Below are 115,343 nucleotides of genomic sequence, written 5' to 3' on the forward strand. Positions count from 1 at the left end.
GGAGGGGCTCGACGCCTTCAAGTCCGGACAGGTGGCGATGCAGATGAATTGGTTCGCCTTCTTCCCCGGCCTCTACAAGGATCCGAATGTCGGGGGCGACAAGATCGGCTTCTTCGTCAACCCGGCTGGCCCGAGCGGGCATTTCACCCAGCTCGGCGGGCAGGGCATCTCGGTGGTCGCGACCTCCGACCACAAGGATGACGCGCTCGCTTACATCAAATGGTTCGCGCAGCCCGCCGTGCAGCAGCGCTGGTGGCAACTCGGCGGCTACTCTGCCTTGAAGGCCGTGGTCGACGCGCCGGACTTCCCGAAGAGCGCGGCATTCGCGCCGCAATTCCTGGAGTCGATGGCTATCGTCAAGGACTTCTGGGCCGAGCCGTCCTACGCGCAGTTGCTGCTCGACATGCAGAAGCGCGTGCATGACTACGTCGTCGCCGACAAGGGCACGGCGCAGCAGGCCCTCGATCTGCTGGTCAAGGACTGGACCAAGGTCTTCAAGGAGCAGGGCAAGCAGGTCGCATCACAATAGACGAGCCGTATCGACCGAACCGGGTTTCCCCGAGCGGAGTGTCTCGGGGAAACCGTCCCAGCCCGCAGATGGACAAGATGACCACGATCTCTCAACCTGATGATGCCACGGTCGCCGGCATGGGCGAGCCTGCGAGGTCTCGGACCACGCGCCGCGTGCGCGGCCTGTCGGACCGCGCCATCGCCTGGCTGTTCGTGGCACCGACGATCGCGCTCTTGCTGGCGATCAACATCTTCCCGCTGGTGTGGATGATCCGGCTGTCCTTCACCAGTCTCAATCTCAGCATGTCCTATCTGCCGCTGCGCTTCGTCGGCCTCGACAATTTCACCGATATTCTCGGCGACGAAGACGTCTGGCTCCGATTGCAGACTACGGCGCAGTTCGTGATCTGGTCGGTCACGTTTGAGGTGATCATCGGATTCGGCCTCGCGCTGCTGATCAATCGCCAGTTCCGTGGCCACAGCTTCTGGACCACCATCCTCTTGTTGCCGATGATGCTGTCGCCGGCGGTGGTCGGCAACTTCTGGACCCTGCTGCTGCAGCCGCAGATCGGGCCGTTCAATTATCTGATCAGCCTGTTCACAGGCGTGCCGCCGAGCGCGTTCAGCATGACCGGTCAGGTCTCGCTTGCACCCTGGACCATCGTGCTGGTCGACACCTGGATGTGGGCCCCCTACGTCATGCTGATCTGCCTGGCCGGGCTTCGTTCCATTCCCGATTACCTCTATGAGGCGGCCGAAGTCGATCGCGCCTCAGCCTGGCGGCAGTTCTGGTCGATCACGCTGCCGATGACGGTCCCGTTCCTGATGCTGGCGGTGCTGTTCCGGGCGATCGAGAACTTCAAGATGTTCGACATGGTCAACCTGCTGACCTCCGGCGGACCGGGGTCGACGACGGAGCTCGTCTCGATCACGCTGAAGCGCGCCGCCTTCGAGAAATGGCGCACTGGCTATTCGTCCGCGCTCGCCATCATCCTGTTCGTCACCGTGTTCGGTGCCGCCAACATCTACGTCAAAGCGCTCAACAAGGTGAAGCAACGATGACCGTCGCCACATCCACCGCGCATTCCATCGTCGAGGCATCGCCCCGTTCGAAGGCCGTGGCCGGCGGCCTCGTCATCCTCTACGCCGTGATCACGATCCTGCCGCTGCTCTGGATCGTCGCCACCGCGTTCAAGTCGCAGAGCGACGCCATCGCCTATCCGCCCAAGGTGATCTTCGAGCCGACGCTGGAAGGCTATGTCAACCTGTTCACCGTACGCACCCGCCAGACGCCGGATTTCATCGCCAAGCTGCCGCCGCCGGAGACCTGGTATGACAAGCTCGTGCGCCAGCGCGACATGGTGATCGCAGGACCGTCCAAGGTCGTGCCGCGCTTCGTCAACTCGCTGATCATCGGCTTCGGCTCGACGTTCCTCGCGGTCTTCCTCGGCACGCTCGCGGCCTACGCCTTCTCGCGTTTCCGCATTCCCTTGGCGGACGATCTCCTGTTCTTCATCCTGTCGACGCGGATGATGCCGCCGGTTGCGGTCGCGATCCCGATCTATCTGATGTATCGGCAGCTCAATCTGACCGACACCAGGCTCGGCATGATCCTGCTTTACACCGCCGTGAACGTCTCGCTCGCGGTCTGGCTGCTCAAGGGGTTCATCGACGAGATTCCGCGCGAGTATGAGGAAGCTGCCCTGGTCGACGGCTACACGCGGCTGCAGGCGCTGCGCAAGGTGGTGTTGCCGCAGGCGGTCACGGGGATTGCCGCCACCGCGATCTTTTGCCTGATCTTCTCGTGGAACGAATACGCCTTCGCGGTTCTGCTGACCAGCGGCGAGGCGCAGACCATGCCGCCCTTCATTCCCTTCATTATCGGTGAGGGCGGACAGGACTGGCCGGCGGTTGCCGCCGCGACCACGCTGTTCGTCGTGCCGATCGTCCTGTTCACCGTGCTGCTCCGCAAGCATCTGCTGCGCGGCATCACCTTCGGAGCTGTGCGCAAATGAGCGGTTCTGCTGTTGCCAAAAGCGGAATGTCCCGCTGGTTCCGTCGCGGGCCCTGGGAGACCGCGACAATGACCCTGATCGGAGGCGGCATCATCATGCTGGTGCAGCCGCTCTCCATGGATCTCTACAGCTATTCCTTCGTGACGATCCTCGCCGGCACGGTCGGCTATGTCATCGTCAGCCATTTTCCGGAGTAGAGGGTGACATGGCACAAATCCGCGTCGAAAACCTGCGCAAGTCGTTCGATCAGTTCACGGCCGTGCACGGCTCGAACTTCACGATCGATGACGGCGCCTTCTTTGCCATGCTTGGCCCGTCCGGCTGCGGCAAGACCACCACGCTACGCATGATTGCGGGTCTCGAGCTGCCGACCGAGGGCAGGATTCTGCTCGATGGCGAGGACGTGACGTTCCGCCGTGCCGCCGCCCGCGACATCGCTTTCGTGTTCCAGTTGTTCGCGCTCTATCCGCATATGAACGTCGCGGAGAACATCGCGTTTCCCCTGAAGTGTCAGGGTATGGCGAAGCCAGAGATCTCCACGCGGGTGCAGGAGACGGCGCGATTGCTGCGGATAGAGCATCTGCTGTCGAGCAAGACATCGAAGCTCTCGGGCGGCGACCGCCAGCGGGTTGCGCTCGGCCGCGCCATGGTGCGACGGCCGAAGGCGTTTCTGATGGACGAGCCGCTCGGCGCGCTCGATGCCGAGTTTCGCCATCTGATGTGCAGCGAACTCCGCGATTTGCACGAGCGGATCGGCGCCACCACGGTCTATGTCACGCACGACCAGCTCGAGGCGATGTCGATGGCTGATCAAATCGCCGTCATGAACAAGGGATGTGTCGAGCAGATCGGTTCACCGCAGGAGATCTACGACCGGCCTGCGAGCATGTTCGTCGCCGACTTCATCGGCTCGCCGTCGATGAACTTCCTGCGCTTCGAAGGTGGCCTCAAGTCCGGCGATCGGACCATCGCCTTCCACGATGCGCACGTTGCGGTGCCGGAAATTCGTCAGGATTGCGCGCCCGCGCCACTGGCGCTCGGGGTTCGCCCGGAGCACATCCGCTTCAGCGACGCGGCGGCCGTCCGTGGCGAGGTGTTCGGTGCAGAGTATCTCGGCACCACGCAGATCGTCACCGTCGATACCGCCCACGGCCGTGTCGCCGCGCGGCTGCCTGCCAGCGTGTCGGTGCGGATCGGCGAGACGGTTGGGCTCGCGTTCAGCTTGGACAGGCTGGTGCTGTTCGACGTCGGTAGCGGTCTTGCGATCCCGATCGCCGATGACGGGAGTGTGCATCATGGCTGATGTCGCCTTACGCAACATCACCAAGCGCTTCGGCGCGGTGGAGGCTGTGCGCGACCTCTCGCTGACGGTAAACGACGGCGAGTTCCTGGTGTTGCTCGGATCGAGCGGCGCGGGCAAGACCACGACGCTGCGGCTGATCACGGGGCTGGAGAGACCGGACGGCGGCTCGATCATGATCGACGGGCGCGACGTCACCCGTGACCCGCCCGGGTCGCGCGATATCGCGTTCGTCTTCCAGCAATATTCGCTCTACCCGCACTTGACGGTCTATGACAATCTGGCGTTTCCGCTGCGCTCGCCCGCGAGGCGCGTGCCGGAGCCCGTCATTCGCAAGCGCATCGAGCAGACTGCGGAGCTGCTGCATATCACAAGCAAGCTGAACAACCGCGCAACCCGGCTCTCCGGTGGCGAGATGCAGCGCGTCGCGATCGGCCGTGCGCTGGTGCGCGATCCCTCGATCTATCTGATGGACGAACCGCTGTCGTCGCTGGACGCCAAGCTTCGCTCCGAGCTTCGTCTTGAGCTCAAGCGGATCCAGCTCGATCTCGGCGCCACCATTCTCTACGTGACCCACGATCAGGTCGAGGCCATGACCATGGCGTCCCGAATCGGTGTGATCAGGGATGGCCAGTTGCTTCAGTGCGGCACGCCGCGGGAGATTTATGAAAGCCCCTCGTCGAGCTATGTCGCCTCGCGTCTCGGCACGCCTCAAATCAACTTCCTGCCCGCCCGCCTCCTGTCCGACGTCCCGATCCCGCCCGGAACCGAGACGGTCGGCATCCGCACCGAGCACCTGCGGATCAGCGCGCGCAATGGCGGGCAGATGGTTGGTCGCGTGCACAGGGTCGAGCACCTCGGCGAGCAGAATCATGTCCATCTGGACTATAAGGGTGAGACATTGGTGACGCTTGCGGATCCGCATCAGCCGCTGCAGGCCGGTCAGGAGGTCGAATTGCATCTGATGCACCCGCTCTGCTTCGATTCTGCAGGGCAGCGCGTTCTTGCACCGGCCCATTGAGAGGATTGTTAGCGATGTCGATACAAGCCGAGACATTCAAGTCGCTGGTCAGAGCGGCCGCCGAGCAGGTCATCGCCAGCGCGCCGGAACTGACCAGCCTGGATCAGGCGATCGGCGATGGCGACCACGGCACCAACATGAAGCGCGGCTGGGAGGCTGTGCTCGGCAAGCTCGATACGATCTCGGCGCAGCCGCTCGACGAGGCGCTGAAGATGATCGGCAAGACGCTGGTGATGACGGTCGGCGGCGCCTCCGGGCCACTCTATGGCAGCTTGTTTCTGGCGGCTGGCGAAGCGCTCTCGCACGACAAGCATCTGCCCGAGGATCTCGCCGACGTCTTTGGCAGCGCGGTAAACGCGGTCAGCGCGCGCGGCCGCTCGCACGCCGGCGAGAAGACCATGCTCGACGTGCTCGTCCCGGTGCTGGAGACACTGAAGACTGCGGCCGGCCAGCCGGACCTGATCGAACGGGTTCGCGCTACCGCGAACGAGGCCGTCGAGCGGACCGCGCCGATGCTGGCGACCAAGGGGCGGGCCTCGTTCCTCGGAGCGCGCAGCATCGGACACGTCGATCCCGGCGCGCGGTCGAGCTGCGTTCTTGTGCAGGCGGTGTGCGCGAGCCTGGAGGCAAAGCAATGAGTGAAACCGTGGGCATCGTGATCGTCTCGCATTCACGGGACATCGCCAAGGGTACCGCCGACATGGTACGGCAGATGGTCGGCAGCGAGGTCAGGGTCGCTTTCTGCGGCGGCAATCCCGACGGCGGGCTCGGCACCAGCGTTCCCTCGATCATCGACGCCATCAATGATGCCTGGTCCGCCAAGGGTGTCGCGATCCTGGTCGATCTCGGTGGCGCCGAGACGAACAGCGAGATGGCCGTCGAAATGCTGGAGCCCGCGCGGCGCGATCACGTTGTCGTGTGCAACGCGCCGATCGTCGAGGGCGCCGTGATGGCGGCGACCGAGGCGGCGGGCGGCAGCACACTGGCCCAAGTGAAAGCCGTGGCCGAGGAACTCTCTGCCGACTGAGACGTCGGCGAAGCGATGATGGAATATGACGATGCTGGATAAAGCGGACGGACAGATCTTCAGCGGCAACGTGCGGCTGGTGCACGCGGTGGGAATGCATGCGCGCCCGGCGGTCAAGCTGACCAAGCTTGCTAAGAAGTTCCAAGCACAGATTTCTGTCCGGGTCGAAGGCGCGGCCGAGTGGATCAATGCCAAGAGCGTCGCCAAGATCATGGCGATGCGTGCGGCGCACGGCAGCACGATCGAGATCAAGGCGTCAGGCAGTGACGCGGAGGCGGCCGTTGCGGCAGTGGTCAAGCTGATCGAAACCGATTTCCCGGACGAGGTGTCGTAACATGCAGGGCGGCGCCGCAGCACTGGCCTACCGCGGCAAGACCGCCTCGATCGGCTTTGCCCACGGTCCGTTCGTCCGCGTCGGTGCGGATACGAGCGGCGAGCGGATAGCGGGTTCGCTGGTCGAGGAAGCGCTCGCGCTTCGCAAGGCCATCGACACTGCGAGCGGGCAGATCGCTGAGCTTGCCGCGATGGCCGGCGGCGAGGCCGCGCAGATTCTCGAATTTCAGGTCGCACTGCTCGAGGACGAGGATTTCATCGAAGGGATATTCGCGGCGATCGGCGGCGGCGATGCTGCAGACGTCGCGTGGCGTTCGGCGCTCGACGTGCAGATCGCGGACTACAATTCCGCCGAGGATGAATATCTGAAGGCGCGCTCCTCCGACCTCGCCGACCTGCGCGATCGTGTGATGACGATCCTGCGCGGCGGCGGCGCTCAGGTGCTGACGATTCCGAGCGGCGCCGTGGTGTGCGCCGACGACTTGCCGCCGTCGCGATTCCTGGAGATCGACTGGTCCGGTGGCGGAGGCCTCGCGCTGCTGCGCGGCAGTCCGACCAGCCACGTCGCAATGCTGGCGCGTGCGCGCGGCATTCCCATGGTGGTGCAGCTCGGCGCCGTGCCTGAACTCGGAGCTATCGCGCTGCTCGACGGGGAAGGTGCAACGCTCGAGCTCGATCCTAACGCCGAGCAGCTCCGCCTGTTCGAGAAACGGCGCGACATCCATCGCAAGAGCCGAGCCTCGGCCCGCGCGATCCTGCGGCGGCCGACGGCCTTGTGGCGCGGCGAGCGGATCAAGCTGTTCATCAATATTCAGCACGTCGACGATCTCGCGCATGCCGATGCGCAATATGCCGACGGCATCGGGCTGATGCGAACCGAGTTTCTGCTCACCGAGCGGGGCGGCCTGCCCGACGAGGAGGCCCAGTTCGCAGCCTATGATGCGGTCTTGCGTTGGGCCGGGCAGCGCCCGGTCACGATTCGCACCTTCGATGCCGGCGGCGACAAGCCGGTGCCGGGATTTACGATCGACGGCGAGGCCAATCCCTTCCTTGGCGTTCGCGGCTTGCGGCTGTGCCTGACGCGGCCCGAGATTTTTACCGTCCAGCTCCGCGCCTTGGCGCGTGCGGCCGTGCGTGGCAACCTCAAGGTCATGTTCCCGATGGTCACCTGCGCCGACGAGCTCGAGGCGGGGCGGAAGCTGTTCGCCGACACGGTGCAGCGCTTGCAGGCCGAGGGCATTGCCGCGATGCTTCCGGAGCTGGGAATCATGGTTGAGGTCCCGGCGGCGGCTCTGGCGGTCGACAGCTTCGAGGCCGCCTTCTTCTCAATCGGCTCGAACGATCTCGCGCAATATGTGCTGGCCTGCGATCGTTCCAATGGAGCTCTTGCCCCCTTGATGGATCCCCTGCATCCGGCCGTGCTCGAACTGATCGCGCGGACCGCGGAGCGCGGGCGGCGCGCCGGAATCAGCGTGAGCCTGTGCGGCGACATGGCGAGCGACCCGCGCTGCCTGCCTGCGCTGTTGAACTGCGGCATGCGCGAGCTGTCCGTGACCACGTCTGCGCTCGCGCAGATCAAGCAGACCATGGATCGGCTGAGCAGTGGAGGCAGCTTTGGCTGATACGGCGACCGATGAACCGGCTGAAGCCGGCGCTGTTGCGGTTTACAAGCGCATCTTCAAGGAGGTGCTGGAGAGCCGCCCGTCGGGCATGCGGCTTCGCCTTGCCCACGCCATGGGCAAGAACCGCAGCTTCGTCAGCCAGATCAGCAATCCGGCCTATCCGGTGCCGATCCCGGTGCAGCATCTCAGCACGATCTTCGACGTCTGCCACTTTCCGCCGCAAGCCAAGGCCGCCTTCCTGCGCGCCTACGCCCGCGCGCATCCGCGCCGGATCGGCCGGCTGACCGAAGGCTCGCATGAGCGAACCTTGACGCTGCATTTGCCGGAGCTCGGCAGTGCCAAGCGCAATGCCGAGCTGGATGCGCTGCTGCAGGAGTTCGCGCGGCGTCTCGTTGCCATCATGCGGGAAAAATAGCCGCGGGGCGCAAAGAGACGGAGAGGGGAGGAAAGAATGAAAAAATTCATCAATTCGGTCGACAACGTGCTTGCAGAAAGCCTCGATGGGTTCGCGGCCGCGCATGCTGAGCTCGTCACGCTCGGCGCGGAGCGGAAATTCATCCGGCGCCGCGAACTCAATCCGCGGAAGGTCGCGCTGGTCTCGGGCGGCGGCAGCGGACACGAGCCGCTGCATGCGGGCTTCGTCGGCTACGGCATGCTGGATGCGGCCTGTCCAGGCCAGGTGTTCACCTCGCCGACGCCAGACCAGATCGTCGAGGCCGAGCAGGCCGTCGCAGGCGATGCCGGCGTGCTGTTCATCGTGAAGAACTATGCGGGCGATCGCATGAACTTCGAGATGGCGGCCGAGATCGCCGACGGCCGCGTCGCCACCATCGTCACGGACGATGACGTCGCGGTCGAGAACTCCACGCACAGCATCGGGCGCCGCGGCGTCGCCGGCACGCTGGTCGTCGAGAAGATCGTCGGCGCCGCCGCCGAGAAGGGTCTCGACCTCGAGGGTTGCGTCGCACTCGGCGAGCGCGTCAATGCGCGAACCCGTTCGATGGGCGTGGCACTGACGAGCTGCACGGTGCCGGCCGCGGGCACGCCGACGTTTTCGCTTGGCGAGGACGAGATGGAGATCGGGGTCGGTATTCACGGTGAACCGGGACGTCGGCGCGTCAAGCTGGCGCGTGCCGACGCGATCGCGGACGAGATGACCACAGCCATCGTTCAGGATCTCGACGTGCGCGACGCGGCTGAGGCCCTCCTGCTCGTTAACGGATTTGGCGGGACGCCGACAATCGAGCTCTATCTGATGTACAACGCGGCGCGCCGCATGCTGGAGGCGCGCGGCCTGCGCATCGCACGCTCGTTGGTCGGCAGCTACGTCACTTCGCTCGATATGGCCGGATGCTCGCTGACCGTGAGCCTGCTCGATAGCGAGACCATTGCGCTCTGGGATCATCCCGTGCGCACGGCCGCATTGAAATGGTGACCGCTGCGATGCGCGGCTGCTGATTTTCAGATCGCGCCTTGCCGACGATCAGGATCGTACGCATGCATCGGAAGTGTGCCGGTTCACCCTCCCTGAAACTTGCCGTGTCCTTCGGGCACGGCATCTTTTTGTCTGGAGCATGCAGACGGAGCATGGCGAGCGACAGCGAGTGACCGGTCAGCGCGTGAAACTCTGGGCGTTGCCGGCGTCGACATTGATAATGTTGCCGGTCGATTTGGCCGACATGTCCGAAGCCAGGAAATAGACGGCCTCCGCGATGTCTTCCGGGAACACCGAGCGCTTGAGCATTGACCGCTTGCGATAGTGCTCTTCCAGCTCGTCCGGGTGCATCGAATAGGCGGCAGCACGCTGCTCTCGCCATTCGCCGGTCCATATCTTGGAGCCGCGCAGCACTGCGTCCGGATTTACCGTGTTCACTCGGATCTGATGCTCCGCGCCTTCGAGCGCCAGGCAGCGGGCGAGGTGAATTTCGGCTGCCTTCGCCGTACAATAGGCGGCGGCATTGGGCGAGGCGGCGAGCCCGTTTTTCGATGCGATGAAGACGATATTGCCGCCGATCTGCTGCTGTATGAAATAGCGGAACGCTTCGCGCGAGACCAGAAAATAGCCTTTCGTTAGGATATCGTGGTTGCGGTTCCACATGGAAAGCTTGGTGTCCACGATGGATGCGGACGATGAGATGCCGGCATTGGACACCACAATATCGATACCGCCGAACTCTACAACACTGGTGATGAAGGCAGCGGCGACGTCGTTTTCCTCGGTGACATCGAGCTTCACCGGCTGCACGCAATCCTTGCCATAGGCGGCGCCGAGTTCCTCGTTGGCCTTCGCGAGCGAGGCCTCGTCAATGTCCGCGATGATAACGCAGGCGCCTTCGCGCAGCAGCCGCGTGGCGGTCGCTCTGCCGATACCGCCGGAGCCGCCGGTGACGAGCGCGATGCGTCCTGCCAGCGATTTCGGCTTCGGCATGCGCTGCAGCTTGGCTTCCTCGAGCGACCAGTATTCGATGTCGAAAGCTTCCTGCTCGGGCAGGCCGACATAGGAGGAGACGGCCGAAGCGCCGCGCATGACATTGATCGCGTTCACGTAGAACTCGCTGGAAATGCGCGCCGTCGCCTTGTCGGCGGCGAAAGTGAACATGCCGACGCCGGGCATCAGATAAACCACGGGGTTTGGGTCGCGTATGGCTGGCGAAGCCGCGCGTTTGCATCTGTCGTAATAGGCCTGGTAGTCCGCGCGATAGACATCGACCGAATTGGAGAGGTGGGCAAGCACAGCGTCGACATCGGGTTTGGCCGGGTCGAACTCGATCACCAGTGGTCGAATCTTTGTGCGCAGGAAATGATCGGGGCACGACGTACCGAGGGCTGCCAGCGGCCGCAGGTTGTTGGAGTTGACGAACTCCAGAACAGCATCGGAATCGTCGAAATGGCCGATCTTGTAGTTTCCGCCCGATATCATGCCGCGAATCTTCGGCATCAATCTCGCGGCGATTTCACGCCGCTGTTCTGCGGGCAGCGATGCGACCGCCGCTCCGCCGAAGGCCGCCTTACGCTCGGTTTCGCCTTCGAACCACTGGATAGCTCGATTGATTGTCGCAATGGTCGTCTCGTAGCATTGCCTCGGCGTATCGCCCCAGGTGAAGAGCCCGTGACTTTCCAGCACGACGCCGTTGGCGTCGGGGTTCTCTCGGCAGAACTTTTCGAGCCAGAGGCCAAGCTCGAAGCCTGGCCGTTTCCATGGCAACCAGCCGATCCGGTTGCCGAAGATCCGCTGCGTAAGCATCCTGGAGTCCTTCGCCGCCGCGATGGCGATGATTGCGTCTGGATGCATATGGTCGACGAAGGGCTTTGGCACGAAGGCGTGCAAGGGCGTGTCGATGGAAGCCGCCCGGGGATTGAGATCGAAGGTACAGTGCGGCAGATAGGCGACCATCTCGTCTTCATGCTCGAGTCCTCGGTAGAGGCGTTTCAGCGCGCGCAGCCTATCCATGTACAGGGTGGCGAAACCGTCGCGTTTGATCGTGGCGCTGTCGCCGCCGGAGCCTTTGACCCACAGAACTTCGACTTGCTCGCCGGTCAGCGGATCCTTCTGCCAGATCTTCGATGAAGTATTGCCGCCTCCGTAATTGGTCACGCGTTTGTCGGATCCGAGGATGTTGGAGCGGTACACGAGCCGCTCGGGCTCGCTCATCGCCGCCGCCTTGGCGTCGTCCCAAAGGTTCGCGAGCCGGGCTGCAGCGTGTGTGTCTGACATGGAATTCTCCTGTGCGGCACGGACGATGGACGAAATCCATTCAGGGCAAACAGCGATAAAAGTCAATCATAAGGAGACGCAATTCAATCGTATTGCGGTGCATCATGATTGTCTTCAATCAAAATTGCTTGCGTTCTGTCCAATGGTGCGTAAGTTAGATCAAGACGCTGAAGCGCGGTGCCGGGAGGAAATTCATTGAACGATTTGGTCCGCCAGCGGCTGATCGTGGAATTGCTGCGCGATCGCCCGTTCGCGTCAGTGCGCGAATTGCAGGAGCGCCTCGGCGTTTCAGCGGCGACTGTCCGGCGCGATATCGACAAGATCGATGAATTGGGCAACGCGCGTAAGGTCTACGGCGGCGTCTCGGCGCTTGACGTGGCGTCGAAGGCGGGCACTGCTTTCGCGCGCCCCTATGACGAGAACCGCGACCTGGCGGTCGAAGCCAAACTGCAGATCGCCGAACTCGCGGCCACGATGGTGCAGGACGGCGAAACTGTCATCGTCAACGGTGGCTCGACCTGCTTCCACCTCGGCGTGAAGCTCGCCGACCGCAACATCCGCCTCTTCACCAATTCGATGCCGTTGGCCGGCTATCTCGGCGACCACGGGCGCTGCAGCCTGACAGTGGCGGGAGGCGATCTGCACCGCGAGCCGCGGGTGATCTATTCGCCGCACCATGTACCGCAGTTCTACGCGTCGAAATATTTCGTCGGTGCCCAGGGCATCGCGGCCGAGGGCCTGCTGGAGTCGCACCCGCTGATGGTGCGCTCGATCGTCGAGCTCAGCCAAAACGCAGACCAGATCATCGTGCTGGCCGACAGCCGGAAATTCTCAATCCATGCGCGCAATGTCTCATTGCCGCTGTCACGCGTCGGCACTGTGATCACGGATGAGGCATTGAGCGACGCAGCCGCCCGCATGCTGGAGAATGCCGGAGTGAACGTGCGCATAGCGCGAGCGACGGGACAGGATGGCTGACATGCCCAGCGCCAGGCCGACGTCCAAGCCCATGCTGGACATGCGCGATATCAGCAAGACGTTCGGCCCGGTGCAGGCGCTCAAGAGCGTTTCCCTGACCGCATTTCCCGGCGAGCTGCATGCGCTGATGGGTGAGAACGGCGCGGGCAAGTCGACCTTGATGAAGGTGTTGTCGGGGGCCTATCGGCCGGATTCGGGCGGCGAGATCCTTATCGACGGAAAGCTGGTTGCGACCGGAGATCCGATCAAGGCGCGGGCGAATGGCATCGCCGTGATCTATCAGGAGCTGTCGCTGGCGCCCAACCTCACCGTCGCGCAGAACATTTTCCTCGGCAACGAGCCCCGGCGGTTCGGCATCGTGGATGTCGGCAAGATCATGGCGCGCGCCGAAACGATCCTCGATCGCCTCGGCGTCTCGTTTTCGCCGCGTACCAAGGTAGCGCGGCTGTCACTCGGCGAGCGGCAGTTGGTCGAGATCGCGCGCGCGTTGTCGACCGATGCGCGGATCATCGTGCTGGATGAGCCGACCACATCTCTCACGTCGCGCGAAACCGACCGTCTGTTCGAGGTCATTGCCGGCCTGAAGGCGCAAGGCATCGCCATCATCTATATCAGTCATCGGATGGAGGAGGTATACGAACTCGCTGACCGCGTCAGTGTGCTCCGCGACGGCGGTTTTGTCGGCACGCTGGAGCGCAGCGAGCTCAGCGCCTCGCGTCTGGTGTCGATGATGGTCGGGCGCGACCTGTCGGCTTTCTACAAGAAGGATCATCGCCCGCCCGGCGCGCGTCGCCCGGTCGCTCTGGCGGTGCGAGGCATATGCGACGGCGTGCTGGTGCGGGACTGTTCCTTCGATTTGCATGAAGGCGAGGTTCTCGCGCTGTCGGGACTTGTCGGCTCGGGACGCACGGAACTGGCGCGGCTGATCTTTGGCGCCGATCGCAAAACGGCGGGTTCATTGCAACTCGACGGCAAGCCGATCGACATTTCCTCGCCCGCAGCGGCGCTGAACGCGGGGATCACCTATCTGACCGAAGACCGCAAAGAGCTCGGCGTCTTCCTCGACATGTCGGTCGCGGACAACGTCAACATGAGTGTGTTGTCGCGCGACGCGAGCCGTTTCGGCTGGCGCGACTATGCGATCGGGGACAGACGGGCCGTGCAGGCGGTATCGGATCTGTCCATCCGCACCAAGTCGACCAAGGTGAATGTCGGCTCGCTGTCTGGCGGCAACCAGCAGAAGGTGCTTCTCGCCCGCCTGCTTGAAACGAAGCCGAAGGTCGTCATCCTGGACGAGCCGACGCGCGGCGTCGATGTCGGCGCCAAGTCCGAAATCTATCGGATCATCGACGACCTCGCCAAGAACGGTATCGCGATCCTGATGATCTCCAGCGAGCTGCCTGAAGTCATCGGCGTCGCCGACCGGGCGCTGGTGATGCGTGACGGCGCGATCGTCGGCGAGGTGGCTGTCTGCGAGGGCAAGCCGATCAGTCAGGAAGCGATCATGGAGCTCGCGACCGGAGCATCGGGAACATGAGCAATAAAGCGACAACATCGACCGCTCGGGCGGCGGCTCTGCGACAGATGCGCTTCCAGACGGCTTTTGCCGCCTTGGGCATGCTGCCGATCCTGGTGTTGCTGGCTGTCGGCTTTCAGCTCGTCAATCCACGCTTCATGACAGATACCAACTTGTTGATCGTCATGCAGCAGTCGTCGATCAACATCGTGCTGGCGGCCGGCATGACCTTTGTCATCCTCACCGGCGGCATCGATCTGTCGGTCGGATCCGTGCTGGCGGCCTCGGCCATGGTCGCCGTCATCGTCTCCCTGATGCCTGATATCGGCCTGCTCGGCGTGCCGGCTGCCATCCTGGCCGGCCTCTGCTTCGGTCTCGTCAACGGGCTCCTCGTCGCCTATGTCAAGCTGCCGCCCTTCATCGTCACCCTGGGCTCGCTCACGGCCGTGCGCGGCATTGCGCGCCTGCTTGGTAACGACACCACCGTCTTCAATGCCTCTCTGCCTTTCGATGTCCTGGGTAACGGCGCGTTCCTCGGCATCCCCTGGCTCGTCATCATCGCGCTCACGGTTGTTGTCATCTCGTGGCTCGTACTCACGCGCACCGTGCTCGGAACCTGGATCTATGCAGTCGGCGGCAACGCCGAGGCCGCGCGGCTCACTGGCATCAAGGTGCCGTTGGTTCTGCTCTTCGTCTATGGCGTCTCCGGCCTGCTGGCAGGCCTCGGTGGCGCGTTGTCGGCAGCCCGGCTCTACGCCGCCAACGGGCTTCAACTCGGCCAGTCCTACGAACTCGACGCCATCGCCGCGGTGATTCTCGGCGGCACCAGCTTTGTCGGTGGCGTCGGCTCGATCTGGGGCACGCTGGTCGGCGGCCTGATCATTGCCGTGCTGTCCAACGGCCTCATCCTCGCCGGGATCTCCGACATCTGGCAGTACATCATCAAGGGATTGGTCATCATCGTCGCGGTTGCTCTGGACCGCTACCGGCTCCAGGCGGCGGGAGCACGGACATGATCGACCTCAATGCGCCGGCCTCTCGTGTCCCGCTGAGCAAGTTGCGTTCTCGGCCAACTCCGCGAAGCGACCCTCGTCAGGCTTTACACAACGCACCGCGACAGGTGCGGCACCATCGGAGGAAACCAAATGAAGTTCGTCACCAGACTGCTCTGCGCCACCGCCATGGCGTCGATCGCGCTTGCCCCTGCATCCGCCAAGGAACTCAATAAGGTCGGTATCTCGGTCGGCTTGCTCGGCAATCCGTTCTTCGTCGCCACTATCAAGGGCATTGAGGACGCCGCCAAGAAGATCAATCCGAAAGTCCAGGTCACGTCCGTGTCCGCCGACTATGACCTCAACAAGCAGGTCTCGCAGGTCGACAGCTTCATCGCCGCTGGTGTCGATGTGATCATGCTGAACGCCGTTGATGCGAAGGCGATTGCGCCCGCGGTCAAGAAGGCGCAAGCGGCCGGAATTGTCGTCGCCGCATTCGACGTGTCGGCGCCCGGCGCCGACGTCACGGTGATGACCAACAACATCAAGGCGGGCGAGGAGGCCTGCCAGTATCTGGTCGACCGAACGGGCGGCAAGGGCAACTACATCATCATCAACGGCCCGGCCTCGTCGTCCATTCTCGACCGCGTGCAGGGCTGCAAGAAGTTGCTGACCAAGTATCCTGACATCAAGATCCTGTCGGACGACCAGAACGCGGAAGGCTCGCGTGACGGTGGTCTGAAGGTCTTTCAGGCCCTGCTGACCCGCTTCGACAAAATCGATGCGGTCTTCGCCATCAACGATCCGACGGCGATCGGCGCGCAGCTTGCCGCTCGCCAGCTAAACCGCAAGGAGTTCATCATCACGGCGGTCGACGGCGCGCCCGATATCGAGAAGGAGTTCGCCAGCGGCAAGTCGCTGATCAAGGCATCGGCCTCGCAGGATCCGTATGTCATGGCCGGACAGTCGCTCAACATGGCGGCGGAGGTCCTTGCCGGCAAGAAGCCGGCCGAGCCAACCGTTCTGCTCGATCCGAAACTGATCACGGCCGAAAACCTCAAGGACTATAAAGGCTGGACCGCAGCCCGCTAACACGCCTCGACGGGCCCGGCCGCGCCACGGCGGCCGGGCGTTCTGACCTCAACGGGAAGCAGCACCATGGCTCATGTGGGCATTCATTCCTTCGTCTGGTCGGCTAGCTCGGATCAGGTCGCGCTGGATCGCACCCTGGAGAACACCAAAGAGGCGGGTTTCGATCTGATCGAATTCTCCTATCTCGATCCGGCCAATGTCGACATCGATCGGCTGGCCAAGCGGATCGCATCGCTCGGACTTGGCGTCGCGACCAGCATCGGGCTGCCGGCGGACGGTGATATTTCCAGTGCCGATAAGGATGTTGCCGCGCGCGGCGTCGCCATTCTCGATCGGATGGTCGCGCTAACGCGGGATATCGGCGGCGGCACGCTTGCCGGTATCCTGCAGACAAGCCACGGCCTGCAGACCGACGTGCCGACGACGGACGGATGGAATCGCAGCGCCCATACGCTGGCGGGCGTCGCAGAACGAGCCAAGAGGGCCGGTGTTTCGCTGAACGTGGAGTTGGTTAATCGATTCGAATGCAACCTGCTCAACACCGCGGCCCAGGGCCTCGCCTATATCGAGACCTCGGGTTCGGACAACATCTTCCTGCATCTTGACACCTTCCACATGAATATCGAGGAGGCCGATGTGGCGCTCGCGATACGGCATGCCAGGGACAAGATCGGCTATTTCCACATTGGCGAAAGCCATCGTGGCTATCTCGGGACCGGCAGCATTGACTGGCCGTCGGTGTTCGATGCCCTCATCGACATCGGCTATTCAAAGGACATCACCTTCGAATCCTTCTCCTCGAAGATCGTGGATCAGAACCTGTCGCGCAAGACGGCGATCTGGCGCAACCTCTGGTCCGACAACAGGGATCTTGCCGCGCATGCGCGGCGTTTCATCGACGTCGGCCTGGAAACGGCACGTCGGAAGCACGCGCTCGTCAAAGCGGAACACCGGCCGTGACGACACCTGCATCGCAAAGCGGTTCGCTTGCCGTATTCGATCTCGGGAAGACAAACTCCAAGCTGTTTGTCTTTTCGGAGGACGGCGCCGTTATGGACGAGCGGCGCAGCAGGCCGGTTTGGGGCTCCCACAAGGGGAGAGCGGTGCTGGACGAGCAGCACCTCTTCCACTGGATGAGTCAGGAGTTGTCAGATGTGGTGGCAAGGCACGACGTGACCGGGCTCATGATCTCTGCTCACGGCTGCACCTTCGCGCTGGTGCGTGGGGACACGGGATTGCTGCATCCAATTCTCGATTACGAGCAGGAGATTCCCGACGCAATTGCCGCAAAGGTCGCGCCGATCCTGCCCGCCTTTTCCGAAACCTACACACCGCATCTGCCGTTGGGGTTTTGCATCGCACGCCACATCTTCTGGCTCGCGGAAGAGGAGCCGCATGCCTTCGCCGAAACCCAGTCGATCCTGTGCTACCCGCAATACTGGGTCTGGCGATTCACAGGCCGGCATGTCTCCGAGTATTCCTATCTCGGTGCGCATAACCAGCTCTGGGCGCCGCTGAAGCGCGATTACAGCTCGCTGGTCGACCGTCTGGGGTGGCGCTCCAGGTTCCCGGCAATCGTTCCTTCCGGCGCCATCGTTGGCCAGACGACCGTGCGCCTCGATGAGGGCTCGACGAAGGTCATCAACGTTCACAATGGAGTTCATGATTCCAATTCGGCGCTCGCCTACTACCGGATGACCGGGCTCGAACATTTCACGATCGTCTCGACCGGAACCTGGGTCATCATCATCAATCTCGATTGTCCGCTGAACGCGCTCGACGAAGAGCGCGACATGCTGTCCAACGTGACGGTCGACGGTGAGCCGGCGCCGTCACTGCGCTTCATGGGCGGCCGTGAGTACGACCTGATCAGCGGCGGCTGGACAAGGCCGATCGGTCAGGCCGCGGTTGAGGCAGTGATGGCGCGCGGCGTGTTCGCACTGCCGTCATGGGCTGCCGGGGGGCCGTTCCCAGAGATCAGGGGTGAAATCGTCGGCGGCGATGTCGCGGGCGAGGAGCGCGCCGCCGTCGCCGCGCTCTATGTCGTGATGATGACCGATTTGTCGCTCGACTTGATTCGCTCGACCAACAAGGTGGTGGTCGATGGCGGCCTAGCGAAGATCGACCTCTACACCTCCATGCTGGCGCAGCTCCGCCTCGGGCAGGCGGTGGTCCGCAGCACCATGAGCGAGGGATCCGCCACGGGCGCCGCTGCACTAGCCTTCAAGGCGCGAGGTTTGTTTCCGTTCAAGGACGAGACCGTGCCTGTCGCTGCGAGCTGCATCGCAGGGCTCGAGGCCTACCGCGACCGGTGGCGCGAGCTTGCGCGTGCGGCGCGGGCAAGGGCGCGCCGCGCTGCGGGACTGGAGTAAGCGGAATGGCTGATACGCCCGCCTTCGTGACATTGAGTGGCATTTCCAAGGCTTTTGCCGGTGTGAAGGTGCTTAAGGATGTCAGCTTCGACGTGCGCCCGGGCGAGGTACACGCGCTGCTCGGCGAGAACGGCGCGGGCAAGTCGACGCTGATCAAGATTCTGTCGGGCCTCTACACGCCCGATACCGGCACGATGATCATCGACGGCAAGAGCGTGAAGTTCACGTCGCCCCGCGACGCGACGGCCGCGGGTATCGCGACCGTCTATCAGGAGCTGCTGCTCTTTCCCGAGCTTTCGGTGGCTGAGAACGTGTTTCTCGGCAACTACCCGCGCACGTCGATCGGCATCATCGATTGGGCCGAGGTGCGTTCGCGCACGCGTGAGCTGCTCGATTCACTCGACACCCACGATCTCGATGTCGATGCCAAAGTGCTGTCGCTATCCGTCGCCCAGCGCCAGCGCGTGGAGATCGCCAAGGCGCTGTCGAAAAACGCGCGGGTGCTGATCATGGACGAGCCGACAGCTTCCCTCGTCGAGGCCGATGTGCGCCGGCTCATGGATATCGTACGCCAGTTGCGCGTCCGCGGTGTCGGCATCATTTACGTGAGCCACCGCATATCCGAGATCTTTGCCTTGGCCGACCGTGTCACGGTGCTGCGCGACGGAGCCTTCGTGGCGACCAGGGATATCGGCGACGTCGACGAAGCCGGGCTGGTTTCGCTCATGGTTGGCCGTTCGATCGAGAGTCTGTTCCCCAAGCTCGACGTTTCCATCGGCGAAACGGTGCTGGAAGTGAAGGACCTCAATCATGGCCGGCATGTCCGCGACATCTCGTTCGCGCTGCGCAAGGGCGAGATTCTCGGCGTGGCCGGCCTTGTCGGTTCGGGCCGGACGGAGCTGGCACTCACACTCTTCGGCATGACGCCGGCGACGTCCGGGGAGATCCTGCTTGACGGCAGGCCGGTGTCGATTGGATCGCCAGTACAGGCGCGCGATCTCGGTATCGCCTATGTGCCCGAAGACCGCGGTTTGCAGGGATTGGTCAAGCCGATGGCGGTGCGCAAGAATGTGACCATGGCGACTCTCGAGGAGGTATCGAGCGGCATCTTCCTGAAGGCGCGTGAAGAGGCCTCGCGTGCCTTGGCCGCGGTCAAACGGCTCGGCATTCGGTGTCGGACGATCGACCAGCCCGTTGGGCAGCTTTCGGGCGGCAACCAGCAGAAAGTCGTGATTGCCAAATGGCTGCAGACGAACCCGCGCATCCTCATTCTCGATGAGCCGACCCGCGGCGTCGACGTCGGGGCGAAGTCGGAGATCCATTCGGTCATGGGCGAGCTCGTCAAGCAGGGCGTGGCCATCCTGATGATCTCCAGCGAACTGCCTGAAGTGCTCGGCATGAGCGACCGGGTGCTGGTGATGAGCGACGGAAGGATCACGGATGTGCTCGACCGCGCCGAGGCGACACCTGAGCGCGTCGGGGCCGCGATGACGGCACGGAAGCCGGCGGAGGCAGCGTGATGGCCGTGACCGGAGTTGAGCTGTCGTCTGCCCGCCCGCAGCGAAAGCCGCGCCTCGGCGGCCTGAAACGCCTGATGTCGGACTATGGACAGGAGGTCGTGGTGTTCGCTGCGATCATCGCTCTGTTCGTGGTCGTCACATTGATCAATCCGCGCTTCATAAGCGCCAACAACCTGACCTCGATCTTCGCCGGCAACGCCTATATCGCGGTGGCCGCGATCGGCATGTCGATGGTCATCGTCACCGGCAACATCGATGTTTCCGTCGGCGCGCTGATTGGCGTGCTGGCGACGATCTCGGGGACGCTCGCGGTCGCCGGCTATCCGGTCTGGGTGGCATGGTTCGTCCCCGTGCTGGTCGGCATGGCGATCAACGCGGTCATCGGCGTGCTCGTCGCCTACGCCAAGATCCCCTCGATCGTGGTGACGCTGGGGGCATTGTCCATCCTGCGTGGCGGCCTCATCAGCGTCACCGGCGGGACCTGGATATCCAACCTGCCGCCGGACTTCCTGATCGCGCAGAAGAGGCTCCTTGGCATTCCGGTGCCGCTGGTCGCGATGGTGGTGCTGACGCTCGCGGCTGCAGCTTGGATGCGCTATTTCGCCTTCGGGCGATCGCTCTATGCGCTCGGCGGGAATCCCGAGGCCGCGGTGGCCAGCGGCATACCGGCCGAACGGCGCACCGTAGCGGTGTTCATCATCCACGGTTTCTTTGCAGGGCTCGCGACGATCCTCTTCGCCACACAGCTTCAGGTGATCCAGTCCACCGTGCCGCCGAACCTGGAGCTGACCATCATCACGGCTGCGGTCATCGGAGGCGCCTCGATCCTGGGCGGCAGCGGAACGGTCGTCGGTTCTACACTGGCGGCGATCCTGTTCGCGACGATCGGATCGGCGCTGATTTTCACCAATGTCTCGGCTTATTGGCTGCGCGCGGTCATCGGCCTGCTCATCCTGGTGACCGTGCTGGCCGACATGCTGCGCCGCCGTCGCAGCGCGTAAGGAGGGGCGATGACGCTTCGATCCTTCATCCGCCACGAGACCTTGCTGGCACTGCTGCTGGTGCTGGTGCTGGCCGTCTTGTCCTTTCAGTCGGACAAGTTCTTCACGATACAGAACCTGCTGAATCAGGGTCGTCTGATGACCGAGACAGGTCTGATCGCGATCACCATGACCTTCATCATCGCGACAGGCGGTATCGATCTCTCGGTGGGCTCGATCCTTGGCCTCTCGGCGATCCTGACGGGCGTGTTCTGGCACAACGTCGGTCTGCCTTTGCCCTTGACCGCCGTCGCAGCGATCGCTGTCGGCACTCTCGCCGGCCTGGTCAACGGGATCATTATCACGCGCTTCAAGGTGCCGCCGCTAATCGCGACGCTGGCAACGCTGGCGCTCTATCACGGTCTGGCAGAGGGCATCAGCCAGGCGCGTTCGGTGCGCGGCTACCCCGAATGGTTCTGCGTGCTGGGTCAGGGACAAGTTCTCGGCGTGCCGACACAGCTTTGGATCCTGCTTCTGGCCGCGATCACGGCTTCCATTGTCCTTACCTACACGCGCTGCGGCCGAACCGTGTATGTCATCGGATTCAACGAGATTGCGGCACGATTTTCCGGTCTCTCCGTCGAGGGGACGAAGCTTGCCCTGTACACCGCGTCCGGTTTCACCGCGGCGGTAGCGGCGGTGATTTTCGTGTCGCGCGTCTCGACGACTCGCTCGGACATGGGCACCGGCATCGAGCTCGACGCCATCACCGCGGTCGTCCTTGGTGGCACGTCGATCTTTGGCGGGCGGGGCACCGTTCTCGGTACGGTCATCGGGCTCTGCCTGGTCCAGGCGCTCAAGAATGGTCTATCGCTCGCCGGCGTCAAAGGCGACGGCACGATCATGCTGATCGGCGTCGTACTGATCCTGGCGATCCTGGTCAGCAACCTTTTCGAGAGAAGCGGCGCTCGATAGCTCGGAGAACGTCGTTGCTCATTGCCGCGCGAAGTGACCGGACAACACTGGAGGAAACAATGGGTAGAACTCTTCTGTCTGCGCTGTTGGCGCTATCGTTATCGACCGGCCTCAGTCATGCCGCTTCGCCTTGGACCGGCGGCGACGACCTGCCGACCAATCCGCTGGCTTGCGATGCGACACCGGCGAAGGCCGAGCCGAAGCCGTATGACGGTGGTCAGCCGAGCAAGGCCCCTGACCGAAAGGGCAAGACGTTGAACGTCGTCGATGTGCCGAAACTGGTCGGGATCGGCTACTTCAACGCGACGTCCAAGGGCATTGCGGACGCGGCCAAGGAAATGGGCACGATGAAGGCCAAGACCGACGGTCCGAGCAAGGCCAACATCGACGACCAGATCACGCTGATCGACAACTACATTACCAGCGGCGTCGACGGCATCCTTTTTGCCGCGAACGATCCGGTGGCGATCTCGCCCGTCCTCAAGAAGGCGCTGCGCGCGGGCATCAACGTCGTCGGTTACGACGCCAACTCCGAGCCAAGTGCACGGCAGTGGTTCGTCAACCAGGCCGAGTTCAACGGCATCGCCAAGACGATGGTGGACTCGATGGCCGCCGGGATCGGTGAGGAGGGGGCTTTCGCCATCGTGACCTCCACCTTCACCACACCTAACCAGGCGCGCTGGATTGCCGAAATGGCCGCGTATCAGCAGAAATGCCACCCTAAGATGAAGTGGCTGGAAACGGTTGAAGCACAGGAAGACAACATCCTGTCCTTCAACCAGTCCAATACGCTCATCAACAAGTATGGCGACGAATTGAAGGGCATCTTCGGCATGACGTCCGTCGCGACTCCAGCCGCCGCCGATGCGGTGACGCAAGCGAAGAAGTGCGGCCAGGTCACCGTCGTCGGCCTGGCGACTCCGAATGCGATGAAACCCTATGTTTCGTCCGGCTGCGTAAAGTCGGTGGTGCTGTGGAATCCGGTCGATCTCGGCTATGCGGCAGCCTATGTGCTGCGCGCCGTGGCTGACGGTACCCTGCAGCCAGGCGCGACCTCGGTGAAGGCCGGCAAACTGGGTGACCTCAAGGTCATCAATGGCTCGGAAATTCTGCTCGGCTCGCCGACAGTTTTCAACAAGGACAACATCAATAACTTCGACTTCTGATCGAAAGTCGGGAGGCGCATGGTGCGCCTCCCCGCAACGATCGCACGACGGCCGCCGAGGCGGCGTACTGGCATATCGATGACTCAATCCATGAAGCCTTTGGACTGGCGCACGGAACTTCAGGCGTTGCGCGACTTTTCCGCGCTCATCGGCGCCGACTCGCTGCTGACCCAGGCCGCCGGCGGCAACACCTCGCTCAAGGACGGCGATACGCTCTGGATCAAGGCATCGGGCACGTGGCTCGCGCATGCGAGGGAGCGCGACATCATGGTTCCGGTGCGAATGGCGCCACTGCTTGATGCCGTTGCGAACGCGCAACCGGAGGCCGAACAGGCCCAGTTGTTTACCCTCTCCGATCAAAGTCCTTCCGGCCTGCGCCCATCCATCGAGACCACAGTTCATGCCCTGATGCCGCAGCGTGTCGTCGCGCACGTCCATTGCGTCGACACCATCGCTCTGGCGGTCCGTGAGGACGCGATGCCGATCCTGCAGGACCGGTTGCGCGGATTGAACTGGGCCTATGTGCCGTACAGGCGGCCGGGACTGCCTCTGGCGCTCGGTATCGCCGAACACCGGCAGCGGCGTCCCGATGTCATCGTCCTCGGCAATCACGGACTGGTGGTTGCGGCAGAAACCGTCGCTGATACGGCAGCTCTGCTGTCGCGCGTGAAGCGGTTGCTGACGCAGGATGCGCGCCTGGCGCCGGCCGGTGATGCCGAGGCGCTGTCGAAGCTGGCGGGCGACAACTACTGGCTTCCGGCAAGCGATGTCGCCCATGCTGTCGCGATGGATGCGGCTAGCGCGGCGATGGCGGTCGGGGGGAGCCTCTATCCTGATCACGTTATTTTTCTGGGCGTCGGTTCCGTTGCGGCTGGGGTCGGCGAGACTGCGGATGATGTTGCCGTTCGTCTCGGGACAGCGCCGGTAGAGATTCTCTTTCCCGGCAAAGGGGTGCTGATGCGCCGGGATGCGACGCCCGCAGCGGATGCGATGGCGAGGTGTCTCGCCGACGTCATCGCGCGCGTGCCCGAAGGTGCCCCTCTGCGCTATCTGACCAACGAGGAGAACCTTGAGCTGACGAACTGGGACGCCGAAAAATATCGGCAGAAGCTCGACGCCATGGTTCCCTCGGCGACCAGGGGCATCTTCTGATGTCCGCGATTGTCATCGGCATCGACATCGGTACGTCAGGTGCGCGTGCCGTTGCCTTGGATGCCGCAAGCACGATTGTCGCCCAAGCGACGGCTTCCTTGTCTGATTTCGGTGCGGATCCTTGCGATCCGAACATCTGGTGGGCAGCCGTCGCGCGCAGCATCCAGGGCTGCGTAAGGTCGATCGGCGGCAGCAAGGTCCGCGCCATGGCCGTTGATGGCACGTCTGGCACGGTGCTCCCCGTCGATGCGATGGGCCGGCCGCTCGCCGCGCCGTTGATGTACAATGAGAAGGTCGCGGACGCCGGCCTGCTGGCTCGCATCGCACCGCTGATGCCGCCGGAGAGCGCGGCGCACGGCCCCACATCCGGCTTGGCGAAGATGCTGTTCTTTCAGCGCGTCCCCGGCGTTGCTAAGCTCCTGCATCAGGCGGACTGGATTGTCGGAAGGTTATCCGGCCATTTCGACGTGACCGACGAAAACAACGCGTTGAAGTCCGGCTACGATCCGGTCGCCGGCAACTGGCCGGAATGGATTGTCGGCACCGGGCTGAAGCCGGAATTTCTGCCGCAGGTCCTTGCACCGGGCGCGGTGATCGGATCGATCTTGCCCGCGGTGGCGGCCGAATTCGGGCTGCCGTCGGACGTTTGCATTGTCGCCGGCACGACGGATGGTTGCGCGTCGTTTTTGGCGACAGGTGCAAGCACGCCTGGCGACGGCGTGAGCGCGCTTGGCTCCTCGCTCACCCTCAAGCTGCTCTCGACTGCGCCAATCTTCGCTCCTGAGTTTGGTATCTATAGCCACCATATCCTCGGCATGTGGCTTGCGGGTGGAGCGTCCAACACAGGAGGCAGGGTGTTGGCACATTTCTTCGATCCGGACACCCTGCGGCGCCTGTCGGCAACCATCGATCCGTCTCGGCCGAGTGGCCTCGATTACTATCCTCTGCTTTCGCCCGGCGAACGATTTCCGATCATGGATCCATCGTTGCCGCCGCGCCTTGAGCCACGTCCCCCGCAAGCAGACGAATTTCTCAAGGGCCTGCTCGAAGGCATCGCCGCCATCGAGCAACTCGGTTATCAACGCCTTGAGGAACTCGGCGCGCCAAAACTGAAATCCGTGCGCAGCGTCGGTGGCGGTTCGGCCAATCCGCAATGGACTTGCATTCGTCAACGCATGCTGGGCGTGCCGTTTCCGACGGCGGTGTCGGGAGAGGCTGCGGCCGGAACAGCGCGGCTCGCGCTTGCGGGCGCGCGCAACGCCGGGCTTCTCTAATGCATAACGTTCGAATCCCCCGGGGCATTCAGGACCTCGTCGACCTGTTCGACTGCTTTATCGTGGACCAATTCGGTGTGCTGCATGATGGCACGCGGCCCTATCCCGGCGCAGTCGACGCGCTCGTCATGCTGAAACAGGCCGGCAAGACGATCCTGGTGCTGTCGAATTCCGGACGCCGGTCCGGTCCCAACGAACAGCGGCTGCTGGGGTTCGGTTTCCAGAACGGTAGCTGGGACTATTTCCTGTCGTCGGGCGAGGTGGCCTGGAAACGACTCGATCGGATGCTGAGGGAACGGAGCGCTGCGCAGCCGCTGAAATGCCTCCTCATGGCGCGAGGGGGCGATCGTTCCGCGGTGGAGGGGTTACCGCTCGAGATCGTGGAATCGGGAGCGGAAGCCGACATCGTGCTCCTGTCCGGCAGCATGGGCGATCATTTCGATATGGATCACTACCGCCGCCTGCTGGAGCCGGCGGCTGCCCGCAACGTGACGTGCATTTGTACAAATCCCGACAAGATCATGCTGACGCAGGTCGGGCCGCGCTTCGGCGCGGGACGGATCGCCGAGGTCTATGCCGAGATGGGGGCTCCCGTGACATGGATAGGCAAGCCGTTTCCGGAGATCTACGAGGCTGCCGTCGAGATGCTCGGGCGTCCGCTTGCGGCCCGCACGGCCTGCGTCGGCGACAGCATCGAGCACGACATTGCCGGTGGGCAGAGAGCCGGCCTGCCGACAGTGCTTGTCGGCACGGGCATCCTCGGCATGCTGACCGGCGCGGAAAAGGCCGAACTGCTTCGACAGCACGGCGCGGCGCCGGACTATTTTCTCCCGGCATTCGTTTGGTGAGGTGGACCGGAGGCTTGCATGGAGAATGTCATCGCTGGCGAGATCTTGGCCGCAGGCAATGCCGCGCGCGAGAAGACGTTGCGGACAGACTATGCGGCGCTGGGCGAGCAGTTGCAGCGCCGCGCCATCGACATCGACGCCATCCTGAAGAAGGTCGAAGCCTTCGCCGTGGCGATCCCGTCCTGGGGCGTCGGAACGGGGGGAACACGCTTCGCCCGTTTTCCCGGCGACGGCGAGCCGCGTGATATTTTCGACAAGATCGAGGATTGCGCGGTCATTCAGCAATTGACCCGCGCCACGCCAAGCGTGTCGTTGCATATTCCTTGGGACAAGGCCGATTCGAAGCGATTGAAACAGGCGGCGTCGCGCTACGGCCTCGGGTTCGACGCGATGAACTCGAACACTTTCTCCGACGCCAAGGATCAGAAGCATTCCTACAAGTTCGGATCGCTCTCCCATGCCGATGCCGGAACGCGCCGGCAGGCAGTCGAGCACAATCTCGAATGCATCGAGATCGGCAAGGCGCTCGGCTCCAAGGCGCTGACCATATGGATCGGGGACGGCTCGAACTTCCCGGGGCAGGTGAATTTCGCCAGGGCGTTCGAGCGCTATCTTGACTCGGTCAAGGCCGTCTACACTGCCTTGCCCGGCGATTGGCGTCTCTTCACCGAGCACAAAATGTACGAACCGGCCTTCTATTCGACGGTCGTGCAGGATTGGGGCACGAACTACATCATTGCGAAAGAGCTCGGCGACAAGGCCTTCTGTCTGGTCGACCTTGGCCATCACGCGCCGAACGTCAACATCGAAATGATCGTCTCGCGCCTGATCCAGTTCGGCAAGCTGGGTGGCTTCCATTTCAACGATTCGAAGTACGGCGACGACGACCTGGACGCAGGCTCGATCGATCCCTATCGGCTGTTCCTTGTCTTCAACGAGTTGGTCGATGCCGAGCAGTCCGGGAAGAGGGATTTCGACCCGGCGCATATGCTCGACCAGAGCCATAACGTCACGGACCCGATTGAGAGCCTGATGTTGTCGGCAATCGAAGTGCAGCGGGCCTATGCTCAAGCGCTCCTGGTCGACCGCAAGGCCCTTGAGGCGTACCAGGAGAACAATGACGCGTTGATGGCGACGCAGACGTTGAAGGCCGCTTATCGCACCGACGTCGAGCCGATCCTGGCGATGGCGCGCCTCAATGCCGGCGGCGCCGTCGATCCGGTCGCCACCTATCGCGCCAGCGGCTATCGCAGGAAGGTCGCCTCCGAGCGTCCCGCCGTTGCAGCCGGCGGTGGCGGCATCGTCTAAGGGCCCTCACCCCGCAAGAAATCCCCCATCTACCGCAACCACCGTGCCGGTCGCGTATTGCGAGGCTGGCATGCAGAGGAAGGCGACAGCGCCGGCAACGTCCTCCGGCCGTCCCCAGCGCTTGAACGCGGTGCGGTCGGCGATGCGCTGATAATGCACGCGATCGGTGCGGCCGGCGGCGTTGATCGCGGTTTCGATATAGCCAGGCGCAACCGCGTTGACGCGGATGCCTTCCTCGGCCCACTTCAAGGCAAGTGCCTTGGTCAACATCACGACACCGCCCTTGCTGGCGCAATAGGCGGGAATCCTCGGCAGCGCCAGTGTGGCATTCATCGAGGCGATATTGACGATTGAGCCTTTTTGCTCCGCGAGCATCGGGCGGAACGCCATGCAGGTCCGGAAAGTGCCGGTAAGATTGACGTCGAGCACCTTCATAAAGGTCTCGATCTCGAATTCCTTGTCGCGTGCGAGAATGCCTGCGCAATTGACCAGCGCGTCCACGCGCTTGTGCTGTCGCGCGAAGGACGTGACGGCGTCGTTGTTGGTAACATCGAGTGCCGCGAGGGTGATGCCAGCACGTGGCTTGAGAAGGGTGCGTGCGAGATCGGCCTCGTTCGCTCCCGTTGCCGTCACCGTCGCGCCGAGGTCGCAGAACTGATTGCTGATTGCGGCGCCGATGTCGCCAGCGCCGCCGATCACGACGGCATGGAAGCCGGGGGCGAAGGAAAAATTCGAACTCATCGGAAGGGTCTCACTTCAGGATTTGAGCGGCGAAGCCGTCGATTCGCGAACGACCAGCGAAAAGTCGATCTCGCGGTGCATGATGGTCTGCTCACCGGCGAGGCTTCGCACCAGATATTCTCCAGCGCGCCGCCAGGTTTCTCCGGTCGGAACATGGATTGTGGTCAGGCTCGGGCGCAAATGGCGGCTCCAGTCGAGGTCGTCGAAGCCGACGACAGACAGGTCGCGCGGCACCGAAAAGCCGCTGCGTTCCGCCTCGAGCAACACGCCGTATGCGATGACGTCGTTGCCGCACACCACGGCCGTCGGACGCTCCTTGAGGCCCAGAAGATGGCGGGCCGCCTCGCGCGCATCATCCAGCGTGTAGGGCACCTCGACATGCCACCGCGAGGGAAGTTCGAGGCTGTTTTCGGTCAGCGCGCGGCGAAAGCCGGCGACGCGGGCGCTGGCGCGGTCGTTGTTGCGCTGGAGCGCCGAGACGATTCCGATGCGGCGGTGGCCGAGTTCGATAACGTGCGCGGCGGCGCGATAGGCGGCCGCTTCGTTGTTCGTTCCGACGCAAGGGTAGGGTCGATCCGGCTGGTAGATGCCGACATTGATGAATGGCACCGCATTGTCGGCGAGCAGCTTGCGCAGTCCGTCGTGATGACAGTCGCCGCGCAGCACGAGGCCGTCGACGCCGCGGCTGATCAAGTTGCGCGCCTGCTCCAGTTCAGCATCGAGATCATAACCGCTCGTGGTGAGAAACAGCATGTATCCGACCGAGGACAGGTACTGCTGAAGCGAGGCGATGCCTCGTGCAAACATGGTGTTGTCGATCGTCGGCACGATCGCGCCGAGGGTGCGCGACCGCCGCGACGACAGGATGCGCGCCGGCGCATGCGGGATGTAGCCAAGCGCGTCGATGGCCTGTTCGATGCGCGCGCGCAAGGAGGGACTTACGGCATTGGGGTTGTTGAGGGCGCGCGAGACGGATGCCGTCGAGACGCCGGCGCGGGCCGCCACCGCGCGAATGCCCTGCTTCACAGACTTGGCGTCCGTCAGTCTCATGAATGTAACGTTACATCCGGCTCAAAGAGCCGCTCGGTAGCGGCAATGTTCCAAATCTGCCTTAGAGTGTACAATTTGTCTACCGCTTGACACGGCAGATGTGAGGCTTAGGATGTAACCGTTTTCACAACTCGAACGTGTTCAAAAGGTCCGCCAGTTCAAGGCGTCCAGCCGGGAGGAGAGTTCGATGAAGGCCAGCATGCTCGCGACGCGCGTCGCGTTGCCCGTTATCGCAGTTGCCGCCGTCACCACGCAGGCGCGCGCGGCCGATTTCGACTGGATGAAGTTCAAGGGCAAGACCGTCACGTTCCTGGCCAACAACAATCCGGTGTCGCAGGCGCTGCTGACTTACAAGGCGGATTTTGAGAAGCTGACTGGCATGACCCTGAAGGTCGACGGCTATCAGGAGCAGCAGATGCGCCAGCGCCTGGTCACGGTCATGAACGCCAACAGCGACGAGGTCGACGTGTTCATGACGCTGCCGTCGCGCGAGGGTGAGCAGTTCGCCGCCGCTGGCTGGTACGCCGATCTCACGGCGATGGCCAAGAACGAGGTGGCGAAGGAATACGATCCGGCCGGGCTGAGCCAGGCCCTGCTCAAGGCTGCGACCTTCAGCGGCAAGCTCACCAGTATGCCGATGAACATCGAAGGGCCGATCTTCTATTACCGTACCGACATCTTCAAGAAGTGCGGCATCGAGGCGCCGAAGACCATCAAGGATGTCGAGGCTGCCGCCCGGAAAATCAAAACCTGCGACAGCGCAGTGACGCCGTTCGTCTCGCGCGGGCTCAAGCCCGCGGTCGCCTATACCTTCAGCAACATGCTGCACAATATCGGCGGCAGCTACATCGCAGGCGGCAAATCGAACCTCTGCTCGGCCAAGGGCAAGGAGGCGCTCGATACCTATAGCCGGCTGCTGCGCGATTTCGGACCGCCCGGCGTCGTCAACTACAGCTTCCAGCAGATTTCCGCGCTCTATCGCAGCGGCCGCGCCGCGATGGCGTTCGAATCCTCGAACGAATTGCGCACCGTGATGGAGGGTGGGGCGCGTCTGAAGGACACCGGCCTGTTGCCGTTCCCCGCGGCTGAGGCCGGCCAGGTGCCGACCACGATCGGTTGGGGCATGGCGGTGTCCTCGCACAGCAAGCAACCGGATGCAGCCTGGTACTTCGTGCAGTGGGCGACCAGCCCCGAGGTGCAGAAGAAGATGGCGCTCCAGGGCATTGCCCCGCCACGTCCGTCCGTCGCCAACGACCCGGAGTATCGCAAGTGGATCGATGAGGAGCCGGTGCGCAAGGAATGGCAGGCCGCGCTCGACGTGCTCGCCACGAAAGGCTCCTCGGAGGTCGGCTATCCAATCATCGCCAACCCGGAATCGCGCGAGTTCATCGGCCAGGCGGTGCAGGATCTGATCCTGAAGCAGAAGCCGATCGACCAGGCTTGTGCGGATGCCGACAAGGCGCTCGATGCGCTAATCGCCCAGAAGTAACGGCTCGGTGCCGGCGGGCTCGCTGCCCGTCGGCATCTCCCCACGATCCAAGGAAAGCGGACGCATGTCGAACACGGCTGCGACATTGACGCAGGACCAGCAGAAGCTGGAGATGTCGGTGCTCTCGGCGCCGGCCGTGATCTTCACGGTCGCGATGATCGCGTTTCCGGTCGTCTACACGATCTGGCTCGGCTTCCAGACTTTCTCCTCCACCGGCAAGCAATCCTTTGTCGGGCTCGCCAATTATTCGAAGCTGATCTCCGACTACGAGTTCTGGCGCGGGCTGTGGGTCACCTTCGCGCTTTATGTGCTGTCGCTCGTGCTCCAGCTCGTCTTCGGCGTTTGGCTCGCGCTCGTGCTGTTTCACGCCAAGCGACTGCCCGGCATCGTGCGCTCGCTGTTCATTTCGCCCTTCATGATGCCGCCGGTGGTGGCTGGCATGATGTGGCTTGTGATCCTCGATCCGTCGCTGGGCGCCGCCAACTATATCCTGCAATCGTTTGGCCTGCCGCCGTCGGACTGGCTGGCCTCGCCGACCTGGGTCATTCCGACCGTGGCGCTGATCGATAGCTGGCAGTGGACGCCTTACGTCGCGTTGATCGTGCTGGGCGGCCTGCAATCCCTGCCGTCGAGCGTCTACGAGGCCGCGCAGATCGACGGTGCGTCGCCGTTCAAGACGTTTCAGCGCATCACGCTGCCCTTGTTGCTGCCGACTATCGTCACCGCGGCTGTTCTGCGCAGCGTCGATCTCCTGCGCTTCTTCGACATCATCTACATCACCACCCAGGGCGGCCCGGGCAATGCCTCAAATACCCTCAACATCTACGGCTTCCGGGTCGGCTTCGAATTTTTCAACATCGGCTATGCCAGCGCCTTGATGCTGACGCTAACGGCGATCGTGTTCGGCGCCGTGCTCGCCTTCAACCGCCTGCGCGGCGCAGTGGCTTGGTGATGTCATGACGGATGCCGCAACCACCGACCGCTGGATCCGCTGGCTCAACACGGCGCAACTTGTGCTGGCCGGTGTGCTCATCATGGCGCCGACGGTCTGGATGGTGCTGTCCTCGTTCAAGCCGTCCTTCGAGGTGACGGCCTACCCGCCGACGCTGATCTTCACGCCGACGCTGGACAACTACGTCGAGCTGACCAGGACCACGCCGTTCCTGAGCTACGCGCTCAACAGCTTCATCGTCACCGTCGGCTCGACCGCGCTCGGCCTCCTGTTTGGGATTCCCGCCGCTTTCGCGGTGTCCTGGACGCGCATTTCGTGGCCGGCGATCCTGACGCTTGCGGCGCGCATGGCGCCCGGCACGCTGTTCCTGCTGCCGTGGTACGTGATGTTCCGGCAGGTCGGCATGATCGGCTCCTACACCGCACTGATCCTCAGTCACGCGGTCATCACGCTGCCGATCGTCATCTGGGTTCTGCTGCCATCCTTCGATGGGATTCCGCGCAGCGTCTTCGAGGCCGCGCAGGTCGATGGGTGCAGCGTCACGCGCATCCTCTGGCGCATCGCGCTGCCGCTGGTGGCGTCGGGCGTTGCCGTTTCGGCGATTCTCGCCTTTGTCTTTTCGTGGAACTACTTCCTGTTTGCGCTGGTGCTCTCCAATGGCGACACCAAGACGCTGATCGCGGCGGCCTTCAACTTCATCGGCGAAGGCTCGACGCAATGGGGCGCGCTCATGGCCGCGGCGACGCTGATCGCATTGCCGCCGCTGGTGCTGGCGGCCCTGGTTCAGCGTTGGCTGGTGTCGGGACTGACGCTCGGTGCGGTGAAAGGCTAGGTATCTGATGAACTTATCACCTCGACCGAATTCGATCATGCAGGCCGCGGTCTTCCATGGGGATGACCGTATCACCATCGAGCGCGTCGCAATGCCCGATGTCGGCACAGGCGAGGTGCTCGTGCGCGTCTCGCGCACCGCGCTATGCGGCTCCGACTTCAAGCTCTGGCACAAGGGCGCCGAATTCACTGCGGGTCATGAAATTTTCGGTGTGGTCGAGCAGCCAGGTCACCGCCTGCATGGCCACCGCTGCGCCGTCTATATCCCTTTGCACTGTGACCATTGCGCCGCCTGCAAGCGCGGCGACACCCAGATGTGCCTGGAAGTGTCCAGCCTGATCGGCTGGAACAGGCCGGGCGGCTACGCCGAATACGTGCCGGTGCCGGAAAACTGCCTGCTGTCGGTGCCCGACGATATCGAGGACAGCGTCGCGCCGCTGCTGCTCGATACCATCGGCACGTCCGGCCACGCCGTGCGCTTCGTCAGCCGCGTGGTGCCGCCGGGCGAGGCCGGGCCGGTCCTCGTCATGGGGGCGGGACCTGTCGGCCTCGGTGTCGTGCTGGCGCTCCGCGCGCTCGGCTACAACGACATCTTTGTGGCCGACCCGAACGTGGCGCGCCTCAAGATCGCGCAATCCTTCGGTGCCAACGTGCACCCGGTTGGCGATACATCGAAGCGCTTCGCTCTCATCATGGAATGTTCCGGTGCGCATGCGGCGCGCAATCTCGGCATCGAGCTCGTCCTGCCACGCGGCGCGCTGGTGCTGGTCGGTGAGAATGCTGCGCCCTGGACCATCGAGGAAGGCAAAGTGTTCCGCCGCAAGGACTTCTACATGATCCGGACCTTCTATTTCCCGGTCTCGGATTTCGAGCCGAACATCGAGCTGCTCCGCAAGTACAAGGACGAATACCGCGTCCTTGTCGACGGCGAGTTCGGCCTGTCGGCTCTGCCCGAGAACTTCGCCCGCTTCGCCAAGGGCGAACTGATCAAGCCTGTCCTGGCGCTGGATTGAGCGTTCATGGCCTCGATCTCGATCCGCAACCTCGTCAAGCGTTACGGTAATTTCACCGTAATCCCCGATCTCAATCTGGAGATCGCTGACCATGAATTCGTCGTCTTCGTCGGTCCGTCCGGCTGCGGCAAGTCGACCTTGCTGCGGATCATCGCGGGCCTCGAGCAGATTTCATCGGGAGAGCTCTATATCGGCGACAGGCTGGTCAATGGCGTGCAGGCTGCACAGCGCGATATCGCGATGGTGTTCCAGGACTACGCGCTCTATCCACACATGCGGGTCTACGACAATATGTCCTTTGCGCTGGAGCTGCGGGGCACGCCGAAGGCCGAGATCGAGGCTCGCGTGAAGCGCGCCGCGGCGCTGCTGCATATCGAGCCCTATCTCGACCGCAAGCCGAAGGAGCTTTCGGGCGGTCAGCGCCAGCGCGTCGCCATGGGCCGCGCGATCGTGCGCAATCCCAAGGCGTTCCTGTTCGACGAGCCGCTGTCCAATCTCGACGCGAAGCTGCGCGGACAGGTGCGCGCCGAGATCAAGGCGCTGTCGCAGGAGCTGAAGACCACTATGGTCTTCGTGACTCACGACCAGATCGAGGCCATGACCATGGCTGACCGGATCGTGGTGCTTCAGAGCGGCACGATCCAGCAATACGACACGCCGGAGACCGTCTACGGCCGGCCCGCTAATCAGTTCGTTGCCGGATTCATCGGCTCGCCCGCGATGAATTTCTTCCCGGTCGAGTGGCGCGAGGAGCGTGCAATCCTCTCGCAAGGTGGAACAGTGATGCCGTTGGACGGTGAGACCGCAAGCCGTCTGCGTCAGGCCGGCATTGCCGTGCTCGGCATTCGACCTGAACATTTTGCCGTGGCCACAGCGGCCGCCGAGGGCATTGCCATCAACGTCAAGCTGGTCGAGCCGCTCGGCTCGGATACGCTGATCCACTTCGATCTCGCCGGTGTCTCCGCCATCGCGCGCGTCGATCCATCGTTACGACCGAAGGTCGGCGATCAAGTCAGCCTGCGTCCGCAGCCGGGCAAGACGCATCTGTTCGATGCAGCCAGCGGACAGGTCCTGCGGTGAGCGCGTCGGCGAACATCGGAGATCTCTCAGCGCTGGCCGAGGTCGCGTCCGGGGGCCGGCCCGTGCACGTGATCTGCCTTGGGCTATCGGCGCTTGACCAGGTCTGGCGCGTCGATCGTCTGTTCTCGGGCCGGAGCGAGAAGATCAAGGCCGCAGGCTACGGCACGATCGGTGGCGGCATGGCTGCCAATGCCTCGGTCGCGGTGGCGCGGCTCGGCGCTTCGGTCGCGTTCTGGGGGCGGGCGGGAAATGATTCGGCGGGCCAGGAGATGCGATCGGCCTTCGTCACTGAAGGTGTCGATGTCGAGAATTTCCGGCTGTTTCCCGACGGCCGCTCATCGGTCTCCGGAATCATTGTCGACAGTTCCGGCGAGCGGCAGATCGTGAATTTTCGCGGCTCTTATCCGGAGGCCGCGGATTGGCTTCCGCTGGAAGCCGTCGTTCGCGCATCCTCTGTGCTCGCCGATCCGCGCTGGGTGGAGGGCGCCGCGACGCTGTTCCGAGAAGCACGGGCGCGCGGCATTCCGACGGTGCTCGACGGTGACATGGCCGATGCCGATGTGTTCGAGCACCTGCTGCCGCTGACCGACCATGCGATCTTCTCCGAGCCCGCGCTCACCGCCTTTGCCGGATCGGCCCAGGACACATCGCTCACAGCGCTCGCGCGCTTCGGCTGCCGCGTCATCGCCGTCACGCGCGGCGAGGCAGGCGTGAGCTGGTACGAGAATGGCCAACTGCATCGGCGGGCGGCCTATGCCGTCGATGTCGTCGACACGACGGGCGCGGGCGACGTCTTCCACGGCGCCTATGCGCTAGCGATCGGCGTCGGCCTCGATGTACGCGCCGCCATGGCGTTTTCGGCAGCGACGGCTGCGATGAAGTGCGGCCACGCCGGCGGCCGCAACGGAATTCCCACGATCAACGAGTGTCTTGCATTCATGAGGACGAAGCCATGAGAACGATTGGAAAGAACCGCGGCCTGGCACGGCTTGCTGACGCGGATGGCCACTTTCGCATGGTCGCGCTGGATCAGCGGCCGCCGCTGTTCGATGCCATTGCAAAGGTGAGGGGCATCACGCGGGACCAGGTCGAATATTCCGACGTCACAGCGGCGAAGCGTCTCCTCGTCGAGAACCTCGCGCCGCATTGCAGCTCGATGCTGTTCGACCCAAATTTCGCGGTGCCCGCGGCGATCGATCTGTTGCCGCCGCGCTGCGGCTTGATCATGACGTTGGAGGAGCATCGCGTCGAGGAGACCGCGGGCGGCCGCAAATCGCGCGCGATCACCAATTGGAGCGTCGAGAAGATCCGCGCCATGGGCGGCGACGCCGTCAAGGTGCTGGCCTGGTACCGGCCGGACGCCGATGCCGCGGTGAATGAGCACCAGAAGCGCTTCGTCCGCGAGATCGGCGAGGAATGCGCTCGCCACGATATCCCCTACGTCCTTGAGCTGCTGGTCTATCAGTTCCTCGGCAGCGCCAATCACACCGCTGATTACGTGGAATCGCCGGGCAAGCTTCCGGGTCTCGTCATCGACAGCGTGCGAGAGTTTGCGCGGCCTGAATACGGTGTCGATCTGCTCAAGCTGGAGAGCCCGCTTGCGGCCAACGGCCTGCCGGCCCGTGACGGCAGCGCGGAGGCCAAAGCTGCGCAGAAGGAGTTTGAGGTCATCGGCGACATCTGCCGCGAGCGGAGCATCCCATGGGTGCTGCTGTCGGGTGGTGCGGCGCCGGAGAAGTTCGAACGTGTCCTCGACTTCGCCTATGCTGCGGGTGCCGGCGGCTTCCTCGCCGGCCGCACCATCTGGCTCGATGCCGTCCTGAAGAATTTTCCGGATCGTGCTGCGGTTTCGGCAAGCCTTCGCACGGATGGTCTTGCCGTGCTGAAACGGCTCAATCAACTGACTACCGCGAAGGGCACGCCCTGGAAGGCGCGCTTTCCAGTTTTCACCGATATCAAGCAGGAAGGCGACTTCGCGCGCGCTTACTGAGAGGGTCGCGGCTCCGTCGTCATCTTTGTCTCGACCGCAACGTTTGCAGCACGACTGAGCGCGTCACCATTATATATCCTTGAGGATATTGGTGGGCCCGGCAGGACTCGAACCTGCAACCAGACCGTTATGAGCGGCGGGACAACGATTGGCTTTGTTGATTTTGCTGACTTTTTGTTTGCATCTGATCGCGTTTATTGCGCTCCGGGCGGGTCGTTTCTGGTGTGAAACTGGTGCGGTAGCGCCTGCTCGCGCAGACGAGCCGGGCCTGACATCCGTACGAAGAGAAACGGATGATCCCGCCCACCCATAGCGGCGCGACGCTGCATGATCTCGGGCCTGACGTACCGGATGTATCCCAGATAAAGAGTTTGGAATAAGGCGGCCGCCGTGTCATCTCTCCAAAAGACCTGGCACTGATAGGAGTCGTCCAGAGCCATTCCCTTCCAGCCGACGTGATAGCTCCCGCGACTCACCTCGTTGCGCGGTCGCAACTCGTACACTTGCAGCAGGCACTCCTTGCGTGTGGTCTCGCGCTCGTGCTGAAGAACCGGGTCGTACCAGCGGATGTTCGCATCGGACGGATGGTTGAGGGCGACCAGCGCGTGGCCGGGGCGCGTCGGGTCGTCGCAGACGTCGTTGATCCACAGATGCAGCCCCTCGGACCGACGGAGACCGCCGTACGCGTCCAGCAGCGCCATCATCATGTCGCGGATGTTGTAACGGAAGAAGATGTTCGGATTTCCGGATTCGCCGGGCCTTGCGTGGCCTTCCCAGAGCAGTCTTTCCACATGCTTGGGCGGAAAGAATTTTGCCGGGCGCACTTCGAACCCGCGCGGCTCGGGACCGAGCTCGACTCGTCGCTTAGCGAACTTCGGTGCTTCCTTGATGTGCGTGAGCATTGACGCGTTTCGCATGCGCGACCAGGCCAGCAGACTGGCGAAGTGTTCGCTCGTTCCGACCCGAAGCGGGAATTCGATTGGCGAGATAGTCGACGGGGAGTTGGTTTTGGCCGACCACCAAGCGGAGCAATCCTCGATGGCGCGGGCGAACTGCCGGACGCGTTCTCGCTTGGTCGACGGCCAAAACAACCCGGTGCGATCGCTTCCCGCGCGATCGACAGTGCCGGCGAGCATGGCGATGATGAATCCGCGAAAGATATCCTCCGAGCACTCTTTCCGGAGCGAGAGGGCGAAGCAGTAGTCGTAGAACAGGCCGAATGCTCGGACGATTACGTCCTGCCATGATCGAGATTTGAACCAGAAGGCCCGGAAGTATTCGATCAGCGGAAGAAACACTTCGCCCGTGCCGTCTTCCTGCTGCAGCAGCAGGATTCGGGCTGAAAATCCGTCAGGCATGTCGCTGAACGACCGGACTTCGGTCGTGTGATGAAGGGGCTGCGGCGTGTGCGGGATCCAGACCTTGGCCTTGTCATCCAACTCAAGAGACATTTTCGTTTACTCACAACTATAGCGAGAATATTTTAGACGACCTTTCGGCGCATCGGCTCGGTTGATGACACAAATTTTGCAGAGAGTCGACCGCTTTGTTTTCAGCAAACTATTGATAACGCAGCAATTTTTCAAGGATTCGTCTGTTTTCAAGGATTCGAAAGTCCTGCGCAAACGTTGGATTTTATGCACGCTGGGATTGAATCTGAATCCTTGAAAAATTGCTACAGGGCATCGTCGCGCCGCGCGGCGCGGATTGCCCGGCACGCGTGTTCGACCACCGACCAGATATATTCGTCGTGGTCGCGGACCTCGCAGACGCAGGACGCGGTTGTGATGATCAGTCCCTCGTCATCCTCCACCGAGCACACGTCGTATTCGCAAATCGAATAAGGCGGAGACACGCATTCGATACGTACGGCGGCAAGTCGACGCCGGCGCGTCTCGTCTCCGTCGGGGACTTCGTCAATGGTAACGGCCAGCATGGGGCGGCCTCCGTTCTGTGAGGAAGAGGATGCGGTCGGCAGGGGTTCCGCACCGACCGAAGATCTCGCGTGCTTCGTCGCCATCGACGTGGCGGCGTTCCATCAGCCGTTCGGCGAGTTCGAGGAGGGCGTCGCGGTTCGCTCGCATGATATCGAGCGCGCGACGTTCGAGTCGCCGGAGGTCGCGCTCCACCGCGCGGCGGATTCCGCGGTCCGCTCTGACCGCCTGCAGCGCGTTTTCGTAGCTCGCGAGGTACGTGAGGTTGTTGCCCAGGCCGGCGCTCACGTGGAGGCTGGCGATCATGCGCGTGGCGGCCGCGGCGTCGCCTTGCTCGCCTCCGGATCCCACGCTTTCCGAGGACAGGAAGATGCGCTCGGCGACGCGACCGCAAAGGTCCACCGTCACGCAATCCTCTATCGTCGCGCGCGTGAAGAGGTCGTCGTCGGGCGGATCGATGTCGGTACGCCCGAGTGAGATGCCGCGCTTGGCCACGGAGAGGGACCGCAGCGTACCGTACCCGACGGCCAAACTGCCGATGGCATGAGCGGCTTCATGGATGCTGATCCGGAACAGCTTGTCGGTCGACATCGGATTCGCGGGCAGCATGGCAGCGACCAGATCGTCGATGTGAAGTGCCCGACTTGCCTGACGCGCGCTGCGCCGCGCCGTCTGCACGTGCCCTGCGATCTCGGCCGAGGTAAGCTGCTCCGCGATGCGAGCGGCGGCTTCGATGTCCGCTTCACCGAGGGCTCCGCGCAAATGGTGGCGCAGGACGTTCGCAGCGCCGGCGCGGTCCTGCCGGCCGAGTTCGATGATGCGTTCGAAGCGACCGGGGCGGCGCAGCGCGGCATCGACGCCGGCCAGGTAGTTTGTCGCGCCGGCCAGGATGATCGCGCCGCCTTCCAGTCCGCCCGCGGTCCGGCGGGGGCCGGCGAGCGCGGAATCCATCGAGAGCATGAACTCAGTGATTACAGGTCGCCAGTAGTCCGCATTTCGACCTAAGGTAGATCGATTGGGCAAAGCGTCGCATTCATCCCAGCAGACGCAAACGGGACGGGGAGGGCCGATCGACGCTGCCGCAGCACTCATCGCTGCGGCATTGGCGTAGACCTCCCGGATACCCCGGATGACTTCATCGATGAATGCGGTCTTGGTGAAGAGGCCGCTGATTGACACCAGCAGGATCGGCACGTCGCAGGCAGCCATCACGGCCTTGATTCCGTAGGTCTTTCCGCAGCCCGGTTCGCTATGGCACAGGATTGCGCGGCCGACGTCCGACCACGCGAGCGACGAGGCGCGGTAAGCCTCCAGGTCCCGCTTGAGCTCAAGTCCAAACGTTCGCAGGGGGCCGAGTTCGTGCGCTGACTCGAGGTCAGGCAGACGCTCGATGATCGCGGCGTCGACGCCGCGGTTGCGGGCCCTGGTCAGCCTTTCGACGATCGCGCCGGACTCCGAACCCGGGCGGAAGGCGCTGGCGATCTCGTTGAAATCTAGGCCGGCACACAGATCGTCGGGCACTTCTGCGCTTTTACCCGTGAAGAGCTCGAGCGCGCGCGCCAGCGCCTTTCCGTTCACCCCGGTGATGACGACCGACTGGTCGGCTGCGCTGAGCAGAGTTGCCGGCAGCAGGTCGGTCGACGGTGCGATGCCGACCACGCAGCAGCCCCTGCCGAGCGCGGACGCGACCTCGTCGCTCCCAAGCGTAGCCTTGTGGCGGGAGCGGTCGGTTCCGTCACGCGCGATGCAGACCCACGACGAGCGGCTCAACGACGAGCAAAACCTTTCCGCGGGCTTCACCCACGCCGGGCTCGGCACAGTGAAGACGATCGCAAGATTCACCGAATTCTCGAGGATCGTGCGCTGCGCGTCGTCGAGTGTGGTCTCGAACACGGCGCGAAACAGAGCGAGCGGCGCAGACGGGCGCCGAAAGCGAGACATCGGTGCTCGTTCTTTCGGCGCTTCGTCCGGAGCGGGGAGGTCGTCCTCCAGCTGCCATTCGCTGGACGAGGTCATCGGCGCCTCGCGATCACCAAGGTATCGGGCCCTAGCGTCTCGGTCAGATCGATGCAGAGCCGGTCGGCGCACGCCATCGCGAAGATCGCCGCGCCGCCATCGGGATCGGCTCCGACGGCCTTGAGCAACCGTCCAAGCTTCGTCGGGCCGACATCTTCGAGATGACCGAGAACGCGGCAGCGGAAGTCGAAGGGGACGGCATGGTTGCGGCAGCGCCAGACCGCGCGAGCGCTGGCGAAACGCGGCCGCTGCATGATGTGCGCCGACGTCAGCACCAGCGACCTCAGACCGAGATCTTCAATCCCGATGAGGAAAAGCCCCTCCTGCTCGATTGTCCGCAACGGCCGTGTCGCGACCACGTCGAGTTGGTAGCGACCATCCGAGCGTTCGACGACGATCGTGTCCATGACCACGGTCTGAGAGCAGACAACGGCCGTGGCGACGTAGTCGATCGCGCCGACGTCCGGATCGAGCGAAGCCTGGATCAACGCGTCGTTGACGAGTCCGCCGGGCGAGGGAATGAGCCGACGGCATTTCGCCGACGCGAAGCCATTGGGGACAGTCTGGAAAGAGAACGCGGTACTGGACATCGGATCACTCGGGCATGTTCTTGCTTTGTTCCAAGAAGCATGCCCGCCTCAGATCGTCAACATAATTATTATAAATATATATCTTTAATGACTATGAGGAATATGTGGTGGTTTACCGGTGCTCCCTGTACTATTCGTAGCTGAAGCGATTTAAGCGCTTCGCGGTGCCGACGAGAGGGCGATGGCCGAAGAAGCGAAGGTGAAGAAGAGACCCGGCCGCCCGCGGCCACCCGACTCCGACAAGCGGAAGCAGTTTCTCGCGGTGATGCTGGAAGACACCATCAAGTCGCTTAAGCAGGCGGCGATCGAGGAAGACACCACGGCGTCGCTGCTCTTGGAGCGCATCGCCAACGAATACCTGCAGAGCCGGAAAGGCCGCGGGCGGAAGTCCTAGGCGGAAACGGCCATGAAGACGGACGATCCGAAGTTGGAGCAGAGCCGGAAGGATCTGTTCGAACGCGTCGAGAAGATGAACGCGTTGACCATCTCGATCCTGCGCTCCCATCTCCTCGCCGAGCAGTGCATGAACGATTTTGCCCTAGGCAAGGGCGTCAAGCGGAAGTGGCTCAAGAAGGCCACTTTTGACGAGAAGCTGACGAAGTGTCGGACCCTCTCCGGAGCGGAGCGGGACGACCCGCTGTGGGGCGTACTCAAGTCCGCCAACATCCTCCGCAACACGATCGCCCACACGCTGGACGTCAGCAAGATCGAGCAGCGCATGGCCGACCTGAAGAAGACGTATCTTGCGGCCTTGACGCCGCAGCAGGCGGCCGGTCTCCAGAACGAGCCAGATGACCGCATCGCTCAGTCGGCCTGCGTCCTGTGCGCCGGCTTCATAGTCAATCTGACGTGCGGCACGTCGTGATCTGTGCGACCAGTTCATAGCCACGCAAGAAGATGTTCGACCCTCCAGGCGAGAAGCGTCTTGGTCATGGGGTCGTATCGACGCAACAGCCCTGTAATTACGGCGTTATCGGGTGTCCAGTTTGAGAGATCGCAGGCCTTTTCGACGAAGCGCGTGTTCCAGACGAGAGATCCACTGTAGCCTGCGGGATGATCATATTTGACCTTGCTTCCAGTCTGCAGGCCGGTGCCCATCGTCACCGTCGCCGCTCCTGGCTCCCAATGCATCTCGAAAATGTTGGGATCGCCGGATCCCGGCTTCTCCTGCGAACAATATCCCGTGACGATGGCGTCGGCGCCGAAAGTGCCGATGTAGGCCGTGTTTTCTCCCGCCAAACCGCGGAAGAAAAGCAGCTCGTGGGCAACCGGCCGATGGGCCGAAGCGAACCTCGACATGGAGAGGGGCATTGCGCGACCGGCCACCTTGGCACATTCGCCCGACGGGACCGGCGCGATCGCGGCATCGACTGCCGGGTTCTGGTCCATGCGCCAGGCGCCGACCTTCAGGATAGTGTCCCCGGTGTCGTCGATGAAATGAGCGTCGGGCCCGCAAGACGCCACGTGAGCGCACGTCAGCACCTTAATTCCGTTCCACTCGATGAACGTTCCGGTGCCGATTTCGCTGCCGGCGAGAGCCGGTACGAACGGACGCGTATGTACCTTCATTAAATCGGTAACTCGGTGAACAAGTTGATCCCACGCCGCTTTGGCCTGTTGTTGATTCATCGACGGCTCGCAATTTTGAACGTCGCCCGGGAATGGCCACGGTTCACGTACGGGCGGAGAACCGAGTGAAGGCGGTCAATGTCTGAAGGCGCGGCTCGACGTCCTTCAGATAGATCTCGGTCCGCAGAAATGCGAGCTCATCGTCGAGCGTTGCCTCGCAGACGTCGGTGTACCATGACTTTGGTCTCCCGTCGCTTCCGTCGCTCCAGCGGTAACCGCGGCGCTTCAGGACGTCCTTCAATTCGAAGGGCGACTGCTCCGCCCAGACGCGTATCGTCTTTTTCCGCGCGGTCTCGAGCAGCATGGCCAGCGCCGGCGCGCCCGTCGACGGAAGTCTGTGTGCCAGGATCTCAAGCAGGGCGTGGCAGTCGTCGACAGCCCGGTGGGCCTGGTGGAAATAGCCCGCGCCGTTGAGCAGGTAGGCGAGATTAGCACCCGCGAAGCCGTGCTTTCGCCACTCTACCTCGCTCGCCGAACATCCCCAGGCCTTCCGAGCGAAGACCGGCCAGTAGCGCTCGACGAACTTGCGGTCGAAAGCGCTGTTGTGCGCGATGCAGATGACCACGGAGGCATCGACGAACGCCGCGACCGCCGCGTCGTCGATCCGATGGCCGGCGACCATCTCGTCGGTGATTCCGGTGATGTCGGTGATCTCTGCCGGGATCGGCTCGGACGGCTCGTTGAACGCCGAGAAGACGTCACGGACGCCGACGATGCTGCCGTCGGAGAGGTAGTCGAATTTGACCATTCCGAGTTCGATGATCTCGTGGCGCAGCGGGTCCAGGCCCGTGGTCTCGGTGTCAATGATGATCGCCGTTTTGGTCTCTTCGCCGGCGGACGGCGTGAAGAGGGGGCGTGGCACTAGCCTGCGCAGCACCCGGTAGTCGGCCGAGCGGGCCAAGGTTTCGGCCATGGCGGCCAGGCTGATGGTATCTTGGAACATCGTGCATCCGGAGGGGGCGGACGGGGACCGCGGGGCGCAGAATCTAGCATGCGCCGGCGCGGCGCGCAGCGCGATGTTGGCTCACGCCTTTTCGCGCAAGGACCGCTCGCGTCCGCCGGTTTCGAAATAGGAGAAGAGCCTACTTACTCACCTCTCAGCTGAGGCTTCGCGGTGCTGACCGGCGGTACGCGGGATGGCCCCTCGTTCTGCCGCTGAAGGGCGGCCAGGCGCTTCTTCTCCGCTTCGTATCGGTCTATGGCTGCCTTGGCGGGCTCGTAGATGTCGTGGAAGCCACGGTGGAGATTTCGAGCCATGCGCAGCACGAGACTCGCGAATTCGTGGACGCCGGCTTGCGTCTCCCGGATGCTCTGTTTCAGTCGGACCGACGTATCGCCGCTGTCGCGCAGATACTTTTCGTCGACCTCGCCGCCGTTGTGTTCGTAGACGTGACGGCGCTGAAACAAACGCGTCGCGGTCGCGATCTCCACCTCCGTCAGCCCTTCACAGATGTCGATGTCGAAACCGCCCAAGAGCTCCCTTCTGGTCGCGACGAGATCGTGGAAACGCATTTTTCCGATGCGTTCGCGCCGCCCGGAACGCATAGGCCTGTTCCGGATCAGCTGCCCGGCATATTGCCCGACGAAGGTGTCGAACGCCGAGCCGATGTCTTTTAGACAGCCTGATGGAACGGCACCCCGATTCAGATCGTTGCGGATCGCCGGGATGATGCTTCCTTCGAGCTCGCTGAGATCGTTTCGCGTGCCGCAGGCCGAGCAATAGGCGAACCGCCCCAGGATATCGTGGAACTCGCCGCAGGCGCTGCAATTGAACTGCTTCTGCTGGCTCTGCTCGGCGTAATAGAACGGCGGCTTCTCGACGTCTCTTCCCGCGGCGTCCGCCACGGCATCCATGTCGATCACGTGGGCTCCGTCTTCGTCTGCCGACAGCGCCTCGTCGAGTCTTTCGCAATAGAGGCGAACATAGACCCGTTGTGCTGTTGACAGAAATTCATGGCGCTCGGCACGCGCGCCGCAATAGGGACAGAGCGAGATGCCGCCGCGCGTACGCCAATATTGTTCGCATCTCGGGCATTGGAAGCCGAACTTTCCTTCGCTGTCGGAAGCGATGAATACGGGCACGCAACCCGGCACCGGTGGCTCGGGCCATGGCGCGCCGATCCCTCCCATCGGCAGATCGGCGACGGGGATTCCCTCTCTCAGCGCATAAATGGCGTAGAGCGCTGCCGGGACCGGCCGACTGCTCTGCCATGTGACCTGGTAACGGCGCCGGCCTTCGTCGTCGCTTCTGATGGTGAAAATCACCTGTCCGCCGCAATGGGCGATCTCTTGAAATTCGCGCGCCTCGTTCATGCCCGTCGATCCTCTGGGCGCCGATCGTAACCCACGGAGCGCTGTGGCGGCAGGGGCTAGATCGAACGATCCCAGGGACCGCTCCTAGCGTAGGATGACCGTCCAGTCGATCATCTCGAGCTACGCTTCTGGCGCCGGATCTTCCTTCTCGCCGGTCGCGACGATCTTCAGCGCGCCGTCGGGCAGTGGCCGCTGCAGCGCCTTGGCTTCGTCCCAGGGGGCGCGGAGCCAGATGTCGTGCTCCTCGGTAGTCGTCAGGATCACCGGCATCGCCTTCGGATGCACGCGCTTCACTTCCTCGTTTGGCTCCGTCGTCAGGAACGCATAGATGTCTGCGGAGACCTCGCCCTCCTTGGCCTTCCGGACGCTGGTCCAGTTCGTCCAGAGACCCGCGAACGCGAGCAGCGGCCGGCCCTCGTCCGGAGCGAACCAGACCGGCACCTTCTTGCCGTCGATGGTGTCGTACTCGCTGAACGACGTGAACGGCACTAGGCACCGGCTTTCCGGGCCGAGCCATCGCTTCCAGTGCGCGCTGTTGACGTTCCTGATGTTGGTGGTTCCTGAATCGGGTTCCATCTGGAGCAGTTCCTTGAAATCGACGGACTTGCCCTTGGCCTGTAGCTTTTCCGCGCGCTTCTTCGTCGCGTCCATCAGCGCCCGTTGCGAGCTCGGCATGCCCCAGCGCGCCATGGCGATCTCGCGCCCGTCGGCCGCGTCGCGCACGATCGGCGCCGGATAATCAGGAAAGATGCCCGGCATTGAAGGCAGGTTGCCGACGCGGCTGTTGAGCGCGTTGAAGAGGCGCCGGATAGCGTCGACGTTCTTCGTCATGGAGTAGAGGTTGCACATCGTCAGGTCTCCGGAGCGGCCTGGCGAGGGCGCTGCGCCAATTGTAGCAGCGTCGCCGCCGGCCGGCGATTGGCCTTGGCGCACTTGCTGCAGCGGAGCCGGCCCGCCAAGTCGTGCACGAAGGTGGTCGGCGGATGGCGCAGCGCGGCCAGGTCGACATCCCGCTTGGTCTTGCAGCGCGAGCACTCGATCCCGAGCCACGGATAGCCGCCGTTGACCGCTTGGTCGATGGTCGGCGACGGATCGATCGGCTCGCCATCCGCCCACATGCGTTCGTTCCAGGACTCGCAGAGCAGCCTGTCCGCTGTCCGGATTAGGGCCTCGCCCTTGTCCCGCGCCTCGGCGGATTGCGCGGCCAGAATGTTGGTCATCGCACGCGCGCGCCCGAGCTCCTTGTTCAGCGCCTTGCGGTCGCCGCCGCTGAGGGGAGTGGGATGATGCTTTGGCGCCATGCGCCTGCGGTCAGTCGAACGCCGGCCAGCAGCCGTCTTCCTCGTGGCGACCTGTCCTCACCTGGCAGGTATCGTCGAGCAACCGCTGAGCACAGTCCTTCCAGATGGCCTGCGGCCCGTACAGCCGCACGGCATCCGCCTTCTGGATCTCGATGGTCCGGGAACATCTGGTGCAAGTTGTCCGGAGCAGGTGTCGCGCGATCTGACAAAGCCGCTGCGACCGGATGGACGGCCCGGCCGGTCTGTCGTCGGCGCTCGCGTCCCTGAGTAGGGCGTCCCAGTATTCGCGCGGCATCGGGTCCGCACGACCCGGGGTGGGCGCAACAGGCGCGCTTCTGCCGACGGGGGCTTCCGCGGCCATCTTGTCCATCTGTTTTGCGGTCGGCATGCGCCAGCTTGCGGGTCGGTCGGGCATTCGTATGAGAACATATAGAGAACAAATAGTCGAGTCCGTTCGAGCCTTGGAAAGAAGTCGTAGAAGCCTATCCGGACACACCAAACCATTGCGTGTTTCGGCCGAAAGGACGTATCTAGCGGCGAACCGGCGGTGCGGGCGGTTTCGCAGTCAACTGCGCACCAAAAAGCCGGACAGGGGTGGAAGTCGTCAAAAGATGTTGTTTTTGCATATCTCAGATATCCATTTCAAAGCGCCTGAATGCCTCAACCCCGACACTGATCCCGATAGAGGGATTCGGACACGTCTCGAGCGGCATCTCGCCTCTCAGATCGCGAAGATGGGCAACGTCGACGCGATTCTGGTCGGAGGCGACGTCGCTTTCGCAGGCGATCCGCGCGAATACGAAGAGGCGAGGAAGTGGTTCGGCAAGCTCAGAACGATCACCGGCTGCGAAAAAGGGCCGATGCTCGTCGTCCCCGGAAACCACGACATCGACCGGAATTCGGTCGGGAAAGCGATGAGCACCCGGAACGTGCAGAAGGCGATCGCCGAGGAGAAGGACGAGTGGCGGGAATCGACCCTCCGCGCTCAACTGGCGGACCCGCAGACTGCGGCCGCGCTGCTCCATGGACACGCCGCGTACAACGATTTCGCCGCGCCCCTGCAATGCCAGATCTATCCCGGCAAGATCTACTGGAAGCAGGACTTGGATCTGACGCCGAAGGTGAAGCTCCGGATTCACGGGCTCACATCGACCCTTCTGTCTGGTCGCGACGGCAAGGACGACCCCAAGCCGTCGCTCTACGTCAGCCCTCTGCAGACGGCGCTTGATCCGGTGCCGGACGTGGTCAACATGGTGATGTGCCATCACCCCTTCGACTGGTTGATCGACGGAGACGACGTGGAGAACGCGCTCGACAGACGGGCGACGTTCCAGCTGTTCGGCCACAAGCACAAGCAGAAGGTGCAGCGCGAAGCGGATTACATGCGATGGGGCGCGGGCGCCGTAAATCCTTCGAGGAGCGAAAAGCAGTACGAGCCTGGCTACAATCTCGTCCGTATCGATTTAGCCGGGACCGGGAGAGAACGGTGCCTCTCGATCGAGACCCACCAATTTACGTACCAGTCTAATCCGGAGGGATTTAGGCCGATCGTGACGTCGTTGGGCGAGGACGTCTTCCGGCATACTATCCCCTTTCCCGAAGACATCGTCGCATCGACCGGCGCCAGGCCGCACGTTGTACTGGACCCGGCGATCGACGCGAGTGCTGATGCGGAGGCTGCCATGGGCGCCGAGGTCAATCGCAATATCGTCAGTCGTTTTTGGGACCTCGATTCCAGCGACCGGCGGAAGATCGCGCTCGCATTGGGACTGATCAGCCGGGAGGAAGTCGCGCTGCCCGAACCGGAACGATACGGAAAGGCCCTGATCAGGGCCAAGGAACGCGACATGCTCGATCGACTCGCCGAAATGATCTCCGAAAAGGAGGGGAAGTGATGGACGCGCAAAAGGTCCCCGACATGGACCCGAACTTCGCCCGTTGGTACGGCGAGGTCTCGATGGAAGACAGCAAGGCGCAGGCGAGATGGATCGGCCTCGACCAAGCCATCAAGTCGCCGAATCGCGCGACCGTGGAGGTTCTGACGCGACTGGCGTTCGACACCAAGGCTTCGGCAGGGGGATACAAGGAGCCTGCGCTCGCAGAGAAACTGGAATCGTTTCATGCCGCATTCAAGGCTGCCGACGACGATTACGAGCCGGAGAAGCGTGAAGGCCAGGTGCTCGCCGCTTGCGCGCTCGTCCAGTTGTTCGGCTCGTATTCCCTCGCCTCGCTCGCCGTGACCGCTGCGTCGTTCGACGGCGTCAGAACGCCGGCGTTGCCGATGGATCTGATCGGCATGGCCGAGCAGGCGGTCGGGACTTTGAGCACGAGCCGTCGCGTCCGCCCGGACGTCTCCAGATTGAAGGTGTCGGTCCAGGATTTTGCCTATCAGCCGGAATTCGCTGGAGTTCAGCCGAACGATCCTCAGACGTGGAAGCCTCTTTTCACCGGTATGACCACTGCTGTAAACGCCTCGATCAAGGCGGCGGCCTCTCGGGTGAACGCGTCGATCGACAAGATGAGCGGCTATATGCGCGTCGTCGACGAGGAGCTACAGATGCTCTGGTGGCTGTTGGGTGAGCGCAGCCTCGACCTCGATCTGCCGTTCGACAAGGTCGACAGCGCGATGCAGCCACTGGTCTTCGCCCGGGAGCTCGCCCAGCGGACTGTCTCCAGTCCCGGACCGGTCGCGATCGCGGCGTTATTGGCGCGGTCCGGCCTGAAGTCTCGGGGCAAGCTGCAGATCGTCGCCGCAACGAACGCCGTACCGACGGAGTGGGCGACGACGGCGGTGGACGAATTGGCCACGTCTCCCGTCACGACGCCGATCCATTTCGCACTGGACAAGCGTGTCGAGGCGGGCGCACCCGATGCCTGGTCGGCGCACTGGTCGGCCCTCTGCGGCCTGGAAGCGGACTCCAGGCTTTCGCCGCTTCGGCTTGCGGAGCTATTCTACCGCGAACACCTCTTCCTGAGATTCGAGTAGGCCGATGTCCGCGCTAGTTGCGGCCGAGATGATCTGTTCGAACCCTGACTGTCGCGTCTCGGTCGACAAGAAGTGCGTCGAAGGATTGTCCTTTGATCAATGCCAGTTCTTCGGCAAACAGCCTGTCGACTTGGGTCCCGCGGCCGCCGGTGACGTCGCCGCCCCGGCGGCCGGCATAGACCTTGATCTTGGAGTGCCGCTGCATGCCCTCCAGGCCTCCGGGGTTCTTCGGGCGGCCCGCTCGCGGGTGATTGGAATCATCGGAGCATACGATTGCGGGAAGACCAGCCTGCTGGCCGGTCTCTACGATCTCTTCCAGGAAGGGCCGATCGCCGGGATTACTTTTGCCGGCTCGTCTACGCTTCACGGTTTCGAAAACATTTGTCACGATTCGCGCGTAGCGTCGAAGCGGGGTATCGCGCATTCGTCCCGCACCAGTCGAGGCGAGGTTGTCTTCTACCATCTGGACGTCCAACGCGATGGGGAGCCAGACCTCATTTCCTTGCTGCTCGCCGACAGGTCGGGGGAGGAATACGAGGATGTCGCGGACGAAATGGCCAACGGGTTGTCCATGTTCGAATTGCGGCGGGCCGATACGGTCACCGTACTGGTCGACGGACGGCGGCTGTGCGACCCCAAGACACGGCACGACGTGATCAACTCCGTCGCCCCCATAGTCCAGGGCCTGCAGGAGAGCGGAGCATTCGAGCGTCGGCCGCAGCTTGCCGTCGTGTTGACCAAGAACGATGCCGTTGTGGGTTCGGACAAGGCGGACGTCGCGATGGCTGATTTCGATCGGCTAGTGGAGACGATCAAGCGCAGGTTCGGCGATCGGTTCAGCGATATCCGCAAATTCGTCACGACCGCCTCGCCGAAGGGAATGGCCGTGAAAAGAGGTGACGGATTGCAGGAACTGCTGTTCTACTGGCTGAACGCCGGCGCGCCCGAACCGGTCGTGCCGGTCCGTCCCGCCAGCGACCGCGTCTTTGCGGCCCTTCGACCGAGGGAAGACTGATGGCGGATTTGATTGAACCGAACGTGTCGATCGTGGGCTTGCCGGGTTCTGGAAAGACCACGTTCCTTGCCGCGCTCTGGCACCTGATACAGAGCCACGAGATACAGACGCGGCTGCGCTTCGGTTCGATGAGCAACCATGACTACGCGTACCTAAACCAGATCGTGAAGCTCTGGCGCAAGGCGACCGAGCAGGGACGTACGCAGATCGCGGGAACGAAGTCGATCAGCATGAACCTCACCGATGCCTCCGGTCGTGCGATCCGCGTGACGTTCCCTGACGTTCCCGGCGAGGATTACCGGACCATGTGGGAAGACCGGAAGGTCGATGAAGCATTGGCCGAAAACCTCGGCGCGGGAAACATCATGTTGTTGGTCAACGGAGACCGGATCAAAGCGCCGGCCTGGATAACCGAGCGGATGCATCTGACGGGCAAAGTTGAGAGCGGTCCCGCGGAGGAGCCCGTCCGCTGGGAGCCGAGGCTCGCTCCGACGCAAGTGCAACTGGTCGATCTGCTTCAGCATCTCATGAGGCGGCCGCTTGATCAGGGGCCCCGCAGATTGGCGGTCATGATCGGTGCATGGGACCAGGCGGAGGGCGAAGGCCTGTCGCCGATCGATTTTCAGGCAGCCAAACTTCCCCTGCTCGACCAGTATCTGAAAAGCGGGCGGGACGGATGGACATTCCGTACCTACGGCTTGAGCGCTCAGGGCGGCGAGTTTGACGAGAATGACGAGAACAACGCATCGGCGAAAGCGAGGGAGGACGCGAGCCGGCTGCGCGAGTTCGACCTTCTATCAAATCGGATCCGTCTGCTCTCAGGCGGTTCCGAGTCGCACGATCTTACCGAGCCGCTCGAATGGTTGATGGGCGACCAGTGAACGGTTTCGAAGTCCAACAGACCCTGCATGGTTACGGAGAAGGGCATCGACTTCTCGCGGGTTCTGCGTCCTTGCCGCCACGCGACGTCAGGACGATGCTCATCCTCAGCGACTCTCCGGGCGGCGGCAAATTGCCGGCCGAAGGATATTTGACTGGATATCCTCTCGCCGAGTCCGCGAAGTACGTGCTGGCCCGCACGTGGCCTGCTCCCGAGATGAGGCGGCCGGGCTGCGTCTGGACGCACTCCGTCATCATCGATTTCGCCGACGTAGCGGGACTTCGCTCCGCATCGACGATCCTTCGTCTCTTCAGGCGCCCCGATGTTGGGCCGCGTGAGACGTACGAACGGCCCTTGGTCGTCGTCGATGCAATACCGCCGGAGCGGGCTGGATTCGACCCGGACATTGCGGGTGGACTGCTGGGCGCGCTGTACGGAAGCCCGAACAGCAAGATCGTGGGCGGGCTGGACGCCGGGCTGAACGAAGACATCGTGCTTCGGACGTGGATGCAGCAGTGGCCCAGGCTTCGGCGAAGCTTCCGATTCTGCACTTTCACGGCCGCCGATCGTTCGACGCCGTCCGAGCCATTCGATCTCCAGCTCGTGTCGAGCGCCTCGTCGATACCTCGATTGCGGGTAGCGAATATCGTGAGTCCGGGCGAGACGTCGCGGGTGCCGGAGCTCGCGCCCTTGGTCGAGGACCTCATCGATCCCGACGTGGATGGTCTACGGCATTTCCTCCGAGAGAGCGGAGTGGAGGTGTCCGAAGGGCGTGGTGCCATGCGCCCGCTCTGTACGGTCTTCGCATTTGTTCGCCACCGAACGACCGACGCCGAGACGGTGTTTGCCGCTCTCGATCAATTAGACAGTTCCCGGGCATCGACCGCGCGTCGACGAGTTGTCGGACGACTGGCGCAGGATATTGAAGCCGCAAGCGACCCGGGCTTTCGGATGGTCATCGACGAAATCCGCGCCGACGGCGGATTCGACGAGGCACTCGCGACGCGTGTCGGCGCGGAGCTTTGGCGCCGTGAGCCGGCATCGTTCGTCGGAACCTTGGGGGCGGAGTTGGATTCCCTGTCCCGGGCTACGAACGCGGCGTTGGTAAAATTGGATGCGGACGAGCTAGTGCGAGGCATTTCGCGCGCCCCTGCCGTAGCGCCGGAGATCGCAAAGCGCCGCGAGGATCTGCTCGCCGCCGAAGCTTTTTGGACGATACCCGGGATCGATATCGAACGAATCGTCGCCTCCTGTGTCGATCGATCGGAAAAGGTGCTTTCGGGCCTCATGTCCTCAGGTGCGTCGGTTCCGCCATCCACGGCACGGAAATTCCAGGCTCGACAGATAATCAGCGCGCTGGAGCGGAGAGGAAGCGAGTGGAGTCGTGAGCGTACTGAGCCATGGCTCCAAGCGGTGCGAGGTCAGACGCAGGAACTCGTCGGCGCGTTGCGCCATCGCGAGCTCAAGTTCGCACCTACGTTATCCGAGTTGGCGCATGCGATTCATCCAGACGACGTTTCCAGCGATGGCCAGGGGGATCCTTGGCTTACCGCAGCGTCAGGATCGATCGGAGATCTGACAGCGGACGAGGACGCCTACTTCAACGCGTTCCTGCTCGCGCGCGGCCTTGGCCGTCAGTCATCCGACGCGGCCGCGCTAATGCGCCTTTCATTCGGGAAGGTCCATCGCGCTCTGGCCATCGATAGGATGCCGACCGAGGGGTGGCGTCTACTCCGGATTCGACTGCCCTTTGTGATGCCATGGCAGGAGTGGGATCGTTGCTGGCGGATAAGCAGTGCCGTCGGCGAGCAGTTTGCAGATCGAAACTTGGACGCCGCAGCCTTCGTGGATCTGGTGGACGATGCAGAGCTTTGGTCGCAAGTGGCGTCCGCCGTCTCCGATGCTTGGGGCGGCAGAAAGTATCTGAAGCAGGTGCGGCGCAGATTGGAGGCGGATGGTTCCCGCGACCCCGGAGGCCGGAAGGCAGCGGCGCTCGAACGTATCCTGTAGCGTGCCCCGAGGGGATATCGACACAGCCGGGTGACCCGACCTGAAATGATTTTCGTATGGTAAGGGTGGGTCCAATAACTGCTTCCTACCATGCACGTTTTTGGTCCAAGACACCCTGAATGGACATATTTTGGTGGCGTTTGGTAGGTCATCGAAGGGGCATATAAGGACGCGGCCCTCTCAAGGCTGAAACAGGGGTTCGATTCCCCTAGGGAGCGCCAGCCTCACTCCTTTCCATCTGATTTTGCTCTCGTTTTCGGCATTTTCCCCAAACCTACGGAACTGGTTTGGGCAGTCCTGTTCGCCTTGTGTCTTTCGAGCTTAATCACGGCGTCCTCAGCGAGGCCCGCCTGATCAGCCTCTTCCGTATAGCGCTCAGCTTCAGCGAGCGTTGTGTGCCCGAGGACAGACATGATCATCTTCGCCGTTGCGCCGGCTTCGGCGAGTAAACGTCCGGCAGCTTTCCGTAGACCGTGCGGCTTGCAATCGAGAGGCAGTCCAGCCTTCGAGATAGCGTCGCGCATCCATCCACTGAAACCATCGACGGTGAAGGACTTGCCGTAAGCAGTCGTAATGATCACGACGTGATGCATGTCATACGCGTCGAGCGCTTCGACGGTGTCCCGATGCAACGGGATGAGAAGCTCGCGCCCGGTTTTCTGTTGCTTTATCCTGATCTTGCGTTCTGGCGTGATATGCGTCCGCGCCATCCGCACTACATCGGAGCGGCGCTGACCCAGATTGAGGAACAGGTGAAATGCCGTCCGCTGTTTGGTTCCAAGCGGCCAGCGCTCTTTGAATTTCTCAATTTCGTCATCGGTCCATGATCGAATTTTTTTGATCTTCGGCCGCTTGATACCCAATGACGGATCATGCTTCAGCCATCCGATGTTGATCGCATGACGGATCAGTATCCGAAGCTTCTTCAGAGTATCGAGTGCTGCACCGGGGCGATCTGCATAGGGCTGAAGAATGCCAGTGATGATGCGCTCGCGCGAGAGCCCGGCAACTGTGCGATGACCGTGTTCCGTGCGGAGCGTCTCAAGGCGTCTAGTGTAGCCCGTCCTGCTCGTATCACGGAGGCCAATGTATTCGGCGCTCCTCATGTAGGACGCAATGAGCGCAGCGATGGTGCCTGGTGTGGCGGGCACAAACCGATCTCGAACAGATGTGGACCGGCCTACCAGTGCGGCTTGGTACGCCACCATAAATTCTTCGCTCGTCGGATCGTTCGGCAAACGAACGCGAGGTCCTTTGCCGCGACGAAACGATAGATACGTATGGCCCTTGACGTGATTGCGCTCAACGTCAGGCGGCAGCTTTCGGGGCATCAACATCACTCCACGTTTCGTCAACGCGAGTATTATTTCCATCGGAAGGCAACTGATCAATGGCGATGTCAAGCTGACGTACATCCCAAGCTCGCCGTCGCTCTCCGAGCAACTTTGCTCGAGGCATTTGGCCGCTCTTCACCATCACGTCAAACGTGTTGGGCGACACGCAGATGTAGGCGGCAGCAGCCTCGCGACTGATGAGACGAGGCGCAAGCGTTGGCGGTAGCGCTATCTGCCTTGACATCGCTGAGCCCTGTGCCAGGCGATATCCATTCTGCCGATCAGTGAATATCGAAAAGCATGAAACTGCTTGGCTGGTACAAGCAAGAGCATGTGCCCCGTTCGGAGGCTCGCGCGTGCAGTGGCGTGCAAATCGGATGGTCGGCGACCAGCATGGAAACGCCCAGTGCATCCGACAGGAGGATGAATTCCTGGCGCTTGCCGTCGCACGTGTGGCCGGTGCGCGTCGGGAAATCGATGCCGTACTCCCATTCCGCTTGGGTCGGGCGTACCTCGCGCACAAATGCGTGGAAGTGTCGCACAAGCGCTTCACTGACCTTCTTGATGCGCGGATCGCTCGCGTCCTTGATCCGCTCGATCATCGCGTCCGTGATGATGTTCTCGTTGAAGTTCCGCATGATAGCTCCGTTGTAAAAGCTCAGATCCCGTAAGCATCAAGAGACGTCTGGCGCGCCAATTACGAGGAACCCCTTAAAGGACGCCGGCGCTTCGCCCATCCAAGCGCGTGCGATCAGATCGCGAATTGCGCCGCGTTCGAGGGGACGGGGATTCCAGTAGGCGTTGGTAAGCGCAAGGTCGGCCGCCTGCTCGATGCTGCTTTCCGGCATTCCGATGTCCCGTAGTGCCAGCGTAGCGTCGAGCTGCTTGATAAGATCGTAGAGACCTTGAGCTGCGTCTGCGGCGCCGACTGCACGGGCGATACGAGCCATGGCCTGGGGCTCCGCTGGGGCGTTATAAGCCAGCGCATGCGGAAGGACGACGGCGTGCGTCTGCGCATGCGGCAAATCGAACGTGCCGCCAAGCGTGTGGCAGAGCTTGTGGTGCGGCGCCATGCCGACTGTGCCCAGGCATACGCCGCACAGCTAGGCGCCGTAGAGCGCCTCGGTGCGAGCTTCGCGATCGGCCGGCCTTGCCATAATCAAGGGGAGGGCGGGGGCGAGCGCGCGGATGCCGTCTTCCGGCATTAGCGAAGTTATTGGATTGCGCTCCCGCGCATAAGCGCTTCGGCCGCGTGTGCGATTGCGTTGATGCCCGAGGCGGCAGCCAGGCTGGGTGGCAGTGTCAGCGTCAGGTCGACATCGTAAATCACGGTCGCCGGCAGCACCTTGTTGGTGCGCGCGGTGGTCTTTATACCATCTTTGGTCTCGCCGTAGAACGAACACAATTGCGATACGGCCAATGGTCGAGAGCGATGTTCCGGAATTGCTTCGGCTAATGCATGCGATCGTCAGTTTTGAGCGTGGTCAGAACTTCGCGCTCAGCGAAGCGGAGTTGCTTCGCCGTGGCTTCGGTGAGCGGCCCGAGTTCGGCGCTTACGTTGCAGACGTCGGCCCAGGGGCACTCGCCGGAATGGCGGTCCACTACGAGATCCCATTCATGCATACTTTGCAGCCCCTTTTGATGATGAAGTGACTCTATATCGATCCCGAGTATCAAGGCACGGGTATTGGCCGAACGCTTATGCGCCAGATGGCGCTCCATGCTCGTGAAACGGGAGCCGAGCGCTTCTGCTGGTTTGTGCTGACCGACAATATGCCGGCGGAATCGTTTTACCGCGGTGTCGGTGCGACCGAGGACCCTGAGTGGCGACGGTGGATTCTGCCGACTGGCGCCTTAAACCGTCTCGTGGACGACGCAAAATGATCGTGAATCACCCTTAGAGGCCTGGACCGTCAGGCACGACGCCGATCCGCTTGGGGTGGGCCAAGCGTATTTGCTTTCGCACTAAGCTCTCGCTCAATTGACGTTGCCTGCGAGCTGGCGGGTATCGGACAGTCCTGGGCATCAAAGTATTCTTCGATCTCACCAACCGCTCTCCGCTCCCATTCGTCGGCCTGTGTCAGCAATGAGATTCGTTGGACTGGGCGGAACGCTGCAGCTTGACGGCACAGCGAAGCTATTGCGCGGTAGCGACGCACATTTTCCAGAATTGCCGATCCCGTCATGTTTTGATTTTTCCCCATTCAGCTTCCAGACGCGAAAATGAGGCGGATCGATTTTCGATTGGTTAGCGGCCGGCTTGGAAAGCATCTATGGTTGGCAAATCCTTGCGATTTGAAAACTCTCTGACCCCTTAACGCGGACGCTTGATTTCCGACCTATGAGTATGGGCCATGGGTCGCTCATTCGGCGGATTGAAATCGGATGATCCAGTAAAATGATAAATTGTGCTTGCCTTTGTGGTGGGCCGTTCTGGATCATTACGGCCTGCCGATCCAGAGCGCGTCACGCCCCTGACTTCTTCGATGGTAGCAGGGAGTCTAAGGAAGGCTCCGATCAGGCCGAGGTTCTCGGTGTGATCAGTCTTCAACTCGGTTTGCGTGGCACCGACATTGTCAAGGTACTGGGCGGTAGTGTTCACGAGCGCACAGTTAGGACATCACTCCATAGCCTTAAGGCGCGGGGTGCTATCCAAAAATCGGGAGACCCGTGGATACCGACGCCGGCACCTCACCGGCCGGAAAAGAATGAAGGCCAATCACCGTTAGATGATCTGGCCCTCATAGAGACGTGGCAGAGTGGTTAATGCAGCGGACTCAAAATCCGTCGATGAGCCCTAACAAGTTCTACGCAGGTTCGAGTCTTGCCGCCTCCGCCAATTACCTCAGCAGCACAAGGCGGATCGTGGCGGCAACGTTCTCGACGCACCTCCTGCTGTCGGCACTTTTGGGGGAGGGGGAAGGTACTCCGTCCCGGTTCGTCCGACTGCGTCCGCGGACTGCGATCCTGTGTCGTTGCATGCATCGCATCGGACTTCTGCTTTTAGCTCCTTCGATTCAATCCCGCCCGACGTGACCTCGCTGCGAGTTTTCAGACCCGCAGACTTGACGAGAACGAGCGGTAGTGCCGCCATCCAATCTCAATTATTGTCCAACGAAAGCCTTCCATCTCTTCAGCTGGAGCGGCCTCAGGTTGGTCATTTCATTGTCAAGTTCGGCAATGCGTTGTGCAGCGGTCATCATTGCGGCTGCAGCACGATTGTAGTTGTCTGCAGTCAATTGAAACGGGAATACGAACTGACCTTCTGTCACTTTATAGATACCAAAATCCCTCAGCAAGACCGTCACACACTTCTCATAGGCCTTGTAGTATTCAGTGTGCGTGGCCGACAGTTTGGAAGCTACGGCAACTATTTCGGTGTGCTGCGCGTCAATCATGCTCATAAATCTGAGAACTGTTTCGTTTCCAAGACGGAGCAAACGGGCTTCGTTTTCCAATTTGCCGCGCTCGGATTTGATCAGAGCGATATAGCGGGGTTCAAAAGTAGCGATACTACGCTCGGCGGCTTTCAGATCGCGAAGGAGCTTGTCTAGATCACTGCGACTGGAAGCTAAATCGATTGCTTTCGGAAGATCATTTTGCTCGGCACCGGCTAGTAACCTTCGCGCGGCAGCATCCATTTCGATCGCATCCAGCCTTGCCATTGCGATCATTTTAAGCATTGCGTTTGAGGGATGTTGCTTTAGCGCTTGATCCAGTTGTTCGGGATTACTCACGCTGCGCATGGCGACCTGGCCCTCACCTATTGAAATAGCTTCCTGAAATCTGGACAGGTCGCCGACTACGTACAAGCCAATGAAGCCAACGATCATGAACGCACACAGTACCAGTAGAACCGGCGCCAGTCGTCCCAGCATGTTCGCGTCCCGATGTAACGTTGATCTCATTGGTCGACCCGAGCTCGTGTGCGCGCTATTGAGCGCTCTCGATCGGCGAAGCGAGCCCCCGAGGCAATGAAGCCGGGAAAGAGCTTGGTCTCAATCGCCACCGGCTCTTCCCGCCGAAGACTACACCCAAATAAGCCATCGAAACTGAATCTTTCAAAATCGTTCCGATGATTCACCTGGGTTGTGGCCGGAACCTGCCAACAATAGCACCGTTTTTGATCGAGCCCTCGTCTTGCGCCGCGACGAGCTCCATGTAGGAGCATCCACTCCGCCGGGGGCAGATCCAGCCCGCCGCCCAGTACGTTCGTGCTAGCGAAATACTAGGGACGTGCCAGTCGTAGGCTTGCTTTGGTACCGTCGCCCAAAAATGTCGTCGCCATCGATGATGACGTCCCCGATATTGATACCTGGGCGGAAGGTGATCGCCGGATTGAAGCTGCCCCGCGCGCTGCCATTTCCTCCCGCACTTCCATCGCGCACGTTACTGCATCGAAACCGCTGGCGAGCTCGATGGTTTTTGAATTATGCCGTGGCCAAGGACGGGAGCCACATCGATTTCTAGCCCTTCGCCGTTGGCGCGGGCTGAGAGCCGCAACGACGTCTGCAGCCAGCGGGCTACCGCGTAATCCGAGGTTATTGATATTTGCTGTGAAGAGGGGGCATTGATTTTTGCGATCGCCCGCCCTCTCGTTTCGAAATGTCTGCTTCCCGATCAAGCTCCGCGCCATGTATCCTAGCGTCTCGATCTAACTCGGTCTGATTTCCCTGTGATCTTATGAGATTTGCAAATCCCTTGCGCACCTGCTGTCCGACGATGGTCAGACCATAGTTGCACCGCTTAATGTCGCGGTGTCGCGGTCAATTTGCCAGCTCGCCTGCGGGTAGCCCATACAATATTGAGGGCCAAAACTACTAGGGTCGCTGCAAAGCGACGAGAAACTCGATGGGATAAGCGATCATAGCCTTTGCGAATGGTCTCGCTTGCAACGTGCCGGACGGCGACCTTCTGCGCGCCCGCGGCACGCGGCTCGGGCTGTTATTTGAACCGTGTCCTGCGCCAGTGGAATGGTCGAGCGCCGGCACGTCCGCCCAGCGCGGCGCAAAGCGCCACGATTCGTAAATTACGCGTTCATGGGAAATCCCCCAAAGCCAACGCGCCACCATAGATCGAGTGAGCCGGGAGCAGAAACTAGTCTTTTGGACTTCAGCACGATGGTAGTCGGCTGTGCTCTTGCTTGCACCGAGTCCCGCCGTGTACGCGATGACCTAGAGCAGGATCTCCGATAGGTTGTCGCGTAACTGTGGTTGTGCGGTCGGCGACTTCGTCGATTACGCTTGCACTTGCTCTTGCTTGGGCTTGCTCTGGAGCCACTCTACTTGTCGCACACTGTAGGCCTTGGTACCGCCCGGCGCCTTGACGACCACCGTACTTCCTTTTCTCTTTCCAATTAATGCCGTAGCGATTGGCGAGGCTACTGAGATTTTGTGTTTGCTCGCATCGGCTTCGGCTTCGCCTACGATCTGCCAGATCCGCTTCTCACCAGTATCCTCATCTATCAACGTCACCGTCGCTCCGAACTTGATTTCCTCGCCGGAAAGTCTGGACACGTCGACGATCTCAGCACGCGCGAGCTTATCTTCCAGCTCGGCGATGCGAGCGTCGTTAACGCTTTGCTCCGCAAGCGCAATCTGATATTCCGAGTTCTCGACCAGATTTCGGTCATTGGCGATCGCCTGTTGAATTCGCTGAACGAGATCTGGTCGCTCGGTGCGGATGCGGTGACGCAGTTCACCTTCGAGCGCAGCATGCCCCTCGGCCGTCATGGGAAGCTTTATCATCGGAATTGTTCTAACGGGTTAATCGACGAAGTCTTGTCGCCTGAATGAATGGTGCCTTTGACGCTCGATACTGGCGCCGATGAGTGCCACGGCCTGGACCTATCGGAGCCGATCGAAATCGATCGCCGTAAGCCTCGGGTGCAACGCCATGCGCCGACAGATGTTCCAATCCTGATGATTGTTGCTGCACTGCAGGTGCAAGCCGGCGGGGCAGCCGACCGCTATGTCGTGGGCTTGACCGATATGGTTCGGTACCTCTACTCAAGATAAGGAGCTCTAGGATCCAAGGGGGTGCCAACGCTGATAGTCCACCACCCGAGCAATGACATAGCAAAGGCCAGACGTGAGACTGCAGCCTGGATGAGGTGCGATGTCGTCCCGCAAAGGTGGACGCAGGGTTTGGTAAGCCGGCGCGGTTCCGATCGCTTTTGCGGAACTGGCGCTTACGGGTTGGCCACGGCATGTAAATTAGCGAGCGGCAAACTGAAGAGCCGAACGACGCGTTTGATCTAGCAACGCACCCGTATCGATCGCAACGAATGCGCGCTTTAGTAGCCTACGACTTGTTGAAGGCGCCGCGAGCCGGAACAGGCGGCCCGCGGCGCCGTTAGCAAAAGCCATGTCCTTATTTCCGACAACGTCCAACGAGGACTGATGCAGCGCATTGTCGGCAACGTAATTGCCGCCGCGGCGATATCAGCTCCGCTAAACGGTGCGCAGATGATCAAACCCGATGTTCGCATTCGATCGCCTAGAATTCAGGCGGCCGTAACTTCGTTCAAGCGATGAGGCGGCGTCTTAAAGCGACTGATTAAGTGGTCGATCGTGTACCGCCTGGGTCGACAGCCGCAAATGCGCGGGCGCCAAAGCGAACGTCGCACTCGGAAAGGCCGTGTTCGAAGGTCGCATCGTTGGGATCGATGCGCTTGGCATTCGGTACTGCTGAACAAGCTCGCGACCAGAGCTGCAGCAATAAACGACGCGTTCAACGCGAATAAGAGAACGTTGCTTTCCCCGACCGCCTGGAAAAGAGTGCGCCTTGGACTCGCGCGTGATCGGTTTCTCTGCGAGTATCAGTTGCTCGCCGAGCGCGCTTGCGAGGGAGAATGCGGATGACTTGCTCTGGCCTCCTTGATCAATCTCGAACATGCGTCGCATCGTTGACGCCGTGCCGTGCGGCCTGTTGCTGACGTACCGAGCATGCGCCGGCGGCGATCAGCTGACCTGAGCCGCGCCAACCGTCCCGTAAATCACATCTAACGACGGCTCGAACGAGCGGCGTCGCAACGGCTGGCACACGGCAGCCTGGGTGCTTCGTTGCGCCAGCGTCACGTCCTACTCCAGCCAAAACCGTTGAGGTACCTTCATGAGCACCAGCAATGATTCGATCAAATTCGCCTACTGGGTCCCGAATGTCTCCGGTGGTCTTGTCATCAGCAAGATCGAGCAGCGCACCGGATGGGACATCGATTATAACCGCCGCCTGGCGCAGATCGCGGAGCAGGCGGGGTTCGAGTATGCGCTGAGCCAGATCCGATTCACAGCCGGTTATGGGGCCGAGTTTCAGCACGAGCCTGTTGCTTTCAGCCATGCGCTACTTGCAGCAACGAACAAGCTGAAGGTGATCGCGGCCCTTCTTCCCGGACCATGGAATCCGGCTGTTGCGGCCAAGCAGATCGCAACCATCAGCCAGCTCACCGAAGGCCGCGTCGCGGTCAATATCGTCAGCGGCTGGTTCCGCGGCGAGTTCGCGGCAATCGGCGAGCATTGGTATGATCATGACGAACGTTACCGGCGCTCGGAAGAGTTCATCCGGGCACTACGCGGCATCTGGACTCAAGACAGCTTCACGTTCCGCGGCGATTTCTATCGCTTCAAGGACTACACGCTGAAGCCGAAGCCGGCGCCGCCTCTGCCAGAGATCTTCCAGGGCGGCAGCTCGCGTGCGGCGCGCGACATGGCGGCGCGGGTATCGGACTGGTACTTCACCAACGGCAACTCGGTCGAGGAGATCAAGAAGCAGGTCGACGACATCATGGCCAAAGCCCGCGCAAACAACCGTTCCGTCAAAATCGGCGTCAACGGCTTTGCCATCGCGCGCGACACTGAGGCCGAAGCGCGCAGCGTCCTCAATGAGATCATCGACAAGGCCGATCCGGAGGCCGTCAATGCCTTTGGGCGCGAGGTCAAGAACGCCGGCAAGGCGTCGCCGGAAGGTCAGGGCAATTGGGCGAAATCAAGCTTCGATGACCTCGTCCAGTACAACGATGGATTCAAGACTAATTTGATCGGCACGCCGGAGCAGATTGCCGAGCGCATCATTGCGCTTAAGAAGGTTGGCGTTGACCTCGTGTTGCTCGGTTTCCTGCATTTCCAGGAAGATGTCGAATATTTCGGCCGCCGCATCATTCCGCTGGTCCGCACGCTGGAAACGAACATGGCCGGGCACGTCCAGGCGGCCGAATGACAATGGTTGACGTGACGACGATAGCAGCAAGTGCGGACCGCCTTGCGCCAGATGGGGTCTTGCTGAGCCGGCGCTCTCTCTGGCTTGTCGGCCGAGCGGTCCGGCGATGGCACAGTTGCGGCCGGTGCGCTTGCGTGCGGAGATCTCGCTGACGTTCGAAGCACCGCGGCGCTCGGTGACATCGAGCCTGAAGTCGTGGCGGCGAAATGCGAGCCCTGATCGGAAACGGGACGCCGCGCCAAGGCTGGATCCGGTATCGTGCGCGCTTTGCCGATGTGGTGCAGCTGGCCGAGCACGCGGGTCGCGTGCACATTCCAGACCCTCGCGGTGTACTCGCCCGCGTGGCTGCCGAGCTGCGTCTCGGCGGCTCGTCGCCGGGGCGATCTTAACGGAACGTTGCCGACGCAGGCTCTCGCTTGACACTGCCCAACAGGAGAATGACCATGACCAACGACAACTTCGCTCACAGGGCCGACGACGACGCCTACGCTCGGCTCGACGCGGCGATCGACGCCACCGTAAAGGTGAACGCCGATCGCAACGACAAGGAGAGCCGATTTCCGCGGGAGAATCTCCACGCATTGTCGGACGCCGGCTGGACCGGCGTGCTGAACGAGGTGCAGTTCGGCGGGCTCGACTGCAGCCATATCGACTTCGCCGAGGCTGCCTGTCGGATCGGGCAGGTCGATGCCTCGACCGGCCTCGTCTACGTGATGCATGTCGGCGCGGCGCAGACCATCAATCTGTTCGGCAGCACCGATCAGAAGGAGCGATGGCTCAAATCGAACAATGGACGACTGCTCGGCACTTATTCGACCAGCGAGCGCGCCACCGGCGGGCACTGGTGGTACAATCTGTCCGAAGCGTCGCGAGATGGCGAGGACTATCTCGTCAACGCCGAGAAGTCGTTTACGACTAGCTCGGGCCAAGCCGACTATTATGTGGTCCAGACGCGCACTCCGGGCGCCAAGGATCAGGCCGACATCGTGTTCTTCATCGTCGACGGCACGTCCCCCGGCATTGAGTCACGGCCATGGGATGCGCTGGGTGTCAAGGCTAATCATTCGGGCGCAATCCGCTACATCAACGTGCGTGTACCACAACGCGACAGGCTTGGTGCCGAAGGGCAGGGCAAGGAGATTATCTATGACGGGGTGTCGCCCGTCTACTTGATTGGGCTCGGCTCTGTCTGGGAAGGTGTGGCGCGCGGCGCGCTGAACGCGGCGGTCGCGCACACCACACGCTTCGTGCATAGGGACCGGAACAAGAGTCTTTCGGACTACCAAGCGATCCGGCAGGAACTCGGGGCAGCCAAGGTGCTGGTCGAGACGCTGCGGCCTTGGCGCAACGAACTCGCGGGCCAACTGGACGCGCTGTGGCGCGCTGGCAGGCCGCAGAGTGAAATCCTTATCCCGCTGACCGAGTTCAAGGTGCATGCCGCCGAAGTCGCCAACAAAGTCGCGGCCACGGCTCTGACGGTAACGGGCGGCTATGGGTACCATCGGGGGCCGATCGAACGCGCCTTCCGCGACGCGCGCGCGGCCATCGCGATGGGGCCCTCCAATGTGATCGCGCGCGATTGGATCGGCAAGGCTCTGGTCGGTCTGCCGCTGGAGCTGTTCTACGAGGGGGGAGAATAGTGAGGATTGAGAACTGCTCGCAACATTGTCTGCTATCTGCGGCTGAAAAGAATAAGAGCATCTACTTTCAGATGCAGTGCCGTTTCCGGCCGTCAGAGATCTTTCAGGATTCTTATGCGAGCCCAACCGGTGGCAAGTCCCGGACCCAAGGACGCCTTTAGAAAACTCGAAGTCGTTCCCGCTACCTGCTGGCCGGGTTGGGCGTAGCCCGAGGCATAATGGGGCCACCAAATCGTCTTGGCTTTGGTCGGAAGGTCCCGTCGGCAAACGGCGGGCTCCTTCTTTAGGTAGGGGGTAAGCGCCAATTTTTTTGCTACAGACCCTTGCTCCGGAAGAAGCCTGTCCTATTTCAGTTCCGCCTGCATTAGCACTCGCCGGCATCGACTGCTAACAGTCGAGAAATTGTCAACTCGTGCAAGTAGTTAGGAGGACTGTATGAATTTCCGTCCACTTCATGACCGCGTCGTTGTCAAGCGCATCGACGCCGAAGAGAAGACCGCTGGCGGCATCATCATTCCAGACACAGCCAAGGAAAAGCCCTCCCAGGGCGAAATCATCGCCGTCGGCCCGGGCGGCCGTGACGAGGCTGGCAAGTTGATCCCGATCGACTTGAAGATCGGTGACCGCGTGCTGTTCGGCAAATGGTCGGGCACAGAAGTCAAGATCGACGGCCAGGAGCTCTTGATCATGAAGGAGAGCGACATCATGGGCGTTCTCACCGAAATATCTTCCAACAAGAAGGCCGCCTAACCCACTGCTCGCACCGCTCACCCCTGAGGAGCGCCTGCCGGGCGTCCTATCCAGGGTGAGATGAAATGAAACTCAGGGAAATCAACTATGTCAGCTAAAGAAGTCAAATTCGGAGTAGACGCACGCGACCGCATGCTGCGCGGCGTCGACGTTCTCGCCAACGCAGTGAAGGTCACCCTCGGTCCGAAGGGCCGCAACGTGGTGCTCGACAAGTCGTTCGGCGCTCCCCGCATCACCAAGGACGGCGTCACCGTCGCCAAGGAGATCGAGCTCGATGACAAGTTCGAGAACATGGGCGCCCAGATGGTGCGCGAAGTCGCTTCCAAGTCCGCTGACGCGGCCGGCGATGGCACCACCACGGCGACCGTGCTGGCGGCTGCAATCGTCCGCGAGGGCGCCAAGGCGGTCGCCGCCGGCATGAACCCGATGGATCTGAAGCGCGGTATCGACCTCGCGGTCGAAGCCGTCGTTGCGGACCTGCAGAAGAACTCCAAGAAGGTCACCTCGAACGAGGAGATCGCCCAGGTCGGCACCATTTCGGCCAACGGCGACGCCGAGATCGGCAAGTTCCTCGCCGACGCCATGAAGAAGGTCGGCAACGAGGGCGTCATCACGGTCGAGGAAGCCAAGTCGCTCGAAACCGAACTCGACGTCGTCGAGGGCATGCAGTTCGACCGCGGCTACATCTCGCCCTACTTTGTCACCAACGCCGATAAGATGCGCGTTGAGATGGACGACGCCTACATCCTGATCAACGAGAAGAAGCTCTCCTCGCTGAACGAGCTGCTGCCGCTGCTCGAGGCCGTGGTGCAGACCGGCAAGCCGCTGGTCATCGTCGCTGAAGACGTCGAAGGCGAAGCGCTCGCAACCCTCGTCGTCAACCGCCTGCGCGGCGGCCTGAAGGTCGCGGCCGTCAAGGCTCCGGGCTTCGGCGATCGCCGCAAGGCCATGCTGCAGGATATCGCGATCCTGACCGGCGGCCAGGCCATCTCGGAAGACCTCGGCATCAAGCTCGAGAACGTCACGCTGCAGATGCTCGGCCGCGCCAAGAAGGTGATGATCGACAAGGAGAACACCACGATCGTCAACGGCGCCGGCAAGAAGGCCGACATCGACGCTCGCGTTGCCCAGATCAAGGCGCAGATCGAGGAGACCACCTCGGACTACGACCGTGAGAAGCTGCAGGAGCGTCTCGCCAAGCTCGCGGGCGGCGTCGCGGTGATCCGCGTCGGCGGCGCGACCGAGGTCGAGGTGAAGGAGCGCAAGGATCGCGTGGATGACGCGATGCACGCGACCCGCGCGGCTGTCGAGGAAGGCATTTTGCCGGGCGGCGGCGTCGCGCTGCTCCGCGCCACCGAAGCTCTCAAGGGTCTGCGCACCAAGAACGACGACCAAAAGACCGGCGTCGAGATCGTGCGCAAGGCATTGTCGTGGCCGGCCCGTCAGATTGCCATCAACGCCGGTGAAGACGGCTCGGTCGTGGTTGGTAAGGTCCTGGAGAAGGACCAGTACTCTTACGGCTTCGATGCGCAGACGGGCGAGTACAGCAACCTGGTCTCCAAGGGTATCATCGATCCTACGAAGGTCGTGCGAGCGGCGGTCCAGAACGCCTCCTCCGTGGCGGCGCTCTTGATCACCACGGAAGCGATGGTCGCCGAGTTGCCCAAGAAGAACGCTGCCGGCCCCGCAATGCCTCCGGGCGGCGGCATGGGTGGCATGGGCGGTATGGACTTCTGATCCAGTCGCGTCACGCGGAACGCAAAAATAAGAAAGCCCCGGCAGCAATTGCCGGGGTTTTGTTTGCTCATCGATAAAGCGGGTCACTAAGGCCGTCGACGAGGCTCGTTCCCTTGGAACCGTGTTGGAATACCGTCGTCCAGCTTGCATCGGGCAATGTGAGGCGCGAGAGCTGTATTGGCGAGTCATACCTGACGTTGCCACTCATCCCGGAGCGTGCCAGCGATGTGCATACTCCAGGAGGGCGGTCACTCCGGATCGTTGCAGATCGTGTGCCCGATGGGGTGCAACTGTAGTCTCAGCCCCCTGTAGGGCCGGCGGCGCAATCCTCGCGGCACGGCTCTGTCCTCAGCATTATGTGGCGATTCAATAAGGCAGCGCAGAGTGAAGGACCCAGAGGCTGTCGCGGTAGTCATCTCAGCGCTCCGGCAAGTTCACGGCGACGATATTGCTCGCGCACTCCTTGCTGACGGAATGAGCCTAGCTGTTCTTATGGACGCGGTTTTCTCTCTATCAATGCGGAATAGCGAGGCGGTTCGAATGATCGCCAGAGCGTTAGACTCTCGCGATTTCGTCGTCTCCCCTGACGTCGGCTCGCTTTGGCACGTAAAGTATTTATATGATCGCCCAGGGTCCATGACCGTCGTCGATATGCTGGTACTGACACCTGAGAAGACGTTCATGAGCACTGAAATTTCGTTGCGGCTGCCGATCTGACCTGAGGCGTCAGTGCCGGGGGATCGCTCGGCAAATGCAATGGACAATAAGCCAGAGCAATCACCTGTTCGAAATAGCTGGTTGATCGTACGTCTGGTAACGTCAGCGCGCAATCCGTCGTGCTGGTATATGAACGTTCTGCCGTCCGAGCCCGGCGTCGAAGCCGACCTTCACCTAAATCTGCCGCCCGAGCGAACAAACGGAATATGAGTCCCACGCGTACGACCTTGTTCGGGCGGTCAGACCAAGTTGGACTCCGTGCCCGCGAATTTCGGCCGACGGATATTGCCTGATCATCACATCGACCACGCTGCAAGTGGAAGCATTCCGATCAGCGCGCCGAGTGCTTGCAAATCAATCACCTTCAACAATCTGTAACGACGTTAGTATTCTTCAGTATCTTTCCCACGACCGCTTCACGGTTGGACTGTACTGAAGGATTCGAGTGAGCGCACCCAACCATTCCTGGTAGGTGCATTGGATGCTTTCTGGCATACAGTTGTTCTAGATTGCCAGCACCTCGCTTCTCTCGAGACTCTCAACAGGTCGCGTTGGCCCGGCGGGACCAGAGCTGCAGCAAAAAAAATGAGTCTAATCTAGCGCTCCGCTCAAGCGTCGGCGCTGACCAGTCGCGATGACGAAGATGACGAAAATGATCAGAAGGTGCATGCTTTGGCTCTGTCTCGACCTCTTGTTGATTTGCCCAGGTGCCGTGGTCGTCGCGAGCAGCGATGTCAGAGCGGAGGACAGCATCCTTGTCGACAAGGTCAAGTCAACCTGGCGATCGCAAGACGGTGACACTATCGAGCAAATCATTTCCAAGGTCGCGAAGGTCGCGCACTTCGTCCCGAGAAGGTGGGGAGTCGCTCAATCGAACGATGGGAGCGAATATGCCTTCTTTTCGTGGAGTAAACATCGCGACGATAAAGCCGCCGAATATGCCATTATCTGGCAGGCTGCGCCCGACGGCGCGTTAAAAGTCGATTCGCCATATGCCAAGCCGATAGAATTGGGCTGGAAGGCGTTCGCACTCTCTCTGATCTCCAGTGAAATCGCAAACGGCGAAAAGGCGGTGAATCTCCACTTTCTGCATAACCCCATCAACTTCAACTTTGTGATGACTGCTCAGGGCAGGTTGGGCGATCTTCTACGACACGGCCGCTGCACTATCGGCGATCCGATCCAGGTGGATTACCTGCAGAAAGTTGATGAAAAAGAGGCCACACAGAGCGGCCTATGGCGCGCCCTGATTGTGGTGAACTGCAATATTCCAGGACCTCGGTACTTCACTCGTGGCGGCGTCATCATTTTTGAGAAGGCCGAGGGAAAAACCTGGGAGCCGCAGTCGTTTTTTGCTAAGCGCATCGCAACCTATCCCCCAGGCTCTTGGTTCGATCATGCAGATCCAGAAGAACAAGAAGCACTAGAACCGGCCAAGAAGACCTTGCAGAATGACCGCGGAGGGCAGCTTCGCGGCGCAGCCCCTTGAGACAATGCGTCGAGTTTACAATGGGGCTCTACGACGAAGCGATGCTGCATCTGAGCCGGAGGTGCCGTGTTGGGTTTGAGAGATTTACGACAACACTTCTCCAAACTCGTCGTGGGTCCGAGGGTGCCGCAGCCCGCAATAGCAAGCAGTCGCGAGAAATAGGCTCATCCGAAAGTTTGCACCAGGAACGTCGCGTTAATTTCGCAATGGCACTGGACTTGCAGTAACGGAAGCATGTTCCGCGACGACATCGTCGTCGGGCTGCCCACCGTGTGCAGGCATGCGCCGGCAAACGCCGGCGCGCCGTACTCGTAACGTGCGTTCTCTGCGGAGTGCCCCGTAAAACCGTCTGCCGATCCGCCGGCCGGCCTGCTCGCGACGCGACTCATATTTTTTGTCTCCGGATTCGGCTTCTCGGCCTGGGCGCCTCTGGTGCCGCTCGCCAAGGAGCGCCTTGCGGTCGATCATCGCGTGCTTGGTCTGCTGCTGCTCTGCCTCGGCATGGGGTCCCTCTTCGCCATGCCTTTGACCGCTTTGTCGGGGGCGCGCTACGGCACCAGGCGCACTATTCTTGTAGGTGGACTTGGCCTTGCGCTGACCCTGCCATGGCTCGCTATCGCCAGTACACCTCTGAAACTCGGGGCGGTGCTGCTTGCCTTTGGCGCTTCACTCGGCTCAATCAATGTAGCCATGAACGTTCAAGCGGCCGAAGTAGAGCGAGCAGCCGGCCGCCCATTGATGTCCACCTTTCACGCACAGTTCAGCATCGGCGAATTGTCGGGCGCTGGCGCCCTGACAGCCTTGCTCTCGCTGCGGATTGACTCGTTTGCTTCGACGCTGGCTTGTTCGGCGCTAATGATAGTTGCGATTTTGTCGGCATGGCCGCGGTTGCTTGCGACACGTCGCACGCCGTCAGAGCCACTGCTTGTCTTGCCTCATCGCAGCGTATTGCTGATAGCGGTGCTTGCGGCCATCACCTTCCTTGTCGAAGGCGCGATGATCGACTGGAGCGCCTTATTTCTCATTGACAGAGGTCTTGTGGCGCAAGAGCATGGCGGGTTCGGTTATATGTTGTTTTCCATCGCGATGACCGCAGGCCGTCTCGCCGGAGATGCCCTCGTGATCAGAATCGGAGACCGCGCCACACTGATGTTCGGACCTGTGCCGATCATGATCGGTTTTGTGGCCCTGCTGGCCGCGCCGGTGGCTGCGATTGCCATGGCGGGTTTGCTGCTTATCGGATTGGGTGCATCGAATATCGTGCCGGTGTTATGCCGCCGTGCTGGCAAGCAGAAGGTGATGCCGGCAGGTTTGGCGATCGCAGCCGTCACGACGGCGGGTTACGCCGGTATCCTCGTCGGTCCAGCTGGCGCCGGGCTCGTTGCACACATGGCTGGGCTGCCTTTTGCTCTCGCGATACTAGGAGCACTCATGTGCATCGTCACGCTGTCGGCCCGGACTGTGACGGCCAACCCTCGCTGATTGTTGGAGAAGGACATGTAGGCCCTCTGCCAAGCGGTTGCGCACGGTTGGCACCCATCACCGCCACTCGGGGGTAGCAACATAGCGAGGACGCTGCGAAAGAGAACGGTTATGGCCAAGAAGCACTGTCGCAGAATGGCCGTTGGTCCAGCGGCCTGAAATACATAGCAAACGCAGTGCTGGTCCGTTCGACATCGATGGGGGCGCCCAGCACGGCAAAAGCGAGATTGATTGATAGTGCCGAGATCTTCCATGCCTTCCAGAGCATATTCGCACGTCTCGGCGCACACGGCCGACGGGATAGATACGTTACCGGGAGCTGCTTACCGGCCCAGCCGCTCGAACCACTTTGCCCGGGATGGGCAAGCTGATTTGACCCACAGCTTCCAAGGGTGACGGTCCCGCAAGGCGGATCTTGCTAAGTTGTCGAGAGATTCACATGTCGAAGATGCTAGTAAAGGCTACCGACTGGTAGCTCGGTCGAAGCCGATCTGTCGCGTGCCATCGGCTGCAGGCAAAATGCGACCCCGATGTACTCGCGCGTGCAGAGACCAGGGCCGAGTTCGAAGCGAGCACTGCCCGGCACACTCATCGCGCAAAGGGGGCTTTAGATCGCGATCGTCGCGATGGAGCCACACCTACAGACTTGTTGAGCGGAGCCGCAGAAGGATGCCGTGCCAAGAGGTTGACGGAACGCTGCTTGTTCGGATAACTGATTTTCGTCGAGGTTCTCCGGAGCGCACTGATCCGGAGCTAAGAGGGAAGCCGGTCGAATGCCGGCGCTGCCCCCGCAACTGTAAGCGGCGAGCCGCTGTCCAATAAAGTCACTGAAACCGCTTGGTTTCGGGAAGGCCGGACAGCAGCGATGACCCGCAAGCCAGGAGACCTGCCCCGACAACATATTCGTCCGCGGGCGGGGTGTCCCGGTGGTGCGCCAAGCAATTGCCGCTTCGGCGGCTTTTCCTGCACGCAATCGCCATGACCTCTGCCCCAAACCAGGGGTTAGAGCTATGTCCGTCCTTTCACTTCCCGTTGCTACACTTGGTACGCCACGCATCGGTCCGCGCCGTGAACTCAAATTCGCGCTCGAAAGCTACTGGACCGGGAAGTCCACCGAAGCGCAGCTGCTTGAAGCGGCAGCTGGACTGCGCACTGCTAACTGGGCGCGGCAGAAATCGCTCGGCGCGACCGTCATTCCGTCGAATGATTTCTCGCTTTACGATCATGTGCTCGACACCAGTGTGATGGTGGGCGCCATTCCGGATGTTTACGCTTGCACCACAGGTCCTGTACCGCTCTACACCTACTTCGCTATGGCGCGCGGTGCGCCGAACGGTGAACTCGATGCGAGTTGCCCTCACTCCAATCCTGCACAGGGCGCGCCTGCGCAGGAGATGACGAAGTGGTTCGACACCAATTACCACTATATGGTCCCTGAATTTCACAAGGGGCAGATCTTCAGGCTTTCTTCTCGAAAGCCGATTGAGGAATATGAGGAGGCAAAGGGGCTTGGTTACCAGACGCGTCCCGTGCTGATTGGCCCAGTGACCTTCCTGAAGCTTGGCAAGAGCGCAGATCCTTCATTCAATCCATTGTCGCTGTTGGATCGACTGCTGCCGGTCTATGTCGACGTTCTTCGTGAGCTGGTCGCGCGCGGCGCAGAATGGGTTCAGCTCGATGAGCCCTGTCTGGTCTTGGACCTCGACGAAATATCCCGCAAAGCCTTGCTTCGTACCTATACCTATTTTGCTAGGGAGATACCTGCTCTTAAAATCATGCTGGCGACCTACTTTGGGACCATCGGCGGTAATCTCGATACGGCCTTGGCTTTGCCGGTTTCCGGGCTCCACGTCGACTTGGTAAGGGGGGCAGACCCGCTGAACGCGATCGTCGCTGGGATTCGCAACGATCTCGTTCTCTCACTGGGGGTCGTCGATGGGCGCAACGTTTGGCGCTCCAACCTTTCAGCGCTGGTCGATCAGCTGGCGCCCACCGTGGCAAAACTCGGCACTGATCGCGTCCAGATCGCCCCCTCATGTTCGCTGCTCCATGTTCCAATCGACCTGGGGCTCGAAACCGATCTCGATTCCGATGTAAAGAGCTGGCTGGCTTTCTCGGTTCAGAAAATTAAGGAACTAGCGACCCTAGGAAGGGCGCTTGCTGGCGATCGTGCCGGCGTGGCCGATGTGCTCGCGGCATCAAAAAACGCGGCACTTGCACGCGAGCAATCGCCCAAGATCCACAATGCGGACGTCGCTGCGCGCATGGCTGCGATCGACCAAACCAAGCGCTACCGTTGCAGTCCTTTCGCAAAGCGCGCCGAGGCCCAGCGCGCGCGGTTTGCCTTGCCGACATTTCCCACGACGACCATTGGATCGTTTCCGCAAACCGCGGAAGTTCGCAATGCCCGCGCTTGCCATGCCAAAGGAGGGTTGAGCAACGCGCAGTACGAGCAGTTTCTCAGAGAGGAAACGGCGCGTGCGGTGCTATGGCAGGAGAATATCGGGCTCGATGTTCTCGTGCATGGTGAGTTCGAGCGCAATGACATGGTGCAGTATTTCGGCGAGCAGCTTTCCGGATTCGCCTTCACCAAGCACGGTTGGGTTCAGTCGTATGGCTCGCGCTACGTCCGTCCACCAATTCTGTTTGGGGATGTCTCGCGGTCGAAGCCGATGACGGTCGAATGGTGGCGATACGCGCAGTCGCTGACCAACAAGCCAATGAAGGCAATGTTGACTGGACCGGTGACGATTCTGAACTGGTCTTTTGTCCGTGACGATATTCGGCGAAGCGATGCCTGCCGCCAGCTTGCGGTTGCGATCCGCGATGAGGTGCTCGACCTTGAGGAGGCGGGAGCGACAATAATCCAGATAGACGAGGCCGCGTTGCGCGAAGGGTTGCCGTTACGCAAATCACAATGGAGGAGTTATCTCGATTGGGCCGTGGATAGCTTTCGCATCTGTTCGTCCGGTGCTGCCGACGAAACTCAGATTCATACGCACATGTGCTATTCCGAATTCAACGATATCATCGATGCGATTGCGGCGATGGACGCAGACGTCATTTCGATCGAGACGTCGCGCTCGAAGATGGAATTGCTCGACGCCTTCAAGAACTACAAATATCCGAACGAAATCGGGCCGGGTGTCTACGATATCCATTCGCCACGCGTTCCCGGCAAGGACGAAATGAAAGATCTCATAACGCTGGCCAGGCAGCGATTGTCCGATTCGCAGCTCTGGATCAATCCAGATTGCGGCCTAAAAACCCGAAGATGGGAGGAGGTGCTTCCCGCCTTGGTCAATATGGTCGCAGCCGCCCGCGAGTTACGAGCAGCCTGCTGATTGCATGAAGATCGTCGGCCCGAACGCCGTCGTCGATGGTGAATGTCGACTCGGACAAATGCACTGCGCTGAAAGGCGGGCGGTCCAATTGCGTGAATATCCCGCTAGTCGGCGGGATATGGCGAAAAGACCGTTCCGGAGTCGATCACACGCCGGTCTGCGAAAGGCCGGCACACCCCAGGACCCGTGGTATTTCGCTTTGCCTGGTCGGATGGGCAACAAATTGCGTGGCGGCGGTACTGAAGCTTCGGCGAAAGCCTGCATCAAGGAGAGCGACAGGCTGCGGGCATAGAGTGGGCGCGTCCTACTCTGTCCTTTCGGTGAGGCGCATCGTCGCCATGATGCCATCGGGCAACCCCGTCTCACGATTTCGCGCGAATGCTCAGAATCAATCGTCAAGCGTTCGCGCTTTCGAATTCGAAAAGCTTGCAGCCTGGTCCGGCTGCCAAATCGGCGTCCCGATCGGGAGTAGAATCGCAACCGACTGATTGCGGCGCTCGATTGCTCTGCTTCATCCCTGCGTGTCCGGCACGAGTGGGCTTACTCTCGCCGTGCGTTACTGTCGTCGAGATACGCTCGATACGCGAGCCTGATGCCGTCCTTGAGCGAGGTGGAGGCGCGCCAGCCGAGCTTGGCCAGGCGGCTGACATCGAGCAGCTTGCGCGGCGTGCCGTCCGGGCGCGACGTGTCGAAGCTGATCTCGCCGCGATAGCCGACCGCAGCCGCGACCACGCGGGCGAACTCGGCAATGCTGATATCCTCGCCGGTGCCGATATTGACCAGTTCGGGAGAGGAATAGGCCTTCATCAGGTGGATGCAGGCGTCAGCGAGATCGTCGACATAGAGGAATTCGCGCCGAGGCGTGCCGGTACCCCACACCACAACGTTGGCCGCCCCCGACAGCTTAGCCTCATGGAAGCGGCGGATCAGCGCCGCGACGACGTGGCTGTACTCGGGGTGATAATTGTCGCCGGGACCGTAGAGGTTGGTCGGCATCACGCTGATGAAATCGGAGCCGTATTGGCTGCGATAGGTCTCCGCCATCTTGATGCCGGCGATCTTGGCAATGGCATAAGGCTCGTTGGTCTGCTCCAGAGGGCCGGTCAGCATCGAATCCTCGCGCAGCGGCTGCGCTGCCAGCCGCGGATAGATGCAGGACGAGCCGAAGAACATCAGCTTCTCGCAACCATTGGCGTGCGCGGCCTGGATCACATTGGTCGAGATCGCCAGATTGTCGTAGAGGAACTCCGCCCGCAGCGTGTTGTTCGCGACAATGCCGCCAACCTTGGCCGCGGCAAGGAACACAACCTGCGGACACTTCGCGGCAAACCAGGCGTTCACTGCGGCCTGGTTGCGGAGGTCAACCTCGCTGCGCGAGGCCGTCAAGAGGTTTGTGCCCTCGCGCGCGAGCCGGCGCATCAGCGCCGAGCCGACCATGCCGCGATGGCCGGCGACGAAGACCGTCTTGCCCTTCAGTTCATACGGAGTGCTTGCCATTGGCGGCGTCCTGTCTGGCTTCTGCGAGATCGCCGGCAACCATTTCCTTCACCAACTGCGCGAAGGACGTCCTCGGCTTCCATCCAAGCTTGGCGCGCGCCTTGCTCGAGTCGCCGATCAAGAGATCGACCTCGGCCGGACGGAAATAGGTCGGGTCGACGCGAACCACGGTCCTGCCCGACGCCTTGTCGACGCCGGTTTCGTCGACGCCCTTGCCGCGCCATTCGATCGCGCGGCCGACCTCGGCGAACGCCAGCTCGACGAATTCGCGCACCGAGCGAGTCTCGCCGGTCGCCAGCACGAAGTCATCGGGATGATCCGCTTGCAGGATCATGTGCATGCCCTCAACATAGTCACGCGCATGGCCCCAGTCGCGCTTGGCCTCGAGGTTGCCGAGATAGATCGTGCTCTCAAGGCCGACCTCGATGCGAGCGACGCCACGCGTGATCTTGCGCGTCACAAAGGTCTCGCCGCGGATCGGGCTCTCGTGGTTGAACAGGATGCCGTTGCTAGCGAACATGCCGTAGGCCTCACGGTAGTTCACCGTGATCCAGTAGCCGTAGAGCTTCGCCACGCCGTAGGGCGAGCGCGGGTAGAATGGCGTGGTTTCCTTCTGCGGCACCTCTTGCACTAGGCCGTAGAGCTCCGAGGTCGAGGCCTGATAGAACCGCGTCTCCTTTTCTATGCCGAGAATCCGGATCGCCTCCAGGAGGCGCAGCACGCCGATGGCGTCGGCGTTGGCGGTGTATTCCGGGCTCTCGAAGCTGACCTGAACGTGGCTCTGGGCGGCGAGATTGTAGATCTCGGTCGGCCGGATCTGCTGCATCAGCCGGATCAGATTGGTGGAATCGGTCATGTCACCATAGTGCATCAGGAACGGCACGTTGCCGGCATGCGGGTCCTGATAGAGGTGGTCGACACGCGCGGTGTTGAACGAGGACGACCGGCGCTTGATCCCATGAACGGTGTAGCCGAGACCGAGCAGGTATTCGGCGAGATATGCGCCATCCTGCCCGGTGACACCGGTGATCAGCGCGACGCGCCGCTTCGAATCCTGAGCTGCCATGTCGTCTCCAGAGCACGGAGCGGAAGTTGAGCTCGGCAACGCCATCTGCGCAGCGGCCTTTCGGAAGAGCCTGGATATGCTGGGTCGCGATCACACGAAGTGGAGGAGAGCAATCGTTCGCCTTGATAATACACGTCAAGTAAAGATGCGCATTATATACATTGATTTATCTTCCACCAGGCAGTGCGGAGGCCGCTCTTTATGCACACCTCCCGCCGAACGTTCAGGTCACGGCCTACTGTCTTCAGTAGAAAAAACAGCTCGGCCTTCGACACCCGAACAGAGCATAGGAGTCTGCGATCCCGAGCGGTCTGCAGGCGCTGGATCCGCACAGCCCGTGTTTTCAGGCGCGAAGCGACGCCCTGAGCGCGGATCAAGCGGTGCAAACGTATGTATAGTTCATCAAACGTTTCGATATCGGAGGTTTACTTCCGTACAGTTGAGCTGCCGATCCCGATCCTTCTAGTCTGGCGTTGGTCCGACTAGCGCCGTTCGCGTTGGTTCGAGTGTCGCGGTCTTCAAGATCAACGCTTGCGCGGTAAACTGATGCTTCGCGGCAGTGCCGTTGCAACAGCGCCGAATGCTTTTCAGATTAAATCAATCCGGCGAAGCAGAACGTCCGCAAGATAGAGAGAAGACGGAAAGCACATTCGAAACAGGATAAGGCAGCGGCAATCTAGATGGCAGGAATCGAAAGTGCGTTTCAACACAAGAGGTGGGCCCTATCAATGCGCATCGTGTCGTTGAGAGAAGCCGTATGGTCGTCGTTCCCTCAGGTGCGCAGCTCCGCCTTTTCAAAAGCTTATCTGTCCGCATTCTGGGCCGGTTAACTGAGGTTATCAGCAGAATGGTGGAGCGCGGCTATTTGGATGTTAACTGGCGTATCCTTCCAGCTGTGGCGCTGCAGAAGGTTCTTATGGTCTCGTACCGGAGAATCAAGCGTGGCTCTCGACCACGACGGGTCGAACCACGATCATGAAGTTTTATCGCCGGACATGCCGTCGGCCGACCCGCCTCGACTGTCGTCGATCTTTAGAAGGAGGTCACTTGCACGACATTGGTCTGCGACGCGATTATGATTGCTATCGTCGCTGTCGGGCGAAGGCTCCGCTGGTGCCGGAGCTGGCCGCCACACCAGAGCGTGGAGACGCGCCTGAATATCCGGTTCATCTCGATGTCGTCACGTCGTCTGCTGCCGCATCGCCGCTTGTATTCAGTGGCGCTCGCCAAAACCGCAATGCGGTTGGGCGAACTGATGATGACAAGAACGAGAATTGACGCGTGCGTACGCGTGCGACGATGCCAAATGAGGCTGCAGCGACGCCCGAGATGATTGCTGGTGACTATCCGTCAGATGAATGTCGTGATGGCTTTCCTATCGGGGTGAATGCCAGGTTCCTTGAAGATGGGTGCATTGATCGGTATGTGCGGAATTGTCGGAATCTTGGGTCGTGGTTCGGTCGTCGAGCGGTTGATCGGCTCACTCAAGCGATTGGAATATCGTGGCTACGACTCGGCGGGTGTCGCGACGCTCGAAGCTCTTCGCATCGAGCGCCGCCGCGCCGAAGGTAAGCTGAACAATCTCGAGAAGGAGCTGCGTCGCAAGCCCTTGTCGGGTCATGCCGGCATTGGTCACACCCGCTGGGCGACTCACGGAAAGCCCACTGAGGGCAACGCCCATCCGCATGCGACGGAGAATGTCGCGGTCGTTCATAATGGAATCATTGAGAACTTTCGCGAGCTGCGCACCGAACTGGAGCAAAGTGGTGCCCAATTCGAGTCCGAGACCGACACCGAGGTGGTCGCGCATCTCGTCGAATCCTATCTGCAGAATGGCTGCTCGCCGCAGGAGGCGGTAAAGGCGTCGCTGCCACGGTTGCGCGGAGCTTTTGCACTGGCCTTCCTATTCAAAGGCCACGACGACCTCCTGATCGGTGCGCGTCAGGGGGCTCCCCTTGCGATTGGGCATGGTAATGGCGAAATGTATCTGGGGTCGGACGCTCTCGCGCTCGCGCCGTTCACCGATACCATCACCTACCTTGAAGACGGCGACTGGACGGTTCTGACCCGCACGATCAGTGTCATCTATGGAGCACGGGGGAATGTCGTCCATCGGGAACCGTCAAAGTGTGGTGCGTCGTCGCTCCTCGTGAACAAGGGGAATTATCCACACTTCATGCTCAAGGAAATCCACGAGCAGCCGGAAGTAGTCGGGCAGACACTGGCCCATTACGTGGACATGACCGCTGGGCGCGTAGCCTTGCCGCTGAAATTGCCATTCGACTTCAATGTCATTGAGCGTATCTTGATCACGGCTTGCGGCACGGCGAGCTATGCTGGGCAGATTGCGAAATGCTGGTTCGAGGGGCTGGCACGCGTCCCGGTCGAGGTCGATGTCGCGTCCGAGTTCCGTTACCGTGAGGCGCCTTTGCGCAAGGGGGACCTCGCGATCGTCATTTCTCAGTCAGGGGAGACCGCCGACACGTTGGCCGCATTGCGCTACGCCAAGGGCCAGGGGCTGCACACGATCTCCGTCGTCAACGTGGCAACGTCGACGATTGCACGCGAGAGCGAATCGGTGCTGCCGACGCTGGCGGGGCCGGAAATCGGCGTCGCCTCGACAAAGGCCTTCACCTGCCAGTTGATGGTGATGGCCGCGCTTGCGGTCGCGGCGGGTAAAGAGCGTGGAGAATTATCCGAGATCGATGAATGCAAGCTCGTGCGTGAGCTGATCGAAGTGCCCCGGCTGATTGCCGCGGCGCTGGCGGTCGAACCGCAGATCGAGAAACTGGCGCGTGATATCGCCGGGTCAAGTGACGTGCTCTATCTCGGTCGTGGCACATCGGTTCCCCTGGCGCTGGAGGGCGCCCTCAAGCTGAAGGAAATCTCCTATCTCCACTCAGAGGGATATGCCGCCGGAGAGCTCAAGCATGGTCCGATTGCATTGATCGACGAGACGGTGCCGGTCGTGGTGATAGCGCCTTACGACCGGGTCTTCGGTAAAACCGTCTCGAACATGCAAGAAGTCGCTGCTCGTGGCGGCAAGATCATCCTGATAACCGATACGAAGGGCGCCTCGGAAGCGGCGCTCGACACGTTCGTGACCATCGTGCTGCCGGACATGGCCGCAACCTTTACGCCGATGGTATATGCCATCGCGGTGCAACTTTTGGCCTATCACACCGCCGCCGTCATCGGCTCGGACGTCGATCAGCCGCGTAACCTCGCAAAATCGGTGACCGTCGAATAGGCGGCAACGGAGCGATCGCCCGCGAGGCTCCTGGCCGTCTCGCGATCCGGTGATGTTTGGTTGCGTCTGTTCCGTGAATGCGAGAACCGACCACATCGTCAGTCTCGCTCCTATCCAAATTGGTTGTCGTTGGCGAGGATCGGGCCATGTGGTTAGGCCGATCCCGATCACTCCGCCTGTGCGAGCTCGTGCAGCACTCCGCTCGCCAGCTCGAGGAGACAGGCCAGCCCTAGACGTTATCAAGCGCCGGGCGGCGGTCTGGGGAAGGAGGCCGATTGATCGCATCAATCGTGCGACTATTCCGCTCCAATTGCTGGTGTCTGGCATCATCGGCCGCGATCACGCTCGTGGCGGAAGCTGGTCCGCTCGGAAACAAGCACGCGCCGTTATTGGCGATTGGAAATATGTGTGACCACGCCGGCCCTGGAAGGCGATCTCGAAAATCCACGTCAGCTTTTGGTAAGCCTGGATACCTATCAGCCTCTGCGGGCCTAGTCGGCCTTAAGCCAATGCTGAAATGTCCAGGAGTACGTATCGTCATGTATAATCGAATCGGTGGCTCATCCAACGGCCAATGGTCGCGTTCGGCCGAAGACGACGAGCACGCTTATGGAGATAGGTTCGCGGATACGTTCGCCGAACTGCGTTTAGGCGCCTCGGATTCGAACGGTTACTCATCGTCGTCGTCAGCGCGGCCGTACTCCGTCGTTTCCAGGCCGCCCGTGGTCGAGATGACCAAGGCGGCGTTCAGGCAGGAGGCGCAGGCCTTTCACGGCCCGGAAATCTGGCATATCGCCAACAATCCCCAAGAGTACTCACACTTCATATCCGATAAAGCAAGGCGAACCGCGGAGGTCGCCGAGGAATATGGAACCACTCGCGATTCGGATCAGGCGCGATACTTCAGCTACCACCTTGGAAGTAAGAGTGTCGGGCTTCTAAGAATGGAGGGCGGAGACAGCATGACCGAGTTCGACGTCGAACGGTGGCAGGAACTGTTTCCGGGACGCACTCGAACGACCTCCACCGTAGATCTTCAGGTCGTCCACCCGCTTGTCGAGAATGCCGGCGATATTCTGCTCGAGTATCAACTTGGTCTCGACGGTAAACGGCCGTTGCTCAATCTGCGCCCGGCGAATGATGAAGCAAGAGCTCGTGCAGAAAAGTTGGGCTTCGTTGAGGTTGATGATGACAACATGGTGCTCGATCCAACGAAGTCAGAGAAGTGGACGCTCAGTCATGGTAAGTGGCAGCGAACAGGCACGTCTGCGCGATATCTTTCCAAAACCGACGAGGGTGAGGGCAGAAATGCAAAACCTGCGGCAAGCTCATCAGAATATTCCGATGAAGACGATTTCATGTGATCATCGAACATTCTGAAGATGTCCCGCGGAAGGAGAATAATCGGCCGCGCCGGGGTTCTCGTGCGCCGACCCGACGCGTTTGGCGTCTCACGATTGAGAAGAGCTTCCACGATCTGGGCTAGACTGCTGCCCGGAATGTTCGACAAAGCTTAGCTTCATCGTTGCAGCGTCGATCGCGCGAGTTGGATGTCGTGGTTTCGCGCAGTAAAATTGCTCGCATCGGCAACAACTACACGTGACGACGTGCGCCCGGCTGCCGAAAGGGACCGGGCGCTTTTTTCCCGTGCGATGACTGCGGCCCAAAGAGCCCGGGCGAGGCCGCGGTGCGATGGAAAAGAACGGCAACAATATCGCGTGACGCTGGCGCGAATGAAACGGTTGGCGTCGCCACCCGTTCTGTTTACGAGCTGCATACACAACAGCAGGGCAAATGGACCGTCGACGTCGGCACTATTGCCGACCGCAACACTCACCCTTCCGATGGCTCATTCGCGCGCAGGTTCGCGCGAGAGGTGCTCCTAGATCGTTCATCCGCTCAGGTGCCTGGCCCACCGCGGTGTCCCTCTAAAGCGATTTCGAGGTGCTTGATCAACGTCTGCCCGGCGAATGGCTTGGCCAGGAAACAAGCCGCTCCGGCACTCTGCGCGGCGGCGCGAACGCGGTCATTGGGAAACGCCGTGATGAAAATGAACGGCGCGTTGTAACCGCGGGCGCGTGTGGCCGCGAGCATATCCAGGCCGCTCATAGTCGACATCTGTACGTCCGTGATCACGCAGGACATTTCGTGCAACTGCATCGACTGCAGGAACTCTTCGGCCGACGCGAACGTCAGGACGATATAGCCGCGCGATTTCAGAAGATTCTCTATCGCAACACGGACCGAGGCGTCGTCGTCAACGACGGAAATCAAAGGCGTGGACAAGACGAGCCCTCCTGACCCGCAAAAGCGCTTTCCGAAGCATTAGCCTCCCTGAGCGGAAAGTGGGCTTGGGGCACGTGATTGTAAAATCATACTTAGGTTTGTTCGGGCCGATTGTCATGGATACCCAGCGTCTCAGTCATTCTGATCAGATCGGCCAACGACCGAGCGCCCATCTTCTTCATCACGTGTCCCCGATAGATCTTGACGGTAATCTCGGCGAGGCCGAGCTCCGCAGCTACTTGTTTGTTCATCAGGCCGGCCGTCACCAGTTTCAACACGTCCTGCTCGCGCGGGCTCAAAGTCTCAAACAACGACTGGAGGCCCGCGATTGTCTTCGCGGCTTCCCGTCTCTTGCGATCGCGTTCGATTGCCGCAAGCACCGCATCAAGGAGCTCCTGATCGCGAAATGGTTTGGTAAGAAAATCGACCGCGCCACCTTTCATGGCTCTCACGCTCATGGGAATATCGCCATGGCCTGTGATGAAAATGATCGGGATGTGAAGGCTCGACTTGGCCAACTCGGCCTGGAACTCAAGTCCGCTTAATCCCGGCAGCCGGACATCAAGAACCAGACAGCTTACGACATCTGGAACGTTGCTCTGCAGCATTTCGCGAGCCGATCCAAAAGCAACGACCTCCAGGCCCACCGACTGAAAAAGGTTGGTGAGCGATCGACGCATTGAGGCGTCATCCTCGACAACGAAGACGATCGCGCTTGTTGCTCCCTCGGCTTCCCTGCCTTGGCGCGGCGAGTCAGAGCGTTCGGTCACGACACGACCTCCTTATGGAACGGCAGGGTGAATTGGAAAGTCGCGCCCGGGGCCGCCTTGCGGACAATCGACAGACGCCCCCCGTGAACCTCAACGATTGAACGGCAGATCGAAAGGCCCATTCCAAGCCCGCTCGATTTGGTGGTGAAGAAAGGATCCAAGACATGATCCGCGTGATCATCGGCGATTCCGACGCCGCAATCAGTCACCGCAATCTGCACGGATCCGCTATCGTCTTTGCATGACTGAATCACCAGTTCGCGCGGCCGGTCCTCAACCGTTTGCATGGCCTCGATTCCGTTCATCACCAGGTTGATGATCACCTGCTGCAGTTGAACCCGGTCGCCGAGGACCGCTGGAAGCGCAGGCGCCAACTCGGTTCGTAGTCTCACGTGGTGGGTCAACAGTTCACGCGTCACGAGCGCGATGGCGTCGTTGATGACCTCATTGAGACCGAGAGGCACCATCTCGATCTCGCCTTTCTTCGCAAGTGCGCGGATGCGGCGGATGACCTCGCTTGCTCGAATTGCATCTTCGATAATCCACTCAACAGACCTACGCGCAGCGGAAAGATCGGGAGTTTCGCGACCCATCCAACCGAGACACGCGTCGGCATTGCTGATAATGGCGGCAAGTGGCTGATTGATTTCGTGGGCAATGGAGGTCGTCAATTCCCCCAGCGTCGTCACGCGCGTCACGTGCGCAAGCTCGGCCTGAGCCTTCCGCAGCTCTTGCTCCGCTTGATCTGCGCGAATCGTCGCGGTGATGTCGGTGCTGACGCCACGGTAGCCGAGAAAGTTGCCGTCCACGTCAAAGAAAGGCTTGCCGCTGGTCCGAACGTAGATTGGAGCCCCCATCCGGTTGACGGTGCGATAGACCAGATCGCGAAACGGCAGATGCGCATCCAGCGTTGCTCGATGCTCTCGCCATTTTTCGGGTTCTGCGTCGACGTCGCACGCAATGTCCCAGCGGAGCTGGCCGATGAGGCCGGTCGCCAAGATTCCTGCGGCGCTGGTGTGCTCCGAGAGGTGTGTGACCAAGTGATCCGGGCCGGTCTCCCAGAGCCAGTCCGAAGCAGTTTCGGCGTAGTCGCGAAAGCGTTGCTCGCTTTCTCGCAGCGCAGCGAGTGTGTTTTCCAACCGTTCCCTGGCCGCGTACTGCTCGGTGACGTCCATATGGGTTCCGATGAGCTCGCGCGAAGAGCCGTCGCCCCCGACCATAGCATGCGCGACGGAATGTATGCGCCTAGTTGTGCCATCGGGAAGCAGGACTCGGAAATCATACTCGAAGTTCTCACCCTTGCCTTCGACAACCTGACGCTGCACCTCCTGAAGCGGCGGCACGTCATCTGGATGGATCCGCGAGAGGATCGCATCTCTCGACGCAGCCTCTTCCGGATCGAAGCCAAAGAGACGATCGACTTCGGCGGAGCGATAGGCAAAATCGCGACGGTAGACATCCCAGGTCCAACTGCCCGTATGGCTGAGACGCTGGGCTTCGGCCAGATTGGCTTCGCTACGGCGCAACTGTTGCTCCGCCTGCTTTGTCGCCGTAACGTCCGTCGCTGCCCCCACAAATTCGATGTCCCCAGATGCGGTCGTGATGGCTCGCGCGCGCGCGTGGATGTGCTTTATTGAACCGTCCGCCATCACGATTCGGTATTCATGCTCGAAATCCTCTTGGTCTCGCATCGCGCGATCAATGATCTCTTGGACAGAAGCCTTATCGTCCGGATGGGTCCGCTCGACGACCAGGCCCGGATTTGGTTCAGTGGCCGGATCGAGTCCGAAAATTCGAAAAGTCTCTCTTGACCAAAAGACCTCGCCGGTGGCGACATTCCAACCGAAACTGCCGGTGCGGCTCAATTCCTGAGCCTGGGCCAGATGCGCTTCGCTTCGCTGCAGGGCAAGTTCCGTGCGCTTTCTCTCGGTGATATCTTCGCAGGCAATGAGGACGATCGGCTTGTCATCGGCCCATACCATGGCTTTGGCGTTTTCACGCACCCACAGGACCGAGCCGTCCTTCCTAATTTTCTGAACGTCCCAAGTGTGCGATTGGCCGACCTGTTCAAGGCACTTGGCGATGCAGTCGCGCACGAACGCACGGTCATCCTGAAGAAAAACCTGCAGGACGGACTGGCCGATCAGTTCCGCGCGCGCGTAGCCGAGCTGCGTCGCGCCGAAGGTATTGACGTTTAGGACCATGCCGGCGTCATCGACCATGAAGTACATGACTGGGTTGTGCTCAAAGATTTCGCGCCACTGCTTTTGGCGGTCGCGCAAATCGGCTGCCTCCCGCTTGAGCCTGGCCGTTGCCTTAAGCGTATCTTCCCGTTCCAGGCGGAGCCGTCCGATGACGTACGTTGCAACAATCGACGTAATCAGGAACGCGACAACCACCTGAAGATATTGCGGATCGTCGATCCGAAGATTGAAACTTGGCGGCATAAAGAAATAGACCAATGCCGCGATCGAAATCATGGACAGCCCAATTGGTGCAATGAAGCTGTCCATCGGAGAAAACGCCACGATCACCGCCAGATAGGCAAACGCGGTCGCGGCGAAGTGGGGGCGAAAGTAGAACGAAGCGAGCGTTACCACCGCCAAGGCTAGGCTCCCGGAAACAAGCCGCCAGGCTGGATGCTTGAGCTTGGTGAATTGATTACGCATGCCTGTCAACTGTCCGGCCTTAATCGATGCCGGAAGAGATTAACATTTTGGGCAAAAATGGGGCAATTCATTTCGACCGAGAGCGCGCCTGAGCGGCTCCACGATCGGTTATCGATTGTGAGAATCAGCACGACCAGCAGGGAAGCGCATTACAAACGTTCGTATAGTTCCGCCAAATGTTTGAATATCGAACGTCGCCTCGGCGTGAGAGCCGCTGGTCTCGGCTCCCGATTTTCTTCGCTCGACGGCGAGTAGTGCTTGCAGGAGACAGATCGGATCAAAGGCAGGAGTGTCCAACCCAGGTTGACTTCGACTGGCCGCAGAACGGCTTCGTCCGCCCTTCGCAGCGCGACCAGCGAAGTCCATCTCTTCGGACGGGGCCGTGCTCAAGGTTCTGAGCGTTTTTCGAATGACCGGACGGGCAAACTGGTTTTTTTGGTCGCCCCAATCGTTCGACGTCGTTCGTCCGCTTCCATGCTTTCGAGAGAACAGTCTCGCGCGTGAAAGCTCATCTCTACGCGAGCTGATTTGGCGCTGGACCGCGCCCGGAATATTGGAACCGACGGCTTTGCGAGATGCTCGTTTCGGTTTCCAAGCTATGCGCCACTATTGCGCCGGATGCCGACGCTAGGCAACGGAAAGCTGAGTTGCCGGAGACAAACTTTTGGGGGCACAATCCTGGACGCCCTCCGCCGGATTGAGCACCCAGAATGACGAACTCAGCCGCACTCGACTTGGTGGCATTTCGCCATCGCCGACAAGCTGTAGATCTACCCCGCGGTGTCCGTCGGCTCCGCCTTGGTGAGATCGATGTCCTTGTCGAGCCGCGCACGCAGTGTTGCGTGGTCGAGTTCGCCTTCCCACCAGGACACGAACACGGCGGCAATGCCGTTGCCGGTGATGTTGGTCAGGGCTCGCACCTCGCTCATGAATTTGTCAATCGAGAACACGATCGCCATACCGGGCACGAGCGCTGGGTTGACCACTGATAGGGTTGCGGCGAGCGTAATGAAGCCTGCGCCGGTAACGCCGCTTGCACCCTTCGAGGTCAACATTGCCACGACCAGGATCGTGAGCTGTTGGCCAAAGGTGAGATCGACCCCGAGCGCCTGCGCAATGAACAGCGTTGCCAACGTCATATAAATGTTGGTGCCGTCGAGATTGAAGGAGTAGCCGGTCGGTACCACGAGCCCGACCACTGGCTTGGAGCAGCCCAGTCGCTCAAGTTTTTCCATCAACTGCGGCAGCGCGCTTTCCGAGGACGAGGTGCCAAGTACAATCAAGAGCTCGTCCTTGATATAGACGATGAACTTGAGAACCGAGAAGCCGACCAGGCGGGCAATAACACCAAGCACGACCAGGACGAATAGCGCCGCCGTCACGTAAAACAATGCGATGAGGCCGATCAAGTTGCCGAGTGCCGCGGGCCCGAATTTTCCGATCGTAAAGGCCATGGCGCCAAACGCCCCGATGGGAGCCGCTTTCATGACAATGGCGATCACGCCAAACACCGCATGCGCGGCGTCGTCGATAATGCCGCGTAGCCTCTCGCCGCGCTCGCCCAGCGCCATCAGCGAAAAGCCGAACAAGACCGCGAACAGGAGTACCTGCAGGACGTCTCCGCGCGCAAGAGCGCCGACCACGCTGTCGGGAATAATATTGAGGATGAAATCGACTGTTTTGGAGGTTTCCGCCTGCCTTACGTAGTTGGCGACCGCCCCAGCGTCCGGTTTGACGGAAAGCCCCCGACCGATCTGGAACAGATTGCCCATTACCAGCCCCAGCAATAGGGCAAAGGTGGAGACAATCTCGAAATAGGCTAGCGCCTTGATGCCAACTCTTCCGACCTTCTTTGCATCTTGAATATGCGCGATGCCGGACGTCACAGTGCAGAAAATGATCGGCGCGATGACCATCTTGATCAGCTTGATGAAGCCATCACCAAGCGCTTTGACCCACTCGTTGGTCGCGAGTGACGGCCACAACCAGCCGACAACGATGCCAAGGAGGATCGCGATCAGAACCTGGACGTAAAGAAGTTTGTACCAAGATCGCGATGCCCGCGCAGGCGCCGCAGTTGCGATGGTGGTCATGTCGCTCCTCCCTTGGACGCAAACTCAAATACGAGCCGCCGCGCGTTGAGAAGCGACGGCATCATATGCGTCAGTCGTTTCTTGCCGTGTCCGATTGAAGACGTTGATGTCGGCAGTTCGACACGTGCGGCGTCATTTCAATGGCAGGCTTTCAGTTTCTGCTTATCCTGCTCTGTCTAGCAAGAAGTGCGCCAACCGGGGCGGCGCTTCTTGGACGGGCCTGACGATGACTCGACGGTCTTCCGTGCTGGCGCGCATTCGCGCCGCGAACGCGGCGACGTCGCTGGATGTGCCGCCAGTAGATTCCGTTAACTTCCGGGATTGGATGCCAAGCCAGGTCAAGTACGTAGCGCTCGTTTGTTTTGTCGTCGCTCCGCAACTTGCTTCTTGACCGTGGCGATGATTGCGTTCGCCAGTTGAGCTCCCCTTCTGTCGTTTTCTGTCGACATAGCGCCATCCCATCTTTAGTCGAGCAGCGTCACGCGATGGTCAGTGACGTGATCGGCATGAGAGGGGTGGCGGCGTCGATGCAGCATTCCGCAACAATGGTAAAATCCATTGTTTGGATGGTAGGTATCCACGCCGTGAAAGTATGGAGCAATGCTCGGAGGGGATGCCGAGATCCACGTTGGTTCTTGCTCGTTCCGTTGCCCGCGTAACCTGATCAGCTGACGCCGCAATGGTCTAACGCCCGAATGACCTCGGTGGACCACTTAGACTCCACGTCTCTCTCGATGCGGCAAAAGAGGCGGTGCCGGGCTCGGACCTCCGTACTGAGGCAAGCCCTGGCTCGGAAACGAGCAACCGTCTCGCTTGTAATCGTGCGTAACATAGGCAGCTAGAAGAGTAGTCGTCGCTGGCGAGAACGACATCTGGCTCAATCTGAGGATTGTCGCACCTTGGTTGCTGTGAAAAGCTTCTGTCACACCAAAACCCCTGGGGGCGTCGACCTTGAGCTTGTCATATCAGTCGGCCTACACAGCGCCCGTGTTGCCCAAGCTCTACACTGTACCTCCGCCCCCAGGCTGGTAGCACGATGACCAACGGGCGTGGCGACATCTGATACATGGGATGCGATCGCAAAAGATCCTACCGAGCGCGTCTCAGCCGCAGGCAGATCTCACGTTTAAGGCGTGAGCTACGTGGCCACCATTCCTGGAGCGCGAGATTTTCTCCGTCGAGCTTGATTGGCTCGCCCAACCAGTTGGGCACGCGCTGCGCGCCGGAGCTCTCCTCGATGCAAACTGACGGATCGCAGTTATTTCTCGGGGGGGGGCGCGGTCGTTAGCTTTGCTGTCAGGCAGGTAAGGCTGGTCAGCGAAACGAGTAGTGCATGATAGTGACGGCAGCGCTTCGTTCACGCGTGGCTCAGGAGCGCCAAGTCACAGCGTTACTGACGTCATCCCAGAATGCTGGGCGAGATCGTCTCGGAACAATGAATGACAGGAGTGGAATCTGCTCCCGACACTGCAAAGCAGCGAACACCGATGGCCGTGACCAGTTGTACGCGCTGTCCGGCATTGGCGGCCTCTTCAGGTCGCGTTTGACTTGGCGATTCCGTGAGGTCGAGGACTCTACCGGATCGTGTCCCTGAGCGTGGTGTAACTGGCGGTGGGACACCGCGTTCGCCGGCAAGAGCCGGACTGGTCAGCTGGCGATAGCCGGGAGACTGACGGTTGGATCATCGCTCAACGGCGCGATGGTTTCCAGCGTCATGTAACGGGCGCGCTGGACGGCCCATTCATCATTCTGTTCGAGCAGGATCGCGCCGATGAGGCGGACGATGGCGTCCTCATTGGGGAAGATGCCGACGACCTCGGTCCGGCGCTTGATCTCGCCGTTGAGGCGCTCGATCGGGTTGGTCGAGTGCAGCTTGGTGCGGTGCTGCGGCGGGAACGTCATGTAGGCCAGCACATCGGTCTCGGCCTCGTCGAGGAAGCCGGCGAGCTTGGGTAGCTTGGGGCGGAGCTGATCGGCGACCTTTCGCCATTGCGCTCGTGCGGCTTCGGCATCGTCCTGGGCAAACGCAGTGGCGATGAAGGCGGAGACGACACGCCGTCCGCTTTTGCCGGCATGGGCCAGCGCGTTGCGCATGAAGTGCACGCGGCAACGCTGCCAACTGGCGTTGAGCACCTTGGCGACGGTCGCCTTGATGCCCTCGTGGGCGTCGGAGACGACCAGCTTGACGCCGCGCAGGCCGCGGCGGGCGAGCTTGCGCAGGAACGCCGTCCAGAATGTCTCGGCCTCCGAGGGACCAATGTCCATACCGAGAACTTCGCGCCGGCCATCGCTGTTGACGCCGACCGCGACGATCACCGCGACCGACACGATGCGCCCCTGCTGGCGCACCTTCACGTAGGTGGCGTCGATCCACAGATACGGCCAATCGCCCTCGATCGGGCGAGCGAGGAACGCCTTCACCTTGTCGTCGATCTCCGCGCACAGCCGCGAGACCTGGCTCTTGGAGATGCCGCTCATGCCCATCGCCTGCACCAGGTCGTCGACCGAGCGGGTGGAGACGCCCTGCACATAGGCTTCCTGCACCACGGCGGTGAGCGCCTTCTCGGCCATCCGGCGCGGCTCCAGAAAGCCGGGGAAGTAGGAACCCTTGCGCAGCTTGGGGATACGCAGCTCGACCGTGCCGGCGCGGGTCTCCCAGGTCCGGTCGCGGTAGCCGTTGCGCTGCGCCAGGCGCTCGGAGCTCTTCTCGCCATAGGCGGCCCCAGTCTGGCCTTCCACTTCCAGCTCCATCAGGCGCTGGGCGGCAAAGCCGATCATCTCGCGCAGCAGATCGGCATCAGGGGTCTTCTCCACGAGCGTGCGGAGGTTCATCATCTCATCGGTCATCGGTGGTTCCTCGAATCAGGTTGGTATCAGCAACCCGACCCTACCGGCGAACTGCCGGTGACCACCGCAAAGCCGCCCGCCCGCTACGGCGCCATGGGAGGCCGCGCGTGCGGACGGCTTTGCTCTACCGAGCTACACCACCAATGGGGACACGACCCTCTACCGGCGTGTCACCTGCTCGCTGCAGAAGCCCCACGTATCCGCGACAGTATGTAGGGAAGGTGCTGATGGCGCGCCGATCTTGGCTTTGCCACAGCGGCGCGCCCTGTGGGGACGGAGGATCCGCATTTGGCGTTGCTCCCACCCTGACACGAAAGTCGGGTTCGCGGGCCAATTTCCATCAGCCGGGCAGGCAAAATGGAGATGCGCGACCGCGATGAGCCGACCTCGAAATGTATACAGAACCTGACGTGAATGCCGCCAGATGCAGGTTCTTTGTCAATATTTGACCCGATTTCATCTGTTATCGTGGAAGAAGTGGATACAGAATGTATCCATCGGTGAACAACGAGGACCGCCAATGGACCACTGTTTTCCAATGAATGCCTGGTACGCCGCTGCCTGGGATGCTGACGTGAAGCAGGCGCTATTGCCGCGTACCGTATGCGGCAAGCACGTCGCGATGTATCGCCGCAGCAACGGCGAGGTGGCTGCCTTGGAAGATGCCTGTTGGCATCGGCTGGTGCCGCTTTCAAAGGGGCGACTTGAGGGCGACGCTGTCGTCTGCGGCTACCATGGGTTGAAATTTAACGCGCAGGGGCGCTGCACCTTCATGCCCTCGCAAGACACAATCAACCCCTCCGCGTGCGTGCGTTCCTATCCTGTTGTCGAGCGTCATCGTTTCATCTGGCTATGGATGGGCGATCCCGCGCTGGCCGATCCACAATTGGTGCCGGACATGCACTGGAACGACGATTCCGCGTGGGCCGGCGACGGTAAGACCCTTCACCTCAAATGCGACTACCGTTTGGTCGTCGACAACCTCATGGATCTGACGCACGAAACGTTCGTCCACAGCGCCAGCATTGGCAATGACGCCATCGCGGAAGCGCCGTTCGATGTCACGCATGGCGAGAAGACCGTCACCGTCACGCGTTGGATGAAGGGAATTACCGCGCCGCCGTTCTGGGCCAAGCAATTGCAAAAGCCGGGTCCGGTGGACCGCTGGCAAATCATTCGTTTCGAGGCACCATGCACCATCAATATCGATGTCGGCGTCGCGCCCGCCGGGACGGGCGCACCCGAGGGCGATCGCTCGGCCGGTGTCAACGGTCTTGTCCTCAACACCATCACGCCGGAGACGGAAACGAGCTGTCACTACTTCTGGGCATTCGTGCGCAACTATCGGTTAGGCGAGCAGCGTCTCACCACCGAGCTCCGCGAAGGCGTTGCCGGCATTTTTCGGGAGGACGAGCTGATTCTTGAGGCGCAGCAGCGCGCGATCGCCGAAAACCCAGACCGGGTCTTCTACAACCTCAATATCGATGCGGGCGCGATGTGGGCACGCCGACTGATAGATCGCATGATTGGCGCGGAGCATCCGCCGCAACGGCAGGCGGCGGAGTAAGGCATGGCCGAGCGTGACAGCGATCGCGCCGTCTCGCAAACAGTGCGCGCGCAGCTCAGTTTGCGCGACCTGATCCTGTCGGGCGATTTGCGGCCAGGCGCGCGAATCTCAGAATTGCAGGCAGTGCAGGCCACCGGTGTCTCGCGCACGCCGGTGCGAATGGCGCTGGTGCGATTGGAGGAGGAGGGTCTTTTGGAAGCGATCCCCTCCGGCGGCTTCATGGTCAAGGCGTTCTCCGAGCGAGATGTCTTGGATTCGATCGAACTGCGCGGCACGTTGGAAGGACTTGCGGCGCGCTTTGCCGCCGAGCGAGGCGTTTCATCGCGCGATCTCGAATCCATGAAGGGTTGTCTCGACGAGATCGATACCCTGGTGCGGCAGGACCCGATCTCAGTCGAGGCCTTCGCCTCCTACGTCGCGCTCAATGCGCGTTTTCATGCGCAGCTCACCGAACTGTCGCGCAGCCCACCCCTGATCCGGCAGGTCGATCGCGCGTCGGCGCTCCCGTTCGCCTCGCCGAGCGGTTTTGTCATGACGCAGTCGACGCTGCCGGACGCTTCCCGGACGCTGCTGATCGCGCAGGATCAACATCGAGTCGTGATCGACGCAATCGAGAACCGCGAGGGGGCGCGGGCCGAAGCGGTCATGCGCGAGCACGCGCGGCTGGCCGCACGAAATCTGCGGCTGGTGCTCAAGAATAGGACACATTTCGATCTGCTCCCCGGACTGGCGCTCATCAGGACGGCAGGCGATTAGAGGAGGAACCGCATGCGCTTCATCGAAACACGGACGCCCGCCACCTTGATCGCGACACGCGATCTGACGACTTCAATCCGCGAGTTTCTGATCCGACCTGACAATTATAAGGGCGCGGCCTACCCGGTTGGAAGCCACATCGATGTTGCTGTCGTCGTCCATGGCCAGCCCGAGACGCGGTCCTACTCGCTGGTTGGTGAAGTGGACGGCGCCGGCTACCGTATTGCGGTGCGGCGGGCGGATGACTCACGTGGCGGCTCGCGCTACATGTGGTCGCTCGCGCCGGGGGCACGGCTGAACGTCACATTGCCGATCTCGTTGCTGCCGATTGACTGGGCGCGTCAACATTATTGCTTGGTCGCCGGCGGCATCGGCATTACGCCGCTGATCGGGGCGGCACAGGCGCTCGCCCGGCGCAATGCTGAGTTCATTCTGCATTATGTGGTGCGTTCGCGCGAGGATGCGGCCTATCTGGATGTTCTGGTCCCCTTGTTGAACGAGCGCCTTGTTGTCCATGCCGGCAACGAAAAGCGTCGCTTCGATCTCGCCGCGACGTTCGCGTCGCTGCCGCCTGATGCCATGACGCTGTTTTGTGGCCCGATGCGTATGCTCGATGCCGCGCGACGAGCTTGGATCGATGACGGGCGCGCATTGTCCGACCTGCGCTACGAGACTTTCGGTTCGAGCGGCTTGCTACCGACCGAAAGTTTTCGGGTGCGCCTTGCCGAACAGGGCGTCGAGATCGAAATTCCGCGCGATCGCTCGATGCTGGACGCGCTCAATGCGGCAGGTTACGAGGTGATTTCGGATTGCCGTCGCGGCGAGTGCGGCGTTTGCGCCATCAACCTCATCGGCGTCGACGGGGAGGTTGATCACCGTGACGTCTTCTTCAGCGAGCAGCAGAAACGCGCCAGCGAGAAGATCTGCGCATGTGTCTCGCGCGCCCGCGGTACCATCACGGTCGACATGCTGCTTCGCCCGGACGTCGTTTAGCCTCGCCTCAAGACGCCCGACGGCGGAAAAGCCGGAGTTTCAACGGAGGTCTCGGAGGAGCCAAGTCGTCCCACATCTGACCGTCCTCGGGCGTTCGGCAAAAATCGTGTCACTCGACACCGATCACGCTGACATTCAGCCCGCAATCCTGCCCATCGCAGTCGATGCAAGCCTCGATCTCTTGGCCCCGAGCCGCTATCGCCGTTCCCGTCTGCAGGAGGTCGTGCCGGCGGTGTCACGGCAAATGTGTTGCGCGGCATGACTGTAGCATGCCTCAGGTTGCACTGAAATGCGCAAGCAATGCCAGTCCAGACGCAATTTGCACGACCTTATTCTCTTGCGAGAGCGAAAGTCGGCCGACGACGGTCGCCTTCCTTGGAGAAGCTGAGCTACCCAACAACGGTCAGGCATGGACGCACCAATCTCCAGCTTAAGAACCTGAATGATAGATCCACAAGGCTGGCGTTGCTTCGGTTGAGCTAAGTCAAAGCCTGCAGCGCAGGACGCCCTACCTTCAACTCATTAGGCTCAGGAGGCATTCCATGCGAGCTCACCAGGTCATGACGAAGAACGTCATCACGGTCACTCCTCAGACCTCGATCGAGAACGCCGTCAACATCATGCTACGCAACCACATCGGTGGGGTGCCGGTCGTAAACTCCGATGGCAGGCTTGTGGGCATCGTCTCGGAGAGTGATTTCCTGCGCCGCAGCGAGATCGGAACCGGACGCAAGCGTCCGGCCTGGCTGCAGTTCTTCCTTGGACCCGGCCGAGCAGCCGTCGACTTCATCCGTGAGCGGGGCCGCAAGGTGGAGGACGTGATGACGCTGGAGCCGATCACGGTCGAGGAAGAAGCATCGCTGGACGAGCTCGTGGGCCTGATGGAAAAGAAGAACGTCAAGCGCCTGCCAGTGATGCGCGGCAAGGACCTAGTCGGCATCGTGGCCCCTTCGAATCTGCTGCAGGCCGTTGCCAGCAAGGCGGCCGAGATCCCGGATCTAACTGCAGACGACGACCATATCCGCGACCGCATCGTTCAGCAGGTCAGCGCCACGGACTGGTGCCCGATTGGTTTTGAGGTCGCTGTGCGTAACGGCATTGTGCACCTTCACGGCGTCATCATCAGTCCTGATTTGCGCCGGGCAGCAATCGTGGCAGCGGAGAACGTCGCGGGCGTCAAGGACGTGCATGATCATTTCTGCTTTGTCGACACCTATTCCGGCTACCACCTTGAATTTCGGGAAGACGCGAAGGCCGCGAGTTAGTCCGCTACCTCATTTGGAAGCCAATCGATGTCCTGGATTGTTTGGATCTTCTTCATCATCGCAGCGCCGATCGCGGCGTTGCTGGTTACGCCGGACTCTGCGAATTTCGATATCGTGCAGGCTGTCCTTGCGATCATCCTGATGACCGCCCTGATCGGCCTCGGCGCGGCGTGGACAGCCTATCGCCGGCGAAGCGTCCGCCCATAGATAAGGTTGGCTTGGTGTCTTTGACCGGACGACAATTGTCATCTTGCGATCATCGGCCTGAACTTGATCAGGTCCGACAACGCCCTCGGCGTATCATATGGACCAAAGAAATGGCTGATCGACAGACTTGGCGCCCCATTCTCTTTTGCTGCCCGTGGACGGGGCGCACGGTACAGGGATTATTGTCCGAAGAGGTCTTCAGCTCTACCGGTTCAAGCAAGGATCGCTACGAGCCTGTCACATGCGTCGCCTGCGCGGCCACTCATTTCGTCAATCCGGTAACCGGAATTGTATTGGGAGCTGGCGCAAAGCGGTCGTGATGCCTCCGCATCAAACTAATCGACGGCGCCAATTACGCGTTCAGCCGATTCAGGACGGCTTCGTCGCGCAACTGGATGCGTCGGGATGTTTCGAGTGTAATGATGCCGGATTGTACGAACTGGGTAAATGTGCGCGACACGGTCTCGATCGTCAATCCAAGGTAATCGGCAATGTCCCGCCGCGACATTGGCAACTCAATCACGGCATCGCGGCAGCTGCGGCCGGACATTTCCAGCAAAAATCCGGCGACCCGCTCTTCGGCGCTCTTGATCAGGACAAGGGAATGCTCCTGGACCCTCTGCAACTCCCGCACCGTGAGCGTCCAAAGCTGCGCGGCGAAATCCTTTTCGCGCTCGGCGCGAGCCATTAGGCTGCTGCGTTTCACCACGAGCACCTCGGCATCATTAAGGGCTTCGGCGGACGACAGGTGAACCTCGCCGGCCTCGACGCCGAAGATGTCTCCAGGCAGGTAAAAACCGCAGATCTGGCGTCGGCCATCATCCAGCATACGATAGGTGCGCACGGCTCCAGAAATGGCCTGATAAAGGTATTCGGCTGGCTCATCTTCACCGTAAATCTCAGCGTTGCGGGCAAATCGCATCGCTGCCCCCATCAGAGCCCGCGGACTGTCTTTTTGGGCTACACCTGAGCGCAACAGCGGAAGGGAACGACTATACTTTTGGGAATTGGCGGCCGTCATGAGCATGGCAAAACTCCGGTTCGATCCTTCACGATCGGAAGTCTGCCTCTTTTTAATGTTTCCGAAATCTCGGTCGGTCCCCTAAGTACAATTCCGGAGGGCCGCAGGGAGTTACCGACCGGCGTCGAGCGCTGGTTACCTGTCAGCTTCGCTCGAGGTGCAATCGTTGCGGCGCACCTCTCATCTGCTTAACTTGCAATTGTGGAGAAGATGGCGAGTGGATCTCTCGCGGCGTCGGCTAGCCGTCCAGCCTTATTCACGCGAGGTCCCGAATCCGATGCGCGATCTGCGGTTCATAGTCCATCAGACGCTCCAGATACCGTCCAGGGTCGTATCCCCCGAACAGATCGATGGTACAACATCGGCCTTGATTTTTCTGATCTGAACCCGGGCAAATCTGCTCTCGCGGTTGTCTGCTCGGCTTGTCTTACCAACGCGCAACCGTTCTTCTATCAGGCTAACAATTCCGATCTGCTGCTCGTCTCGCTCTTCGCCTGCGGACATTCGTCGACGGTGATTCGCTTCCTTCCATAGACATCTGAGGGGACGCGATGCCTTGGCTTCATCGGCGCGCATCACAGATCTCATCGCTCGTGCGGTTCCGGCTCGGCAAAGGGCAAGGTGAACTCGAACACAGTACCGCCGTCATTGTGAGACCGGGCGGAGATGCGGCCACCATGCGATTCGATGATCGTGCGGCAGATGGAGAGGCCGACGCCCATTCCGTTCGGCTTGCTGGTGACAAACGGCTGAAACAACTGCCGCGCGATCTCCGGGTTGATCCCCGTGCCGGTATCGGCCACCGAGAAGAATGCGGTGTTGTTCCTGTTTCTGACTTCGATTGTGAGTTCGCGACGGCTCGTTGTCTCCATTGCCTCAACTGCATTCCTGATCAGGTTGAGCGCAACCTGCTGGATCTGGATCTTGTCGACGATGATATCCGGAAGGTCGCGATCGCAATGAAGCGAAACCCGGACGCCTTGCTCCCTCGCGCCCACAAGCGCCAATGCCGCGGCTTCTTCCAGCAGCACGGCTGGATTTTCCAAGGTTTGCTGGGTTTCGCCCTTCGCAACGAACTCTCGCAACCGCTTGATGATGTCGCCGGCGCGCAGTGTTTGGGCGGCGCTACGATCCAGCGCTTCGATGACTCTCTGCTTATCGACATGCTCTGACTTCAGCAGCGTCGCTGCACCGCGAAGGTAGCTCGTGATCGCAGACAGAGGTTGATTGAGCTCATGAGCCAGCGAGGACGCCATCTCGCCCATCGCGGTCAGGCGCGACACGTGGACCAGCTCCGACTGCAACTCCTGCATGCGCCGTTCCTCGCTCCTGCGCTCGGTCAGATCACGGATGAACCCTGTAAAGAACCTTTCCGCACCGACCCTGGCCTCGCCGACCGCCAGCTCCATCGGAAAAGTCGAGCCATCCCTGCGCTCTCCGACAACAATCCGCCCGATGCCGATAATGCGACGTTCACCCGTGTTCCGGTATCGGTGCAGATAGTTGTCATGTTCATCCCGATAGGGCGTGGGCATCAGGATCGAGACGTTCTTCCCGATGACCTCCGCGGCTGCCCAGCCGAACAGCCGCTCGGCAGCGACGCTGAAGGAGCGCATGATCCCATTCTCATCGATCACGATCATCGCTTCCGGCACAGTGTCCAGGATGGATTGTAGCTGCGCCTGCCGATAGCGTGCATCCTCCGACTCGCGCGAAAGCCGGTCTCCGACGAAGCCGAGTATCGGACCCAGAACGGCGAATGACAACACGTCGATCAGATCAGCCGGATCTGCATGGAGTCTATTTCCGAGGAAGAATAGTGTGGCCCCAAGACACAGGACTGTCGCGAGGAGCGCCGGGCCACGTCCGCCAGCCAGGGCGGCAAACATCACGGCCGGGACGTAGATGACAGTGAAACTGCGTCCTTCGAAATAGCGGTCCAGCACGAGCCGGACGGCAAACACAAGTAGCGTTGCAGCCACAGCCGATCCATACCTAAGCCAGAAGCGACATCGCATTGTCATCAAGCTGTTTGCCTCGCAAACTTTCGCTTCTCGGGCGATCTCTATCTATATAGCCCAAAGCGGCTGGTCACTCCTATCCGCTTGTGTCAATATACGAAAGCTCGCAACGGCTCTACTCTTGTCGATGCCTTCACTCACCATCGCCTGTTATCCCAACCATCGATTGCTCCGAAGGTGAGCGGATGCACGTCGTCGTCATCGACATCCGTCATGTTGCCATCGAATGGTACTGTCGAGATCGCCTTCGAGACTGCGCTGTCCTTCATGTGTCTTGCCCGGCTTTGAGCAAACCTTGACAGCGTTGATACAACTCGTTGATGTAGCAATTGGCCGCACGAGTCCAGTGACGCAGGTCAGCGTTGCCGTCGCTTCCGTCCGAAGCTGCCAATCCGTCTTTTGCTGTCTGATTGCGCCACATCAACTGCTCTGGCGATCCAAACTGTCATGCTCGACGTCATCGTTCACAGATGAAGCCCGGCATGCGTCGAACATTCAATGTCATCTTTCGTTGGCTCACTTTGCTGGGATGGCGGGACGTCACGACCGCTCCATTCGACTGTGCGATCGAACTTGCAGTGTTCGATGTCGATCCGCGCAGGCTGGCGTTTCCCTGCCTGCGCCACGGCGACGCATGGGTCGACGCCACAACAATGCAGCCCATAGAGGTCTCGCCGACGCACTGGCGCTACTGGCAACCCGAGGTCCTGCCGATGAGTTGCTGCTGACCATGTCTCGGCTTGCATCCATCGACAGATTGCTCGCAGTTCTGAACCTGCGGTCGCATCGTGCGACGTCTTGCTGGCGAATGGCCGCCGGCCTGATCCTGGCGTTTGCCTGTACCGCGCTGACCGTCGCTGCCGCGGTCGCGCTGGTTCATTTCCACCACTCGGATACGCCGTGATCGGTGACAGGCTCGTCATCGGCGATGGCACGCCACGCCGCGCCGTCGAGGTCGTCATACTGGCCGCTCTTGAGCGACCAGAGAAATCCGAGCAGGCCGAGGAAGCCCAGGGCGAGCGCGAGCGGAACCAGATAGACCAGGACTTCCATCAGACAGCCTCCCTCGCTCGCGCCCTCAGCGCATTGAGCATGACCAACAGCGACGAGCCAGACATCGCCGCTGCGGAAATCAGCGGCGTAACGAGGCCGGCGATCGCAACCGGCACCGCCAGCGCATTGTAGATCACGGCAAGCCAGAGGTTCTGGCGCATCAGATGCAGCGCCTTGCGCGAGACCTTGACCGCCACCAGCACCGGCGCGAGACAGTCGCCGAGGAAGACCGCATCCGCGACGGCCTGGCTCATGTGAGTGGCGCTGACCGGTGACATCGAAGCGTGTGCTGCGGCGAGTGCAGGCGCATCGTTGAGGCCGTCGCCGACCATCAATACCTTGCAGCCCCCTCGCGCCAGTTCCTCAATGCGCGCGATCTTGTCGACCGGAAAGACCTCGGCGCGCCATTCGTGGATGCCGAGCATTCCGGCCGCGAACCGCACCGCAGGTTCACGATCACCGGAGACGATCTCGACCGCGATGCCGAGGCGATTGAGGTTCGCGATAATCTCAGCCGCGTCCGGCCGCATCTGTTGCCGAACGGCAAAGACGAAGGTCGCGTCGCCATGGCTGAATGCGACAATGGACGCCTCGGGATCACGGCTGAGCATCTCGTTGGCGAGGTTCTCGGCGTTGCAGAACGAGGGCCGGCCAAGCCGGATCGGCTGCCCGTCATGATAGCCCCGAACGCCTTGCCCCGGCTCCTCCTCGATATCAGTCAATGGCTCGGTGGCACCCGCGGCGCGCGCCACGGCAGCGGCGACCGGATGGCGGCTCGACAGCGCCAATCGGCCTGCGATCTCGACGACGTTGTCGGGAAGGTTCGCCAGATTGGCAACATCGAGCTCGGGGAGCGTCAGCGTACCCGTCTTGTCGAAGATGACCCGGTCGATCTCGGCGATGCGCTCGATCGCGTCGCCGGCATTAAGCAACACGCCGGAACCGAACAGCGCGCCGGACGCGACCGTCTGCACAGCCGGGATCGCAAGGCCCAGCGCGCAGGGACAGGTGATGATCAACACTGCGATCGCCGTGACGATCGAATCGTGAAGCGTTGCACCGTAGGCGAGCCAGCCCACCATCGTCAGAAAGGCGGCTGCGTGCACGACCGGGGCATAAAGCCGCGATGCGCGCTCTGCGAGGCGCAAATAGCGTGAGCGCGCCTGCAGCGCTTGGTCGAGCAGCCGAGAGATCTCGGCAAGCAGCGTGTTCTCCGAGGCCGCCGCCGCGCGGACACGGAGCGTACCCGACCGCACCAAAGTACCGGCGAAGACCGCGCTGCCCGGCGCTGCGCTCACCGGCAGGGTCTCGCCGGTGATTAGGCTCTGATCAATCTCCGAGCGTCCCTCGATCACGTTGCCGTCTACCGCACAGCGTTCGCCGGGCCTCAGCAGTACGATGTCGCCGGGCCTGATCGCCGCGGCGGGTACCGTCTTGATCTCCGTGGAGCTGATGAACTTCGTCGCGGTCTCCGCCTTCAGTGCGGCGAGATTACCAGCGAAGGTGCGGGTACGCCGCCGCATGTTCTGGTCGAGATAGCGGCCCGCGAGCAAAAAGGCGATCAGCATGATCGCGGCGTCGAAATAGGCGTGTTCGGCGTGGCTGATGGTCTCGACAACCGACATCGCCAAGGCGAGCACGATGCCGATACTGATCGGGACGTCCATGTTGACACCCCGCGCGCGCAACGCAGACCACGCGGAAGCAAAGAACGGTTGCGCCGCATAGGCCGCGGCCGGTAAGACGATCAACGCCGACAGCCAGTGGAAGAAGTCGCGCTGCTCCGGCAGCATGTCCGAGACGTTGCCGGACCAGACTGGAATTGACAGCATCATCACGTTCATCGCGGCAAAAGCGGCGACGCCGAGCCGACGCAGCAGGCCCTGGGCTCGCTGGGCTTCGCGATACTCGGCATCGTCCTGCTTGAATGGATGGGCCTTGTAGCCGAGTTCCGCCAAGCGCTTCACGAACAGTGCCGGATCAAGCGCGCCCGGCCTCCACTCCAGCGCCAGCCGACTATCGGCGAGGTTCACACGCGCAGAAACCACATCCGGAATACTGGATAGGTTGCGCTCGATCTTGGCCATGCAGCCGGCGCAATTGATACCTTCAACTGCGAGATCAAGGTGAACGAGTCCCTCACCCGCACCTTTCAAATAGTGGGAGAAGTCGACTTCCGCCTGCATGCGCGCTGCCTCAATCCAGGACGATACGATTCTTCGACAGAAACATGCGGCGGCCGCCGGCGTCGCCCTCGATCACGAGGTCCCATTGTCCGGCGGCGACGCCGTCGACGCTGCCGCGGTAGCGGCCGTGATCGGCTTCGGTCATCTCGATCGCGTGGTCGGCGCGGTCGTCGGTCGGCCGCTCCAGCCGCGCGATGAAGGTCATTCCGGCAAGTGGGGTCCCAGCGTGGTCGCGAGCCTCGATCGCAAGCGACGCCGCGCCATCGGATCGCCGCTCGACATGAGCTTCAATCCGCCAGTTGCGCTCATTCTGTCGCCTCGCGGCGACGATCTCACGCTGGTAGGCGAGACTTGCGCGATAGGCGCTATCGACCTCCGTTCCCGGCAGGGTCGCGATCGCAAAGCGGATCATGACCACGTTGACACTGATGACGACCGCGAAGAATGCGACCGTCGCGATCAGGACGAAGCGTCCGGTAATCGGTCGCGCGCTTGGTGTCGTTATGCTCATTGTGGCGTTTCCATCGGCGGTCGTTATGGGAGAACGAAATGATCAGTTGCCGAGGCGACCTCTCCTAGACCGATATCGGTTATGCGGAACCTAATCGGCACGGATTTGTCGGCATTCGCCGCGAACGGTGCGGTCACCAGTACGCGCAGCTCGCTGCTGGTATCGCGTGCAAGAACGATCATTGGACGATCCGGCGTCACCGAATCGATGCCAATGACGTGGAACTTGGCGGCCGGCGGCCCATCGACATCGATCGCGATGACGCGGTCGAAGCCGCGCTTGTTCAGAAAACGCAACGTGTAGCCGTTGCGGATCGAACCATCGCTGAGGCGCACCGCCACCGGATTGCGGTCATGCAGCACGTTGATGTCCAGCAAGGTCCGGGACATCAGGGCGTAGAGCATCACCGCGCAGACCACGGTGATCAGGCCGGCATAGACGACCGTCCGCGCCCGAACCGGCTTGAAGATCTCTTGCTTGCCGGCAGTGCGGCGCTGGATATTGATGTCGTTGTCATAGCCGATCAGGCCGGTCTTGCGGCCGACCTTGGTCATCACCGCATCGCACGCATCGACGCACAGGCCGCACTGGATACAGCCAAGTTGTGCGCCATCGCGGATGTCGATCCCGGTCGGGCAGACCGCCACGCACTGATTGCAGTCGATGCAATCGCCGGCCTTTTCCCCAAGCGCCCGGATGTCGAAAGCCTTCTTCACCGAGCAGCGCGGCTCGCCACGATCATATTTGTAGGTGACGTTGAGCGCCCATTCATCGGTCAGCGCCGCCTGAATGCGCGGCCACGGGCACATATAGACGCAGACCTGCTCTCGCATGTAGCCGGCCAGGAGATAGGTCGAGGCGGTCAGGATCGCGATCCAGATATAGGCGAGCGCGGGTGCCTGGAGGGTGGCGAGGTCGCGTACCAATGTCGGGGCGTCGGAAAAGTACAGCACCCAGGCACCGCCGGTCCACCACGCGATCACGAGCCAGATCGCATGTTTGAGCACGCGCCGACCGGCCCGCTTCACGGTCATCGGTCCGGCATCGGCCTTGATCTGTTCGCGACGGCCGCCTTCCACGAAGCGCCCGACGGCATAGAACAGATCGGTCCAGACCGTCTGCGGGCAGAGATAGCCGCACCAGATGCGGCCGCCCAGCGCGTTCATCAGGAACAGCGTGAAAGCCGCGAGCACGAGCAGGCCGGTGAAATAATAGACCTCCTGCGGCCACAGCTCGATGAAGAAGAAATAGAAGCGTCGGTTGGGAAAATCGATCAGTACGGCCTGATCGGGCGCGCCGAGGCCGCGATGCCAACGCATAAACGGCAGCAGGTAATAGATTCCCAGGCAGACGGCCATCAGCCGCCACTTGATGGCGCGGAACCGTCCCGACACGCTCTGTGGAAACACCTTCTTGCGAGGCGCGTAGAGCGGTCCGGTTTCGCCGGTCATGAGTTCATCGGGCGGCACGGGCTTGTTCATGCGTCTGCTCGGGTGAGACGGTTAGTCGATGCTACATCGACGTCTCGGTGCCGATTTGACCTCGATCAGCAGTCTCGGAAATGGCACCCGCTATGGCGGCGGTTACTTGCCGCCCCCTAGCGAGTGCACATAGACGGTCAGCGCCTTGATGGTGACCGGATCCAGACGACCGACCCAAGCCGGCATCACGCCGGCGCGGCCGTTGGTGATGGTCTCGATCAGTGTCGCCTCGTCGGAGCCATATAGCCAGATCTGGTCGGTCAAGTTGGGCGCACCGACCTCCTGATTGCCCTTGGCATTGTCGCCATGGCAGCTCGCGCAGTTCTCGGCGAAGGTCTTCTCGCCGGCCGCCGCATCGAAGTTCGGCGCGGTGGAAAGACCGGAGAGCGAGCGCACATAGTTGGCAACGGTGACGATCTCATCCTTCTTGAGGATCCCGTCCCGTCCGAATGCCAGCATCTGGCCTTCATGCGCCTTGGCATGTCCGGACCGCGCCCCGAACTGAATCGTCTGCGTGATCTGGTCGAGCGTGCCGCCCCACAGCCAATCGTCGTCGTTGAGATTGGGAAATCCCTTGGCGCCAGCGGCTCCGCTGCCGTGACATGGCGCGCAATTGTCCGCGAACACGGTCTTTCCGCGAGCGCGCGCAAGCGCCAGCAGGGCTGGATCATTCTCGATCGCGGCCAGGGAAGCGCTGCCGAGGACTGCCATTTTCTCACCACGCAGCTCCTCGAGGTCGGCCAGGTCGGTCGCGACGCTGGCGCGGGTCGAGTAGTGGAGCAGTCCGGAGGTATAGCCCGAGACGAGCGGCCAGGCCGGATAGACGAGCCAATAGCTGATCGCCCAAATGATCGTGGCGTAGAACGTCAATATCCACCACCGTGGCAGCGGCGTATTCAGCTCTTTGATGCCGTCCCACTCGTGACCGGTCGTGCTGCGGCCGGAAACATGGTCAATCTCGCTATGCTCGCTCATGATCGATCAATCCTCCCGCAGCGGCATCCGGGCTGCGGCATCGAAGAGAGATTTGTTGCGGGGCCAAAGCGCGTAGGCGACGATGGCGATGAAGAGTCCGACAAAGATGGGGGTCCAGACCGTGCCGACCAGGCTCGACGCAAAATTCTCGACCTGAATGATCGCTTTCATTCTCGTGCCCTCAGCGCAAATTGGCTTTTTCGTTGTAGAGCTTGAAGTCGACGAGCGTGCCGAGCATCTGCAAATAGGCGATCAGCGCGTCGAGCTCGGTCGGATTGCCGCCCTTGCCGTCGAAGTTGCGAACCAGAGCCTTCGGATAACGCTTCTGGAACGCGTCGGAGCCAGCACTGTCGGGATCGGTCTGCGCCTTCAGGTCGGCGGCCGCGTTGGCGATCTGCTCGTCGGTATAGGGAACGCCGACCGCGCGATTCGTGCGCAGATGAGCCGCAATATCGGACGCGTCGAGTTCAGCCTTTGCGAGCGACGGATATCCGGGCATCACCGACTGCGGCACGATCGCCCGCGGGTCGGTCAAATGGGTGACGTGCCAATCGTCGGAATATTTGCCGCCGACGCGCGCCAGATCGGGCCCGGTGCGCTTGGAGCCCCACTGGAACGGATGGTCGTACATGCTTTCCGCGGCCAGCGAGTAGTGACCGTAACGCTCGACCTCATCACGCAGCGGCCGAATCATCTGCGAATGACAGAGATAGCACCCCTCGCGGACGTAGATGTTGCGACCTGCAAGTTCGAGCGGGGTGTAGGGCCGCACGCCGTCGACCGCCTCGATCGTGCTCTTGAGGTAGAACAGCGGGGTAATCTCGACCAGCCCGCCGATCGCGATGACGAGGAGAATACCCGCGATCAGGATGATCGAGTTCTTCTCAAAGATCTTGTGTCGGTTCCAGAGAGACATCGTGCGACCTATTCAGCAGGCTGGAGGAGGCCGGCGCCCTCGGTCTCATTGATCTTGCCGGCATTGACCGTCATCCAGAGATTGAAGGCCATGATCAGCGCGCCGACCAGGAACAGCGCGCCGCCCGCAGCGCGGATGATGTAGAAGGGATGCATCGCCTCGACGGATTCGATGAAGGAGTATTCAAGGAAGCCAAGAGACGTATAGGCCCGCCACATCAGGCCCTGCAGGATCCCCGAGACCCACATCGCGGAGATGTAGAGCACGATGCCGATCGTCGAGATCCAGAAGTGCCAGCTGACCAGCTTCAGGCTGTAGAGCGACCGATTCCAGATCCAGGGCACGAGACAATACAGCGCACCGAACGAGACGAAGCCGACCCAGCCCAGCGCGCCGGAATGCACATGACCGATCGTCCAGTCCGTGTAGTGGCTGAGCGAATTGACGACTTTGATCGACATCATCGGGCCTTCGAAGGTCGACATGCCGTAAAAAGCGACCGAGACCACCAGCATGCGCAGCACAGGGTCGGTACGCAGTTTGTCCCAGGCTCCCGACAGCGTCATCAGGCCGTTGATCATGCCTCCCCAGGAAGGCATCCAGAGCATGATGGAGAACGTCATGCCGAGCGTCTGGGTCCAGTCGGGCAACGCGGTGTAGTGCAAGTGGTGTGGACCGGCCCAGATGTACAGGAAGATCAGGGCCCAGAAGTGGATGATGGAGAGCCGATAGGAATAGATCGGACGCTCGGCCCGCTTCGGAATGAAGTAGTACATGATCGCCAAGAAGCCTGCAGTCAGGAAGAAGCCGACCGCATTGTGGCCGTACCACCACTGGAACATGGCGTCCTGCACGCCGCCCCAGGCGATGTAGGACTTGGACCCGAGAAACGAGACCGGAAGCGCTGGATTATTGCCAAGATGCAGGACCGCGATGGTGATGATGAACGCGAGATAAAACCAGTTGGCTACGAAGATATGCGGCTCGTTGCGCTTCACGAGCGTCATCAAGAACACGAGCAGATATGTGACCCAGACGATCGCCAGCCAAAGGTCGGCATACCATTCCGGCTCGGCATATTCCTTCGACTGCGTCACGCCGAGCAAATATCCGCTACCGGCGACCAGGATGAAGAAGTTGTAGCCAACCACCACGAACCAGGGTGCAAGGTCGCCCGCAAGACGCGTGCGGCAGGTCTTCTGCACGACGTAGAAAGAGGTCGCGATCAAGACGTTGCCGCCGAATGCGAAGACCACCGCCGAGGTGTGCAGCGGGCGCAGCCGACCGAATGTAGTCCATGGCAGGTTGAAGTTGAGCGCGGGCCACGCCAGTTGGAGGGCAATCAGTAGGCCCACCGTAAAGCCGGCAATGCCCCAGAACATTGCCATTGTGGAAGCGAATTTGATCGGACCGAGATAGTAGTTCGGCCTGCCGCCGATCGCTTGCGGCGGCAACGTGGCCGGACGATCATAGTAGCGATTGAGGATCACGGCCGCAGCGATCAGGCCCGCTACTGAGGCAAGCGAGGCATGAAACGTAAAGGCCGCGTCGTGTCCCATTGCCGCGGCAAAAAAACTGGTGAAGGCAAGGACGGCGGATGCAGACATCAGGCAGGCTTCACCCGTCGTCATCGACTTTGAAACAGGGGGCGGACTAGTCATGTCGAGGCTTTCCTTGAATGCGAGGAAGCTTGGGAAACCAGGGTGGCCAGTCACCAGATTGAGTGACGTTAATCGCCGAACGAGGGCACTTGTCGTTCATTGCGCGGCCAAGCGCTCTCAATGTCAGTTCGTCCGGGCGGCATCTCGGCGGGCTCGCCCGCTCTCTACGAAGCTCTGCACCACGGGGCAGCTTTTCGAGACACAAGCCGCATATTCCCTGAAGGTCGCCTGGCGCCTCATTGCGCGAGGTGACGAGCGCGCCTTCCGATGAGCGGGCATGCGCCAGACGCCTCCGCAGAAGTGCAGGAGTGGTTGGCCGGAGGGGCAGGGCGCGGAAATCCCACCTGGAGAGCCTTGGTTCGCGCGCGACCTCCTCGACCGGCCGGTCGGTCATTTGAGAAAAGTCCGCTGCTGGGACCGCAGCGAACGCAGACGATCGAGGGCGCGCTCTAACAGCGGAGATGCGTTGCTGTTTGATTGAATGACCATTCTTTGCACCCATTGGCCCTCCGTAGCGGATGGTCGCAGGTGCAGGTTTGATCTGCGTCAAATGAAGGTCACAACGATCGAGAAACGCAGTCCACGTGCCGTATTGAACTGGTCTATACCTGCGCGTTAAAAAGGTGTTCGTGGCCACATGCACAATTGGCGCGGGTCGCCCGTCAGCACCGGCTTCTGCCAGCGCTTGGAAGTGGCACATCAGCCCTTTGCTGATCTGCCTTGGCTGTCGATCCGCGCCGCGAAAGGATCGTTTTCAATCGTTAAATTGGGCCGGCCGGCAAACTCCTCATCGATCAACATAGCTGCGCTGAGAAGCCCAGCCTGCTCGACCTGGCGCGGGTCTGATTTTCAGCTTTTGCAACCGCGCAAAACCGAGAATACGAGTTTGTCAGGTGTAAGAGATGCGACCGCAGCGCAGTTCAATCACCGTGTGGCGGCGAGCAGCACTGTCCAAAAAAAAGTTCCGCGCCTAGCCGCCCCATCCCGGCGGTAACGCCGGAGGCGTTCGAAGCTCCATCGCGTCCGCAAAGATGGTCCAGTCGCGGACGCCCTTCTGTTTGCAGAAATCGGCCTCTGCCTGCTGGGCCGCTGCGGTGAGAGAGGTGGCATCGACCTTGAATGCCGCCTGGCAAGCGCGATGTTCGTGACCTGTGTCGTCGCAAACCGTCTTGATAAATCGAATATCGAATGATGGCATCGCTATCTCTCTTGTGAGCTGCTCAAGTCTACGGATGTTGCCATCGGAGATCGATCTCTGTCTTGATCTGCCGCAACAGGTATGGCCCAAGAAGCGAGCGGGATCCGCCACCCCGAGACCGGCAGCCGGTCCCACAGCACGCTGTGTCGACTAGCTAGGGCCATGATCGATATCAGCGATTCCATCATGGGAATCAGCCACCAGGTTCGTGGGAGGCTTTCCGAGCCGCCTTATGGCGGTGAACGGACGAGGTGTAGAGGTCAATATGCACGGATGCTCGCGCACGTCCTGGGGATCACGGCCGGGTCAGGCAAGCGCCGCCAACTCTCCCAGCGCACGGTTCTCTCCCATTGTCGCATCTGGGCTGGGTCGTGACGACATTCCCACATTGATGCATGTCTACTGAGACGTGCGCAGCCCCGCGCGGACGGTGGCTTCCAATCAGCAAACGCTGTAATGTAAATCAGGTGTAAGGCTTGCCGGCGTAGCATCTGACGGCGACCGGTATCGCCGCTCCCCAGAGTGGCTGGCGGCAGTCAGCCCGATACACGATTACGGAATCGGTGCCACCGCAAAGGGCGAACAAGGACCATGACTGCGCGACCAACAATTCTCGTGATCGACGATGATCCGGCGATGCGAGATTCGTTGACTTTCCTGCTGGAGGTGAACGGCTTCGCCGTGGCTGCGTATGAGAGTGCGATCGAGTTTCTCGATCATTTTGCGGATGGTCAGTCCAGTTGCATAATATCTGATATTCGCATGCCTGGCATGACGGGGCTTGAACTGGTCCGCAAGCTGAAGTCCGACCGCGCCAGTAGTCCTGTCATTCTGATGACTGGTCACGGAGATGTGGCACTCGCGGTGGAGGCAATGAAGGCCGGAGCAGCGGACTTCATCGAAAAGCCGTTCGATGACGAAGTGCTTCTGCGTGCGATCCGTGACGCCTTGGAGTCGCCGCCGAAAGTTACCGATAATAGCGTAAAGCTGCAGGCTGAGGCTCGCCTGGCTGACTTGTCACCACGCGAGCGTGACGTTTTGCAGGGACTGCTGACGGGCAAGATTAATAAGGTGATCGCCCACGAGCTGGGCATCAGCCCGCGCACGGTTGAGGTTTATCGTGCGAACTTGATGGCCAAGACGAACGCGCGGAACATGTCGGAGCTGATGAGGGTCGCGATCGCTGCAGGACTTTAGGGGCAACGGCAGAAAAGCATCGACCCGGTCTGCACCTGAAGAGTCGAGCCCCGCGCCGAGCGCCTTTGTCAAGCCTCGGCCAGAACCAGGCGAGGCGGCAACAATAGCGGTTTTCAAGTGGCTGCCGCCGTCTCCCCAGCGTAACCTACCCCATAATCATAGCGGCGAGGAGTTGCGGCGCTGGAATATACCTAGCGCACACGACAACGAAGCTGCGCTGGCGCAGGAACTCGTCTCATACAAAAGCAACAAGTCGACGGAGGCCACCGATCGGTTGATCTATTTTGTCGAGACCTTGAGGTTCAGCGCAACACCAACAAGCGCGCGTTGAGTTCTGCCTTGCCAAGGCCAGTTAGCGCCTGCGCGGCCCGTTGATCGATCGCCAGCAGAAGAGCGTCGCCCGCATGTTCAAGCAAGACATTGATCTGTATGTGGAATATGACCGCTCGGCGTTTGAAAACAATTGTTGTTCATCCGAAATCCGATGGCTGCCGGTGACGCCTGAGGCATTTCATAATGTCCGGGCGGACGAAGAGCGCCGCAGCGACGGCTTCACCCGCATCGTTAAGCTTGTCGCGAGTCGATGCGGAAAAGAGAAGTTGCCATCCTGCCGGTTGGCGTGCGCTTTCGTGCGCAATGTCGTGTTCACGACATCTCGGCGATTGACCGGTGGCCAGACTGTGCGCGCCGCGTTTTGTTTTGGGTCCAATTGACCGCGCAGCGTGCCCGTGCGCGACGCCGTCGGCGATTGGCCCGGTCTTTGCTCTGTTGCTTTCCAGTCATGTGCGGCTATCCGCTTTGTCGGGACTTCCGCTACAGATCGTGGATTTCTATGAGACGAAAGGCGACGCGTGAACTTGAGTTCTTTGACGAATAAGGTGCTCGGCACCGGCCCTGGCGCGACATGCACAGCGCCGGCGGTCGAATGCGGGGCCGATGATGGCCGGAATAGTGGCGTCCGATACGTTTCAGGGAGCCTCCCCGTCCTGAACACTGCCACCTCGGATCGACCAGCGAGCTTCACGCTTCACAACGGCCTACAGGTAGTGGTGATTCCGGATCATCGCACCCCCGTTGTGACCCAGATGATCTGGTATAAGGTCGGCTCTGCCGACGAGCCGCCAGGCAAATCGGGGCTCGCGCACTTCCTCGAACACCTGATGTTCAAGGGTACGGCCAAACATACTGCGGATGAATTCGTCCGGGCTGTGCTGCGAGCCGGCGGCACCCACAACGCCTTCACTGGGGTCGACTATACCAGCTATTTCCAGCAGGTGCCGCGCGAGAAGCTCGGCCAGATGATGGAATTTGAAGCCGACCGCATGACCGGCCTCATTCTCGAAGATAAGAACGTGCTGGCCGAGCGCGACGTCGTATTGGAGGAATTCAATATGCGCATCGCCAACAAGCCGGATGCGCAGCTCGCCACGCAGATGATGGCAGCGCTTTACCTTAACCATCCCTACGGCCGGCCTGTGATCGGCTGGCGCCAGGAAATCGAACAGCTCGACTACAAAGACGCGCTCGCCTTCTATAAGCGCTTTTACGCGCCGAACAACGCCATACTTATCATCGCCGGTGACGTCGAGGCCAACGAGATCCATCCGATGGTGGAGCAGCATTTTGGTGACATTCCCCCGCAACCATCGATCCCTGCGAAACGGGTGCGACCGCAGGAGCCGACGCCGGCCGCGCCGCGTACAGTGATGCTGGCCGATGCCCGCGTCAGGCAGCCGGCCTTGGGCCGCTGTTACCTCGTGCCATCGGCTTACACAGCCTCCTCCGGCGAGAGTCCGGCGCTTGATGTGCTCGCGCGATTGATCGGCGGCGGCGTCAACTCCTATCTCTATCGGGCGCTGGTCATCGACAAGCAACTCGCGATCAGCGCCGGAGCGAGCTACCCTCGTAGCTCGCTCGATCATTCGCACTTCATGATTTTTGCCACACCGAAACCCGGTGTCGGGTTCGCTCAGATTGAGCGCGCCGTCGATGAGGTGATCGCCGATGTTGCGCATAATCGCGCGCGCGAGGAGGATCTTCAACGAGTCAAGACGCAGTTGATGGCGCAAGCAATCTACGGTCAGGACGATCAGGAAGTACTTGCGACTTGGTATGGCCGCGGGCTCACGACGGGACTGAGCATCGACGATATCCGAGGTTGGCCGGACGGCGTCCGCGCAGTCGGCGCCCAGCAGGTGCGCGAAGCCGCGCGGAAATGGCTCAACAAAAAACGCTCGGTGACCGGCTATCTCACCCAAGAGTCAATGCCGAGGTAGAGGAGAACCGATCATGACGTATTCCTTCACACGGCGGGACGTCCTCCTCGGCGGCGCCTCGCTTTCCGTCGCGATGCTCGCCTCGCCACCTTCGCTTTCCGCAGCCAAGGCGCTTGCCGCAATCAAGATCCAGCGGCTGGTCTCGGCGTGCGGTATAGAAGCCTGGTTCGTGCAGGACGCCACTGTCCCGTTGATCGCGATGCAGTTTGCTTTCGGCGGCGGCGGGACCCAGGACCCCGCCGACAAACCAGGCGTCGGGCGCATGGTTGCGGGCCTGCTCGACGAAGGCTCCGGTGATCTAGACTCCAAAGCCTTTCATGAGCGGATCGACCGTCGCGCCATCGAGCTGAGCTTTGAAACGACTCAAGACGAATTGCGCGGCGCCTTGCGCACGCTCGAGGGCGATAGGGAGGAGGCCTTCGACCTGTTACGGATGGCGCTAATCTCGCCACGTTTCGACGCGGTCGATGTCGAACGGATCCGTGCCAGCGTGCTTGGGCGCCTTCGGCATGACTCGACCGATCCTTCGTCGCTCGCCAACCGCAAGTTCTTCGAAGTCGCCTTTCACGATCATCCCTATGCTCGCCCGACTGGAGGCACACTCGAGAGCGTGCCGAAGATCGAGATCGCAGATCTTAAGGACTATGTCCGACGGGTGATCGCAAGAGACACGCTCAAGATCGCGGCCGTCGGCGACGTTGAGCCGGAGACCCTTTGCAAACTGCTCGATAAGACCTTTGGCGGCCTGCCGGCCAAGGCGGATTTGAAGCTGATTCCCGACGTGATCGCAGCAAAGCCGCCACAGCAGGTCTTTATCCCGCTCGATGTGCCGCAAACAGTTGTGACTTTCGGCGGACCCGGCGTCCGCCGCAGCGAGCCCGATTTCATGGCGGCCTATGTCGTCAACCACATCCTGGGCGGCGGGGATCTGTCGTCGCGGCTGTTCCGCGAAGTACGCGAGAAGCGGGGGCTGGCCTATTTTGCCAGCGAGCGATTGGCGTGGATGGATCATTCCGCCGTGTTCGTCGGCCATAGCGGCACCCGCACCGTTCGCGCCGATGATACCGTCGAAGAGATCGCGAGGCAGGTCCGCCAAATTGCCAAGGAAGGACCGACCCAACAAGAACTCGATGATGCAAAGTCTTACCTGAAGGGCTCGCAGATGCTGGCTCTCAACACATCATCAAAGCTTGCGCGAACGCTGCTGCAGCATCAGCTCGACAGGTTGCCGATCGACTATATCGAAAACCACAACGCAATTGTGGATGCGGTGACATTGGAGGATGCCAAGAGAGCGGCAGAGCGGCTCTGGGGCCAGGGTCTGCTCACCATCACGGTCGGTCGTCCCCCACAGGGCGCAGGCCAAGCGACCACCGCGCCATCGGCTGCGACGCCCCCGCCAAGCGCCGAGCAGCCAGGCGCAACGCCATCCCCGACGATACCGGGCAGACCGAATTAGCCGTCAGGCAACCGGCGCGTGGGCGCGAGCCTCGCGTGCTACCGTCCTCCTTGCGGTCGAGAGCCAGAAAGTGGGGGCCGCGGGCGCAAGATCGAGCTCAAACTGTTGGTCCGGCGGCTAAGCCACCAAAGACGGCCGCCGCGCGAGCGAGATCGTTTGCGGACAGACGATGATGCGCTTGCACACGAAAGCGATTGGTCAGGCTTGATTGCGAACCAATCGCCCCTCGCTAAAGTCAGGTGGCTGCATCGCGAATCCGCAAAAGAAATGGCCTCTGCAATGCAGAGGCCATGGCGTGCGATTTCCGAACCTCAACTATAACCGCGCGTAGCCAGATCGGTTCTGACGCAGCGCATTTGCCGGGCGCCTCACCCGGACCGTCTAAGCCTGACGAACCCTCCTTCGGTCAATTCCGCCTTGTATGTCCGACCGTCGATCGCGATGGTCGTTGGATTGTTGGCGGTAGGCATGAAACCCGTTTCGCGCAACTTCTCAATGAGGGCTGGCGGGGCCCACTGCTCCGGAAGCGGGAACCCACGCCGTCTGGCCTCTAGGATGAATGCTCCGAAATCCGGCAGCCCCGCGGGGCCGGTGCCGATCCGTTGATCCTCCGGAGGATTGTGGATGAGGCGAACGCCGTCAGACGGGCTCAACGCAGCCGTGTAGCGATGTCCCCTGATCTCGTAGGTCATCGTGGGTTGATCCGAGTCCGGCAGGAGACCCAGATGACCCAGTCTCTCGACCATTCGGCCCGGGGCGGCTTGGGAGCCCTGCGTAAATTTCTCGGGAACGGAGAATGAGACATCATATACCGTCTCCTCCGGGGCGGCGGACGATGATGGTCCGGCTTCATTCATGATCTGATCGAATAGATCACGATCCTGTTGAGTCCAGGTGTAGGAGTGTGGGGATCCCGGGGATCCGCCGCCATCGATCGGATTGAAATCCATATGGCTTTCCTTCGGTTTTGAGAACACAGCCTCTCTTGCGGATCGGCCAGCGGCTATCCCAGATTCGTCATCAGTTCAGTCATCGGCCACGTCGGCATTGAGAAGCTGGATTCTCATGTTAGGGCGGTTAGCTTGCCAGAAGCTGACGAGGTTCGGCGAGAGAAGGCAGGCCGGCGGACGGCTTCTGGACGGCAAGACCCTGTCATGGCTGCTTTGGCCCACAAAAGGTGGCGAACGGCAAGCGAAAGCCGCCTCCTGCGAGCGATGTCAGATCGTGCTGACCGGTCGGCTTCCTCACGTCAACGTTTCAAATCGGACGCGCATGGCGCTAAGGGGATGGGTGGCGGATCACGGCTATCAACCTGCACGTTCATATGATGCGCCTCATTAGACTTCGCACCTAAGTCGCAATCGGTCCATCAATTGGGCATTAGGCGGCTCATGGCGTTCGGTCCCGTCGTGTAGGAGCTCGCGGGCTTGCACGAGAATTGCCATCCAGCTTGCGGTTGCCGGAAGAGCGGTTCGACAGCAGCTCGCCAATCCTTGCCATAAATCGCAAATCGCCTGCTATCTGTCAGACTGTCCATGACTTCTTGGCCTGCTTCTTGCTGTCCTGCATGTCAGCAATTTGTTGCGGCCGATAACCGATCACAGGGAAGGGATTATGGGTGATGCTACGGACACGTTTTACAGCGTGATCAGACGTCAGGGTATCACGCGTCGCAGTTTCTACAAATTCTGTAGCTTGACCGCAGCGACTCTTGGGCTCGGTTCACCTGGAGCAGGCCGTATCGCCGAAGCGCTGGAGACGAAGCCGCGTGTGCCCGTGATCTGGATGCACGGTCTCGAATGCACCTGTTGCTCGGAAAGCTTTATCCGCTCGGCCCACCCATTGGTCAAAGACGTCGTGCTGTCGATGATTTCACTCG

101 protein-coding genes, 1 tRNA gene, 3 pseudogenes and 1 riboswitch (2 of these 106 only partly in view) are annotated in these 115,343 nt (G+C 61.2%); of the genes and pseudogenes, 65 read left to right on the forward strand and 40 right to left on the reverse strand.

What is annotated here, in order from left to right:
- The 12 genes from P6U25_RS08100 to dhaK form a co-directional block, all read left to right on the forward strand.
- A protein-coding gene (locus P6U25_RS08100) for an ABC transporter substrate-binding protein (RefSeq protein ID WP_407150972.1) crosses the window boundary here: on the forward strand, window positions 1–529 show its final stretch. 830 nt of this gene lie to the left of the window's left edge; the window shows 529 of its 1,359 coding nt (coding positions 831–1,359); its start codon lies beyond the left edge, outside the window; its stop codon occupies window positions 527–529.
- Window positions 530–597: 68 nt separating this feature from the next.
- Window positions 598–1,572 carry a carbohydrate ABC transporter permease gene (locus tag P6U25_RS08105; protein WP_407150973.1) on the forward strand — a complete coding sequence of 325 codons (975 nt, stop codon included), beginning with the start codon at window positions 598–600 and terminating at the stop codon, window positions 1,570–1,572.
- Complete coding sequence (locus tag P6U25_RS08110; protein WP_407150974.1) at window positions 1,569–2,525, forward strand: carbohydrate ABC transporter permease; 957 nt, start codon at window positions 1,569–1,571, stop codon at window positions 2,523–2,525. Before P6U25_RS08105 ends, P6U25_RS08110 begins: the two co-directional genes overlap by 4 nt.
- Window positions 2,526–2,593: 68 nt before the next feature.
- On the forward strand, window positions 2,594–2,722 hold the full coding sequence (locus P6U25_RS08115; RefSeq protein WP_407150975.1) for a hypothetical protein: 129 nt from the start codon (window positions 2,594–2,596) through the stop codon (window positions 2,720–2,722).
- Between the two features lie 8 nt (window positions 2,723–2,730).
- The gene (locus P6U25_RS08120) at window positions 2,731–3,828 is read left to right on the forward strand and encodes an ABC transporter ATP-binding protein (protein WP_407150976.1); all 1,098 of its coding nucleotides are present in this window, start codon (window positions 2,731–2,733) and stop codon (window positions 3,826–3,828) included.
- Complete coding sequence (locus P6U25_RS08125; protein ID WP_407150977.1) at window positions 3,821–4,846, forward strand: ABC transporter ATP-binding protein; 1,026 nt, start codon at window positions 3,821–3,823, stop codon at window positions 4,844–4,846. The genes P6U25_RS08120 and P6U25_RS08125 overlap by 8 nt, the downstream gene beginning before the upstream one ends.
- A gap of 14 nt (window positions 4,847–4,860) precedes the next feature.
- Window positions 4,861–5,484, forward strand: coding sequence for a dihydroxyacetone kinase subunit DhaL (gene dhaL, locus P6U25_RS08130; protein ID WP_407150978.1), 624 nt, complete (start codon window positions 4,861–4,863; stop codon window positions 5,482–5,484).
- Complete coding sequence (dhaM, locus tag P6U25_RS08135) at window positions 5,481–5,873, forward strand: dihydroxyacetone kinase phosphoryl donor subunit DhaM (protein ID WP_407150979.1); 393 nt, start codon at window positions 5,481–5,483, stop codon at window positions 5,871–5,873. Before dhaL ends, dhaM begins: the two co-directional genes overlap by 4 nt.
- 25 nt (window positions 5,874–5,898) lie before the next feature.
- Window positions 5,899–6,207, forward strand: a complete 309-nt coding sequence (locus P6U25_RS08140) for an HPr family phosphocarrier protein (protein WP_407150980.1) — start codon at window positions 5,899–5,901, stop codon at window positions 6,205–6,207.
- 1 nt (window position 6,208) lies between these two features.
- A complete protein-coding gene (gene ptsP / locus P6U25_RS08145) occupies window positions 6,209–7,828 on the forward strand; it encodes a phosphoenolpyruvate--protein phosphotransferase (protein ID WP_407150981.1) in 1,620 nt (539 codons plus the stop codon).
- Window positions 7,821–8,243, forward strand: a complete 423-nt coding sequence (locus P6U25_RS08150; RefSeq protein ID WP_407150982.1) for a hypothetical protein — start codon at window positions 7,821–7,823, stop codon at window positions 8,241–8,243. The genes ptsP and P6U25_RS08150 overlap by 8 nt, the downstream gene beginning before the upstream one ends.
- A 36-nt stretch (window positions 8,244–8,279) precedes the next feature.
- Window positions 8,280–9,263: a dihydroxyacetone kinase subunit DhaK gene (gene dhaK, locus P6U25_RS08155; RefSeq protein WP_407150983.1), complete on the forward strand. Its 984-nt coding sequence runs from the start codon at window positions 8,280–8,282 to the stop codon at window positions 9,261–9,263.
- A gap of 177 nt (window positions 9,264–9,440) precedes the next feature.
- Here the strand turns inward: dhaK and P6U25_RS08160 are convergent, their stop codons facing one another.
- A complete protein-coding gene (locus P6U25_RS08160; protein ID WP_407150984.1) occupies window positions 9,441–11,543 on the reverse strand; it encodes a bifunctional rhamnulose-1-phosphate aldolase/short-chain dehydrogenase in 2,103 nt (700 codons plus the stop codon).
- A gap of 195 nt (window positions 11,544–11,738) precedes the next feature.
- Here P6U25_RS08160 and P6U25_RS08165 point away from each other — a divergent pair, with 195 nt between their 5' ends.
- The 15 genes and pseudogenes from P6U25_RS08165 (at window position 11,739) to rhaI (ending at window position 27,716) form a co-directional block, all read left to right on the forward strand.
- A complete protein-coding gene (locus P6U25_RS08165) occupies window positions 11,739–12,521 on the forward strand; it encodes a DeoR/GlpR family DNA-binding transcription regulator (RefSeq protein ID WP_407150985.1) in 783 nt (260 codons plus the stop codon).
- A gap of 91 nt (window positions 12,522–12,612) precedes the next feature.
- A pseudogene (locus P6U25_RS08170) lies at window positions 12,613–12,993 on the forward strand (ATP-binding cassette domain-containing protein); the annotation flags it as partial.
- 15 nt (window positions 12,994–13,008) lie between these two features.
- Window positions 13,009–14,058: a sugar ABC transporter ATP-binding protein gene (locus tag P6U25_RS08175; RefSeq protein WP_407152462.1), complete on the forward strand. Its 1,050-nt coding sequence runs from the start codon at window positions 13,009–13,011 to the stop codon at window positions 14,056–14,058.
- Window positions 14,055–15,053: an ABC transporter permease subunit gene (locus P6U25_RS08180; protein WP_407150986.1), complete on the forward strand. Its 999-nt coding sequence runs from the start codon at window positions 14,055–14,057 to the stop codon at window positions 15,051–15,053. Before P6U25_RS08175 ends, P6U25_RS08180 begins: the two co-directional genes overlap by 4 nt.
- 129 nt (window positions 15,054–15,182) lie before the next feature.
- On the forward strand, window positions 15,183–16,121 hold the full coding sequence (locus P6U25_RS08185) for an ABC transporter substrate-binding protein (protein WP_407150987.1): 939 nt from the start codon (window positions 15,183–15,185) through the stop codon (window positions 16,119–16,121).
- 66 nt (window positions 16,122–16,187) lie between these two features.
- The gene (locus P6U25_RS08190; RefSeq protein WP_407150988.1) at window positions 16,188–17,081 is read left to right on the forward strand and encodes a sugar phosphate isomerase/epimerase family protein; all 894 of its coding nucleotides are present in this window, start codon (window positions 16,188–16,190) and stop codon (window positions 17,079–17,081) included.
- Window positions 17,078–18,493: an FGGY-family carbohydrate kinase gene (locus P6U25_RS08195; RefSeq protein WP_407150989.1), complete on the forward strand. Its 1,416-nt coding sequence runs from the start codon at window positions 17,078–17,080 to the stop codon at window positions 18,491–18,493. The genes P6U25_RS08190 and P6U25_RS08195 overlap by 4 nt, the downstream gene beginning before the upstream one ends.
- Before the next feature lie 5 nt (window positions 18,494–18,498).
- Window positions 18,499–20,013: a sugar ABC transporter ATP-binding protein gene (locus tag P6U25_RS08200; protein WP_407150990.1), complete on the forward strand. Its 1,515-nt coding sequence runs from the start codon at window positions 18,499–18,501 to the stop codon at window positions 20,011–20,013.
- Window positions 20,013–21,014: an ABC transporter permease gene (locus tag P6U25_RS08205; RefSeq protein ID WP_407150991.1), complete on the forward strand. Its 1,002-nt coding sequence runs from the start codon at window positions 20,013–20,015 to the stop codon at window positions 21,012–21,014. The genes P6U25_RS08200 and P6U25_RS08205 overlap by 1 nt, the downstream gene beginning before the upstream one ends.
- 60 nt (window positions 21,015–21,074) lie before the next feature.
- Window positions 21,075–21,968, forward strand: coding sequence for an ABC transporter permease (locus P6U25_RS08210; protein ID WP_407150992.1), 894 nt, complete (start codon window positions 21,075–21,077; stop codon window positions 21,966–21,968).
- A gap of 59 nt (window positions 21,969–22,027) precedes the next feature.
- Window positions 22,028–23,134: a substrate-binding domain-containing protein gene (locus tag P6U25_RS08215; protein WP_407150993.1), complete on the forward strand. Its 1,107-nt coding sequence runs from the start codon at window positions 22,028–22,030 to the stop codon at window positions 23,132–23,134.
- A gap of 90 nt (window positions 23,135–23,224) precedes the next feature.
- The gene (locus tag P6U25_RS08220) at window positions 23,225–24,286 is read left to right on the forward strand and encodes a class II aldolase/adducin family protein (protein ID WP_407150994.1); all 1,062 of its coding nucleotides are present in this window, start codon (window positions 23,225–23,227) and stop codon (window positions 24,284–24,286) included.
- Window positions 24,286–25,560 carry an FGGY-family carbohydrate kinase gene (locus P6U25_RS08225; RefSeq protein WP_407150995.1) on the forward strand — a complete coding sequence of 425 codons (1,275 nt, stop codon included), beginning with the start codon at window positions 24,286–24,288 and terminating at the stop codon, window positions 25,558–25,560. The genes P6U25_RS08220 and P6U25_RS08225 overlap by 1 nt, the downstream gene beginning before the upstream one ends.
- Complete coding sequence (locus tag P6U25_RS08230) at window positions 25,560–26,408, forward strand: TIGR01459 family HAD-type hydrolase (RefSeq protein ID WP_407150996.1); 849 nt, start codon at window positions 25,560–25,562, stop codon at window positions 26,406–26,408. The genes P6U25_RS08225 and P6U25_RS08230 overlap by 1 nt, the downstream gene beginning before the upstream one ends.
- Before the next feature lie 18 nt (window positions 26,409–26,426).
- Window positions 26,427–27,716: an L-rhamnose catabolism isomerase gene (rhaI, locus tag P6U25_RS08235; protein WP_407150997.1), complete on the forward strand. Its 1,290-nt coding sequence runs from the start codon at window positions 26,427–26,429 to the stop codon at window positions 27,714–27,716.
- 6 nt (window positions 27,717–27,722) lie between these two features.
- On the opposite strand, the gene P6U25_RS08240 is transcribed toward rhaI, so the two are convergent.
- Window positions 27,723–28,457 (reverse strand): SDR family NAD(P)-dependent oxidoreductase, encoded by a 735-nt coding sequence (locus P6U25_RS08240; RefSeq protein WP_407150998.1) that lies wholly within the window; start codon window positions 28,455–28,457, stop codon window positions 27,723–27,725.
- A gap of 15 nt (window positions 28,458–28,472) precedes the next feature.
- A complete protein-coding gene (locus P6U25_RS08245) occupies window positions 28,473–29,507 on the reverse strand; it encodes a LacI family DNA-binding transcriptional regulator (protein ID WP_407150999.1) in 1,035 nt (344 codons plus the stop codon).
- Between the two features lie 187 nt (window positions 29,508–29,694).
- Between P6U25_RS08245 and P6U25_RS08250 the strand changes: the two genes are divergently transcribed.
- The 7 genes from P6U25_RS08250 (at window position 29,695) to P6U25_RS08280 (ending at window position 36,862) form a co-directional block, all read left to right on the forward strand.
- Window positions 29,695–30,996 carry an extracellular solute-binding protein gene (locus tag P6U25_RS08250; RefSeq protein ID WP_407151000.1) on the forward strand — a complete coding sequence of 434 codons (1,302 nt, stop codon included), beginning with the start codon at window positions 29,695–29,697 and terminating at the stop codon, window positions 30,994–30,996.
- 64 nt (window positions 30,997–31,060) lie between these two features.
- The gene (locus P6U25_RS08255) at window positions 31,061–31,948 is read left to right on the forward strand and encodes a carbohydrate ABC transporter permease (protein ID WP_407151001.1); all 888 of its coding nucleotides are present in this window, start codon (window positions 31,061–31,063) and stop codon (window positions 31,946–31,948) included.
- Between the two features lie 4 nt (window positions 31,949–31,952).
- Entirely contained in the window at window positions 31,953–32,780 is an 828-nt protein-coding gene (locus P6U25_RS08260) for a carbohydrate ABC transporter permease (protein WP_407151002.1), read from the forward strand.
- 7 nt (window positions 32,781–32,787) lie between these two features.
- On the forward strand, window positions 32,788–33,792 hold the full coding sequence (locus P6U25_RS08265; RefSeq protein WP_407151003.1) for a zinc-binding dehydrogenase: 1,005 nt from the start codon (window positions 32,788–32,790) through the stop codon (window positions 33,790–33,792).
- 6 nt (window positions 33,793–33,798) lie between these two features.
- Window positions 33,799–34,872 carry an ABC transporter ATP-binding protein gene (locus P6U25_RS08270; protein WP_407151004.1) on the forward strand — a complete coding sequence of 358 codons (1,074 nt, stop codon included), beginning with the start codon at window positions 33,799–33,801 and terminating at the stop codon, window positions 34,870–34,872.
- The gene (locus P6U25_RS08275) at window positions 34,869–35,828 is read left to right on the forward strand and encodes a sugar kinase (RefSeq protein ID WP_407151005.1); all 960 of its coding nucleotides are present in this window, start codon (window positions 34,869–34,871) and stop codon (window positions 35,826–35,828) included. The genes P6U25_RS08270 and P6U25_RS08275 overlap by 4 nt, the downstream gene beginning before the upstream one ends.
- Complete coding sequence (locus tag P6U25_RS08280) at window positions 35,825–36,862, forward strand: tagatose 1,6-diphosphate aldolase (RefSeq protein WP_407151006.1); 1,038 nt, start codon at window positions 35,825–35,827, stop codon at window positions 36,860–36,862. Before P6U25_RS08275 ends, P6U25_RS08280 begins: the two co-directional genes overlap by 4 nt.
- Window positions 36,863–37,056: 194 nt before the next feature.
- On the opposite strand, the gene P6U25_RS08285 is transcribed toward P6U25_RS08280, so the two are convergent.
- The 4 genes from P6U25_RS08285 to P6U25_RS08300 all read right to left on the reverse strand — a co-directional run bounded on the left by P6U25_RS08285 (window position 37,057) and on the right by P6U25_RS08300 (window position 41,402).
- The gene (locus tag P6U25_RS08285; protein ID WP_407151007.1) at window positions 37,057–38,313 is read right to left on the reverse strand and encodes a hypothetical protein; all 1,257 of its coding nucleotides are present in this window, start codon (window positions 38,311–38,313) and stop codon (window positions 37,057–37,059) included.
- A gap of 224 nt (window positions 38,314–38,537) precedes the next feature.
- Window positions 38,538–38,798 carry a hypothetical protein gene (locus P6U25_RS08290; protein WP_407151008.1) on the reverse strand — a complete coding sequence of 87 codons (261 nt, stop codon included), beginning with the start codon at window positions 38,796–38,798 and terminating at the stop codon, window positions 38,538–38,540.
- Complete coding sequence (locus P6U25_RS08295; RefSeq protein ID WP_407151009.1) at window positions 38,779–40,812, reverse strand: AAA family ATPase; 2,034 nt, start codon at window positions 40,810–40,812, stop codon at window positions 38,779–38,781. The genes P6U25_RS08290 and P6U25_RS08295 overlap by 20 nt, the downstream gene beginning before the upstream one ends.
- Window positions 40,809–41,402, reverse strand: a complete 594-nt coding sequence (locus P6U25_RS08300) for a hypothetical protein (protein ID WP_407151010.1) — start codon at window positions 41,400–41,402, stop codon at window positions 40,809–40,811. Before P6U25_RS08300 ends, P6U25_RS08295 begins: the two co-directional genes overlap by 4 nt.
- Window positions 41,403–41,583: 181 nt before the next feature.
- On the opposite strand from P6U25_RS08300, the gene P6U25_RS08305 reads away from it, so the two are divergent.
- Complete coding sequence (locus P6U25_RS08305) at window positions 41,584–41,796, forward strand: hypothetical protein (RefSeq protein ID WP_407151011.1); 213 nt, start codon at window positions 41,584–41,586, stop codon at window positions 41,794–41,796.
- Window positions 41,797–41,808: 12 nt separating this feature from the next.
- Window positions 41,809–42,267 (forward strand): hypothetical protein, encoded by a 459-nt coding sequence (locus P6U25_RS08310; RefSeq protein WP_407151012.1) that lies wholly within the window; start codon window positions 41,809–41,811, stop codon window positions 42,265–42,267.
- A gap of 14 nt (window positions 42,268–42,281) precedes the next feature.
- Here P6U25_RS08310 and P6U25_RS08315 read toward each other — a convergent pair whose 3' ends face one another.
- The 6 genes from P6U25_RS08315 to P6U25_RS08340 all read right to left on the reverse strand — a co-directional run bounded on the left by P6U25_RS08315 (window position 42,282) and on the right by P6U25_RS08340 (window position 47,033).
- Window positions 42,282–43,031: a hypothetical protein gene (locus P6U25_RS08315; RefSeq protein ID WP_407151013.1), complete on the reverse strand. Its 750-nt coding sequence runs from the start codon at window positions 43,029–43,031 to the stop codon at window positions 42,282–42,284.
- 43 nt (window positions 43,032–43,074) lie between these two features.
- On the reverse strand, window positions 43,075–43,974 hold the full coding sequence (locus P6U25_RS08320; RefSeq protein WP_407151014.1) for a 3'-5' exonuclease: 900 nt from the start codon (window positions 43,972–43,974) through the stop codon (window positions 43,075–43,077).
- 143 nt (window positions 43,975–44,117) lie between these two features.
- Window positions 44,118–45,344 (reverse strand): hypothetical protein, encoded by a 1,227-nt coding sequence (locus P6U25_RS08325; RefSeq protein WP_407151015.1) that lies wholly within the window; start codon window positions 45,342–45,344, stop codon window positions 44,118–44,120.
- Window positions 45,345–45,464: 120 nt separating this feature from the next.
- Complete coding sequence (locus tag P6U25_RS08330) at window positions 45,465–46,193, reverse strand: SOS response-associated peptidase (protein WP_407151016.1); 729 nt, start codon at window positions 46,191–46,193, stop codon at window positions 45,465–45,467.
- 2 nt (window positions 46,194–46,195) lie between these two features.
- Window positions 46,196–46,645: a hypothetical protein gene (locus P6U25_RS08335; RefSeq protein ID WP_407151017.1), complete on the reverse strand. Its 450-nt coding sequence runs from the start codon at window positions 46,643–46,645 to the stop codon at window positions 46,196–46,198.
- 10 nt (window positions 46,646–46,655) lie between these two features.
- On the reverse strand, window positions 46,656–47,033 hold the full coding sequence (locus tag P6U25_RS08340; protein ID WP_407151018.1) for a hypothetical protein: 378 nt from the start codon (window positions 47,031–47,033) through the stop codon (window positions 46,656–46,658).
- Between the two features lie 223 nt (window positions 47,034–47,256).
- On the opposite strand from P6U25_RS08340, the gene P6U25_RS08345 reads away from it, so the two are divergent.
- The 6 genes from P6U25_RS08345 to P6U25_RS08370 all read left to right on the forward strand — a co-directional run bounded on the left by P6U25_RS08345 (window position 47,257) and on the right by P6U25_RS08370 (window position 53,757).
- Entirely contained in the window at window positions 47,257–48,540 is a 1,284-nt protein-coding gene (locus P6U25_RS08345) for a metallophosphoesterase (protein ID WP_407151019.1), read from the forward strand.
- Window positions 48,540–49,631: a GTPase-associated system all-helical protein GASH gene (locus P6U25_RS08350; RefSeq protein WP_407151020.1), complete on the forward strand. Its 1,092-nt coding sequence runs from the start codon at window positions 48,540–48,542 to the stop codon at window positions 49,629–49,631. Before P6U25_RS08345 ends, P6U25_RS08350 begins: the two co-directional genes overlap by 1 nt.
- A 4-nt stretch (window positions 49,632–49,635) precedes the next feature.
- Entirely contained in the window at window positions 49,636–50,646 is a 1,011-nt protein-coding gene (locus tag P6U25_RS08355; RefSeq protein ID WP_407151021.1) for a TRAFAC clade GTPase domain-containing protein, read from the forward strand.
- Window positions 50,646–51,527 carry a TRAFAC clade GTPase domain-containing protein gene (locus P6U25_RS08360; RefSeq protein ID WP_407151022.1) on the forward strand — a complete coding sequence of 294 codons (882 nt, stop codon included), beginning with the start codon at window positions 50,646–50,648 and terminating at the stop codon, window positions 51,525–51,527. Before P6U25_RS08355 ends, P6U25_RS08360 begins: the two co-directional genes overlap by 1 nt.
- Window positions 51,506–53,536: a hypothetical protein gene (locus P6U25_RS08365; RefSeq protein ID WP_407151023.1), complete on the forward strand. Its 2,031-nt coding sequence runs from the start codon at window positions 51,506–51,508 to the stop codon at window positions 53,534–53,536. Before P6U25_RS08360 ends, P6U25_RS08365 begins: the two co-directional genes overlap by 22 nt.
- 146 nt (window positions 53,537–53,682) lie before the next feature.
- Window positions 53,683–53,757 (forward strand) — tRNA-Glu (locus P6U25_RS08370).
- Between the two features lie 3 nt (window positions 53,758–53,760).
- Here P6U25_RS08370 and P6U25_RS08375 read toward each other — a convergent pair.
- The 3 genes and pseudogenes from P6U25_RS08375 to P6U25_RS08385 all read right to left on the reverse strand — a co-directional run.
- A complete protein-coding gene (locus P6U25_RS08375) occupies window positions 53,761–54,867 on the reverse strand; it encodes a tyrosine-type recombinase/integrase (protein ID WP_407151024.1) in 1,107 nt (368 codons plus the stop codon).
- Window positions 54,868–55,241: 374 nt separating this feature from the next.
- A pseudogene (locus P6U25_RS08380) lies at window positions 55,242–55,508 on the reverse strand (dioxygenase); the annotation flags it as partial.
- Between the two features lie 36 nt (window positions 55,509–55,544).
- Window positions 55,545–56,254: pseudogene (locus tag P6U25_RS08385) on the reverse strand (iron-containing alcohol dehydrogenase); the annotation flags it as partial.
- Window positions 56,255–56,289: 35 nt separating this feature from the next.
- Here P6U25_RS08385 and P6U25_RS08390 point away from each other — a divergent pair.
- Window positions 56,290–56,523: a hypothetical protein gene (locus P6U25_RS08390; protein ID WP_407151025.1), complete on the forward strand. Its 234-nt coding sequence runs from the start codon at window positions 56,290–56,292 to the stop codon at window positions 56,521–56,523.
- A gap of 57 nt (window positions 56,524–56,580) precedes the next feature.
- Window positions 56,581–56,754, forward strand: a complete 174-nt coding sequence (locus tag P6U25_RS08395) for a hypothetical protein (protein ID WP_407152463.1) — start codon at window positions 56,581–56,583, stop codon at window positions 56,752–56,754.
- 29 nt (window positions 56,755–56,783) lie between these two features.
- On the opposite strand, the gene P6U25_RS08400 is transcribed toward P6U25_RS08395, so the two are convergent.
- The 3 genes from P6U25_RS08400 to greA form a co-directional block, all read right to left on the reverse strand.
- Window positions 56,784–57,056, reverse strand: coding sequence for a hypothetical protein (locus P6U25_RS08400; protein ID WP_407152464.1), 273 nt, complete (start codon window positions 57,054–57,056; stop codon window positions 56,784–56,786).
- A 918-nt stretch (window positions 57,057–57,974) separates the two neighbouring features.
- A complete protein-coding gene (locus tag P6U25_RS08405; protein ID WP_407151026.1) occupies window positions 57,975–58,748 on the reverse strand; it encodes a hypothetical protein in 774 nt (257 codons plus the stop codon).
- Window positions 58,749–60,107: 1,359 nt separating this feature from the next.
- A complete protein-coding gene (gene greA, locus P6U25_RS08410; RefSeq protein ID WP_407151027.1) occupies window positions 60,108–60,617 on the reverse strand; it encodes a transcription elongation factor GreA in 510 nt (169 codons plus the stop codon).
- Between the two features lie 1,366 nt (window positions 60,618–61,983).
- On the opposite strand from greA, the gene sfnG reads away from it, so the two are divergent.
- The 7 genes from sfnG (at window position 61,984) to metE (ending at window position 74,243) form a co-directional block, all read left to right on the forward strand.
- Complete coding sequence (gene sfnG / locus P6U25_RS08415; protein WP_407151028.1) at window positions 61,984–63,084, forward strand: dimethylsulfone monooxygenase SfnG; 1,101 nt, start codon at window positions 61,984–61,986, stop codon at window positions 63,082–63,084.
- Window positions 63,085–63,527: 443 nt separating this feature from the next.
- Window positions 63,528–64,724, forward strand: coding sequence for an acyl-CoA dehydrogenase family protein (locus P6U25_RS08420; protein WP_407151029.1), 1,197 nt, complete (start codon window positions 63,528–63,530; stop codon window positions 64,722–64,724).
- Between the two features lie 435 nt (window positions 64,725–65,159).
- Window positions 65,160–65,474, forward strand: a complete 315-nt coding sequence (locus P6U25_RS08425; protein WP_280973522.1) for a co-chaperone GroES — start codon at window positions 65,160–65,162, stop codon at window positions 65,472–65,474.
- Between the two features lie 87 nt (window positions 65,475–65,561).
- Window positions 65,562–67,211 (forward strand): chaperonin GroEL, encoded by a 1,650-nt coding sequence (groL, locus tag P6U25_RS08430; protein ID WP_407151030.1) that lies wholly within the window; start codon window positions 65,562–65,564, stop codon window positions 67,209–67,211.
- Between the two features lie 1,360 nt (window positions 67,212–68,571).
- Complete coding sequence (locus P6U25_RS08435) at window positions 68,572–69,417, forward strand: nodulate formation efficiency C protein (RefSeq protein ID WP_407151031.1); 846 nt, start codon at window positions 68,572–68,574, stop codon at window positions 69,415–69,417.
- A gap of 369 nt (window positions 69,418–69,786) precedes the next feature.
- Complete coding sequence (locus P6U25_RS08440; RefSeq protein WP_407152465.1) at window positions 69,787–70,899, forward strand: MFS transporter; 1,113 nt, start codon at window positions 69,787–69,789, stop codon at window positions 70,897–70,899.
- Between the two features lie 708 nt (window positions 70,900–71,607).
- Window positions 71,608–71,808, forward strand: a riboswitch (cobalamin riboswitch).
- Window positions 71,809–71,909: 101 nt separating this feature from the next.
- Entirely contained in the window at window positions 71,910–74,243 is a 2,334-nt protein-coding gene (gene metE / locus P6U25_RS08445) for a 5-methyltetrahydropteroyltriglutamate--homocysteine S-methyltransferase (RefSeq protein ID WP_280973518.1), read from the forward strand.
- Between the two features lie 540 nt (window positions 74,244–74,783).
- On the opposite strand, the gene P6U25_RS08450 is transcribed toward metE, so the two are convergent.
- Both P6U25_RS08450 and gmd read right to left on the reverse strand, forming a co-directional pair.
- Entirely contained in the window at window positions 74,784–75,740 is a 957-nt protein-coding gene (locus tag P6U25_RS08450; RefSeq protein ID WP_407151032.1) for a GDP-L-fucose synthase family protein, read from the reverse strand.
- Window positions 75,721–76,806, reverse strand: coding sequence for a GDP-mannose 4,6-dehydratase (gmd, locus tag P6U25_RS08455; protein WP_280980820.1), 1,086 nt, complete (start codon window positions 76,804–76,806; stop codon window positions 75,721–75,723). The genes P6U25_RS08450 and gmd overlap by 20 nt, the downstream gene beginning before the upstream one ends.
- A 1,047-nt stretch (window positions 76,807–77,853) precedes the next feature.
- On the opposite strand from gmd, the gene P6U25_RS08460 reads away from it, so the two are divergent.
- The 3 genes from P6U25_RS08460 (at window position 77,854) to P6U25_RS08470 (ending at window position 81,420) form a co-directional block, all read left to right on the forward strand.
- Window positions 77,854–78,084 (forward strand): hypothetical protein, encoded by a 231-nt coding sequence (locus P6U25_RS08460; RefSeq protein WP_280985643.1) that lies wholly within the window; start codon window positions 77,854–77,856, stop codon window positions 78,082–78,084.
- A 145-nt stretch (window positions 78,085–78,229) separates the two neighbouring features.
- Window positions 78,230–80,056, forward strand: a complete 1,827-nt coding sequence (gene glmS, locus P6U25_RS08465; protein WP_280978243.1) for a glutamine--fructose-6-phosphate transaminase (isomerizing) — start codon at window positions 78,230–78,232, stop codon at window positions 80,054–80,056.
- A 539-nt stretch (window positions 80,057–80,595) separates the two neighbouring features.
- Window positions 80,596–81,420 carry an Effector protein NopP gene (locus P6U25_RS08470; protein ID WP_280973514.1) on the forward strand — a complete coding sequence of 275 codons (825 nt, stop codon included), beginning with the start codon at window positions 80,596–80,598 and terminating at the stop codon, window positions 81,418–81,420.
- A gap of 535 nt (window positions 81,421–81,955) precedes the next feature.
- Here P6U25_RS08470 and P6U25_RS08475 read toward each other — a convergent pair.
- The 5 genes from P6U25_RS08475 to P6U25_RS08495 form a co-directional block, all read right to left on the reverse strand.
- On the reverse strand, window positions 81,956–82,342 hold the full coding sequence (locus tag P6U25_RS08475) for a response regulator transcription factor (protein WP_280973513.1): 387 nt from the start codon (window positions 82,340–82,342) through the stop codon (window positions 81,956–81,958).
- A 92-nt stretch (window positions 82,343–82,434) separates the two neighbouring features.
- Window positions 82,435–83,112, reverse strand: a complete 678-nt coding sequence (locus P6U25_RS08480) for a response regulator transcription factor (protein ID WP_280980817.1) — start codon at window positions 83,110–83,112, stop codon at window positions 82,435–82,437.
- Window positions 83,109–85,781: a PAS domain S-box protein gene (locus P6U25_RS08485; protein ID WP_407151033.1), complete on the reverse strand. Its 2,673-nt coding sequence runs from the start codon at window positions 85,779–85,781 to the stop codon at window positions 83,109–83,111. Before P6U25_RS08485 ends, P6U25_RS08480 begins: the two co-directional genes overlap by 4 nt.
- A gap of 770 nt (window positions 85,782–86,551) precedes the next feature.
- A complete protein-coding gene (gene dctA / locus P6U25_RS08490; RefSeq protein WP_280973509.1) occupies window positions 86,552–87,874 on the reverse strand; it encodes a C4-dicarboxylate transporter DctA in 1,323 nt (440 codons plus the stop codon).
- Between the two features lie 1,647 nt (window positions 87,875–89,521).
- Window positions 89,522–90,721, reverse strand: coding sequence for an IS256 family transposase (locus tag P6U25_RS08495; protein ID WP_280973221.1), 1,200 nt, complete (start codon window positions 90,719–90,721; stop codon window positions 89,522–89,524).
- Window positions 90,722–91,241: 520 nt separating this feature from the next.
- On the opposite strand from P6U25_RS08495, the gene P6U25_RS08500 reads away from it, so the two are divergent.
- The 5 genes from P6U25_RS08500 (at window position 91,242) to P6U25_RS08520 (ending at window position 95,509) form a co-directional block, all read left to right on the forward strand.
- On the forward strand, window positions 91,242–92,288 hold the full coding sequence (locus P6U25_RS08500; protein WP_280980816.1) for an aromatic ring-hydroxylating dioxygenase subunit alpha: 1,047 nt from the start codon (window positions 91,242–91,244) through the stop codon (window positions 92,286–92,288).
- A 3-nt stretch (window positions 92,289–92,291) separates the two neighbouring features.
- On the forward strand, window positions 92,292–93,044 hold the full coding sequence (locus P6U25_RS08505) for a GntR family transcriptional regulator (protein WP_280980815.1): 753 nt from the start codon (window positions 92,292–92,294) through the stop codon (window positions 93,042–93,044).
- A gap of 12 nt (window positions 93,045–93,056) precedes the next feature.
- On the forward strand, window positions 93,057–94,037 hold the full coding sequence (locus tag P6U25_RS08510) for a PDR/VanB family oxidoreductase (RefSeq protein WP_280980814.1): 981 nt from the start codon (window positions 93,057–93,059) through the stop codon (window positions 94,035–94,037).
- A gap of 542 nt (window positions 94,038–94,579) precedes the next feature.
- A complete protein-coding gene (locus P6U25_RS08515) occupies window positions 94,580–95,302 on the forward strand; it encodes a CBS domain-containing protein (RefSeq protein WP_407151034.1) in 723 nt (240 codons plus the stop codon).
- 27 nt (window positions 95,303–95,329) lie between these two features.
- On the forward strand, window positions 95,330–95,509 hold the full coding sequence (locus P6U25_RS08520; RefSeq protein WP_280980812.1) for a hypothetical protein: 180 nt from the start codon (window positions 95,330–95,332) through the stop codon (window positions 95,507–95,509).
- 352 nt (window positions 95,510–95,861) lie between these two features.
- Here P6U25_RS08520 and P6U25_RS08525 read toward each other — a convergent pair whose 3' ends face one another.
- The 4 genes from P6U25_RS08525 to P6U25_RS08540 form a co-directional block, all read right to left on the reverse strand.
- Window positions 95,862–96,536 carry a helix-turn-helix domain-containing protein gene (locus P6U25_RS08525; protein ID WP_280973503.1) on the reverse strand — a complete coding sequence of 225 codons (675 nt, stop codon included), beginning with the start codon at window positions 96,534–96,536 and terminating at the stop codon, window positions 95,862–95,864.
- Window positions 96,537–96,833: 297 nt separating this feature from the next.
- Window positions 96,834–97,106, reverse strand: coding sequence for a hypothetical protein (locus tag P6U25_RS08530; RefSeq protein WP_280973502.1), 273 nt, complete (start codon window positions 97,104–97,106; stop codon window positions 96,834–96,836).
- 8 nt (window positions 97,107–97,114) lie between these two features.
- Window positions 97,115–98,512 carry a PAS domain S-box protein gene (locus P6U25_RS08535; protein WP_407151035.1) on the reverse strand — a complete coding sequence of 466 codons (1,398 nt, stop codon included), beginning with the start codon at window positions 98,510–98,512 and terminating at the stop codon, window positions 97,115–97,117.
- Window positions 98,513–98,688: 176 nt separating this feature from the next.
- On the reverse strand, window positions 98,689–98,820 hold the full coding sequence (locus tag P6U25_RS08540) for a hypothetical protein (protein WP_280973500.1): 132 nt from the start codon (window positions 98,818–98,820) through the stop codon (window positions 98,689–98,691).
- 201 nt (window positions 98,821–99,021) lie between these two features.
- On the opposite strand from P6U25_RS08540, the gene P6U25_RS08545 reads away from it, so the two are divergent.
- A complete protein-coding gene (locus tag P6U25_RS08545) occupies window positions 99,022–99,279 on the forward strand; it encodes a hypothetical protein (RefSeq protein WP_280973499.1) in 258 nt (85 codons plus the stop codon).
- Between the two features lie 148 nt (window positions 99,280–99,427).
- On the opposite strand, the gene ccoS is transcribed toward P6U25_RS08545, so the two are convergent.
- From ccoS to P6U25_RS08590, 9 genes are all read right to left on the reverse strand, one after another.
- Window positions 99,428–99,604, reverse strand: coding sequence for a cbb3-type cytochrome oxidase assembly protein CcoS (ccoS, locus tag P6U25_RS08550; RefSeq protein ID WP_280973498.1), 177 nt, complete (start codon window positions 99,602–99,604; stop codon window positions 99,428–99,430).
- The gene (locus P6U25_RS08555; RefSeq protein WP_280973497.1) at window positions 99,604–101,790 is read right to left on the reverse strand and encodes a heavy metal translocating P-type ATPase; all 2,187 of its coding nucleotides are present in this window, start codon (window positions 101,788–101,790) and stop codon (window positions 99,604–99,606) included. The genes ccoS and P6U25_RS08555 overlap by 1 nt, the downstream gene beginning before the upstream one ends.
- Before the next feature lie 10 nt (window positions 101,791–101,800).
- Window positions 101,801–102,301, reverse strand: a complete 501-nt coding sequence (locus P6U25_RS08560; RefSeq protein WP_280980810.1) for a FixH family protein — start codon at window positions 102,299–102,301, stop codon at window positions 101,801–101,803.
- Window positions 102,302–102,324: 23 nt separating this feature from the next.
- Entirely contained in the window at window positions 102,325–103,782 is a 1,458-nt protein-coding gene (gene ccoG, locus P6U25_RS08565; protein ID WP_407151036.1) for a cytochrome c oxidase accessory protein CcoG, read from the reverse strand.
- A 102-nt stretch (window positions 103,783–103,884) separates the two neighbouring features.
- On the reverse strand, window positions 103,885–104,757 hold the full coding sequence (ccoP, locus tag P6U25_RS08570; protein ID WP_280973492.1) for a cytochrome-c oxidase, cbb3-type subunit III: 873 nt from the start codon (window positions 104,755–104,757) through the stop codon (window positions 103,885–103,887).
- Window positions 104,758–104,763: 6 nt separating this feature from the next.
- Window positions 104,764–104,928, reverse strand: coding sequence for a cbb3-type cytochrome c oxidase subunit 3 (locus tag P6U25_RS08575; RefSeq protein WP_280973491.1), 165 nt, complete (start codon window positions 104,926–104,928; stop codon window positions 104,764–104,766).
- A gap of 10 nt (window positions 104,929–104,938) precedes the next feature.
- Complete coding sequence (gene ccoO, locus P6U25_RS08580; RefSeq protein WP_280973490.1) at window positions 104,939–105,673, reverse strand: cytochrome-c oxidase, cbb3-type subunit II; 735 nt, start codon at window positions 105,671–105,673, stop codon at window positions 104,939–104,941.
- Window positions 105,674–105,681: 8 nt separating this feature from the next.
- Window positions 105,682–107,304 carry a cytochrome-c oxidase, cbb3-type subunit I gene (ccoN, locus tag P6U25_RS08585; RefSeq protein WP_280978242.1) on the reverse strand — a complete coding sequence of 541 codons (1,623 nt, stop codon included), beginning with the start codon at window positions 107,302–107,304 and terminating at the stop codon, window positions 105,682–105,684.
- Window positions 107,305–108,304: 1,000 nt separating this feature from the next.
- Complete coding sequence (locus P6U25_RS08590) at window positions 108,305–108,532, reverse strand: hypothetical protein (RefSeq protein WP_280980808.1); 228 nt, start codon at window positions 108,530–108,532, stop codon at window positions 108,305–108,307.
- A 591-nt stretch (window positions 108,533–109,123) separates the two neighbouring features.
- On the opposite strand from P6U25_RS08590, the gene fixJ reads away from it, so the two are divergent.
- The 4 genes from fixJ (at window position 109,124) to P6U25_RS08610 (ending at window position 113,464) form a co-directional block, all read left to right on the forward strand.
- The gene (fixJ, locus tag P6U25_RS08595) at window positions 109,124–109,729 is read left to right on the forward strand and encodes a response regulator FixJ (RefSeq protein WP_280980807.1); all 606 of its coding nucleotides are present in this window, start codon (window positions 109,124–109,126) and stop codon (window positions 109,727–109,729) included.
- A gap of 371 nt (window positions 109,730–110,100) precedes the next feature.
- The gene (locus P6U25_RS08600) at window positions 110,101–110,442 is read left to right on the forward strand and encodes a hypothetical protein (RefSeq protein WP_280973487.1); all 342 of its coding nucleotides are present in this window, start codon (window positions 110,101–110,103) and stop codon (window positions 110,440–110,442) included.
- A gap of 273 nt (window positions 110,443–110,715) precedes the next feature.
- Complete coding sequence (locus P6U25_RS08605; protein WP_280978241.1) at window positions 110,716–112,005, forward strand: pitrilysin family protein; 1,290 nt, start codon at window positions 110,716–110,718, stop codon at window positions 112,003–112,005.
- Between the two features lie 13 nt (window positions 112,006–112,018).
- Window positions 112,019–113,464 carry a M16 family metallopeptidase gene (locus P6U25_RS08610; RefSeq protein WP_407151037.1) on the forward strand — a complete coding sequence of 482 codons (1,446 nt, stop codon included), beginning with the start codon at window positions 112,019–112,021 and terminating at the stop codon, window positions 113,462–113,464.
- Between the two features lie 368 nt (window positions 113,465–113,832).
- Here P6U25_RS08610 and P6U25_RS08615 read toward each other — a convergent pair whose 3' ends face one another.
- Window positions 113,833–114,414, reverse strand: coding sequence for a hypothetical protein (locus P6U25_RS08615; protein ID WP_280973486.1), 582 nt, complete (start codon window positions 114,412–114,414; stop codon window positions 113,833–113,835).
- A 664-nt stretch (window positions 114,415–115,078) separates the two neighbouring features.
- Between P6U25_RS08615 and P6U25_RS08620 the strand changes: the two genes are divergently transcribed.
- Window positions 115,079–115,343, forward strand: the beginning of a protein-coding gene (locus P6U25_RS08620; RefSeq protein WP_280973485.1) for a hydrogenase small subunit. Its footprint extends 869 nt past the window's final position; 265 of the gene's 1,134 nt are visible here — the first part of the coding sequence; it begins with the start codon at window positions 115,079–115,081; its stop codon lies beyond the right edge, outside the window.

This window comes from Bradyrhizobium sp. ORS 86 (genome assembly GCF_045571475.1).
In the GTDB taxonomy this organism is placed as follows: Bacteria; Pseudomonadota; Alphaproteobacteria; order Rhizobiales; family Xanthobacteraceae; genus Bradyrhizobium.

Bases quoted from the DNA above. Each gene is read 5' to 3' on its own strand.
- P6U25_RS08340 (WP_407151018.1), bottom strand. From the start codon at position 47,033: ATGCCGACCGCAAAACAGATGGACAAGATGGCCGCGGAAGCCCCCGTC.
- P6U25_RS08360 (WP_407151022.1), top strand. From the start codon at position 50,646: ATGGCGGATTTGATTGAACCGAACGTGTCGATCGTGGGCTTGCCGGGT.
- P6U25_RS08115 (WP_407150975.1), top strand. From the start codon at position 2,594: ATGACCCTGATCGGAGGCGGCATCATCATGCTGGTGCAGCCGCTCTCC.
- metE (WP_280973518.1), top strand. From the start codon at position 71,910: ATGTCCGTCCTTTCACTTCCCGTTGCTACACTTGGTACGCCACGCATC.
- P6U25_RS08255 (WP_407151001.1), top strand. From the start codon at position 31,061: ATGTCGAACACGGCTGCGACATTGACGCAGGACCAGCAGAAGCTGGAG.
- gmd (WP_280980820.1), bottom strand. From the start codon at position 76,806: ATGGCAGCTCAGGATTCGAAGCGGCGCGTCGCGCTGATCACCGGTGTC.
- P6U25_RS08335 (WP_407151017.1), bottom strand. From the start codon at position 46,645: ATGGCGCCAAAGCATCATCCCACTCCCCTCAGCGGCGGCGACCGCAAG.
- P6U25_RS08215 (WP_407150993.1), top strand. From the start codon at position 22,028: ATGGGTAGAACTCTTCTGTCTGCGCTGTTGGCGCTATCGTTATCGACC.
- P6U25_RS08330 (WP_407151016.1), bottom strand. From the start codon at position 46,193: ATGTGCAACCTCTACTCCATGACGAAGAACGTCGACGCTATCCGGCGC.
- P6U25_RS08405 (WP_407151026.1), bottom strand. From the start codon at position 58,748: ATGCTGGGACGACTGGCGCCGGTTCTACTGGTACTGTGTGCGTTCATG.
- P6U25_RS08365 (WP_407151023.1), top strand. From the start codon at position 51,506: ATGGTTGATGGGCGACCAGTGAACGGTTTCGAAGTCCAACAGACCCTG.
- P6U25_RS08110 (WP_407150974.1), top strand. From the start codon at position 1,569: ATGACCGTCGCCACATCCACCGCGCATTCCATCGTCGAGGCATCGCCC.
- P6U25_RS08525 (WP_280973503.1), bottom strand. From the start codon at position 96,536: ATGCTCATGACGGCCGCCAATTCCCAAAAGTATAGTCGTTCCCTTCCG.
- P6U25_RS08470 (WP_280973514.1), top strand. From the start codon at position 80,596: ATGTATAATCGAATCGGTGGCTCATCCAACGGCCAATGGTCGCGTTCG.
- P6U25_RS08320 (WP_407151014.1), bottom strand. From the start codon at position 43,974: ATGTTCCAAGATACCATCAGCCTGGCCGCCATGGCCGAAACCTTGGCC.
- dhaM (WP_407150979.1), top strand. From the start codon at position 5,481: ATGAGTGAAACCGTGGGCATCGTGATCGTCTCGCATTCACGGGACATC.
- P6U25_RS08120 (WP_407150976.1), top strand. From the start codon at position 2,731: ATGGCACAAATCCGCGTCGAAAACCTGCGCAAGTCGTTCGATCAGTTC.
- P6U25_RS08615 (WP_280973486.1), bottom strand. From the start codon at position 114,414: ATGGATTTCAATCCGATCGATGGCGGCGGATCCCCGGGATCCCCACAC.
- P6U25_RS08310 (WP_407151012.1), top strand. From the start codon at position 41,809: ATGAAGACGGACGATCCGAAGTTGGAGCAGAGCCGGAAGGATCTGTTC.
- P6U25_RS08315 (WP_407151013.1), bottom strand. From the start codon at position 43,031: ATGAATCAACAACAGGCCAAAGCGGCGTGGGATCAACTTGTTCACCGA.
- P6U25_RS08140 (WP_407150980.1), top strand. From the start codon at position 5,899: ATGACGATGCTGGATAAAGCGGACGGACAGATCTTCAGCGGCAACGTG.
- P6U25_RS08450 (WP_407151032.1), bottom strand. From the start codon at position 75,740: ATGGCAAGCACTCCGTATGAACTGAAGGGCAAGACGGTCTTCGTCGCC.
- P6U25_RS08555 (WP_280973497.1), bottom strand. From the start codon at position 101,790: ATGCAGGCGGAAGTCGACTTCTCCCACTATTTGAAAGGTGCGGGTGAG.
- P6U25_RS08245 (WP_407150999.1), bottom strand. From the start codon at position 29,507: ATGAGACTGACGGACGCCAAGTCTGTGAAGCAGGGCATTCGCGCGGTG.
- P6U25_RS08530 (WP_280973502.1), bottom strand. From the start codon at position 97,106: ATGCGCGCCGATGAAGCCAAGGCATCGCGTCCCCTCAGATGTCTATGG.
- P6U25_RS08105 (WP_407150973.1), top strand. From the start codon at position 598: ATGGACAAGATGACCACGATCTCTCAACCTGATGATGCCACGGTCGCC.
- P6U25_RS08300 (WP_407151010.1), bottom strand. From the start codon at position 41,402: ATGTCCAGTACCGCGTTCTCTTTCCAGACTGTCCCCAATGGCTTCGCG.
- P6U25_RS08505 (WP_280980815.1), top strand. From the start codon at position 92,292: ATGGCCGAGCGTGACAGCGATCGCGCCGTCTCGCAAACAGTGCGCGCG.
- ccoO (WP_280973490.1), bottom strand. From the start codon at position 105,673: ATGTCTCTCTGGAACCGACACAAGATCTTTGAGAAGAACTCGATCATC.
- P6U25_RS08495 (WP_280973221.1), bottom strand. From the start codon at position 90,721: ATGACCGATGAGATGATGAACCTCCGCACGCTCGTGGAGAAGACCCCT.
- P6U25_RS08225 (WP_407150995.1), top strand. From the start codon at position 24,286: ATGTCCGCGATTGTCATCGGCATCGACATCGGTACGTCAGGTGCGCGT.
- ccoN (WP_280978242.1), bottom strand. From the start codon at position 107,304: ATGACGACGGGTGAAGCCTGCCTGATGTCTGCATCCGCCGTCCTTGCC.
- P6U25_RS08240 (WP_407150998.1), bottom strand. From the start codon at position 28,457: ATGAGTTCGAATTTTTCCTTCGCCCCCGGCTTCCATGCCGTCGTGATC.
- P6U25_RS08420 (WP_407151029.1), top strand. From the start codon at position 63,528: ATGACCAACGACAACTTCGCTCACAGGGCCGACGACGACGCCTACGCT.
- sfnG (WP_407151028.1), top strand. From the start codon at position 61,984: ATGAGCACCAGCAATGATTCGATCAAATTCGCCTACTGGGTCCCGAAT.
- P6U25_RS08575 (WP_280973491.1), bottom strand. From the start codon at position 104,928: ATGAAAGCGATCATTCAGGTCGAGAATTTTGCGTCGAGCCTGGTCGGC.
- P6U25_RS08280 (WP_407151006.1), top strand. From the start codon at position 35,825: ATGAGAACGATTGGAAAGAACCGCGGCCTGGCACGGCTTGCTGACGCG.
- dctA (WP_280973509.1), bottom strand. From the start codon at position 87,874: ATGACCACCATCGCAACTGCGGCGCCTGCGCGGGCATCGCGATCTTGG.
- fixJ (WP_280980807.1), top strand. From the start codon at position 109,124: ATGACTGCGCGACCAACAATTCTCGTGATCGACGATGATCCGGCGATG.
- P6U25_RS08375 (WP_407151024.1), bottom strand. From the start codon at position 54,867: ATGCCCCGAAAGCTGCCGCCTGACGTTGAGCGCAATCACGTCAAGGGC.
- P6U25_RS08290 (WP_407151008.1), bottom strand. From the start codon at position 38,798: ATGCTGGCCGTTACCATTGACGAAGTCCCCGACGGAGACGAGACGCGC.
- P6U25_RS08230 (WP_407150996.1), top strand. From the start codon at position 25,560: ATGCATAACGTTCGAATCCCCCGGGGCATTCAGGACCTCGTCGACCTG.
- P6U25_RS08200 (WP_407150990.1), top strand. From the start codon at position 18,499: ATGGCTGATACGCCCGCCTTCGTGACATTGAGTGGCATTTCCAAGGCT.
- P6U25_RS08270 (WP_407151004.1), top strand. From the start codon at position 33,799: ATGGCCTCGATCTCGATCCGCAACCTCGTCAAGCGTTACGGTAATTTC.
- ptsP (WP_407150981.1), top strand. From the start codon at position 6,209: ATGCAGGGCGGCGCCGCAGCACTGGCCTACCGCGGCAAGACCGCCTCG.
- P6U25_RS08545 (WP_280973499.1), top strand. From the start codon at position 99,022: ATGAAGCCCGGCATGCGTCGAACATTCAATGTCATCTTTCGTTGGCTC.
- P6U25_RS08500 (WP_280980816.1), top strand. From the start codon at position 91,242: ATGGACCACTGTTTTCCAATGAATGCCTGGTACGCCGCTGCCTGGGAT.
- P6U25_RS08435 (WP_407151031.1), top strand. From the start codon at position 68,572: ATGACGAAAATGATCAGAAGGTGCATGCTTTGGCTCTGTCTCGACCTC.
- P6U25_RS08355 (WP_407151021.1), top strand. From the start codon at position 49,636: ATGTCCGCGCTAGTTGCGGCCGAGATGATCTGTTCGAACCCTGACTGT.
- P6U25_RS08305 (WP_407151011.1), top strand. From the start codon at position 41,584: ATGGCCGAAGAAGCGAAGGTGAAGAAGAGACCCGGCCGCCCGCGGCCA.
- P6U25_RS08260 (WP_407151002.1), top strand. From the start codon at position 31,953: ATGACGGATGCCGCAACCACCGACCGCTGGATCCGCTGGCTCAACACG.
- ccoG (WP_407151036.1), bottom strand. From the start codon at position 103,782: ATGAACAAGCCCGTGCCGCCCGATGAACTCATGACCGGCGAAACCGGA.
- rhaI (WP_407150997.1), top strand. From the start codon at position 26,427: ATGGAGAATGTCATCGCTGGCGAGATCTTGGCCGCAGGCAATGCCGCG.
- dhaL (WP_407150978.1), top strand. From the start codon at position 4,861: ATGTCGATACAAGCCGAGACATTCAAGTCGCTGGTCAGAGCGGCCGCC.
- P6U25_RS08520 (WP_280980812.1), top strand. From the start codon at position 95,330: ATGTCCTGGATTGTTTGGATCTTCTTCATCATCGCAGCGCCGATCGCG.
- dhaK (WP_407150983.1), top strand. From the start codon at position 8,280: ATGAAAAAATTCATCAATTCGGTCGACAACGTGCTTGCAGAAAGCCTC.
- P6U25_RS08160 (WP_407150984.1), bottom strand. From the start codon at position 11,543: ATGTCAGACACACACGCTGCAGCCCGGCTCGCGAACCTTTGGGACGAC.
- ccoS (WP_280973498.1), bottom strand. From the start codon at position 99,604: ATGGAAGTCCTGGTCTATCTGGTTCCGCTCGCGCTCGCCCTGGGCTTC.
- P6U25_RS08510 (WP_280980814.1), top strand. From the start codon at position 93,057: ATGCGCTTCATCGAAACACGGACGCCCGCCACCTTGATCGCGACACGC.
- P6U25_RS08285 (WP_407151007.1), bottom strand. From the start codon at position 38,313: ATGTCTCTTGAGTTGGATGACAAGGCCAAGGTCTGGATCCCGCACACG.
- P6U25_RS08345 (WP_407151019.1), top strand. From the start codon at position 47,257: ATGTTGTTTTTGCATATCTCAGATATCCATTTCAAAGCGCCTGAATGC.
- P6U25_RS08250 (WP_407151000.1), top strand. From the start codon at position 29,695: ATGAAGGCCAGCATGCTCGCGACGCGCGTCGCGTTGCCCGTTATCGCA.
- P6U25_RS08205 (WP_407150991.1), top strand. From the start codon at position 20,013: ATGGCCGTGACCGGAGTTGAGCTGTCGTCTGCCCGCCCGCAGCGAAAG.
- P6U25_RS08125 (WP_407150977.1), top strand. From the start codon at position 3,821: ATGGCTGATGTCGCCTTACGCAACATCACCAAGCGCTTCGGCGCGGTG.
- ccoP (WP_280973492.1), bottom strand. From the start codon at position 104,757: ATGAGCGAGCATAGCGAGATTGACCATGTTTCCGGCCGCAGCACGACC.
- P6U25_RS08295 (WP_407151009.1), bottom strand. From the start codon at position 40,812: ATGACCTCGTCCAGCGAATGGCAGCTGGAGGACGACCTCCCCGCTCCG.
- P6U25_RS08540 (WP_280973500.1), bottom strand. From the start codon at position 98,820: ATGAAGGACAGCGCAGTCTCGAAGGCGATCTCGACAGTACCATTCGAT.
- P6U25_RS08590 (WP_280980808.1), bottom strand. From the start codon at position 108,532: ATGCCATCATTCGATATTCGATTTATCAAGACGGTTTGCGACGACACA.
- P6U25_RS08395 (WP_407152463.1), top strand. From the start codon at position 56,581: ATGGCGCTCCATGCTCGTGAAACGGGAGCCGAGCGCTTCTGCTGGTTT.
- P6U25_RS08390 (WP_407151025.1), top strand. From the start codon at position 56,290: ATGGTCGAGAGCGATGTTCCGGAATTGCTTCGGCTAATGCATGCGATC.
- P6U25_RS08325 (WP_407151015.1), bottom strand. From the start codon at position 45,344: ATGAACGAGGCGCGCGAATTTCAAGAGATCGCCCATTGCGGCGGACAG.
- P6U25_RS08220 (WP_407150994.1), top strand. From the start codon at position 23,225: ATGAAGCCTTTGGACTGGCGCACGGAACTTCAGGCGTTGCGCGACTTT.
- P6U25_RS08180 (WP_407150986.1), top strand. From the start codon at position 14,055: ATGAGCAATAAAGCGACAACATCGACCGCTCGGGCGGCGGCTCTGCGA.
- P6U25_RS08425 (WP_280973522.1), top strand. From the start codon at position 65,160: ATGAATTTCCGTCCACTTCATGACCGCGTCGTTGTCAAGCGCATCGAC.
- P6U25_RS08400 (WP_407152464.1), bottom strand. From the start codon at position 57,056: ATGACGGGATCGGCAATTCTGGAAAATGTGCGTCGCTACCGCGCAATA.
- groL (WP_407151030.1), top strand. From the start codon at position 65,562: ATGTCAGCTAAAGAAGTCAAATTCGGAGTAGACGCACGCGACCGCATG.
- P6U25_RS08560 (WP_280980810.1), bottom strand. From the start codon at position 102,301: ATGAGCATAACGACACCAAGCGCGCGACCGATTACCGGACGCTTCGTC.
- P6U25_RS08485 (WP_407151033.1), bottom strand. From the start codon at position 85,781: ATGCGTAATCAATTCACCAAGCTCAAGCATCCAGCCTGGCGGCTTGTT.
- P6U25_RS08350 (WP_407151020.1), top strand. From the start codon at position 48,540: ATGGACGCGCAAAAGGTCCCCGACATGGACCCGAACTTCGCCCGTTGG.
- P6U25_RS08265 (WP_407151003.1), top strand. From the start codon at position 32,788: ATGAACTTATCACCTCGACCGAATTCGATCATGCAGGCCGCGGTCTTC.
- greA (WP_407151027.1), bottom strand. From the start codon at position 60,617: ATGATAAAGCTTCCCATGACGGCCGAGGGGCATGCTGCGCTCGAAGGT.
- P6U25_RS08515 (WP_407151034.1), top strand. From the start codon at position 94,580: ATGCGAGCTCACCAGGTCATGACGAAGAACGTCATCACGGTCACTCCT.
- P6U25_RS08610 (WP_407151037.1), top strand. From the start codon at position 112,019: ATGACGTATTCCTTCACACGGCGGGACGTCCTCCTCGGCGGCGCCTCG.
- glmS (WP_280978243.1), top strand. From the start codon at position 78,230: ATGTGCGGAATTGTCGGAATCTTGGGTCGTGGTTCGGTCGTCGAGCGG.
- P6U25_RS08185 (WP_407150987.1), top strand. From the start codon at position 15,183: ATGAAGTTCGTCACCAGACTGCTCTGCGCCACCGCCATGGCGTCGATC.
- P6U25_RS08190 (WP_407150988.1), top strand. From the start codon at position 16,188: ATGGCTCATGTGGGCATTCATTCCTTCGTCTGGTCGGCTAGCTCGGAT.